This is a genomic window from Paenibacillus taichungensis (assembly GCF_050994985.1).
GTDB lineage: Bacteria > Bacillota > Bacilli > Paenibacillales > Paenibacillaceae > Paenibacillus > Paenibacillus taichungensis.
The window spans coordinates 5,074,553-5,189,895 of record NZ_CP194720.1 but is presented as its reverse complement, the minus strand read 5'-3'; the positions used below and the strand labels follow the sequence as shown (position 1 = coordinate 5,189,895).

97 protein-coding genes, 3 rRNA genes and 1 riboswitch (2 of these 101 running past the window's edge) are annotated in these 115,343 nt (G+C 46.0%); of the genes, 61 read left to right on the top strand and 39 right to left on the bottom strand.

Annotation, left to right across the window (positions count from 1 at the left end; all coding sequences use genetic code 11):
* Positions 1 to 3,013 carry the 3' portion of an endo-1,4-beta-xylanase gene (locus ACR1R9_RS23355; RefSeq protein ID WP_433922557.1) on the top strand. Its footprint begins 1,454 nt before the window's first position, so 3,013 of the gene's 4,467 nt are visible here — the last part of the coding sequence; its start codon lies beyond the left edge, outside the window; the stop codon is at positions 3,011 to 3,013.
* Between the two features lie 100 nt (positions 3,014 to 3,113).
* On the opposite strand, the gene ACR1R9_RS23350 is transcribed toward ACR1R9_RS23355, so the two are convergent.
* Positions 3,114 to 3,320, bottom strand: a complete 207-nt coding sequence (locus tag ACR1R9_RS23350; protein WP_076291617.1) for a DUF2536 family protein — start codon at positions 3,318 to 3,320, stop codon at positions 3,114 to 3,116.
* A gap of 553 nt (positions 3,321 to 3,873) precedes the next feature.
* On the opposite strand from ACR1R9_RS23350, the gene ACR1R9_RS23345 reads away from it, so the two are divergent.
* A complete protein-coding gene (locus ACR1R9_RS23345; RefSeq protein ID WP_433922558.1) occupies positions 3,874 to 4,851 on the top strand; it encodes a tRNA dihydrouridine synthase in 978 nt (325 codons plus the stop codon).
* A gap of 198 nt (positions 4,852 to 5,049) precedes the next feature.
* Here ACR1R9_RS23345 and ACR1R9_RS23340 read toward each other — a convergent pair whose 3' ends face one another.
* Entirely contained in the window at positions 5,050 to 6,102 is a 1,053-nt protein-coding gene (locus ACR1R9_RS23340; RefSeq protein ID WP_433922559.1) for an ankyrin repeat domain-containing protein, read from the bottom strand.
* Positions 6,103 to 6,382: 280 nt separating this feature from the next.
* Here ACR1R9_RS23340 and ACR1R9_RS23335 point away from each other — a divergent pair, with 280 nt between their 5' ends.
* From ACR1R9_RS23335 to ACR1R9_RS23320, 4 genes are all read left to right on the top strand, one after another.
* Positions 6,383 to 6,952 carry an SF0329 family protein gene (locus tag ACR1R9_RS23335; RefSeq protein ID WP_076291621.1) on the top strand — a complete coding sequence of 190 codons (570 nt, stop codon included), beginning with the start codon at positions 6,383 to 6,385 and terminating at the stop codon, positions 6,950 to 6,952.
* A 111-nt stretch (positions 6,953 to 7,063) separates the two neighbouring features.
* The gene (locus ACR1R9_RS23330; protein ID WP_433922560.1) at positions 7,064 to 8,224 is read left to right on the top strand and encodes a cobalamin-independent methionine synthase II family protein; all 1,161 of its coding nucleotides are present in this window, start codon (positions 7,064 to 7,066) and stop codon (positions 8,222 to 8,224) included.
* A gap of 278 nt (positions 8,225 to 8,502) precedes the next feature.
* Positions 8,503 to 11,868 carry a HEAT repeat domain-containing protein gene (locus ACR1R9_RS23325; RefSeq protein ID WP_433922561.1) on the top strand — a complete coding sequence of 1,122 codons (3,366 nt, stop codon included), beginning with the start codon at positions 8,503 to 8,505 and terminating at the stop codon, positions 11,866 to 11,868.
* Between the two features lie 198 nt (positions 11,869 to 12,066).
* Positions 12,067 to 12,774 (top strand): DNA alkylation repair protein, encoded by a 708-nt coding sequence (locus tag ACR1R9_RS23320; RefSeq protein WP_175380966.1) that lies wholly within the window; start codon positions 12,067 to 12,069, stop codon positions 12,772 to 12,774.
* 204 nt (positions 12,775 to 12,978) lie between these two features.
* Here ACR1R9_RS23320 and ACR1R9_RS23315 read toward each other — a convergent pair whose 3' ends face one another.
* Positions 12,979 to 13,554: a TetR/AcrR family transcriptional regulator gene (locus ACR1R9_RS23315; protein ID WP_433922562.1), complete on the bottom strand. Its 576-nt coding sequence runs from the start codon at positions 13,552 to 13,554 to the stop codon at positions 12,979 to 12,981.
* A gap of 201 nt (positions 13,555 to 13,755) precedes the next feature.
* On the opposite strand from ACR1R9_RS23315, the gene lpdA reads away from it, so the two are divergent.
* The 4 genes from lpdA to ACR1R9_RS23295 all read left to right on the top strand — a co-directional run bounded on the left by lpdA (position 13,756) and on the right by ACR1R9_RS23295 (position 18,516).
* Positions 13,756 to 15,159: a dihydrolipoyl dehydrogenase gene (lpdA, locus tag ACR1R9_RS23310; RefSeq protein WP_433922563.1), complete on the top strand. Its 1,404-nt coding sequence runs from the start codon at positions 13,756 to 13,758 to the stop codon at positions 15,157 to 15,159.
* A 224-nt stretch (positions 15,160 to 15,383) separates the two neighbouring features.
* On the top strand, positions 15,384 to 16,016 hold the full coding sequence (locus ACR1R9_RS23305) for an HlyD family efflux transporter periplasmic adaptor subunit (RefSeq protein ID WP_076291626.1): 633 nt from the start codon (positions 15,384 to 15,386) through the stop codon (positions 16,014 to 16,016).
* The gene (locus ACR1R9_RS23300; protein WP_433922564.1) at positions 16,000 to 17,172 is read left to right on the top strand and encodes an ABC transporter permease; all 1,173 of its coding nucleotides are present in this window, start codon (positions 16,000 to 16,002) and stop codon (positions 17,170 to 17,172) included. The genes ACR1R9_RS23305 and ACR1R9_RS23300 overlap by 17 nt, the downstream gene beginning before the upstream one ends.
* Positions 17,173 to 17,343: 171 nt before the next feature.
* Complete coding sequence (locus tag ACR1R9_RS23295; protein ID WP_076291628.1) at positions 17,344 to 18,516, top strand: DUF4317 domain-containing protein; 1,173 nt, start codon at positions 17,344 to 17,346, stop codon at positions 18,514 to 18,516.
* 117 nt (positions 18,517 to 18,633) lie between these two features.
* Here ACR1R9_RS23295 and ACR1R9_RS23290 read toward each other — a convergent pair whose 3' ends face one another.
* Positions 18,634 to 19,578, bottom strand: a complete 945-nt coding sequence (locus ACR1R9_RS23290; RefSeq protein WP_433922565.1) for a helix-turn-helix domain-containing protein — start codon at positions 19,576 to 19,578, stop codon at positions 18,634 to 18,636.
* Between the two features lie 172 nt (positions 19,579 to 19,750).
* On the opposite strand from ACR1R9_RS23290, the gene ACR1R9_RS23285 reads away from it, so the two are divergent.
* The 4 genes from ACR1R9_RS23285 (at position 19,751) to ACR1R9_RS23270 (ending at position 24,236) form a co-directional block, all read left to right on the top strand.
* The gene (locus tag ACR1R9_RS23285; RefSeq protein WP_063567121.1) at positions 19,751 to 20,770 is read left to right on the top strand and encodes a glycoside hydrolase family 88/105 protein; all 1,020 of its coding nucleotides are present in this window, start codon (positions 19,751 to 19,753) and stop codon (positions 20,768 to 20,770) included.
* Positions 20,771 to 20,783: 13 nt separating this feature from the next.
* Positions 20,784 to 22,964 carry a 1,3-beta-galactosyl-N-acetylhexosamine phosphorylase gene (gene gnpA, locus ACR1R9_RS23280; protein WP_433948877.1) on the top strand — a complete coding sequence of 727 codons (2,181 nt, stop codon included), beginning with the start codon at positions 20,784 to 20,786 and terminating at the stop codon, positions 22,962 to 22,964.
* Positions 22,965 to 23,265: 301 nt separating this feature from the next.
* Positions 23,266 to 23,940, top strand: a complete 675-nt coding sequence (locus ACR1R9_RS23275) for a hypothetical protein (RefSeq protein WP_433922566.1) — start codon at positions 23,266 to 23,268, stop codon at positions 23,938 to 23,940.
* Between the two features lie 110 nt (positions 23,941 to 24,050).
* Positions 24,051 to 24,236, top strand: coding sequence for a hypothetical protein (locus ACR1R9_RS23270; protein ID WP_433922567.1), 186 nt, complete (start codon positions 24,051 to 24,053; stop codon positions 24,234 to 24,236).
* 149 nt (positions 24,237 to 24,385) lie between these two features.
* Here ACR1R9_RS23270 and ACR1R9_RS23265 read toward each other — a convergent pair whose 3' ends face one another.
* Complete coding sequence (locus ACR1R9_RS23265) at positions 24,386 to 25,726, bottom strand: lytic polysaccharide monooxygenase (RefSeq protein WP_376041584.1); 1,341 nt, start codon at positions 25,724 to 25,726, stop codon at positions 24,386 to 24,388.
* Positions 25,727 to 26,122: 396 nt separating this feature from the next.
* Between ACR1R9_RS23265 and ACR1R9_RS23260 the strand changes: the two genes are divergently transcribed.
* Complete coding sequence (locus ACR1R9_RS23260; RefSeq protein WP_076291635.1) at positions 26,123 to 26,338, top strand: hypothetical protein; 216 nt, start codon at positions 26,123 to 26,125, stop codon at positions 26,336 to 26,338.
* A gap of 143 nt (positions 26,339 to 26,481) precedes the next feature.
* Here ACR1R9_RS23260 and ACR1R9_RS23255 read toward each other — a convergent pair whose 3' ends face one another.
* Together ACR1R9_RS23255 and ACR1R9_RS23250 are read right to left on the bottom strand one after the other, a co-directional pair.
* A complete protein-coding gene (locus tag ACR1R9_RS23255) occupies positions 26,482 to 26,805 on the bottom strand; it encodes a hypothetical protein (protein WP_376041580.1) in 324 nt (107 codons plus the stop codon).
* Between the two features lie 112 nt (positions 26,806 to 26,917).
* A complete protein-coding gene (locus ACR1R9_RS23250) occupies positions 26,918 to 27,862 on the bottom strand; it encodes an alpha/beta hydrolase fold domain-containing protein (RefSeq protein WP_433922569.1) in 945 nt (314 codons plus the stop codon).
* Between the two features lie 249 nt (positions 27,863 to 28,111).
* Between ACR1R9_RS23250 and ACR1R9_RS23245 the strand changes: the two genes are divergently transcribed.
* Positions 28,112 to 29,098: a phosphotransferase gene (locus tag ACR1R9_RS23245; protein ID WP_433922570.1), complete on the top strand. Its 987-nt coding sequence runs from the start codon at positions 28,112 to 28,114 to the stop codon at positions 29,096 to 29,098.
* 99 nt (positions 29,099 to 29,197) lie between these two features.
* Here the strand turns inward: ACR1R9_RS23245 and ACR1R9_RS23240 are convergent, their stop codons facing one another.
* Positions 29,198 to 30,187, bottom strand: coding sequence for a DUF4003 family protein (locus tag ACR1R9_RS23240; protein WP_433922571.1), 990 nt, complete (start codon positions 30,185 to 30,187; stop codon positions 29,198 to 29,200).
* A gap of 210 nt (positions 30,188 to 30,397) precedes the next feature.
* Entirely contained in the window at positions 30,398 to 30,793 is a 396-nt protein-coding gene (locus ACR1R9_RS23235) for a hypothetical protein (protein WP_433922572.1), read from the bottom strand.
* A 302-nt stretch (positions 30,794 to 31,095) separates the two neighbouring features.
* Here ACR1R9_RS23235 and ACR1R9_RS23230 point away from each other — a divergent pair, with 302 nt between their 5' ends.
* The 5 genes from ACR1R9_RS23230 to ACR1R9_RS23210 all read left to right on the top strand — a co-directional run bounded on the left by ACR1R9_RS23230 (position 31,096) and on the right by ACR1R9_RS23210 (position 36,947).
* Positions 31,096 to 31,425, top strand: a complete 330-nt coding sequence (locus ACR1R9_RS23230; RefSeq protein WP_076291641.1) for an ArsR/SmtB family transcription factor — start codon at positions 31,096 to 31,098, stop codon at positions 31,423 to 31,425.
* 167 nt (positions 31,426 to 31,592) lie between these two features.
* Positions 31,593 to 33,347 (top strand): SulP family inorganic anion transporter, encoded by a 1,755-nt coding sequence (locus ACR1R9_RS23225; protein WP_433922573.1) that lies wholly within the window; start codon positions 31,593 to 31,595, stop codon positions 33,345 to 33,347.
* 337 nt (positions 33,348 to 33,684) lie between these two features.
* Positions 33,685 to 35,064, top strand: a complete 1,380-nt coding sequence (locus ACR1R9_RS23220; RefSeq protein ID WP_099859010.1) for an amino acid permease — start codon at positions 33,685 to 33,687, stop codon at positions 35,062 to 35,064.
* Positions 35,065 to 35,368: 304 nt separating this feature from the next.
* Complete coding sequence (locus ACR1R9_RS23215) at positions 35,369 to 35,629, top strand: hypothetical protein (RefSeq protein WP_433956397.1); 261 nt, start codon at positions 35,369 to 35,371, stop codon at positions 35,627 to 35,629.
* Positions 35,622 to 36,947: an alpha/beta hydrolase family protein gene (locus ACR1R9_RS23210; protein ID WP_433956396.1), complete on the top strand. Its 1,326-nt coding sequence runs from the start codon at positions 35,622 to 35,624 to the stop codon at positions 36,945 to 36,947. The genes ACR1R9_RS23215 and ACR1R9_RS23210 overlap by 8 nt, the downstream gene beginning before the upstream one ends.
* 26 nt (positions 36,948 to 36,973) lie before the next feature.
* On the opposite strand, the gene ACR1R9_RS23205 is transcribed toward ACR1R9_RS23210, so the two are convergent.
* Positions 36,974 to 37,957 (bottom strand): MerR family transcriptional regulator, encoded by a 984-nt coding sequence (locus tag ACR1R9_RS23205; RefSeq protein WP_433922575.1) that lies wholly within the window; start codon positions 37,955 to 37,957, stop codon positions 36,974 to 36,976.
* A gap of 332 nt (positions 37,958 to 38,289) precedes the next feature.
* Between ACR1R9_RS23205 and ACR1R9_RS23200 the strand changes: the two genes are divergently transcribed.
* Positions 38,290 to 39,192: an SDR family oxidoreductase gene (locus ACR1R9_RS23200; RefSeq protein WP_024631293.1), complete on the top strand. Its 903-nt coding sequence runs from the start codon at positions 38,290 to 38,292 to the stop codon at positions 39,190 to 39,192.
* A 126-nt stretch (positions 39,193 to 39,318) separates the two neighbouring features.
* Here ACR1R9_RS23200 and ACR1R9_RS23195 read toward each other — a convergent pair whose 3' ends face one another.
* A complete protein-coding gene (locus ACR1R9_RS23195; RefSeq protein WP_433922576.1) occupies positions 39,319 to 41,787 on the bottom strand; it encodes a transglutaminase domain-containing protein in 2,469 nt (822 codons plus the stop codon).
* Positions 41,788 to 42,106: 319 nt separating this feature from the next.
* On the opposite strand from ACR1R9_RS23195, the gene ACR1R9_RS23190 reads away from it, so the two are divergent.
* Positions 42,107 to 42,526, top strand: a complete 420-nt coding sequence (locus ACR1R9_RS23190) for an ester cyclase (protein WP_063567144.1) — start codon at positions 42,107 to 42,109, stop codon at positions 42,524 to 42,526.
* A gap of 53 nt (positions 42,527 to 42,579) precedes the next feature.
* Here the strand turns inward: ACR1R9_RS23190 and ACR1R9_RS23185 are convergent, their stop codons facing one another.
* On the bottom strand, positions 42,580 to 43,344 hold the full coding sequence (locus ACR1R9_RS23185; RefSeq protein ID WP_099859013.1) for a GNAT family N-acetyltransferase: 765 nt from the start codon (positions 43,342 to 43,344) through the stop codon (positions 42,580 to 42,582).
* Between the two features lie 171 nt (positions 43,345 to 43,515).
* On the opposite strand from ACR1R9_RS23185, the gene ACR1R9_RS23180 reads away from it, so the two are divergent.
* Together ACR1R9_RS23180 and ACR1R9_RS23175 are read left to right on the top strand one after the other, a co-directional pair.
* Positions 43,516 to 44,178 (top strand): M48 family metallopeptidase, encoded by a 663-nt coding sequence (locus ACR1R9_RS23180; protein ID WP_099859015.1) that lies wholly within the window; start codon positions 43,516 to 43,518, stop codon positions 44,176 to 44,178.
* A 42-nt stretch (positions 44,179 to 44,220) separates the two neighbouring features.
* Complete coding sequence (locus tag ACR1R9_RS23175; protein WP_099859016.1) at positions 44,221 to 44,607, top strand: iron chaperone; 387 nt, start codon at positions 44,221 to 44,223, stop codon at positions 44,605 to 44,607.
* A 236-nt stretch (positions 44,608 to 44,843) separates the two neighbouring features.
* Here the strand turns inward: ACR1R9_RS23175 and ACR1R9_RS23170 are convergent, their stop codons facing one another.
* Together ACR1R9_RS23170 and ACR1R9_RS23165 are read right to left on the bottom strand one after the other, a co-directional pair.
* Positions 44,844 to 44,918, bottom strand: a complete 75-nt coding sequence (locus ACR1R9_RS23170; protein WP_433956462.1) for a putative holin-like toxin — start codon at positions 44,916 to 44,918, stop codon at positions 44,844 to 44,846.
* 123 nt (positions 44,919 to 45,041) lie between these two features.
* A complete protein-coding gene (locus tag ACR1R9_RS23165; protein ID WP_433922577.1) occupies positions 45,042 to 45,617 on the bottom strand; it encodes a dihydrofolate reductase family protein in 576 nt (191 codons plus the stop codon).
* Between the two features lie 183 nt (positions 45,618 to 45,800).
* Between ACR1R9_RS23165 and ACR1R9_RS23160 the strand changes: the two genes are divergently transcribed.
* From ACR1R9_RS23160 to ACR1R9_RS23095, 14 genes are all read left to right on the top strand, one after another.
* Entirely contained in the window at positions 45,801 to 47,384 is a 1,584-nt protein-coding gene (locus ACR1R9_RS23160; protein WP_433922578.1) for a glycosyltransferase family 39 protein, read from the top strand.
* A 5-nt stretch (positions 47,385 to 47,389) separates the two neighbouring features.
* On the top strand, positions 47,390 to 47,971 hold the full coding sequence (locus tag ACR1R9_RS23155) for a hypothetical protein (protein WP_433922579.1): 582 nt from the start codon (positions 47,390 to 47,392) through the stop codon (positions 47,969 to 47,971).
* A 388-nt stretch (positions 47,972 to 48,359) separates the two neighbouring features.
* Positions 48,360 to 49,364, top strand: coding sequence for a phosphotransferase enzyme family protein (locus ACR1R9_RS23150; protein ID WP_433922580.1), 1,005 nt, complete (start codon positions 48,360 to 48,362; stop codon positions 49,362 to 49,364).
* 210 nt (positions 49,365 to 49,574) lie between these two features.
* Positions 49,575 to 50,105, top strand: a complete 531-nt coding sequence (locus ACR1R9_RS23145; protein ID WP_076291655.1) for an HAD family hydrolase — start codon at positions 49,575 to 49,577, stop codon at positions 50,103 to 50,105.
* Between the two features lie 100 nt (positions 50,106 to 50,205).
* Complete coding sequence (locus ACR1R9_RS23140; RefSeq protein ID WP_433922581.1) at positions 50,206 to 51,381, top strand: GntR family transcriptional regulator; 1,176 nt, start codon at positions 50,206 to 50,208, stop codon at positions 51,379 to 51,381.
* A gap of 398 nt (positions 51,382 to 51,779) precedes the next feature.
* Entirely contained in the window at positions 51,780 to 53,267 is a 1,488-nt protein-coding gene (locus ACR1R9_RS23135) for a Vps62-related protein (RefSeq protein ID WP_433922582.1), read from the top strand.
* Between the two features lie 107 nt (positions 53,268 to 53,374).
* Positions 53,375 to 55,489 carry a DUF5054 domain-containing protein gene (locus ACR1R9_RS23130; protein WP_076291657.1) on the top strand — a complete coding sequence of 705 codons (2,115 nt, stop codon included), beginning with the start codon at positions 53,375 to 53,377 and terminating at the stop codon, positions 55,487 to 55,489.
* A gap of 517 nt (positions 55,490 to 56,006) precedes the next feature.
* The gene (locus tag ACR1R9_RS23125; protein WP_310854888.1) at positions 56,007 to 57,851 is read left to right on the top strand and encodes an ABC transporter substrate-binding protein; all 1,845 of its coding nucleotides are present in this window, start codon (positions 56,007 to 56,009) and stop codon (positions 57,849 to 57,851) included.
* Between the two features lie 95 nt (positions 57,852 to 57,946).
* Positions 57,947 to 58,945, top strand: a complete 999-nt coding sequence (locus ACR1R9_RS23120; protein WP_024631276.1) for an ABC transporter permease — start codon at positions 57,947 to 57,949, stop codon at positions 58,943 to 58,945.
* Positions 58,945 to 60,093: an ABC transporter permease gene (locus tag ACR1R9_RS23115; protein ID WP_240343068.1), complete on the top strand. Its 1,149-nt coding sequence runs from the start codon at positions 58,945 to 58,947 to the stop codon at positions 60,091 to 60,093. The genes ACR1R9_RS23120 and ACR1R9_RS23115 overlap by 1 nt, the downstream gene beginning before the upstream one ends.
* Positions 60,094 to 60,125: 32 nt before the next feature.
* Positions 60,126 to 61,166, top strand: a complete 1,041-nt coding sequence (locus tag ACR1R9_RS23110; RefSeq protein ID WP_433922583.1) for an ABC transporter ATP-binding protein — start codon at positions 60,126 to 60,128, stop codon at positions 61,164 to 61,166.
* Positions 61,166 to 62,212, top strand: a complete 1,047-nt coding sequence (locus ACR1R9_RS23105) for an ABC transporter ATP-binding protein (RefSeq protein WP_433922584.1) — start codon at positions 61,166 to 61,168, stop codon at positions 62,210 to 62,212. The genes ACR1R9_RS23110 and ACR1R9_RS23105 overlap by 1 nt, the downstream gene beginning before the upstream one ends.
* 87 nt (positions 62,213 to 62,299) lie before the next feature.
* Positions 62,300 to 63,331: a LacI family DNA-binding transcriptional regulator gene (locus tag ACR1R9_RS23100; RefSeq protein ID WP_099859024.1), complete on the top strand. Its 1,032-nt coding sequence runs from the start codon at positions 62,300 to 62,302 to the stop codon at positions 63,329 to 63,331.
* Positions 63,332 to 63,364: 33 nt separating this feature from the next.
* Complete coding sequence (locus ACR1R9_RS23095; RefSeq protein ID WP_083679106.1) at positions 63,365 to 63,868, top strand: MgtC/SapB family protein; 504 nt, start codon at positions 63,365 to 63,367, stop codon at positions 63,866 to 63,868.
* Between the two features lie 104 nt (positions 63,869 to 63,972).
* Here ACR1R9_RS23095 and ACR1R9_RS23090 read toward each other — a convergent pair whose 3' ends face one another.
* Both ACR1R9_RS23090 and ACR1R9_RS23085 read right to left on the bottom strand, forming a co-directional pair.
* A complete protein-coding gene (locus ACR1R9_RS23090) occupies positions 63,973 to 64,185 on the bottom strand; it encodes a DUF6366 family protein (RefSeq protein WP_433922585.1) in 213 nt (70 codons plus the stop codon).
* 119 nt (positions 64,186 to 64,304) lie between these two features.
* Entirely contained in the window at positions 64,305 to 64,571 is a 267-nt protein-coding gene (locus ACR1R9_RS23085; RefSeq protein WP_433922586.1) for a hypothetical protein, read from the bottom strand.
* Between the two features lie 293 nt (positions 64,572 to 64,864).
* On the opposite strand from ACR1R9_RS23085, the gene ACR1R9_RS23080 reads away from it, so the two are divergent.
* The 3 genes from ACR1R9_RS23080 to ACR1R9_RS23070 all read left to right on the top strand — a co-directional run bounded on the left by ACR1R9_RS23080 (position 64,865) and on the right by ACR1R9_RS23070 (position 66,576).
* Positions 64,865 to 65,344: a GyrI-like domain-containing protein gene (locus ACR1R9_RS23080; protein WP_433922587.1), complete on the top strand. Its 480-nt coding sequence runs from the start codon at positions 64,865 to 64,867 to the stop codon at positions 65,342 to 65,344.
* 339 nt (positions 65,345 to 65,683) lie between these two features.
* On the top strand, positions 65,684 to 66,133 hold the full coding sequence (locus tag ACR1R9_RS23075; RefSeq protein ID WP_076291666.1) for a hypothetical protein: 450 nt from the start codon (positions 65,684 to 65,686) through the stop codon (positions 66,131 to 66,133).
* Positions 66,130 to 66,576: a hypothetical protein gene (locus ACR1R9_RS23070; RefSeq protein ID WP_175380996.1), complete on the top strand. Its 447-nt coding sequence runs from the start codon at positions 66,130 to 66,132 to the stop codon at positions 66,574 to 66,576. The genes ACR1R9_RS23075 and ACR1R9_RS23070 overlap by 4 nt, the downstream gene beginning before the upstream one ends.
* Positions 66,577 to 66,672: 96 nt before the next feature.
* On the opposite strand, the gene ACR1R9_RS23065 is transcribed toward ACR1R9_RS23070, so the two are convergent.
* From ACR1R9_RS23065 to ACR1R9_RS23045, 5 genes are all read right to left on the bottom strand, one after another.
* Positions 66,673 to 67,884: an alginate O-acetyltransferase AlgX-related protein gene (locus tag ACR1R9_RS23065; RefSeq protein ID WP_433922588.1), complete on the bottom strand. Its 1,212-nt coding sequence runs from the start codon at positions 67,882 to 67,884 to the stop codon at positions 66,673 to 66,675.
* Positions 67,885 to 67,898: 14 nt separating this feature from the next.
* Positions 67,899 to 69,320, bottom strand: coding sequence for an MBOAT family O-acyltransferase (locus ACR1R9_RS23060; protein WP_433922589.1), 1,422 nt, complete (start codon positions 69,318 to 69,320; stop codon positions 67,899 to 67,901).
* A gap of 118 nt (positions 69,321 to 69,438) precedes the next feature.
* Positions 69,439 to 70,590: a hypothetical protein gene (locus ACR1R9_RS23055; protein WP_433922590.1), complete on the bottom strand. Its 1,152-nt coding sequence runs from the start codon at positions 70,588 to 70,590 to the stop codon at positions 69,439 to 69,441.
* Between the two features lie 17 nt (positions 70,591 to 70,607).
* On the bottom strand, positions 70,608 to 72,887 hold the full coding sequence (locus ACR1R9_RS23050; RefSeq protein ID WP_433948878.1) for a glycosyltransferase: 2,280 nt from the start codon (positions 72,885 to 72,887) through the stop codon (positions 70,608 to 70,610).
* Positions 72,888 to 73,274: 387 nt separating this feature from the next.
* A complete protein-coding gene (locus ACR1R9_RS23045; RefSeq protein WP_024631266.1) occupies positions 73,275 to 73,679 on the bottom strand; it encodes a CBS domain-containing protein in 405 nt (134 codons plus the stop codon).
* Positions 73,680 to 73,820: 141 nt separating this feature from the next.
* On the opposite strand from ACR1R9_RS23045, the gene ACR1R9_RS23040 reads away from it, so the two are divergent.
* Positions 73,821 to 75,914: a penicillin-binding transpeptidase domain-containing protein gene (locus ACR1R9_RS23040; protein ID WP_433922593.1), complete on the top strand. Its 2,094-nt coding sequence runs from the start codon at positions 73,821 to 73,823 to the stop codon at positions 75,912 to 75,914.
* Between the two features lie 104 nt (positions 75,915 to 76,018).
* Here ACR1R9_RS23040 and ACR1R9_RS23035 read toward each other — a convergent pair whose 3' ends face one another.
* A complete protein-coding gene (locus ACR1R9_RS23035) occupies positions 76,019 to 76,774 on the bottom strand; it encodes a class I SAM-dependent methyltransferase (protein WP_433922594.1) in 756 nt (251 codons plus the stop codon).
* 273 nt (positions 76,775 to 77,047) lie between these two features.
* Between ACR1R9_RS23035 and ACR1R9_RS23030 the strand changes: the two genes are divergently transcribed.
* The 5 genes from ACR1R9_RS23030 (at position 77,048) to ACR1R9_RS23010 (ending at position 82,064) form a co-directional block, all read left to right on the top strand.
* Positions 77,048 to 77,467 (top strand): VOC family protein, encoded by a 420-nt coding sequence (locus tag ACR1R9_RS23030; protein WP_310854897.1) that lies wholly within the window; start codon positions 77,048 to 77,050, stop codon positions 77,465 to 77,467.
* Positions 77,468 to 77,688: 221 nt separating this feature from the next.
* Positions 77,689 to 78,933: an FxLYD domain-containing protein gene (locus tag ACR1R9_RS23025; RefSeq protein ID WP_310854898.1), complete on the top strand. Its 1,245-nt coding sequence runs from the start codon at positions 77,689 to 77,691 to the stop codon at positions 78,931 to 78,933.
* Positions 78,934 to 78,947: 14 nt separating this feature from the next.
* The gene (locus tag ACR1R9_RS23020; protein ID WP_433922595.1) at positions 78,948 to 80,090 is read left to right on the top strand and encodes a trypsin-like peptidase domain-containing protein; all 1,143 of its coding nucleotides are present in this window, start codon (positions 78,948 to 78,950) and stop codon (positions 80,088 to 80,090) included.
* Between the two features lie 120 nt (positions 80,091 to 80,210).
* Complete coding sequence (locus ACR1R9_RS23015; protein WP_076291693.1) at positions 80,211 to 80,810, top strand: TetR/AcrR family transcriptional regulator; 600 nt, start codon at positions 80,211 to 80,213, stop codon at positions 80,808 to 80,810.
* Between the two features lie 33 nt (positions 80,811 to 80,843).
* Entirely contained in the window at positions 80,844 to 82,064 is a 1,221-nt protein-coding gene (locus ACR1R9_RS23010) for an MFS transporter (RefSeq protein ID WP_076291675.1), read from the top strand.
* A gap of 97 nt (positions 82,065 to 82,161) precedes the next feature.
* Here the strand turns inward: ACR1R9_RS23010 and ACR1R9_RS23005 are convergent, their stop codons facing one another.
* From ACR1R9_RS23005 to licT, 3 genes are all read right to left on the bottom strand, one after another.
* Positions 82,162 to 83,571: a glycoside hydrolase family 1 protein gene (locus tag ACR1R9_RS23005; protein WP_076291676.1), complete on the bottom strand. Its 1,410-nt coding sequence runs from the start codon at positions 83,569 to 83,571 to the stop codon at positions 82,162 to 82,164.
* Between the two features lie 42 nt (positions 83,572 to 83,613).
* Positions 83,614 to 85,512, bottom strand: a complete 1,899-nt coding sequence (locus tag ACR1R9_RS23000; protein WP_433922596.1) for a beta-glucoside-specific PTS transporter subunit IIABC — start codon at positions 85,510 to 85,512, stop codon at positions 83,614 to 83,616.
* 184 nt (positions 85,513 to 85,696) lie between these two features.
* The gene (gene licT / locus ACR1R9_RS22995) at positions 85,697 to 86,557 is read right to left on the bottom strand and encodes a BglG family transcription antiterminator LicT (RefSeq protein ID WP_076291678.1); all 861 of its coding nucleotides are present in this window, start codon (positions 86,555 to 86,557) and stop codon (positions 85,697 to 85,699) included.
* A gap of 311 nt (positions 86,558 to 86,868) precedes the next feature.
* Here licT and ACR1R9_RS22990 point away from each other — a divergent pair, with 311 nt between their 5' ends.
* Entirely contained in the window at positions 86,869 to 87,036 is a 168-nt protein-coding gene (locus ACR1R9_RS22990; protein ID WP_064506465.1) for a DUF3934 family protein, read from the top strand.
* A gap of 187 nt (positions 87,037 to 87,223) precedes the next feature.
* Positions 87,224 to 88,303 (top strand): hypothetical protein, encoded by a 1,080-nt coding sequence (locus ACR1R9_RS22985; protein WP_175381006.1) that lies wholly within the window; start codon positions 87,224 to 87,226, stop codon positions 88,301 to 88,303.
* A 308-nt stretch (positions 88,304 to 88,611) separates the two neighbouring features.
* On the opposite strand, the gene ACR1R9_RS22980 is transcribed toward ACR1R9_RS22985, so the two are convergent.
* Positions 88,612 to 90,378 carry a methyl-accepting chemotaxis protein gene (locus ACR1R9_RS22980; protein ID WP_076291680.1) on the bottom strand — a complete coding sequence of 589 codons (1,767 nt, stop codon included), beginning with the start codon at positions 90,376 to 90,378 and terminating at the stop codon, positions 88,612 to 88,614.
* Between the two features lie 1,012 nt (positions 90,379 to 91,390).
* On the opposite strand from ACR1R9_RS22980, the gene ACR1R9_RS22975 reads away from it, so the two are divergent.
* From ACR1R9_RS22975 to ACR1R9_RS22955, 5 genes are all read left to right on the top strand, one after another.
* Positions 91,391 to 92,942 (top strand): 16S ribosomal RNA (locus ACR1R9_RS22975).
* Positions 92,943 to 93,183: 241 nt separating this feature from the next.
* Positions 93,184 to 96,110, top strand: a 23S ribosomal RNA gene (locus tag ACR1R9_RS22970).
* 80 nt (positions 96,111 to 96,190) lie between these two features.
* Positions 96,191 to 96,307, top strand: a 5S ribosomal RNA gene (gene rrf, locus ACR1R9_RS22965).
* The 16S, 23S and 5S rRNA genes sit together here, the layout of an rRNA operon.
* 224 nt (positions 96,308 to 96,531) lie before the next feature.
* A complete protein-coding gene (locus ACR1R9_RS22960) occupies positions 96,532 to 97,155 on the top strand; it encodes a deoxynucleoside kinase (protein WP_076290440.1) in 624 nt (207 codons plus the stop codon).
* Positions 97,152 to 97,802: a deoxynucleoside kinase gene (locus ACR1R9_RS22955; protein WP_076290439.1), complete on the top strand. Its 651-nt coding sequence runs from the start codon at positions 97,152 to 97,154 to the stop codon at positions 97,800 to 97,802. Before ACR1R9_RS22960 ends, ACR1R9_RS22955 begins: the two co-directional genes overlap by 4 nt.
* A gap of 91 nt (positions 97,803 to 97,893) precedes the next feature.
* Here ACR1R9_RS22955 and ACR1R9_RS22950 read toward each other — a convergent pair whose 3' ends face one another.
* Entirely contained in the window at positions 97,894 to 98,355 is a 462-nt protein-coding gene (locus ACR1R9_RS22950) for a ferritin-like domain-containing protein (protein ID WP_433922597.1), read from the bottom strand.
* Between the two features lie 192 nt (positions 98,356 to 98,547).
* Here ACR1R9_RS22950 and ACR1R9_RS22945 point away from each other — a divergent pair, with 192 nt between their 5' ends.
* Positions 98,548 to 99,030, top strand: coding sequence for a hypothetical protein (locus ACR1R9_RS22945; protein WP_343054945.1), 483 nt, complete (start codon positions 98,548 to 98,550; stop codon positions 99,028 to 99,030).
* Between the two features lie 385 nt (positions 99,031 to 99,415).
* Here the strand turns inward: ACR1R9_RS22945 and ACR1R9_RS22940 are convergent, their stop codons facing one another.
* The 12 genes from ACR1R9_RS22940 to ACR1R9_RS22885 form a co-directional block, all read right to left on the bottom strand.
* Entirely contained in the window at positions 99,416 to 100,159 is a 744-nt protein-coding gene (locus ACR1R9_RS22940; protein WP_433922598.1) for a MerR family transcriptional regulator, read from the bottom strand.
* Between the two features lie 172 nt (positions 100,160 to 100,331).
* A complete protein-coding gene (thiE, locus tag ACR1R9_RS22935; protein ID WP_175383445.1) occupies positions 100,332 to 100,997 on the bottom strand; it encodes a thiamine phosphate synthase in 666 nt (221 codons plus the stop codon).
* Positions 100,997 to 101,809, bottom strand: coding sequence for a bifunctional hydroxymethylpyrimidine kinase/phosphomethylpyrimidine kinase (gene thiD / locus ACR1R9_RS22930; RefSeq protein WP_433922599.1), 813 nt, complete (start codon positions 101,807 to 101,809; stop codon positions 100,997 to 100,999). The genes thiE and thiD overlap by 1 nt, the downstream gene beginning before the upstream one ends.
* Complete coding sequence (gene thiM / locus ACR1R9_RS22925) at positions 101,809 to 102,618, bottom strand: hydroxyethylthiazole kinase (RefSeq protein ID WP_076290434.1); 810 nt, start codon at positions 102,616 to 102,618, stop codon at positions 101,809 to 101,811. Before thiM ends, thiD begins: the two co-directional genes overlap by 1 nt.
* Before the next feature lie 150 nt (positions 102,619 to 102,768).
* Positions 102,769 to 103,836: an ABC transporter substrate-binding protein gene (locus tag ACR1R9_RS22920; protein ID WP_326064748.1), complete on the bottom strand. Its 1,068-nt coding sequence runs from the start codon at positions 103,834 to 103,836 to the stop codon at positions 102,769 to 102,771.
* 48 nt (positions 103,837 to 103,884) lie between these two features.
* Positions 103,885 to 104,697: an ABC transporter permease gene (locus ACR1R9_RS22915; RefSeq protein ID WP_433922600.1), complete on the bottom strand. Its 813-nt coding sequence runs from the start codon at positions 104,695 to 104,697 to the stop codon at positions 103,885 to 103,887.
* Positions 104,684 to 105,451: an ABC transporter ATP-binding protein gene (locus ACR1R9_RS22910; RefSeq protein WP_326064750.1), complete on the bottom strand. Its 768-nt coding sequence runs from the start codon at positions 105,449 to 105,451 to the stop codon at positions 104,684 to 104,686. Before ACR1R9_RS22910 ends, ACR1R9_RS22915 begins: the two co-directional genes overlap by 14 nt.
* A gap of 174 nt (positions 105,452 to 105,625) precedes the next feature.
* Positions 105,626 to 105,728: riboswitch (TPP riboswitch) on the bottom strand.
* A 107-nt stretch (positions 105,729 to 105,835) separates the two neighbouring features.
* A complete protein-coding gene (gene hisC, locus ACR1R9_RS22905; protein ID WP_326064752.1) occupies positions 105,836 to 106,957 on the bottom strand; it encodes a histidinol-phosphate transaminase in 1,122 nt (373 codons plus the stop codon).
* Positions 106,958 to 106,981: 24 nt separating this feature from the next.
* Positions 106,982 to 107,758, bottom strand: a complete 777-nt coding sequence (locus tag ACR1R9_RS22900) for an ATP-binding cassette domain-containing protein (RefSeq protein WP_310851962.1) — start codon at positions 107,756 to 107,758, stop codon at positions 106,982 to 106,984.
* A gap of 24 nt (positions 107,759 to 107,782) precedes the next feature.
* On the bottom strand, positions 107,783 to 108,568 hold the full coding sequence (locus tag ACR1R9_RS22895; protein ID WP_076290430.1) for an ABC transporter permease subunit: 786 nt from the start codon (positions 108,566 to 108,568) through the stop codon (positions 107,783 to 107,785).
* Positions 108,569 to 108,595: 27 nt separating this feature from the next.
* Positions 108,596 to 109,651: an ABC transporter substrate-binding protein gene (locus ACR1R9_RS22890; RefSeq protein ID WP_433922601.1), complete on the bottom strand. Its 1,056-nt coding sequence runs from the start codon at positions 109,649 to 109,651 to the stop codon at positions 108,596 to 108,598.
* On the bottom strand, positions 109,648 to 110,790 hold the full coding sequence (locus ACR1R9_RS22885; protein WP_433922602.1) for an iron-containing alcohol dehydrogenase family protein: 1,143 nt from the start codon (positions 110,788 to 110,790) through the stop codon (positions 109,648 to 109,650). The genes ACR1R9_RS22890 and ACR1R9_RS22885 overlap by 4 nt, the downstream gene beginning before the upstream one ends.
* A 289-nt stretch (positions 110,791 to 111,079) precedes the next feature.
* Here ACR1R9_RS22885 and ACR1R9_RS22880 point away from each other — a divergent pair, with 289 nt between their 5' ends.
* From ACR1R9_RS22880 to ACR1R9_RS22860, 5 genes are all read left to right on the top strand, one after another.
* On the top strand, positions 111,080 to 111,772 hold the full coding sequence (locus ACR1R9_RS22880; RefSeq protein ID WP_076290427.1) for an aspartate/glutamate racemase family protein: 693 nt from the start codon (positions 111,080 to 111,082) through the stop codon (positions 111,770 to 111,772).
* Positions 111,773 to 111,908: 136 nt separating this feature from the next.
* Positions 111,909 to 112,784, top strand: coding sequence for a radical SAM/SPASM domain-containing protein (locus ACR1R9_RS22875; protein WP_064640556.1), 876 nt, complete (start codon positions 111,909 to 111,911; stop codon positions 112,782 to 112,784).
* Between the two features lie 367 nt (positions 112,785 to 113,151).
* Positions 113,152 to 113,820 (top strand): pectate lyase, encoded by a 669-nt coding sequence (locus ACR1R9_RS22870; RefSeq protein WP_076290425.1) that lies wholly within the window; start codon positions 113,152 to 113,154, stop codon positions 113,818 to 113,820.
* A 670-nt stretch (positions 113,821 to 114,490) separates the two neighbouring features.
* The gene (locus tag ACR1R9_RS22865; protein WP_076290424.1) at positions 114,491 to 115,084 is read left to right on the top strand and encodes an ECF transporter S component; all 594 of its coding nucleotides are present in this window, start codon (positions 114,491 to 114,493) and stop codon (positions 115,082 to 115,084) included.
* Positions 115,085 to 115,343: the 5' portion of an ABC transporter ATP-binding protein gene (locus ACR1R9_RS22860; protein WP_433922603.1), read on the top strand. 1,250 nt of this gene lie beyond the right edge of the window; only the first 259 of its 1,509 coding nucleotides appear in the window; the start codon lies at positions 115,085 to 115,087; its stop codon lies beyond the right edge, outside the window.

Here is a 115,343-nt window from a genome sequence, read left to right as displayed (position 1 = left end):
TCCAAGCGTACTCAATGCTTATATTGAAACAGCAAACAATGACGGCGGCAACCGTACCTTCTTCTTGGATGACTTTGCTCTAAAATATCTGGGGCCTGTAACTGCCGCACCTCCGATTCAAGAAAACCTTCCTAACCTCAAGGATATTTACAAAGATGATTTCCTGATCGGGAACATTGTTAATCCGTCTACCTTTGACGAGACTCGGCTCAAGCTTCTGAAGAAACATCACAATGTCGTCACGTTTGAGAATGATATGAAACCGGATTATGCCTATAACGCGGACAGACAATTTGATTTCACCGCAGAAGATGCTCTAGTCCAAAGAGTAAAGGATGCGGGCCTAGATTTGCACGGTCACGTGCTCGTATGGCATGCGCAATCACCTACTTGGCTTTATACGGCAGCAAACGGCGAACCTTTAAGTCGTGAAGAAGCTCTGACGAACCTAAGAACACATGTTAAAACGGTCGTTGAGCATTTTGGTGACCAAGTCATTTCCTGGGATGTTGTCAACGAAGCGATGAACGATAACCCGGCTAATCCGGAAGACTGGAAAAATGCATTGCGTAACTCCGGTTGGTTACAGGCCATCGGCCCTGACTTTCTTGAGGAGGCATTCGTTGCAGCCAAAGAAGTCATTGATGAAAACGGCTGGGATATCAAGCTTTACTACAATGATTACAACGATGACAACCAAAATAAAGCTACAGCCATCTACAGCATGGTGAAAGAGATCAATGAGAAGTATGCCCTAAATCACCCTGGCGAGAAACTGATTGACGGCATCGGCATGCAAGCCCACTACAATTTGGGCACGAGATTGGATAATGTCAAGATGTCGCTCGAGCGTTTCATTTCCTTGGGAGTAGAGGTCAGTGTCACCGAGTTGGACATTATGGCAGGCACCAATTCTACAATTACTGAAAAAGAAGCAAAGCAGCAGGCCTATCTGTATGCCCAATTGATGGATCTCTATAAAAAGAACAGCGAGCATATTTCACGTGTCACCTTCTGGGGATTAAATGACAGCACCAGCTGGAGAGCCGAGCAGAATCCAACCTTGTTCGATAAGAATTTTCAAGCAAAACAGGCGTTCTACGGGGTAGTTGATCCGCAAAAGTATATGGCGGAAAATCCGCCTGAAGAGCTTGAATACAAGAAATCAAGTGCGCACTATGGGACACCAGCTATTGATGGCTCTGTAGACAGTGTATGGAGCAAAGCTCCTGAAATGAAACTGGATACGAAGCAAATGGCATGGTCAGGTGCGACAGGAACGGCAAAAGCACTGTGGGATGACGACAATCTGTATGTATTGGTTCAAGTCAGAGATGATCAACTGAACAAGTCCAACCCGAATGTATGGGAGCAGGATTCCGTTGAAGTATTCGTCGATGAAAACAACGGGAAAACAGCTAACTTCCAAGACGATGATGGACAATACAGAGTGAACTTTGAGAACGTAGCTTCCTTTAATCCTGCGGAAATCGCTGCAGGCTTCGAATCCAAAGTCTCTATTTCCGGTACCAACTACACGGTTGAAATGAAGATTCCGTTCAAAAAGGTTAAGCCTGCGAACAATGCCAAAATTGGCTTTGATTCGCAGATCAATGATGCCAAAGACGGCAACAGAATCAGTGTGAATGCATGGAACGATCCATCCGGTCAAGGTTACCAGGATACTTCCGTATTCGGTGAATTGACGCTCACTGGCAAACCCTCTTCTGGCGGAAACAATGGCGGAGGAAACGACGGTGGAGGCAACAACAGCGGGGGGAACAATGGTGGTAGCAGTGGCGGATCAAATTCCGGGACTACTCCGCAGCCACAACCTCAACCAGAGCTTCCAGGCAGCGACTCGGCGATTGTGCCGGTAATTAAAGTCGAAAATGGAACAGCCACAGCAACCATTTCAAGCGACAGCCTCAATAAAGCGATTGAAAAAGCTTCTCCAGGTGCAAATGGCAAGAAGCAGGTTACCATCGAAGTGCCGAAGCAAGCAAATGTACAATCCTATGTTGTGCAATTGCCGACTTCAACCCTGCAAAGCAACAATAATGTTGAGTTTGTGCTTAAGACGGAGAATGCAACAATTCAAATTCCGTCCAATATGCTTTCTAATATTACGGGGCAAGCGGATCAAGTCTCTATTCAGATTAACAAAGTCTCGGCAGATCGTCTGAGCGCAGATGTTCGCGCTATTGTGGGTAGCCGTCCGGTGATCGATCTAAGTGTAAAAGCTGGTGACCGTCACCTTGCCTGGAACAATCCAGCGGCACCTGTAACGGTATCTGTTCCATACACGCCTGCTGCACAGGAGCTTGTCAATGCACATCAGATCGTGATTCTTTACATTGACAATCAAGGGCATGCAACAGCCGTGCCAAGTGGACGCTATGATGCTAAATCCGGTTCAATGGTGTTCAAAACAACTCATTTCAGCACTTATGCTGTAGCCTACGTAACCAAGACTTTTGCCGATGTGCAAAATGTCCTGTGGGCAAAACAAGCAGTCGAAGCGCTGGCTGCACGCGATATTATTAAAGGAATCTCTGATGACAGCTTCGCTCCTGCAGCTTCTATCACGAGAGCCGACTTTATCACCTTGCTTGTAAGAGCACTTGAATTGAAGGGTTCGGGCACGAACGGGGCAGCCTTCAGCGATGTACAGCCAACTGCTCACTATGCACAGGCTGTGGCTATTGCCAAAGAACTTGGAATTGTCTCTGGATTCGAAGATAACACTTTCAAGCCAGGCAGCAGCATTTCCCGTCAAGATATGATGGTTCTTACGGCGAAAGCCCTGAAAGCAGCGGGTAAGCAATCTACAGGCAACGGAAATCTAGCTCCATATTCCGATGCTGCAAGCATTTCCACTTACGCGATGGATAGTGTAACTTCCCTCGTAGGAAGCGGAATTGTTAACGGCAAAGATGGTAAAATCGCACCAGCCGAACCATTGACCCGTGCTGAAGCAGCGATGGTTCTCTATCGGATCTGGGAAATGTAAATGTAAAGTTTAATTAAACCAGCTGATAAAAAAGACTACCCCCGTTAATCCAGACGGGGGTAGTTCTACTATTTCATATCGAAGTAAAAAAACTCGTCTATCACTCTGCAGAAAAATGAACAACTGCACTATATAACATCTTGTTGCGAAACGGGTCGAACGTGACTTGATGCTGAACCTGCTTCACCCGGAGCAGCAATGCCTTGTTCATTCCGATTCGGTCTTCGATAGCTCGTTCTAGTTCCTTGAAGTCATAAGCCTGCAAGCATTCAACTTTGTCTTTGATAATATCGAGTGAAATTTCCATGTTTGATTCAGGCCTCCTCCATGTCACGATTTGCAGGTACAAAAGCCTGCCGAACTTTTATTGTAGAGGAGCTAGTCCCGTTCGGCAAGAGCGAACAAAGCGAATCATTAGAACGATGGAGGCGGTCTGAATTCTATACTGGGGGGCCAAAACGAGAAGGTAAAGTTATGCTTCAAATAATCACTAATAAACTCGTGCTGAAAATCAACTAAAGACGTGGTAAAATTGGTGGAGTAATAAATGGAGAAAAGGGAAACCCGGACCCATACGGTAACTAGCAAAGGGGGGCGTCGCCCCTCTTTTTCATGCGAGTCTATTGAAGGGTACGCTTCTCTTCGGGGTAGGATATATTCATCTTGATGTGATTAACAGATACTGATGTTTGAACGAAGTTGCATTTGCATGGTATAAGTGAAGAAGAAGCAAGGACATCAAAATGTAAATTGCAACGAATCTGTTAATGTAAATGATACGATTGTAGATGTATGGCTTGCGATTTTTTACTATTAATGAGGACAAAGATTGTCCTGGTATATATAGAGGAGTTTCTAATATGAAAGAAAATTTTTGGCGTGATTTGCCACGACCATTTTTTATACTGGCGCCGATGGAAGATGTGACGGATGTTGTGTTTCGTCATGTCGTAAGTGAAGCGGGCAGACCGGATGTGTTTTTTACGGAGTTTGCGAATACAGAGAGTTATTGTCACCCGGAGGGGAACAAAAGTGTACGCGGGCGTCTGACTTTTACAGAAGATGAACAGCCGATTGTGGCACATATTTGGGGAGACAAGCCGGAGTTCTTCCGCGAGATGAGCATCGGGATGGCCAAGGAAGGTTTCAAAGGCATAGATATTAATATGGGCTGTCCTGTCGCCAATGTGGCGGAGAATGGAAAAGGAAGCGGTCTGATCTGCCGTCCTGCGCTTGCAGCGGAGATCATTCAGGCGGCCAAAGCTGGTGGCTTGCCCGTCAGTGTCAAAACTCGCCTCGGGTTCACCGAGGTGGACGAATGGCGCGACTGGTTGACTCATATTTTGCAGCAAGACATTGTGAATCTGTCCATTCATCTGCGTACAAGAGAGGAAATGAGTAAGGTCGATGCGCACTGGGAGCTGATCCCGGAGATCAAGAAACTTCGGGATGAGATTGCACCGAATACGCTGCTGACCATTAATGGGGATATCCCTGATCGTCAGACTGGCTTGAAGCTCGCTGAGCAATATGGTGTGGATGGCATTATGATTGGACGAGGCATTTTCCAGAATCCGTTTGCTTTTGAAACGGAGCCAAGGGAACATACCACAGAGGAGTTCCTTCATCTGCTGCTGCTGCACTTGGACCTGCATGATCAATATTCAGAGCTTGAACCGCGTTCGTTCAGCCCGCTGGCCCGCTTTTTCAAAATCTACGTCCGTGGATTCCGCGGGGCAAGTGAGCTGAGAAATAGCTTGATGAACGCCAAAACAACGACTAGAGTACGCGAATTGCTCGATGAGTTCGGAAGTCAGGAACATGCGGAGACAGAGTAGGACGAAGAACACGAATGGTTGTAATCATGGATACGGAGTATGATTCAGGTAGATTAGATTTAACAGCAAAAAAGAAGCGGTAGCTCTTCCGCTTCTTTTTTTGCTGTTAATGTGGTTTTAGCGGTAAAGGTCTACTGCACTTCATCCATTTACGCGATTTAGGGAACATCGGAGCCGTTTCCGATTCTACTGAAGATGTTAACGCGTATACTCCGGCTTCTCCATAGCAATGGGTTGAGGATTATCCAGCACCCATAACACCGCCAGCTCACTTAATCGGGCAGGCGCATCATAATTCGATCCATGGCGAAGCTTGTGGGCCAAGTCTGTTGCTTCTTGAAGAAGTGCCGGGGCTAATGGCGTACCAGATCCCAGATGGCGAATCAGCGCATCCAGCATGTTGCGATACGGCTCATCCCAGTTTCCACCGCCATTATCCAATACTTCATGGGACACACGTCCTGTGATGCGGATGACTTCTCCCTGAACCGTTTGGGCATGTCCCTGGGCCGGGATGAGATACTCCCACAGCTCCTGATGCTGTTTGGGCCAAGTAGTTGCTTTTACCTGAATGGGAGCTGTTCCATCGTGCATCATTCGACTCGCTACCGGCTCGACATCAAATTGTTGATAGAGCTTGCTCAGTGCGTCTGAAACTTCATCTACCTTGTCCTTATTGAACTTCTCACGGACAAATTCAAAATCCTTGCCAATTCGCTTCACGGACTCTTTCATTTCCGGGGTGACTGTTGCTCCGGCATCCAGCAGAATCGCGGAAATCTTCGACATACTGACAATATCGCTATTTCGGCTATTCATTAATCCTTTGGCTAACGGAGTATTGCCTCTTTGATTGACTACATTGATATCAGCACCTCGGGCTACCAATTCTTGTACCACTTCGGTTCTATACGCATTGACCGCTGCGTGTAATGGTGTTTCATTTTGGTAGTCCACAGCTTCCAGATCCGCACCTAATTCAAGGAACAGGGCTACATTTCCTGACCAGTGTGAAGCATGGGCATGTAATGGAGTGCGTTGATAATTGTCAAGTGCGTTGATATCTGCCCCTTGTTCTACCAGCCAGCGAACCAATTCATCGGAAATATGCCGAAAGCTGAGGGCCGTACCTTTGCTGTAGCCCCCGCGGGCATCCCATTCGCATTGCTCGAAGACCTCTTTTACGGCAACGATATCATTATCTTTAACGAGTTTTTCCATATGCGCAGGTAACGTTGTCTCCTTAATCATTAAACTCTTCCTCTCCTTTGTGGATAGCATCATCGACTTCTGAAGGCAGGTGAAGATCTTCTCAATTGACAGACAAATGATAGTTTAATAGATTACAGATAATTTCCAGCAAGTTTATCATATCCAGAAGTGGAAAACCAATAATAGGAGTTTTGACTTTAAGGGCTGGGTAGATCAATCCAGGATGTCTGTTCGTTGTGCTATGTTATAATTTAAATCAATATCGTTTTGAACTGATTGCCTTAGATGAGGCAGCAGGCTTTTGAGAATAGGAGGATCTATGTCCTGGAGTAAATTAAAGCAACAGCTAGAAAGTTTTCTTAGTCCTGCGCTGGTTGGAAAAGTAGATTACCGGGCGACCAGCTATCGCTATTCACCTGATAAATCAGGTAGTTGTTATCTGACCGTGGATCAGAAGAATATCCTCAATATGGGGGACACAACTTCACCAATCCGTTGGTATCATTCCGATCAGGAGATTAAGAATGATCCCAATATCGTGATATCTGTAAGTGATGAAGAGATTGAAGCTATTCGAAACGAAACCAAAGGGAACGTTCCAGAGGACCGTCTTCAAGTCATGGCAAGAAGCAGAAAAGTCTCCGTACATGCCAAAGAGCTGTTGCTGGCACAAACCGCGTTAAGTAAAACGAATTTTACAGCAGCAGCGACTACGTTTTTGTCCACTTCCATAGAGGATAATCTGGAGAGCAAGGAGATTCTGTTCAATATTCTGGCTTTGGTGGACAGACGTGTTGGCAAGAAGCGAATTCTGAACATGTCTGATTCGATTAAAATGAAGCATCCGGCTGTGCAGTATTTTTATGAAATACGGCGCAGGACGGTGTGAAATTGATATATTGCTATAGCTTTTAACTATAACTAGTTATGGCATTTAAGTATCTCAGCCAACCTCGTTCTGCATGATATGATAATGGTATACAACGAGGGGGTTTTTGACATGACTGATAAGTTCCAGATCGTAGGTAGTTTGTTGCGTCCTGATGAGCTGCTGACATATAAAACGCAAATTGAACATCGTGATGATATCAAATATCCATTCTATGAAAGTTTTGAAGGTTATGAAAAATGCGAGACTGAGGCCATCAAACAAGTGGTGAAAAAAGAAATCGAGCATGACCTGTCGATTATTACAGATGGAGAGTTCTCCAAATCGATGTGGCATCTGGATTTTGTTTGGGGCTTTGGTGGAGTTGAGCGTTATATTGCAGACCATGGCTATTTTTTCCGTGATGTCGATGGATCTTCAAAATATGAAACACGTAAAGATATTGGCCTGCGCATAACGGGCGAATTGAGCGGTAAAAATCATCATTTCATTCAACTGTTCAAACAACTGCAAGACACGGCGGGTGACCAGCAAACGAAACTTTGCGTTCCATCGCCATCCCATATTTTTGGTGAACTCTCCTGGTCGGATAATATCGGCGGTACGGACGCTGTTTATCAGAATATTCAGGAGCTCAAAGCGGGTCTTGTGAAAGCTTATAAGGAATTTGTGGAAGAATTCGCTGCGGTAGGCGGTAAAATCCTGCAAATGGATGATTGCTTGTGGGAGCTGTTTGCAGACGATAACCCGAACTCTCCGTTTACAGGGGAGCATATTAACCAAGAGGAAGTACAGGGTCTCGCTACAGAATTTATTGATATTAACAATACAGTGATTGACTTCGGTCATAGCCTGGGCTTGAAAATGTGGACACATAATTGTCGCGGCAACTATGATTCTCGCAACATGGGCGGTGGATCTTACGCGAAAATCGCTAACCTGTTCCTGAAGCAATTGAAATATGATCGTTTCTTCCTGGAGTGGGATGATGATCGTGCGGGTTCGCTTGAGGCGTTGGAAGTGTTCAAGGACAGACCTGAAACAGAAGTCGTATTAGGTTTGCTTTCCTCCAAAACGAGTACACTCGATGATGAAGCGCGTGTTGTTCGTTTGCTGGACGAAGCATCCAAAATCATCGATAAAGATCGACTGCTGCTGTCTCACCAATGCGGCTTTGCATCCTGCGATGGTGGTAACGAATTAAGCGAAGCTCAGCAATGGGCGAAGATTGATCAGGGTCAGAAGATCGCCAAGCAATACTGGAACAACTAAATTAGAATTGCACCATCTTGAATGAATAGGGATGACTCGTAGGGCCATTGGTGGACCTGCGAGTCATCTTTTTGCATATAGTCGAAGACACGCTTGGCTTTTATAGCATAGGTGGAGATCGATTCCACGGACTATGCCCACCCCGGAAACATCTATCCAAAAGGAAAAGCTCTTGCCCACGCAGAAGTTATATACTTTCAAACTCCTGCGATGAGAAACAATGGCATGGATGCATTGAGTGGTTATATAGAGTGAAAGGGAGAGGGGACAAGATAATAATGAATCAAACACCGTTAGAAAAAGACCGGGTTCTTAAGAAACTGGATTCGCTTGGATACTCGGACCGGATGAAGCAAATAGCTCAACTGGGTCACCAGCATTCGGATCAGGCAGGGTATTCTGCGTTACTTATAGCTTTACTCGATAGCGGTACTGCCTATGAAGCACATCTGGCATTGACTGGTGCGAGTGTAATAAATGATGTAAATGCCGTATTGCTTGCTTTGAAGCATCCCAAGGCAGGGGTCAGAGGTCGGGCAGCCGGACTGTTGACTACAGTGGTGACAGATCCAGATTATTCAATTGAATCCGAAATCATTTCTATGTCCTATCATTCCCGCCGTCAATTATTGCAAAGCATTGTGAACCATCGTAGACAGGATTGGGCGGAGCGTCTGTTACCACTTGTGCTGGTTCGCTGGGGGGCACAGGAAGCGGCTTTGGTACTGTCCGTGTGCGGTGAAGAGACGGTTCGCGGCAGACTTCCGGAACTCGGCTATGCGCTCCGCAATTGGCGGGTAATTACGAAGCGTTTTCCTGATCTGGTCGCAACATATCTGGAGCATGCTCTGCAAAGCGCGACACAACGTGGAAGAAATAGCGTATGGTGGACACTTTCTTCGGCGGTGGAGAAGCTGAGTGAATCCAGACCAGCGATCGTGCTGGAATATGCGCTCAAATATGGACCATTCGATACGATACATCCTGTGATTAAGCAGCAATTGGGTGTCCTGATCCAGACGAGCCCTGAAAGTGTCTTCGAACTGCTGACACGGGAGGAGACACGAGGTTATCTCTTAGAGGAGGGGGTACCAGCCGGTGTTCTGAAAAAAAGAAAATGGTTCACTACAGCCCAGTGGACCACGCTGGTTACCCTACTCATTGACGAACCCATACACCTTGCCAAAGTATTGGAAACACTTGCACCGTCAAGTCGTGAAGCGATATTTGATAAGGCATATAAGGAAAATGAGCGGAGGACACGCATTTTTCCTACGTCGTTATTGGACGTTCTACCGCACCAACTGCGTGACAAGGAAGCAACGCGCATGCTCGGATTGCGCGACATCCGGGATGATCGGAAACAGACGCTTGAGATTACAGCCCGCCGTTTGATCATTCATGCGAGGGAAAAGCTGGAGCAAGCTGTTCAGGTATCGAATGCGGATGAACGTGCTGCGGCGTATGGTCGGCTTATTCGAAGCACGGCGATATCCCGCCGGGGGATGGATGAGACATTGCGTTTCCTGACACGAGTCAAGAACGATCAGGACCCGGTACGTTGGACGGTGATGTCTGAACTGTCGAACTGTCCTGTTCCCATGTTCACCGAGCAGCATGTGGACGACCTAACTGTGCTGGCAGACAGCGTGGTCGAAGCCAGAGATACCTCATATGGGACGAAGAATGCGACAGAGAGACTGGCCTTCTCCATACTACGTGAGCATGCGCAATCGCCGGATAGCAGGCTTTTCAGGTTTGGTTTGAGAACGTTGAAGAGAATGGTCGTGCGGGATGGGCAGTTCGTGTTGTATGAGAGAGATTGGAATAGTATACCTGATCATGCGCTTGAGGTTTTGTTCGATGAGTTGTATGCATTGGGTATAGAAGCGAACAAGCGAGAGAACGATGTTGTGGTCTTGCGTATGGCCGAATCTTTCGGTAAGGCGATTGATCGTTTGCCTAAGCTACAACACTTGCTGGAGGAACTGGTGAAGACAAAGAAGGCTCCTGCTCAGGCGATCCGATATTGGCTGGCTCCTTACGAAACGCGGGATGAAAGAGTCAGAGAGTTGCTCGACAGAGACCCGTCCTTCATCTCGTTCCATGAGGTGTTTTGGCATTTGCACCTGAAGCGACAGGAGTGGCTGGATCCGTTCATCGCGGGAACAGTCATTAAGGGCAAGCATTTGTCGGGAAAAACCATTTATGTTGTGCCTGCTAGTGACGGATTTTATAGGTGGCTGCCACGTCAACAGAAAGCACTGGCCTCCCTGCTGGAACAAGTCGCACTCGATACCAAACGAACTTCCTATGAACGCGCTGCAGTGATCCGAAGGCTGGCGAGCATGCCCGACCACTGGTCCGAACAATTGGAGGTGCTGTTGCAGGATTCGGAAGTGCATGTCGTGGAGGCGGCACTGTATGCCTATTCGTTAGGTGAAGAACCGGAGAAGGCACTTCCTGTTCTACTGGACAATCTGGATGGAGACCGTGCTCGTGTTGCCATGTATTCAATCCCTAGATGCGCGCGCAGGGTGAGTCCAGTTTTGCTAACGTCGATGCTTTCGGAGTTGCTAAATCGGGAGAAACTGAAGATTACGGTCAGAAAAGAAGCCATTCGGCTGCTTGGTGCTTATAAAAGCAATGACAGCATGACCCTCCTCGTTCGGGAATACGAGAAGCCCAATACTCACAAAGACGTCATTATCGCCATTGGACATGCGGCAAGGCAATGTCTGGATGATGAGCGAAGCTGGACCATGATGAGTACGATGGCTTCCTCTTCGGAGCGGGATATTGCCCAAAGCTTGTTGAACCAGCGGCCCAGCGAACTTCCGCTGGAATCGCGTCCAAGGTATTTGAGATGGATTACAGGGATCGCAGGCCATGCAGATCCGATTGTAGCCAGAGAGGCTTTTCGCTCCATGATCTCGTGGTTGAACGGGAATGAAGAAGTAATCGTCACTTGTGCCAGTAGCACACTGCTTGATTTTCAGGATAGTACCCGATGGAAGGCAGCGCTGGACACCCTTATTGCAGCTTGCTCGGAAGGCAAAACAAACGAACAGGTCATCGAGGTTTGCAGACAACTGGCTGCCACAGAAACGATAGACGAATGGAATGCGGGGAATGAGAGAGATCTGCCGCAACGGCAGCGTTTGCTCGCACTGATCGACAAGTTAACCTCGTTGTCTCTGACGGAAAGGAAAATGCTTGTTCCTTTGTATACGGGTATCATTACATGTCTCAATTCTGATGAAACCATGAAGCTGGCGGTAATCCGGTTGCATCTGGCTATGATAGACTGGAGCAAGGCGGACCTGGCGATAGGCGGCTTGGACCCTGTCATTGGCATAGTGAACAGACAGCCGTATGTATTGGATTTTGTGAACCGGAAGGTCAGTCGTGTCGTGAATGCAAGCAAAGGGTACTGGAAGCCGGAAGACCTCCTTCAGATGGTGGATCAGTTGAATGCTCGGCCTCACATGGCCGCTTTCCGTATAGGGCTATGTTTGTTGAAGATCGCCGGCGAGGCATTATTATGGAATGAGGACTGTTCGGATCGTTTAAGAGTATATCGAACCCATGAGCAGGAAGCTGTCCGTCTGATGGCTTTGGATATATGGACAACTCTTGAATAAGCATAATTGAACAGTGCGGTACAGAAAGTATTCTGTACCGCCATTTTATTACTCGATAATTAGCTCATTTCAGATCTGTGATTATGGCGCTTTAGGAGAATCTGGATGAGAAGCACGGGAAGAAGCTGTGATACAATGAGAGCGAATTTGTTGTACGGATCATCTGGCGAGTAAGTAATATAAAAAGGGGTGTTATTCATGAACGTGGAAGAAGTGATGCAGGAGCTTGAGGCGCTCGGTAAAGATCGAACGAAAAAAATTTACATCTCCAACGGTGCGCATGAACCGCTATTTGGCGTGGCAACCGGGGCGATGAAACCGATGGCGAAGCAGATCAAAAAGGATCAACCTTTGGCGGAGCAATTATACGCTACGGGGAATTATGATGCGATGTACTTTGCGGGAGTGATTGCCGATCCCCAAGTGATGACGCCAGCTGATTTCGATCGTTGGATCGATGCCGCTTATTTTTTCATGATCTCCGATTATATCGTTGCTGTGACGTTGGCCGAGACAGATATTGCGCAAGAGGTCGCTGACGCATGGATTGCTAGTGGTGATGAACTGAGAATGTCAGCGGGATGGAGCTGTTACTGCTGGCTGCTCGGAAGCCGGAAGGATGCTGAATTTTCGGAGAATAAAATGATGGAGATGCTCGAACTGGTGAAAAACACGATTCACGAATCTCCGGAACGAACGAAATATTCGATGAACAACTTCCTGTATACCGTCGCGACCTCCTATCAACCGTTGCATGATCAGGCGGTGGAGACAGCCAGGGCTGTGGGACCTGTCGAAGTGAACAAGAACATGCCCAAGAGCAAGCTGCTGAATGCCTCTGAAAATATCCAAAAGGCAGTGGATAAAGGGCGGACGGGGTTCAAGCGTAAATATGTAAGATGCTGAAATTTTCGCCGTATCGTCATTTCTCTTATACGGAGCATATCTCTCTAATGAAATAGCTGCTTTTAAGGGCGGTAGGCTTAACAAGAGGATACACGATCAAGTAGACCGCAACCTTCACAAAGGTGGGCGGTCTACTTGTGTTTTCAGCTTGATAACAAAATGAAACAACCTCAAAGCTACGTATCGTATAAAAGCCCGAAACCTCTACATATCGTTCCGTTTAACCATTTCTTTCGCTTGCTGCCTGCCCGCCGAGAGAAAGCTGTCGCTAAGATCAGAATCACTAACAGACCGTGCAAGAACAAGCGAGCCAACCATGGTACTGAACAATGCACGACCTTTGTATACATCGATTTCAGCCAGATTGGAGATAAAAGTGACCATCCGCTCCAGTTCATGAGTGAATACCTGCCGAACCTCTTCGGAAGAGCGGGATATTTCGCCGGAAAGGGCAGGGAATATGCAGCTCATTTCCGTTTTGTCGCGGTGATAAGGACTGAGATAATAATCGATGACTGTATTAATTTTGGGATTCTGCTCTTCCTGATCCGCGACTTTTTGAAGAAGTGCGATGGTATCGCTAATGGCATATTCACAGGCTTCGGCGACCAACTGTTCCTTGTTGTCAAAGTGTGAATAAAACCCTCCATGAGTTAATCCGGCACCCTTCATAATGAACGGTACACTGACATCTTGAATACCGTTGGTGCGAAAAGCCCGAGCAGCACTTTCAACAATTTTACCTCGTACTTTTATTTTATGGCCTTTGGGATAGGGCATTATCATTCACTCCATAGCTTCATCATTCTGCTTTTTTAAAATATTATAGTCATCATAATAAAGCCTGTCAATTTGGCGTTTGGATGTTTGTTGATTTACAAAAGGGCCAAATACGGTTGTTGACTGCCTCAAAATATGATGGTTATAATATATTACGATCATCATATTTTAAATCGGCTTCAAATCGGGAGGTATCAGGATATGAGTAAGCTTGAATCTGTAGATACGTTAGTTATTGGATCAGGTCCGGGAGGATATGTGGCGGCGCTTCGTTCTTCGCAACTGGGAATGAAGACGGCAATCGTCGAACGTCAACAGTTAGGCGGGGTTTGCACGCATGTGGGTTGTATACCATCCAAAGCATTAATTGCAGAATCACATCGCTATGATTTGTTCAGACAGTTCAATCAAGCTGACGCGGCAGCGACATTTAAGATTGCTCAGCATTTTAAGCAGGGGGTTGTGAATAAACAGGCAGGTGGCGTCCACTATTTGTTAAAGACTGCGAATGTGACCATACTCGAAGGCGAGGCCAGTCTGGTGGATGAGCACACAGCGATGATCCAGCAAGCTGGACAGGAGCAAAGCATTTCTTTTAAAAACCTCATACTGGCAACGGGGTCTCGTCCAATTGAGCTGCCAGCATTTCCAGTTGGAGGTCGTATCTTGTCTTCCACAGAAGCACTGTCTCTGCAGGAGGTTCCGAGTAGTCTGGTTGTGATCGGCGGAGGGTATATTGGTGTGGAGCTTGGACAGATGTATGCCAAATTCGGAACAAAGGTGACGATTCTGGAGGGAGGAGCACAAGTATTGCCCGGATTCGAGGCGGAATTTGCTGCCCCTGTAGTCAAACAATTGAAGGCGGATGGCATCCACATCGTAACCGGAGCGATTGCTGAAAAGGTGGAGCAGAAGGCTGATTCCATTACACTGCATTATTCCAAAAATCAAGAGCAGCACCAAGTTACAGCGGAATATGTATTGGTCACAATCGGCAGGAAACCCAATACAGACGGCCAGTTAGAACTGGAACGCATAGGTTTGCCCGTAACAAACAAGGGGCTGATTGAGACGGATGAACAGTGCAGAACGGTTATCCCGCACATTTATGCCATTGGAGATATTACAGCCGGCCCGGCACTCGCTCACAAGGCCTCCTATGAAGCTAAAGTAGCAGCAGAGGCCATTTCGGGTCTCACCTCCAAAGTGGATTACAAGGTGATTCCGCTTGTCGTCTTTTCTAATCCGGAGCTATCCTGTGTTGGAGTAAGTGAGACGGAAGCCAAAGCACAGGCCATTCCGGTGATTATCGGAAAATCTTCTTTTGGGATCAACGGAAGAGCATTGGCATTAAGGGAAACCGATGGATTTGTAAAAATTGTGGCTGACCCAACCTCAGGAATTGTCATTGGTGCGCAAATCGTTGGCGTGGAGGCATCCACACTGATATCGGAGCTTGCGCTTGCGATTGAGATGGGCGCAACCGTAGAAGATCTGGCCATGACGATTCACCCTCATCCCACGTTGGGAGAAGTGATTATGGAGGCTGCCGAGAACGTGGTCACCCAAGTGATAATGAAAAGCAAAAATACGCAGCAAATTTGACCATATAAATTGAACTAAACTTTTACACAATAACGGAGAGGACAGAAAGAACCTGAAGAAGCGAAGCGCTCGCCTTTATCCCCGGATATTACCATTAAAAAAAGGAATCAAAAAAATCTGGGGATAACAGCGATCGAAAGGTTGTTCTGTCATCGGAGTGTCCAGTGTAAATATTTTTAGTTCAACTTATATACACGAGGATTGGGAATGGGAGAGATAAAAGGATGAAGTTAAAAGCAGGTTTGTATATCGGAATTGCGATGGTGCTCATTGTTGGAGGTTCACTTCTGGCTGTTAAAGGGAAGGATGCTGTAAGTCAGGCCGAGAGCAGGAAACAAGGCATGCTTGAGGCAGAGCAAACGACATTGTTTTATCAGAATAGTCCGGGGGCGATTTTAGAGGCGGGTGCGTCTGCAGGTGACTCCGTGAAAGAGGGAGAGGTGCTTTTCAAAGTGAAATCAGCTGGGGAAGGAGATGTGGATGTACTCGCACCGTATGATGGTTTGGTCGACCGAGTTGCTGTAAAGCAGGGAGATCAAGTACAAGCAGGTGTGCCGCTGGCAGTTCTGCAAAAGAATAATTACTATACGGACATTTACATACAGGAGAGTGAAATTCAAAAGATTGAAGTAAATCAAAGCATTGATGTTCATTTTCCGTATTTGGACCAGCCAACACAGGTGAGCGGGGTTGTTACGTCCATCTCATCTGCCCCGCAATTCGCGAGCTTGCGCATGTCACGGGAAAAGGGGCAAGCCGATTTAAGTATGTTTCTGGTCCGAATATCGATGGATTCGAATGCTGATTTACTTCCCGGGATGACAGCAGAGGTGAAACTTGATGAAATCACTGATTGACGAGTGGAAGTACGTATCGGGAAGTAAGTATGTTCGATTGATTTTTATCGGCCCGCTTATTGCAGCCCTATTCTTTGGTTTAATGTTCTCGCAGAATCAAATTAGCAAATCGCCAGTTGTGATCATTGATGAGGACCATAGCGAATATTCATGGCAGTTGATCTCCAAAATAAATGCCTCGCAATATATGAGCGTCAAAAGCATATATGCGAGCCGAATGAGTCCGGAAACATTACTTGTCAATGAGCAGGCAGTAGCTGTCATTATGCTTCCCAATCAATTGGGATTACGTCAACAACAGGGGAAATCGACGAATATCGGCATCTTGATGGATAACACAATGCCCTCGGGGCTAACCGGAATCCGGACCGCGATTCAGGAGATCATCCAGACGGAAAATATGACCCTTTCCATGACACGACTGATCCAGAAAGGGATGGATGCAGAAACGGCTAAAGGAATCGTGTCGCCGATCTCGCTTCAGCAAAGGATGCTGTTTAATCCAACCTCCAGTTATGTCGGTTTTATGGTGCTTGGATTTGTGAATATCGTAGTATTGATGATTACAACAAGTGCAGCGGGCTCGATTGCACCTCGACTACGTCAGGAAGGGAAGCTTTTTACAAACGGAAGGTCACCTTTCCAGCTATGGGTTAGGAGTGTACCGTACGCTGTGTTGAGCTCCCTATCGCTGCTCCTATCCTATGGATTATTAAAGCAGGTGGGGGGAATGCGTTTTGAAGCGGAGCCTTATCTTTTTATTATCCCACTGGTTATTTATGCCTTCGCCTTGTCACTTCTGGGTATGTTGATTGGATACACAGCCAAAGACATATCTAAAGTCAGCCTAAGAACCAGTTTTGTATTGTATCCCTCCTTTCTGGCCACGGGAATTCAACTAACGCCGCTTGCGTTTCCAGAACCGTTCCAAATTTTCGCATGGGCATTACCGATGAACTGGCTTAACCGCCTGATTCGCGGGATGGCTTTTCGGGACGGAGCACTTACAGCCTACAGTCAGGAGTTGGGGGCATTGCTAATTATTATTGGCGTTGTGTCCTTGTTCATGGGGTTACTGTTTCTGCGGGAAACGAGGAAAGCTTCTACCAGCCGGGAACCCCTGTTGAATGCAGATATGTTGCCGAGCAGCAGTTAATTGAAAAGATAAGCTGTGAATCGAAAAACAGACGCACGGGAGTCATTCCTGATGCGTCTTTCTTTTTAGTTACCGCAGATGACTTATAAAGATAAAGGTCCTTCTAGCGAAGGTTTTTTATATCGTTTATACTTGTAAGGCCAATTTACTTGAGGAGTTGTCTAACGAATCATGAATAAAAAAGAAGTAGCGCATATACGCAAACAGTTTAAGATGGATCATGATCTACTGAATATTTACGATATTCTCAACGTGTATATTACGAAGGAAACGAACGAAATTTATCATTGGGAGCGCCATCCGTTTGAACTGGTGGACAGAGAGAAACAGGAACTGTACATGGGCAATTTCAAAAAATTGCTAACGGGTGAGCTGGATCAGAAATTGTTTGAGCTGAAGTTCCAGGAGCAAGCGGAGGAGCCGGCTCAGGTGATGCTTCACCAAGCACTGGTAACAGGGGATCCGGAGGAATGGCAGGACCTGATGCTCCTGTTAGTAGAAAGAATGTTGGTGGATGCCAAGTATGAACGGGATATGGTGATCACGTTTGTTCGTGGACAGTATTACTTGCCAACCAAGGCTCGGAACGATGAAGCGGAAGAGAGCGAGAAAAATGAAGTGTTCGCACATCCATTCATTCTGTGCAGTGTGAATTCCACGGAGAAGCAGCGGAAAACGCTCTTGTTTGATTACGTGGAGAGAGAATTTAAGTACAATGTCATTGTAGATCCGGTTGTCAAATTAAGCACCCCGGAGCAGGGTTTCCTGTACCCGAGTGTGACGGACAACTACTCCGATGTAAATCGTGTTCTATATTGCACAGGGAAATCCAATTTCCCGGATCCGCATTTTGTTGAGAATGTTTTGAATGGAGAAAGGTCTGTGACAGCGCTGGAAGAACGAGCGATTTTCGAAGATATCGTGAAGGAAGTGGCCGGTGAACAACTGGACTCAGCCACAATCGCACATGTGTATGAAGAGATCAACCGGGTCATTGAAATTAACGAAGAGTCACATGAGGAAGAACCTCCGAAACTCGATTATAAAGACCTGGAACGTGTACTGACTGCAAGCGGTGTAGAGGACCTGACGTCTGAGAAGGTGGAACGTGCATTTGAAACTATCGTCGACAACAAGAATTATGAAATGAAAGCGACCAGTGTTATGCCGAAGTTTACGTCCAAGTCCATTAAGATTGAAACTAAAGTTGCTACGATTTCGGTTAGCCCACAAGACTTGAGATATGTGAAACAAGTGAATTTTCAAGGCAGACGGTGTATCATGATTGAAGTCGACGAAGATGTCGTGATTGAAGGGTTTACGCTTACGACAGAGGTACTGTAGTTAGCATGGTGGTAATTAAACTAAAAAACTAAACATTTCAGTTCAAAGAAGACGCTCGAGACTCGCTCCCGAAGCGTCTTTGATTTGCCTATAAACTCTATCGCAGATATCCCTTCCCTACATCCACCCCGTAAACTCCAATATGGAGGCTTTCGCAGATTGAACTTCAGACTGTGCGCCTTTGCGCCATTCTTTCGGCGATTTCCCCATAAGTTTGGAGAAACAGCGATTAAAGCTGGAAATGGACTGAAAACCGACTTGTTCAGAGATCGAAAGAATGGAAGCGTCCGTGCTTTTTAATTGTTTGCAAGCTTCTTCGATTCGGGTGCTGTTCAGGAAATCCAGAGGTGCGGTTCCCATAATGTCATGAAATTTCCTGCGAAAATGTGTGGTGCTTAGGTGGCACAGATCAGCGAGAAAATCGATAGTTATGGGCGACATATAGTTTTTGGTGATATACTCCAGAACCGGAGAAATAACAAGGTCACCTTTTAGATTATGCTGCGTTTCTTGATCTGCCAAGGGTTCATTCCGGGAATGGATTCGCAGAAGTTCGATATAAAGGGATAACAATAAGCCATAGGCACTTTCCTGATAAAAAGGATTTTTCTGCTTTAATTCCTCTACCACAGATGTCGCAAGGGTATAAATCCTCGGATGTTCCTCCCTGTTTAAAATGCAGTTCAATCCCTTAATTGCCCTCAAATTGGGCTCAAAGTTACTGTAGGCACTGCTCTTAAACGATTGTTGAAAGAGGTCCTCGGGCGAGAAAAAGAGATAAGACCATAAGCTGGCTTCATTGGGTGAACTATACGTTGTATGAGGAAGATATCTGGGGATAAAGGTTACATCACCGGCTTTAAAAGGTACAGATTCACCTTTGATCTCCATAATGCCGCTATCTGAATGGCAAATACCAATCTCCAGATGGTTGTGAAAATGAAGATGTTCACTTTTGATATCGGATATTTTCCAACGTTCACCGCTTAACAGCAGAATAGGAAAGTGGATTGGCAAGCTATAGTGGCGGTATTCAATAATAGGCTGCTTTTTTCTGGGCACATTCGATAACTCCCATTCATAAATGATTGAAATTGCGTAGTTTTGTTGCGAATATGCTTAGATTGACACTATTTTACTGCGTACAATGGAATAAGTAAAGCGTTTTCAAACCAAGGACGGACAGCTCTCAAGCGCATTTGGGGGCATGTGCGCTACGAGAGGGGAATCACCGATGCTTCAAGTGAAATATGACAGGGAAGAAATTTTAAACGTTATTGATAACGTTACGAAAAAAACACTGGCGATGGATTTGACGTGGGATTGGCCTTGCGGTGTGGCGTATTATGGTGTTTCCAGAGCTTATCAAACGACAGGCAACCAAGAGTACTTGGACAGGCTTGTCCAATGGGCGGATGAATACATCGAGCTGGGGTTGCCGGACTGGACCGTAAATACATGTGCGATGGGCCATATGCTGATTACTTTATATGAAGAAACAGGGAACCAAAAATATTGGGATATTGTAATGAGCAAGGTGGATTATCTACAAAATCATGCGCTCAGATTCGGAGATAACGTGCTGCAGCATACCGTATCCATTTCCAATGATTTTCCCGAGCAGGCATGGGCGGATACCTTGTTTATGGCGGCATTTTTCCTGCTCCGTGTAGGAAGCAAATTAAAGGATCAGGATATGATCCAGGATGCTCTGAATCAATATTACTGGCATATCAAATACTTGCAAGATCCGAGTAGTGGTTTCTGGTACCACGGCTACAATAACGTTAACAAGGACCATATGTCTGGATTGTATTGGGGAAGAGCAAACGCTTGGGGTGCTTACACCATGTCGCAAGTAAAACCACAGTTGAAGGACTGGTATCTATATCCACAGTGCATGGACGTAGAGTGCTCGCTCCGGGATCAACTGGCAGCTCTGAAGCTCGTGCAGACGGAGAATGGCTTGTGGCGGACAGTTCTGGATGACGAGCAGTCGTATGAAGAGGTGTCGGCTTCCGCTGGTATTGCAGCAGCCATGATCAATAACGGTAATCCGCTCCATACCAAATACGTTCAAAAGGCATTGGAAGGTATCCTGAACAACATTAGTGAAGATGGACGTGTGCTTGGTGTATCTGGTGGTACGGCGGTGATGAAGGATCGGGATGGCTATCGTAATATTCCAAAAGACTGGATTCAGGGCTGGGGTCAGGGCCTGGCACTCGCTTTCCTGTCTGACATGTTGAAATAGGGAGGGAACCAAGTTGTCCAAACCAATCAAAGGCTCCTTTACACTACCCGGCGAATCCGGTTATGAGGCACTGACTTTGGAACTTGCCGAACGGTGGGGTGCCGATGTCATTCGAGACAGTGACGGTACACAATTATCCGATGAAATTATCAACGCGGGGTATGGCATTTATTCGACCATCTGCATCATCCGGGATCATAACGAATGGGCATCCCAAAATCAAGATAAGCTCCAGCAATGTTTTCTTATTACGAATCCGAAGGTAGCTGTACAAGATTATGTATCGTTTTATCTGATGGAGGATTTCTTTGCTGAACAATTCAAGGTGAATGATTCCAAAGAGGCCTTTAAGTATTGGCAGGTCTTTGACCGGACAACCGGGGAGGAAGTGCCAAGAGGGCAGTGGAATTATGAGAGGGAATCCGGCCATGTAGTCATTACCGGCATTGTTCCTTGGCATAAATACACAGTAAGCTTCATGGCCTATCGGATCTGGGAAGAAATCTCGATGTACAATCACACCACGAACCATTGGGACAAGGAGCACTTGATGCAAATTGATCCGATCTATACGGAAACGCAGACATATCTGCTGGATTGGATGGAGGACTGGTGTCAGCAGCATCAGGAAACAACGGTAGTTCGTTTCACCTCATTGTTTTATAATTTCGCCTGGATCTGGGGCAGCGACGAGCGTAATCGACATCTCTTCTCGGATTGGGGTTCATACGATTTCACGGTAAGTTCGAGAGCGTTGGATCTGTTTGCTCAAAAATATGGGTATTCACTCTCGGCTGAGGATTTTGTGAATGGCGGCAAATATCGCGTGAGTCATATTCCGGCGCAGCAGCGCAAGCTGGACTGGATGGCGTTTATCAATGATTTTGTCATCGAATTTGGGAAGAAGTTAATTGATATCGTGCATAACCACGGCAAGCTGGCGTATGTCTTCTATGATGACAGCTGGGTTGGTATGGAGCCTTATAATGACCGCTTTCAGGAGTTTGGATTCGATGGGATGATTAAATGTGTGTTTTCCGGTTATGAGGCGAGGATGTGTTCAGGTGTTAACGTGGATATCCATGAAATTCGTCTGCATCCCTACTTGTTTCCAGTTGGTTTAGGCGGACTTCCTACCTTTAAGGAGGGCGGAGACCCTACGCTGGATGCCAAAAAGTATTGGATTAATATCAGGCGAGCTTTGCTCAGAGAGCCGATTGACCGGATTGGGTTGGGTGGATATCTGCATCTAGTAGAGCCTTACCCCGACTTTTGCGATTACATCGAGAAGATTGCGGACGAGTTCAGGGAAATAAAAGAACTTCATCATGAAGGCAAGCCCTATCAGATTAAGACGAGGGTAGCTGTTCTGCATAGCTGGGGCAAATTAAGATCGTGGACGTTGTCCGGCCATTTCCATGAAACGTATATGCATGACTTGATTCATGTAAATGAAGCCTTGTCAGGCTTACCGGTTGAAGTGCAGTTCATAGATTTTGAAGATATCCGTCAGGGCGTGCTGCAACATATAGATGTCGTGATCAATGCCGGCTCTGCCGGTTCAGCCTGGAGCGGCGGAGAACATTGGAATGACCACCATTGTGTGGACCTGCTGACCAAATGGGTGTATGAAGGCGGTACTTTTATTGGCATCAACCAGCCATCGGCGGTAGAAGGGTACGACAGCTTTTTCAGAATGGCACATGTTCTTGGGGTGGATGAGGATACTGGCGCCAGGGTGGTTCATGGAAAATGGACATATGAGACTCGCGATGAGCATGGTTTGTTGCCGGAAGGGGCAAAAATAGCACCGAAGAATAACATATACCTTACCGATGGAACAGCTGCTGTGGTGGATAAAACGGATGGCATGATTACATTGTCTACACATGACTTTGGTAAAGGAAAAGGAATCTACCTGCCTTCATTCGAATTCAGTTGGGAGAATACCAGATTGCTGATGAATCTGATTCGCTTTGCAGGTCATGAATTCCATAATTCGAAGTACATTACGGATAACTTATTTACAGAGTGTACTTATTATCCGGAGAGTAAAATGTTGGTCGTCATTAACAATAGTGATCAGGTTCAAACCACGACAATTGATACGGACTACGGAAAACAAACGCTCGAACTGGCTCCGTATGATACGGTCATCACCAAGATTGGTTTAACCAAATCGATGTCCTCATAGAATATCTTCTGCATAGACCGTTTCCCTGATCAGGGAGCGGTCTATTTTGGCTAAAAAGGAATTCTGCTCATGAATATTTTTATAATGTAAACCATAAAAGTAAATCTGTTCTATGACTCAACCATGGACATTTTCTACTTCGTCTATATTACTAGGGAGGGTAATCTTTATTCAGTTGGGATGAGTTTTTGTATAGAAAGGGTGTTCGTCTTTTAAAAATAGGGTTATTTCACAAAATATATGAAAATATCAAATAAATCATGTTAAAGTATATGGTGATTATGGGAATTGGAGGGTTGAAATGGAAATACATAATAAGTTTAATCAAATTAGAATTAGAAACAATTCAACAACTGAACAAAAAACAATTTCCATTGTAAGTGCGATAGTGATCGGGGTAATTTTAGGTTTAGCAGCAAAGCTTGTAGATGCACAGGGGATTAATCCCATATTTGATGCTATCGGTGGACGTTTAGGTATATGGATTTTTGTTGCAACACTCTTATCGGTTTTTAGTTATTCTCCTAAATTAGCAGCTCTAAAGATATTCTTCTTTTTTGTGTCGCTATTAACTGCTTACTATGTGTACACCGTGTTTTTTTTGCACTTTTTCCCCAAGAGAGAAATTATATTTTGGGGAATATGCGCGTTGATATCTCCGGTATGTGCTTATGTAATGTGGTATGCACGTGGCTATGGAATCATATCTAGCTTGATTTTATCCTTTCCGATTACAGCCTTACTGTCAGAAGGATTTCAATTGCGGCACGCTTACTTACCTGAGCACACTCACTACTATTTGATCCCTATACTTTTGGGAATATATCTGATTATGGTCATTGTTTTACTTTTTATTGTTCCTAAAAGTCCGTTAAGATTTCTGATTGTTCTACCAATTTCTATAGTTCTGTCGTTCATTATGATATATTTTCATGTTTTAGGGCATATATTTGGTGGATTAAACGGCTTTTTGTGAGGCTAAAAGAAAAAAATGTAGAGCAATATTTGCTGGAAGTCATCCAACCTAACGAATCCGCAGTTCCGCTCTAGTGTGGAGAAGAACGATCTGGAGCAGTTCAAAGAATTTTGAAATGTGGAGCCCTCCTGCAAAATTCAATCGATTCCACCTACGCTGTGCCTGAAGCTTTTATCTATTTGGTTGCACGTCTGGATCACAGCATTGTTGGCTATGGCCTTGGGGTGGGTGAGGATTCAGGCGCCAGAGTCGTTCTTGGAAGATGGACATATGATAAAATCGGTATAGAAACATAAAAAGCAAGCAATAAGACGTTCGGGACTAATTCCTGAAGCGTCTTATTTTGCATGTGTAGTACACAGCCGATCCCCTGAATATGGACCGGCTATGTTGTAATCAGAATCTTATAAGGACTTCTTTTTAACTAATCCTCCAGTCAATCCAGTTATTGCACCTGCCAGAGGGTTGGTGTTGCCGAAGGAATCCAATCCACTTGAGACGTGTGTGTAAGAAGGCATTTATACGTCAGGTTATTGTAGCTCACGATTGTGCCCACTGTGTATTGCGTGTTGGCTGCCCATGCAGGTGCAGTAGCAGCCGCGGCTGTTTTACCGCTGACTGTGCTAGCAGCAGATTGGTTGCCTGCTGCATCAACAGCATAAACCGAGAAGTTGTAGGTTGTGTTCGCTTCAAGATTGGTTACCGTATAAGACGTTGCCGTCCCGGATGTTGTTGTAACTAAAGTAGAGCCGTTATAAATTTTATACCCTGTCACGCCTACATTATCCGTAGATGCCGTCCACATCAGCTGAATGCTGGAGGCGGTTGGTGTTCCCATCACATGCAGCCCGCCTGGAGATGTAGGTGCGGTAGTGTCGTTTGCAGGAGGCGCAGTTGTGGTAACGCTTACACTATTGCTGGCTGCAGATTCATTGCCTGCTGCGTCGACTGCTTTGACCGTAAAGGTATAAGCCGTGCTTGCTGTAAGCCCTGTTACGGTATAGCTTGTAGTTGTGCCAGATACATTGCCTATTAAAGTAGCCCCGTTGTAAATTTTATACCCCGTTACCCCTACATTATCTGAGGAAGCCTTCCACGATAAGGATGTACTGGTTGCAGCAGTTGCAGTTGCCACAAGTGCAGTTGGAGGTGTTGGTGCTACATTATCAACCGGGTTCGTCCCGGAGAAGTTTACATCGATGACATTATAGAAGGCATTAGGAGTATCCGCAACCTCCCAGACTGCTAGAATGACATGATAACCGCTGCGATCTGGTACGTTGCATGAGTTGGTGTAGCTAAATGGAGGCTGGCTGCCATTATAGGGAACTGAACAGAACGGTGTCAGGTCAAACGAATCACGGGATAGAGGTGCATTCGGATTCCAGTTCGTTTTCGTAATATAATATTTCCAGCTTGCCGTTGAATGGTTAGCTGTCAGCTTCCAAGTAAACGTATTACTGCCACTAGACATATTCACTTTCGACCAACGTGTGGCGGATTGCTCATCGAGCTTAGGGAAGACGCCGTTAGCGCTTGCAATATGGCCGTCCGTAGGTCCTGCAGTAGGGAAGCCTTTAGGTGCTTCCAGGCTTTGGGGTTCATACACGATACTGCCGCAATCTTGATTGACTCCCGAAGCACAAAGTGCAGCTCGACTCGCTGGCCCTTCTACGTAACCATGTGACAACGCCTTGGGACTGTTGAACAGCATGCTTACTGTTGTAAGCACCAGCAGACAGCAAATCATTACTAGCTTTGAAGACGGTAAAATGAATCTGAACATTCGATAGCCTCCTGTATCATTTTTTTTATATAAACTCAAGTAAGAGCTTATATCGTAATTAAGGAAGTGCTATTCCATATACCATATATGGATATTGTTCAATAAAGAAATCGATATACGGGAATTTCTAAAGTTATTGTAAAGGACCTACATTTGCTGAACAAGGATAAATTTGATAGATAATCCAGTTATTCAAGACTTAGGTAGGCATGCAAAAAGGCCTTTGCGGAGAGATCATCTCTTCACAAAGCCTTTATTTCCGACAGGATTGATAAGTGAAGTGCGTATTATACATCGATTTTACAGAAAAGGCAAGGGGAAAAAGATTGCTTTTAAGAAAGGAATCGTTTATGCTAAAAAAAGGAAGTTTACTATAATTGAAAGGAGGAAGTTGAAATGGAAAATATGTGTATGAACATGATGATGAACATGTGCATGGAAGAAATGATGTCCAAGATGAAATCCATGAAGATGATGATGGAATGCATGGAAGACAAAAGCATGATGGAAGGCATGGACATGAATAAAATGATGTCCTGTATGCAAGAATGCGACGAAATGATGACCACAATGATGGGCATGATGAGCAACATGAAGAAAGCATCCATGTAATTATCGATCATTCATTTTATGTAAAGCTGGCGGGCTTTACATATTTGCGGAACAGTTGACTGTACGCATCAAAAGAATAGTAAGCCTTTAATCAAGGCGGGTTAAGCAGACGAACTGCAGACCGGCTTTTTTTCTTGTTTATTTTATTTATATTGAAGAATCTTCCGAGAGACATCAATCCGCATTAGCTTCAATTTGAACCATTGCTCCTGTAAAGACTCAGTCTGGTAACCCTCTGAAGCGACTCTCAGTTTGCTGAAAATGTCTATCAGTTGCTTGTTGATTCGGTCATAGCTTGTAAGCAACTCACGGAGCAGTATCGCTTTTCGTTCTTCCTCCAGCAACGCGTCCTTCTGATCTTGAAGCTTCCTGAGAATATCTTCAGCCCATTCCGAGTCTTCTATGGTACGGGCATAATTATATAAGTCCAAATAATCGTTAACCCAAGTTTGTGTCAAAGAATCCATGGCGTTATTCACTCCAGTCAGCTACTCTTTTCTATATACCGAGTATTATACCCGGAATAATACAATTTACAAGGGTTGAATGTTATTTTCCTGTTTTTTTTCAGTAGCAGTCTTATTTATGCGATTCCTGTGATACATGCTTAATAATATTTATGATTTTGCGCTCTGCATCCTTGGCTTCAGGAATAGGATAAAGCACAAAGACGTGATTCATTTTGGGATATACAAAGGTATTATGGTCAATATCCTGATCGGTAAGCAGTTTGTAGAGCTTCATGTTGTCGGGAAATAAACCTTCATGGGTTCCGATGAAAATGGTAATCTTTCCGAGTCCTTTGAAGTCTCCGTAGATTGGACTGATCAATGGATCATCCAGATTTTTATCTGCCGCCCATATTCTCCGAATTACATCATAGCCTTCCACAGCCAGCATCGGATCTCGGGTCTCATAGTCGAATATGACCGGATTGTCCAGAACCATATCCACACATGGCGATAACAAAATGATATCTTTGGGTTGAGGAAGAAGATTCATCTTAATGTAATGTGCGAAACTTAGCGAAATATTTCCACCCGCTGAATCTCCCATAATAGTAAGTTGTGCAGGACTCTTTATCGATTCAATGATTTCCCGGTATAAGTTTAAGAGTCTTGGATATGTATGCTGGTAGTTGAAATGAGGCACTTTGGGATAGATGGGGGCTATAACTTTGGCATTCAACGATTGTGCGATGCGGTCCATGAACTTCCAATGAAAGGTTAGCGGCTGGTGTGTATGAGCGCCGCCATGTATATATAGGATCACTTTTTGATCAGCAGATTTCTGGTCATTCAATGTAAACACCTGCATGTCTTCAAAGGAACGTTTGTTGACTGAGGAGATTAATTTAACCTTACCCAGCTCATAAGGCTTAGTGTTCTCTACACCCATGTGTTCCAAGTGCTTCAGGGTGTTTTCTCGCGTGGATAAATTCTTCTTGCTATCTAAAGTTCCGATGTATTTTTCTAGTAAATAGCTCTTGATAGAGCGTTTTTTGTTATATATATTTACACTCATGTGGCCGCCGCCTCTCATCCATAAAGTATGATATCCACATTATAAAGCCTGAAGTATACTTTAAGGTCAAGGCTGGGAAAGTGATTGGTGCACATAAAAGAAGCGAAATGAATTCAGCTATGCATTCACCTGATTAAATATATATTCTGGAAAATAAATTAAAAATATACTATGTTATAGATTGATAGATGAAGGAATCATTTATCTGTAATCAAAGTGATGATTATATCAAACTGAAGGAGCATACATATGTTCAATCAACCGACTGCTTTACGTTCAGTGCTCAACCCTAAATATCTGGAGCATGTATTGAGTGATCAATACGACATCGGATCGTGGGAAGAATGTTTATTTTGGCTGAGAGGGTTAAATGATACTTACCGGGTACGTACTTCTTCTGGCATGTATATTCTTCGTGTCTACCGTACTGAAATTACGGAGGTTGATGTTCAGTACGAACTCTCCCTGTTATCTCAATTAAAGGGCATTTTAGGTTCATCTGTACATACCGATATTGGAGAACACATCGAGAAGAAAGATCATACTGAATATACGGTGCTGGAGGCCGCGGAAGGCAAGCGGGTTGCTGTGATGTTTCGGTATATAGAGGGTATCGAGAACAACCTTGAAGATGAAGAGTCGTGTTACGTTTTTGGTCAGTCTGCGGCTGAGCTGCATAAAGCGATGGACCAAGTGGTATTGGAGCAGCCGCGATATGAGTTGGATACGAAGTTTCTCATTGACGAACCTCTTGAGCGAATCATCAACTACATCGGTGAAAAAAATGAAGCATCATCATTTCTACATACGTTTGCTAGAGCGTTAAAAGAACGCATCGGCGTCGCATCCAAACAAGGTTTGGACAATGGGCTGTGCCATGGCGATATGCATGGGAACAATAATGCTTTTCAACAGGGCAATCAGTTCATCCATTATGACTTTGAGTGGGCGGCTAATGGTTGGCGTGCCTACGATCTGGCGCAGGTAAAGGCTCGAAAGAGACAGTCTGGTGAGCAAAAAGAAGTGTTATGGAGTGCGCTCATAGCGGGATATCGTTCGGTTAGAAGCTTCACTGCCGAAGATGAACAGGCTGTTGACCTTTTTATTATTGCTCGCCGATTCTGGGTTATGGGTCTGGATGTTGCTTTTATCGAAAGTGATATGGGCGCGCTGGATTATGGTTCGGATTGGCTCAATAGTTTCGTGGAAGAGTTCCGGGATAAGGGGATTGTTTAGCGGTGATGACTAACAGCAATGATGAATTCAAATGAAGAAGGCCTTCTGGATGGTTCCAGAGGGCCTCTTTTTTTGTAAGATGCATTTCATGACCTTTACTTAGTTCGATGAAGTCGAAGCTACGACGGCAGCCGATGTTGCAGCAGCGGCCATGGCGGCCTGTTGGGCAATGATGATGTTGGTGATGCTAGTGGAGACCGTCGTGGTCAGGACGCCGTTTCGAAGATCCTCCACATATTGCACTGCCACCAGCGAGGACGAGAGCAGCAGCAATTCCTGTTTGTTGATTGACCAGGCACCAAAGCCCTTCTGTGTACGCAACCACTCATACGTTTCCTCAACTTGCTCTACCAACGTATCTCTGTCAGCGGGCAGTAGGGAGAGGATTCCCAGAGCCGGCAGGGTGTACATTTTGTCTAATCGTATTCCCCGTCTGCGGAACGCCTCATTTAACGCTATCACATGAGCGCCCGCCTCCGGATTATCATCGCCTAGGACCAGTACCTGCGTTAGTGCCTGCACACTATTGCCTGGTGAGAACTCAGGTTTTAATTCTACATAGAGCTGCTCCATACGGGTCACACCGGATTCCACGTCGAGATCGGAAAGGGCCAGCATAGCTGCAAAAATATAGTCGTCCTGTCCGGTAAGAAAGCGGTGTTGGGCCTTCATGTGATCATAAAATGCTTTGGCTCGTTCGACCTTATGCTCGAATTGCTCAGTCGTCGCGTGAGCTGCAATCTGATAGGCGGCGATAACCAGAAAATCGGACGTACGAAATTTGATTTTTTTCATCAGATCATAGATAAGCAGGGTGTCTTCCAGTTTCTTTTCCTGATCTGTCGTAAGCGAGAGTAAGGTGGCGATGCTGATCGCCGAATTTCCCCTGAAGGCCGAGAAGAGATTGGTGTTTTGCTTAATCAATTCATGACTTTGGCGAATGGCCTCGCCATCGGCTTGTTTATTTTCTGCTGCATATAAAAGGGCTGCCAGACGGTGCATCATCACATTTTGCCACTTGAATGATTTTTTGATGATCTGAGTGTTGGAAACGAATAATTCGACTCGTGCAGCATGTTGCTCTTGCATAAGCAGACCTCCCGAATGATTGGACCTTTTCTCCAGTTTACTATAAATGGGGCCTCCCTGTTGACAGAAAAAAGCACCCCAACAGAAGTTTATGGAATCCTTGGCAGGCTCCAATTTGTACTTCTAAGAGGTGCATTTTTGATTAAAACTGAAAGAGTTCATGTATTTGAATCTGTATATAAGAATGGATACTATGTGTTCGTTGTACTGTTAATTGAAAGATATGGTATAGGATACGGAAGGGTACAACGTCGTGGACGCTGGTACGCGTTCTACCACAGTGACCAGAGTGCCAGGATTGTAGTAAGATGAACCGCCGTTGTAATTGTTGTTGTTTACAATGGCTGTCCCCAGGTCGATTGTCGTATTATTGTAGCTCCAGTAGTAGTGCAGTTGAAGTGCATTGGCTGCGGATGCAGTAATTTTTACGCTTGTACCGGTTGTTTTGGCATTAGGGAGAATGTAGGCGTATCCTTGACCAGCAGTGAGTGTATTGGAATAGCTGCTTCCATAACTTACGATGGCGGGATTCGCTGATGCGGTCAGGCCGAACATAAGGGATATGCCCATAAAAAATACAAATAATGTGGTGCTTAGTTTTTTCATCGATACCTCATCCTTTCAAAATGAAATGTTTTAAAGTGTAAGCTCACTAAAACGAAAACCTTTTCGAAAATGGATTGAGACATCCTCCTTTTTTCAGTTTATGTTAGCGTTAACATTCCTGACGGCTATAATATATACCAATAAAATACAGTTGTAAATAGCGATTAAATGACAGATAGATTGTACGAACTGTAACCCTTCACGGACGACATAGAGCGTTACATTTCCTTTCTAATTCCTTTCAATATGTTATATGTTATGATATTTGCATCTTCAAAAGTTTGGTTGAAGGGGCATAGCGTATGAATCAGAGCATACAACAGTTTAAAGCGGATTTTTTCAAAGCGTTGGCGCATCCGATGCGAATTCAGATTCTGGAGCTGCTGAGCGATGGGGCGAAAAATGTAAATGAACTGCAAAGCATTCTGGGATCGGAAGGTTCCGCCGTCTCGCAGCAGTTGGCTGTATTGCGCAGCAAAAACGTTGTCCAGGGATTAAAAGAAGGAACGACAGTTACGTATTCGCTTCGTGACCCTTTGATTAAAGACCTGCTGGCCGTTGCTAAAAAGATTTTTGACAATCATTTGGTTGATGCCATTTCCATGCTGGAAGACATTCGAAAAGATACTTAAACACATTAAACAAGAGGAACCGGAAGCAAGTTCAGGTAACTTCTTGTTTTTTGCGTTTTATGAGGGTAACTGTTGTGAACATTACGATTGACAGAGAGCACAGACCGGAGTAGTCTTTTTGTTATATTCAAATATTCAAATATATAAAGAAAAGAAGGTTAAGATAGATGAAATGGATGGGGAGATTTGCAGGATACAATGCTTCCGCTTTTCGCAAGGATCTGTTATCCGGACTGATTGTGGGCATTATTGCGATCCCGCTCGGAATGGCGTTTGCGATAGCTTCCGGAGTCAAACCTGAGTATGGTCTGTATACAACGATAATCGCGGGCGTTCTCATTTCCTTGCTGGGGGGATCCAAATTCCAGATTGGTGGTCCAACGGGTGCATTTATTCCGATCCTCTTCGCCATTGTCATGCAGTATGGATACGAAAATCTGCTGATTGCCGGGATGATGGCGGGATTGATGCTTGTACTTATGGGCGTTTTCAAGCTTGGCGCGTTGATCAAATTTATTCCAAGACCCGTGACCATTGGATTTACGGCGGGTATTGCTGTGATTATTTTTAGTGGGCAAATTGCGAATTTTCTGGGGCTGAGCGGCATTGAGAAGCACGAGGATTTCTGGTCCAATATGAAAGAAATCGGTGTGCATATCTCGACGGTTAATATATACAGTTTGTTGACAGCTGGAATTTGTCTGGTTGTTCTTTTGCTTGTGCCAAAGTTTGCACCAAAGGTACCAGCCTCGCTGCTTGGTCTTTTTCTATCCACCGTCGTGGCTGCACTCTTTTTCAAGGATCATGTGGCTACGATTGGCTCGACCTTCGGTATTATTCCAGGAGCGCTACCCCAGTTTCATATCCCAGAGATCACATGGGCTCGTGTGGTGAGTTTGCTGCAGCCCGCTTTTGTCATCGCCATGCTGGGCGGTATCGAATCGCTTTTATCAGCTGTTGTTGCGGATGGCATGACCGGGAGCCGTCATAACAGCAATCGGGAGCTGATTGGGCAGGGAATCGCGAATATGGTGACACCGCTATTCGGCGGCATTCCAGCAACAGGGGCCATTGCGCGTACGGCAACGAATATTAAATCCGGTGCATTATCGCCATTTTCTGGCGTTATTCACGGCGTTGTTGTGTTGCTGGTGCTTGTTCTCTTCGCACCATATGCGTCCCACATCCCGCTTGCCAGTATGGCCCCGGTGCTGATGCTGGTTGCCTGGAATATGAGTGAGCGGAGATCGTTCATACATGTAATGAAAACCAAAACGAGTGATTCACTCGTACTACTCATTACCTTTTTGCTCACCGTTTTTACGAGTCTAACCACCGCTGTGGAGGTGGGATTGATCCTTGCGGTCCTTCTATTCGTGAAGCGCATGAGCGAGATGCTGAAGGTTGCCAAAGTGCTGCCTGATCCCGATCACAAGCATGAGAAGGTTATGGCGCATATGGTTGATGAAGGGCATGATTGTCCACAGATCAGTATGTATACGATTGAAGGCCCTTTGTTTTTTGGAGCGGCAGATCTGTTTGAGAAATCGGTGATGGATTCAATTCATCAAAGACCAGGTATTCTGCTGCTGCGTATGGGGAAGGTTCCTTTTATGGATACAACAGGTGAAGCCAACCTTGCCAGTTTGGTGAAGCATTTTGAGCGATATGGTGGCATGATACTGTTTTCAGGCGTTCAGGCACAGCCCTTGGAGATGATGAGGAAAACGGGTTTAATGGAGCGCATTCATCCTGATCACATGTTTGAGCATACCGGTGATGCCATCAATTATGCATTACAGCATCTAAATCACCAGAAATGCCTAGGCTGCAAGCATTTTGCTTTTCGTGAATGTGCTGTGTTGTCGCGAGAGGATAATGTTGCTGAACGGCAAAGTTTGCTGGAGTCTACCTCCATATAATCTGGAATTATCGTTCTGATCGAAGCTTCTTCACACGGAGGGAATTGGACGAGTACTTGCGTCTATATTTGATGGGGATGCTACTTTGTTGTACGGCTTGATTGAGAGCACTAAGTCAAATGTGTAAGTCCGGTGACAAGCATTGAATGCTCTGGTTATTCTGGTTTTGCATGGCCTGCTGCCCATTTATTCGATGAATCCGCTTCCTTACATTCCTTGTTGTATTTCTGCGGAACATCTCGTACAATTTGGTGAAGTAATTCTGCATTGCGTTAATGTGAATATGATAATGTAATCTTACAACAAGAAGCTGTACACCAGAAAAGGGGAGAATCGTTTGGAATCAAAGCAACTATCTAGAGGGCTAAAGCCCCGCCATGTAGAGCTGATTGCGCTCGGAGGTACGATCGGGGTCGGATTGTTCATGGGATCGGCAAGTACGATCAAATGGGCAGGTCCTTCAGTGCTACTGGCCTATTTGCTGGCCGGGATCATTATCTTTTTTGTCATGCGTATTATGGGGGAAATGTTGATTCAGGAGCCTGTCACCGGTTCATTTGCCACATTTGCTCATAAGTATATCAGTCCACTCGCCGGGTTCCTGACTGCCTGGAGTTATTGGTTCCTCTGGGTCACGGTTGGTATGGCGGAAGTCACCGCGATTGGGATTTATGTAGGCTACTGGTTCCCGGATATTCCACAATGGCTGCCTGCCTTGGCTGGCGTGCTCATTATTGCGGCAGCGAATCTGGCAGCGGTAAAGTACTATGGTGAATTCGAATTCTGGTTTGCACTGATCAAGGTGACGGCAATTGTCTTCATGATCGTGATTGGAACCGGACTGATCTTCTTCGGCTGGGGGAACGGAGGACAGCCCATTGGGCTATCGAATCTGGTGAGCCATGGCGGATTTTTCCCTGGAGGCATCAAAGGTTTCCTCTTTGCCCTGTGTATCGTAACAGCTGCTTATCAAGGCGTTGAAATGGTAGGGATTACGGCAGGTGAAGCGGAAAATCCGAAGATCACGCTGCGTAAAGCGATCAAAAACATCGTGTGGCGTATTCTCATTTTTTACGTTGGGGCCATCTTTGTCATCGTGACATTGTACCCTTGGAATGAAGTAGGAGAGACGGGAAGTCCGTTTGTTCTGACGTTTGCCAAAGTCGGGATTGTCGCTGCAGCGGGAATTATCAACTTTGTCGTGCTTACCGCCGCGATGTCGGGATGTAACAGTGGGATCTATAGTGCAGGACGTATGCTTTACACGCTTGCGGAGAATGGACAGGCACCAGCCTTTTTCAAAAAGCTGTCCAGAGGCGGGGTTCCCCGCAACAGTATTATCATCACGATTTCCTTGCTGCTGGTGGGTGTGGTACTCAATTATCTGATGCCGGACTCCAAACTGTTCCTGTACATCTATAGCGCAAGTGTTCTTCCGGGGATGGTTCCATGGTTCGCGCTAGCCTTCAGCCAGTTCAGGTTCAGAAAGCGCTGGGGTAATGAGATGGGAGACCACAATTTTAAGTCCAAATGGTTCCCCATCAGCAACTATATCATCATCGTATATCTGACGCTCGTCATTATCGGTATGGCATTTAACCCGGATACGCGGTTACCCCTGATTGTCGGGGCGACATTTATGGCGATCGTTGTGATCGGATATTTCGTATTTGGCATAGGAAAAAGACAGCGGGTAGATGATGGCGGAAATCACTAGCCTCATATTATAAAATCGTTGATGTTAATATGTTTAGAAGTTGTGCCTGAATTTTACACCGGAACGGAGAGGGCAGAACCAATCTGAAGAAGCGAAGCGTGCGCCTTTATCCCCGGATTTTCCCTTTTTAAAAAGGTGAATCAAAAAAATCTGGGGATAAGAGCGATCGGAAGATGGTACTGCACTCGTAGTGGCAAGGTGTATAATTTCCCTAATCAACTTAATATCTTAATATCATACGTGCATTCCTTGAATACATGGGAGAACCTTCGGGAGATCCAATGTCATACAGGGGGTGCATTTTTTGTTTTCAAAATTCATGTTTGAATCTCCTGTAACTGGAGGTTTTATGATTGGAAATAGAAGAGCTGCTGCACGATATATTTTAATTTTAATTGTGGCAGAGAAGGGGGCAATGAATAATGAGAACACTAGAATGGATTTATCTTATTTTCAATGTAGTGATGCTGGTGTGGTTGATTGGGGGCCGAAATCAACCTCGGAAAATGGTGTGGGGAGGATGGGTCATATCGGTTGTATTATTGTTGGTACATGGGGTGATTGAGGGATTACGTTGGCCCATGATTCCGGCGTATCTGCTCACACTGGTTCCGCTGATTGTGTTAATTGCTAAGAGGTCAAAATCAGCCGACGGGCGGAAATTCGGACGTGTTCGAATCATCGTGACATCGCTGTTGGTATTAGTATACGCTGCCGTGACTATGGGGCTGCCACTTCTGTTCCCGGTATTTTCGTTTGATAAACCAACAGGACCTTACGGAATCGGTACGGTATCCTACGATTGGACGGATGAGAGCCGGGAGGAATTGCTGACGAGTACTGCCGGAGATAAACGGGAACTGATGGTGCAGATCTGGTATCCAACGGATAATGACACCAAGGGAACAACGGCTCCTTATGTGAATGATCCGAAAGTGTATGCAACAGCCTTTAATGATGTACTGACGCTGCCAAAGCTTCTATTTTCAAGCCTGAGCCAAGTCAAAACCCATGCTATTCAGGAGGCATCATTGTCTGATGCGGAAGCCAAGTATCCAGTCATTCTTTTCTCTCATGGCCTACATGGATATGAAAACCAAAATACGTTCCAGGTGGAGCAATTGGTCAGCCAAGGGTATATTGTTGTGGGCATTAATCATACGTACAGCAGTCTGGTATCGGTGTTCCCGGATGGGCGTGTGGCGCAATTTGAATCGGAGGGCAAGGAAGGATTCGATCAACTGCAGTTCAATTATATGGACAAGCTCAACGAGACATGGGTGAAGGATGCGCAATTTGTGCTGGATCAAGTGGAGAAGCTGTCTGCCAATGATGCAAACGGGCGTTTTAACGGTCATATGGATCTGGACAACATCGGCATGTTTGGACATTCATTTGGCGGGGCAACAACCGTACAGATGCTGATGGATGATCCTCGTGTCAAAGCAGGTATGAACATGGATGGTGTATTGTTTGGAGAAAAGCGCATTCCTGCTGAAGGTGTAGGCAAACCGTTTCTCATGATGAGCGCGGACACAACCGTTGCAGGTACAAGTGTCATGAGTGACGACGAGATTGCAGCTATGGGCACCACTCGTCCGGAAGCCGAGAAATACTACGAAGAAGTGTATGCACGTTATGAACCGGTGACCGCGGGAGGGAACTACTGGATGGAGCTGAGTAATACCAAACATTTAAGCTTCTCGGACCTCTATCTGGTATCTCCCATTCTGGAATGGTCACAGGGTGTAGATGCAAGGAAAGCACACCAAACCGTAAATGATACAACAATCGACTTCTTTAACCACTATCTGAAAGGGCGACCGCTCCAGTTGGACAGTGAAGTGGGAGAACACACATCCTATTCATTGAAAAAAGGTTGAATCTAAAAATGGAAGAGGACTGGAATTCAGTCTTCTTCCATTTGTTTTAACCGCAGTCGCATGCCTTCTTGCAACAGATTAATGCCGTCTACGATCTGGCTCCATTCAGGATTCACGATCTTGCAGAGCTTGTTAAAACGAAGGATGCGCTCTGTTACGGAGTCGAGCATATATCGAGCTTGTTTACGGAAAAATGCTTCCGGATCTCCAGCATGTTCAATACTGGCGTACATCATCACAAAATCCCACATCATGCTCTGCACTGCGGGGCTATCTAACGGCCAACATTTGTCCAGAGCTTCGGTGGCACGAATGCGGATGGTCTCCATTTTTTTCACCCAGGCGTCTGCTTCAATCTGTGGATGATTCGCCATGGTGAAGAAGGGAAGTTCGAGGCGGGCCAGATCGGCGATATAGACCGGATCGTTGATGATTTCCTGGATTTCCTTCCATGCCAGTGTTTCTTGGGCGGACAGCTTTGTATCTTTCATCATGTATTTATCGAAAAAATGCAGAAACGAAACTCTCCATTCATGCGGAATACCATCCAGCAGCTGAGATTCTTCCATTTTGGCCGAAACGAATTGTTTTCTTTTTTGGGCATTGGCGGTCAGCGAATCCACTAAGCTTGAAACATAGGTTAGAGAATGTCCGGAATGGAGTGTATTTTCCTTTTCATGTTGTTTCGCTTGTTGCAGAATGGAGAGCATGGAATTCATGGTCCCGATCTGAGTTTCCAGGGCTTCAATCTGTAGATCCAGCGCCTGTGACACGCCAAGTTCACCGGACATCAGCTTGCGAATATCCGATATGCCAAAATTCAAATAGCGAAGCGTTGTGATGAGTTCCAGCCGCCAAACGTCTTGCGGTGTATAAAGACGGTGACCACCTTCCGTATGAAAAGAGGGCCGCAGCAACTCGATTTCATCGTAATATCGAATCGTTTTGACAGTTGAGCCGATCATTTTGGCAGCTTCACCGATCGAATAGGTATCTTTGTTTTGGTTCAATGAAATCACCTCAGGATCTATTATACAACCTCCAGTAACTGGAGATTCAAAGTCGGAAGGTTTGCCATGGAAATGTTTAGAGCCAGTTTAAATTCCATTCATCTCGGTTACAAAGGAAAGAGTGCAACTTTTATGAAAACAACATAATAAATAAATTTAAATTTACATGATAACGAAGAGCGCAGAAATAACCTGGAGAACCGAAGTGTTCGCCTTTATCCCCGGATATTCCCCTTATAAAAGGAGAGAAAAAAATCTGGGGATAACAGCGATCGTAAGGTTATTCTGTGATCGTAGTGATCATTGTAAATTAATCCGAGGAGGAATTGTACATGGCTAATCAAGACCAGCACACCATGCAAGATCCGACGACACAATATCCGAAGGCAACATCAGATTGGAAGCAGCAGCAGGAGGAGCCGGGGCTTCAACGTGAAATGACTCCTGTACCTGATGCAGGTGAGAAAAGCTATAAAGGCAGCGGCCGTCTGACCGGACGTAAAGCTGTTGTAACCGGAGCAGACAGCGGTATTGGTCGGGCAGCCGCCATCGCTTTTGCCCGTGAAGGTGCGGATGTCGTTCTGGCTTACCTTCCTGAGGAAGAAGCCGATGCGAAGGAAGTGGTCAAGCTGATTGAAGAAGCAGGCCGCAAGGCTGTTGCGATTCCAGGCGACCTCAAGGATGAGAAATACTGCGAAGAACTCATTGAATCTGCTGTAAAAGAGCTCGGTGGAATCGATATCCTCGCCAATGTGGCAGGTAAACAGCAGTTTGTTGAGCAGATCGCCGATCTGACCACAGAACAATTTGATGCAACATTCAAAACCAATGTCTATTCGATGTTCTGGCTCTGTAAAGCAGCTGTGAAACACATGAAACCAGGCAGCTCCATCATTAACACGTCTTCTATTCAGGCATATAAGCCATCTCCAATCCTGCTGGATTATGCGACAACAAAGGCTGCAATCAACACCTTCAGCAAAGCGCTGGCCCAGCAAGTCGGCAGTAAAGGCATCCGTGTGAACGTTGTCGCACCAGGTCCTGTATGGACGCCGCTTCAGGTCGTTGGTGGACAGCCCGTAGAGAAGCTTGCTGATTTTGGATCGAATACTCCGCTTGGCCGTGCAGGACAGCCTGCTGAAATGGCGCCGGCGTTTGTGTTCCTGGCGAGCCAGGAATCGAGCTATGTGAGCGGTGAGACACTGAACGCCAATGGCGGTACAGTTAGTCCGTAATTTTGGATATAAAATGGGGCTATGAATCTTAGGTCAGTGATCATAGGCAAGTAAAGCAAAGAACTCCAATCCCGATAAAGGTGAATGGAGTTCTTTGTTATTATGGACTTTTTCCTGATTATTGCATTACTTCTGATCCGGGTTAGGCTCCAGAATGGCGTAGCTGCCGAGCGTGGCCAATTGAGCTGTATTCAGCAGGGCTTCATCTACCGCAGCGAGGGCTTCGCCTGCAGCTGTCATCAGCTCATCAGAGTCCACAGGTGAGGCAAAACGGAGAATTACCCGATTTTCTCCATTTTTTAGTTCACTCTCAGCCTTCGTTTTGTATTCACTAATCGAAGCGACTTCGAGATCGTTCTGTACATAATAATCGTTCGCATCACTTTCGCCATTAAACAGGGCGAGTTCGGCATCAAGCCAGTAATCCTTATCGGCTATCGTTTTCTGACTTGCAGCCGTCTCATCATTTGCATTGTACAGGAAGTAAGGAATACCGGAATTGGTCAGATTGTTGGTGGCATCTACATGGAACCATTCATTTCCGATTTTCACCTTATTCCACGCATGAGGAACACCACTAGATGCTCCCGTTACGACGATGCTTTCCAGTCCAGACAGATCGGAGAGCAGTTTGTAGACGGAAGCATAGCTGGCACATACGCCAACACCTTTGACAAGAATACCATAAGTGGTAAACGAATCATTGAACTGTGCATCCACATTTTTAAAGTTGTTCTGTTCTGCATTTTCTAATGCTGCATCGTCATACTTCGCGTTATCGTTCAGATAATCGTAGATGGCTTTCCGTTTCTCATCATCCTTCATGCCATCCTTGATGATGGAAGCAACAACCTCGTTTGATTTGGCGATAATCTCGCTCTGCTTCTTCTGGATGACATCTGCCGACTCATTGTAATGGATTGAAAGGGTAAGTGTACCGTAATTGTATTCAAAACCTTCCACACCAAGAATCAATGGATTCTGGTACATTACTTTCAGGACAACATCCGAGAGCGTTGTGAAATTTTGGGCCTCTGGAAAAGCTTTTAATGAGATCTTGTCTTGGGCAGCAACCATGTTTTTAGCCAAAACTTCTTCCAATGCAGAATCTGCATTGATCATTGCATCGCCTGTAGCCGGCTCAGGCACCGTTTCCTGATTGCCTTGTTCTACATTCTGCTGTGTATTGGATTTCTGCTCATCTACCAGATTATCCTCTTCAATTTCGGAAGCTGGATCAGGAGATTCATCGCCAGCCTCGGTGGATGCAGAATCAGTTTTATCTTCTGACGTTCCAGTATCGGTTGTGGACTCCGTAGATGGAGCTTCCACTGCTGGTTCTGTTTCTGCTTCCGATGCAGGCGTATCATGATTGTTGATAATGGTTGGCACATCAGGTGCAGGGACGTATGGTGTGTCATTTTTCGGTTCTACCAGTCCGTTACTGGACTCGGCAACCGTTTGATTATTCAATCTGTCCAGATCTTCTTGAGTGATATTCTCTACGCGTACGTAACTTTTCAGAGCTGTTCCTTTAACGTGAAAAGGAATATTCGTTTCATTGAACTCCGAAATCTCTACGTTGGCGGTATCATAAACAATCGTCTCACGGGCTAAGGAACCATCATTGTACTCAACTGTCGTTTTTTGGGGGAGTACATCTATATTCTTTAATTTCTCCCTATACAATTGTTCTTTCAAAGCTGTTGGTAACTGGGAAGCAAGCGGAGCTGTAGGGACACCTTTGCTAAAATTGGATTCTTTGCCTCCACCTAGTGCAGTGACGTAATATTCTCCTCGTATACCATGGTTCTGATGAGTAGTTATCAGTTCATTATAAGTGCCGAGCCCGCCTTTTCCGTCTCTCAAAAAATCATTGAAAGACGTCTCTGTCGTTACCGCAAGATCTAAAGGCAGACTATTATTAAAAGCATCCTCTGCACCGGTCACAGGCTTGTTTGTATCAAAGGAAGTTAGGTCAGAACGCTCATAAATTTTATATTCGGTTGCACCTTCAACCTTGTCCCAGACCAACTTTAACCGTCTGTCTTTATCAATCTCGTATCTTAGGTTGGGCACAGGTAACTCCGATTTCACTGTAAACGGAATAATGATGGGTTGATTGAGCAGTGTTAGCTTCTCCGCATCCGGATCATAGTTCAGACGAATGTAATAGATAGGGGCACCGCCCCAAGAACTTTGATGCGTGTTATTTAATGAATCGGAGCTTAGTACACCCGATCCAAGAGGCTCAATAGAAACATTGTTGTCATTGATTTCTGATATTGCATAAACTTTGCTGGCTTTGAGTGCTTTAATATCGGTATGTACACTAATAATGTCACTTGCTTGTATACGGCTATTTTTCAGATCTGCTTTGAATTTAAACTTGAATTCTTCATCTTGAGCTACGTTATACATCGGCATAATCGCTTTATTCGATTCAGAGCCGTACTTCTGCTTCAAACTTAATACGCTAGAACCTTCTACTATTTCTGTGGGGTTATTCTCGGACGGACTACTCTCCTTGTCATTGCTCTGGCATCCAGCCAATAACAGGGTGAGCGTAAACATAATCAAAAATAAACGTTTCATGATACACCGCTTTCTCGTTTTTCTCAGTTGTTGCAAAGGCTAATTTCTAAAAAAAATCAAAACACCGAATATTATCATTTCTGGTTAAAAACTATTTTCAAACCTCTTATCAGCAAGACCTCCTATTAATTCCCTAATGTCTTTTGCTAGTCTATGGTCATATAGACTTATTGTCAAGATATGTAATGGTATATTATGACTATATACAATAGAGTGATAATCGTGTATTAGAGTTAGTCAAATTGATCTTTGCGAGAGAGTGAGAATTGTCGAGACTTCTGGTACAATGCATGATAAAACGAAAAATGGAGTGGATCGGATGACGCCAGAACAGATTGTCAGAACTTTTTTTGAAGAAGTGCGCTCGGGTCGCAATCTTGATTATGCCAATACACTGATGGCCGAGCAGGTACTGGCTCACCAGGTGATCTCGGAAGAGGAAGTGACCGTCACAAGAACGCCTTCCGTCTATGCGGATCATGTGAGGGAAATGATTGAGGCGTACGGAGATTTTTCGCTGCAGATTCAGGAGTTGCTTGCACAGGGAGATAAAGTATATGTACGCTGGAGACAAGTGGGTACTCATGTCGGGGAAGTGGATGGATATGCGCCGACCAACCTGCCCGTGATTGAAATGGCGAGTGCGGTATATCGAGTGGAGAATGAGAGAATTGCAGAATACTGGATTCAGATCGACAGGCTGGGAATCGAAAAACAATTGGAGCGCAATCAGAGCTGAGAGCCAGCTCTTTTTTGTTGTTTAAATTGCTTGAAGCCAAAATCTGATCTAGATCAGATTTTGGCTTTCTTGACCCTATACCAGTATGAATAGATTTCCGAGAATCCAAGTTTGGCATACAGTTTTAATGCAGGAGCATTATTAGCAACTACTTGCAGGTAACTGGAGGTAGCACCATTCTCTTTTCCCCAATGCAATAGATGAAGGATCATCTGCTCAGCCAATCCCCGATTCCGAAAGTTAGCGTCCGTAATAATGTCATACAACCCAATATAACCTCGTTCCACCACACCGAATCCACAAGCGACGACTTGTCCGTCGATGAACAGCGAGATGTAACCTGTGCGTGTACGGATGTTGGTCAACATTTGTTCCATCGTTCCCCGATGCAGATCATTTACCTGATTCAGCCTGCAAAAGTGATCCAGCCACTCTCCGGTTAACTGTTCGTCCATTTTTACATCAGAGTGCTCAGGCTCCTTAATAGTTTCCAGGCTCCGAGTCTGGACCCGGCTCAGATCCACAACATCATACCCCTTTTCATGCAAAAGCTGGTCGAGATGATCCGGCTGGATAAACGGTGTAATCTTAAATATGGTACTTAACTGATTGGAAGTATACATTCGCTCGCATTGCTCGATCTTTTCATACACATCTTGGGTAGAGTAGTGAAGGGGTTGAATGGAGTTGGCACGCTTCGTATATCCCTGTGCAAAACGCAGTACCCATCCGTCAAAAAGCAAGCTGGATAAGGGCTGCCAATGGTTGAGGGATAGTTCCTCAATGGTTTTGTAATCCGGATTCGATGTAGGGATCATATCTATCCTCCTATTTTATAATTTATAATAATACATATTAATGAATAAAAATTCAATACGAGATATATAATGTGTCGCTGAACATTATGCATAGAGCTACTGAATAGGTTACAATCTGAATGAATAAATCCAAATTTTGAAATTGAAATATCGGAAGAAGTGGAGCAGGTTATGCTAACTATTGAAATAAACAATCACATTATTAACTGTCACATCGAATATGGGAAACGGAAGAAAGCTTCCATTACGATGGATTTACCCTATATGGTCACAATCAAGGCTCCCAATGGTACCAGCGAAGACATGATCCGGCAGCTTGTTACGCAACATGGGGAAGTGATTTTGACAAAATCAGCTCTGATGCAACAGGCGTTGGACGGTCCTCAAGCGAAAGAATATGAAGAGGAGGGCAAAGGGAAGTTTCTGCTCTTTGGCAAAGAACATGCGCTGCATGAGTTAATTGACGTAGAGGGACGTTCGGAAGAGGAATTGCGTGCGAATCTGAAGAAGTTTTATGTTGCCGAGTGTAAAAGAATGATTGGTGAGCGGATCGGCCGTTATCAGCAGGAGCTAAAGGTGAAGCCGAAGTCTGTGGACATCGTCGAATCGGCGACCAAATGGGGAAGCTGCAGTTGGGATAAAAAGCTGACGTTTAACTACCGCTTGGCGATGGCTCCATTAGAGGTGATTGATTACGTGATCATTCATGAGTTATGTCATATCCATCATATGAATCATGATCGCTCGTTCTGGCGCCGTGTGGGCAGTGTTATGCCTGACTACAAAGCCAAAGAGGATTATCTGATGCGAAATGGCCGAGCCATGACGTTGTAAAAATACGCGTACCACGAATGGACGTGGTGGAAGGAGTTCAAGATGTCAGAGAGTACTTCTTTTGATGTGCTGGTAGATGAATATATCGCGCAATTTCCTTCGGATGTACAGGTCAAATTACAATCATTAAGAGAGATTATTCGCGATTCCGCTCCCAATGCCGTGGAGAAGATCAGTTACAAGATGCCAACGTATGCAGAGCACGGGAACTTGGTTCATTTTGCAGCGTACTCCAAGCATATCGGATTTTACCCGGGTGCCAGTGGGATTGAAGCGTTTAAGGAAGAACTCTCACGGTATAAAGGAGCCAAAGGATCGGTGCAATTTCCCTTGGATCAACCATTGCCAGAAGAATTGATCCGCCGGATCGTGGAATTTCGGGTGCAGGCCAATGTGGAGAAGGCTAAGGAAAAGAAGCGAAAGAAGTAGTGGATGGTACCGTAAATATATGCATGAATATAAGAGAATGTACGATGATTAACACGGTTTATATGTGACTTCAAAGATTTGAGAATGGAATAATTAGAGCAGATTAGACGTAAAATGCAAAGAGAGCCGTGCTGGTAACACGACTTCTCTGAGCAATAGCCGCTTTTAAGGGCGGTGGGCTTCGGTAACATAAGAGCACGATGAAATAGACCGCAATCCTTTGCTATGGGGGAGGTCTATTTGCGTTTATCGGACAGAATGGCAATGATGAGCGTACCGAAGGTAAGCATCAACATGATTGCTTCAAACACTGTCACAGGGCATCCCGAAAAAAAATAGCTATGTTAAATTCTAATATTAAATTTGTGACCATAAGAAAACCGCCTTTGTGAAAAGGCGGTTATTTTGCGATTGTCTCCCCTTAAGTGATAAGGTCATCTTACCGTCTGGTAAACGAGACCAATAGCTCCAGAATCAAAGGTCTTATTTTCAATTAGCTTAAGATTGATCTTCTCCTTGATGCCATGGAATAATGGCAATCCCTTACCGATCAGTACGGGAGAAACCGTAATTTTATACTCATCAATTAAATCAAGCTGCATAAGGTGGTGTGCGAACCTAGGACTGCCGAGGATGACCATATCTTTGCCTGGCTGCTGTTTGAGGTTATTGATCTCTTCCTCGATATCTTCTTTCACGAGTCTTGAATTATTCCATTCGACTTTCTCCAACGTCGTGGAAAAAACGATTTTGGCTGTCTTTTCGATCCACTCAGCATGATCTCGTTCATGTTGCGAAGCTGACGGGTCCGAAGGCACAGATGGCCAGTAACTGTGCATCATCTGATAAGTCCCACGCCCCCAAATGACAGTGTCGGCAGTACTCAGAATTTCTTTCGCGTGTTTCTCCAAATCAGCATCGTAGGAAACCCAGCCAATGTCCATTTCACCATTCGGCCCTTCTACAAAACCGTCAAGCGATGCGTGAAGAAATAGAACGAGTTTTCTCATTTTCAGTTCTCCTTTATGCATGAGAGATATCTAACTATGAACATATTTTTCTTATTCGATGAGGTATCCTCATATTCCTTGTTGTCTATATGAGCATTTTTGAGCACAACTCTGAATTCAGCCTTTTTTCAGGTACAGGCATTATACTATTCCCGAATCCTGTACTGGAAAAGGAGTTTTGGCATGTCTAAGGTGATCCATAAGTCGCTTTATCTCATTCTGCTTGTTTTTGTCGGCGTGTTTATCGTTTCATCCCTGTTTGTCCGGGCGCAGTACAACTACACCTTGTATGGGGATAATCCGATTCTGGATACGCAGCAGTGGAGTATTTTTATCCCGGTGATTGCTTTGCTTCTAGGATCGGGTGTCGTGTTATACCGCCTTTGCCTGAAGCTGAACCAATACAGTCCAAAGGTTGTCATTCCGGTGGTGCTGCTATGTTCTCTGGCCATTCAAATTATAATTATCTTCGTGTTTCCACGAGTGCCTACGGATGATTCACAGACCGTGCTTTCACTCGCGATGAACATGCTTTACGATCAGGATTATTCCTCGTTCGAAACGGGTGGATATCTGCACATGTTCCCGTTCAACTTTTCTACCGTTTTGTACCTAAAGACATTGCTGTACCTGTTCCCGGATAATTATCTGGTAATCAAGCTGTTCAATATTTTGTTTGCAACGGTAACGACATTAATGATTTATCTCATTTATAAACAGTTAAATCATAAGTCCGAAGAACGTGATTACGGGGTTCTAATCTTTGCAGCCACGTATCTTCCAACTCTGTTCCTGAACAACCTGATCTATAACGATGTAATTGCTACGGCATTTCTGACGTCTTGTTTATACTTTTTGATTCGGTTTATACGTGAAAAGTCTTGGCAGACGATCGTCACTGCCGCCATTTTGCTCGCGATTGGCAACTACTTCCGAAGTATTGGCGTAATTGTCCTGATTGCTGCTATATTAACCATCCTGCTGAATATGCGAAGTATTGGATTCAAGAAAATGATTGTCTCCATTTTCTTACTGGCTATGTTGTTTAACGTCCCAGGGTGGACTCAGAATGCGGTCTTGAAATCTTCAGGTGCTGTAAGTGAGCCTGTTGGAGAAAATTCAGCACCGGTCTATATGTGGTTGAACATGGGTATTAATTTGGAACGATTCGGCTTCTGGGACAACATGGAGAGCTACCAGATTTATCAAAGAGAAGCCAACTATAATAAAGCTGAAAGTACAGCACTGTACAAACAGGAGATTGAACGCAAGCTGTCGGAAGCTAGCTTAAGTGACTTGGCCCAGATGTATTACAAAAAGATCATTTGGACCTGGACCGAAGGGACCTACCAAATGGATCGATATGGCATCGGCAACGAAAGCTCCTCGGGTATGGGAGGAGGAAGAGATGGCGGAATTGCGGGCTCCTACAGTTATACCAATGCGGTAACAGACTTATTCAAGGGAGATTCCGTCTACCGGACGGGGGTGCTTTGGATCGTTTATGTGATGAATTTCATGATGTACTGTTTTATTTTCATTCGTTTGGTCGGTGCAATTCGTGGAAAGCGGTATGAGGAAGTCTCTTTGATTCTCATTATTCTCGGATTTATCGGGTTCTATATTCTGTGGGAGATTAAATCGAGGTATATCTACCCCGTATATCCTCTGCTGATTGTATTGTCGTACATGGGATTTAAAGATGCGTATAATTTCATGTTTCATAGAAAACTTGGCTGGGAACGTCCTTCCCTGAGAAAAGGGTGATCCGTATGCGAAAAAATGGTTATCTCATATCGGCTATGCTCTTGCTGCTGACCTGCTCAGTTTTAATCTCTGCTTGTGATGTTATTACTGCCCAGAACATTACGAATACCGGTTCTGCACAAGGCATGAACGGTGGCGGAATGATGAATGGCGGTGGTCCGGGCATGAATGGAGGAGCACAAAGGGGCGGAGGGCAAGGGATGAATGGCAGAACAGGCGGTCAGGACGATATGCGGGGGATGATGAATGCCGATCTTACAGGCAAAGTGATCTCTGCCACAGGGAGTACCGTCACGATCTCGTTGCTTGAGGTGGAGGATAACTCATCCACAGGCTCGACTAATGGAAATGGAAGACAACCTGGCGCCTCCAGAGGCGGAAGCATGGAAATGAAAGATACGGGCATTGAACTGAAGTTGGACATCAGTGAGGATGCGGATATCACGGAAGGCATGGGTGCCCCAGGCAACAACCAAAATGCTAATTCATCCCTTCAGGTGTCTGACCTGAAAGAGGGAGATGTCGTTATGGTTTGGTATAAGGAGAATACCGAGACCGTAGAACGAATGGTTGTTACACAGTCTTGATATTCATTGCCTATCATCACTTGATGGAGTATTATGGAAATAACTTGTTTTTCGGAAGGAGTGAGCGTCATGAAACGACGGGCTAAGATGATGCAAAGCGTTACTACAACAATTAAGGTGATTACGAACTGAATAGATCCGGCAGAGCAACGGACACATGGCGAAGCATTTGGAGCCTGCTAATGTGACGATCTGAAGTCTGCCGACATATAGGGATATAACTGCTCATTTTTCCTGGTATGCACGAGGTTTATTTGCTTATGCAAGTAAACCCGTGTATCCAGAATTTTTAAAGCCGCAGGCATAGCCTGCGGCTTTTTGCGCGCAAAAATAGGATTCGGAACGCTTAAAGCGTTCTATATTAAACGACCACTAAGGAGATATGCCCATGTTAAAACTTAAATATTTATTCCACAATAACGATCTCGCCGAGATGATTTTGAAAAACTGGAGTTACGATCCGGAGTCACTGGACATGTTCCAGTATTATCGTATATCCTCCAATGCCGTGTACCCGTTCCGGGATCAAGGAAAGGTTCACTTACTTCGTTTTGCCCCTGTAGAGGAGAAAAATCAAACCAATCTTGCAGCGGAGCTGGAGTTCCTGACCTATCTTAAACTAAACCAATATGGTGCCATGGAAGCTGTACCTTCTCATGCGGGAAAAGAGCTGGTAGAGGCTCATACGCCTTGGGGAACGTATTATGCCTCCGTATTCAAACGAGTTCCTGGTAACCAGATGGGCAGTATCGATATAAATGACCAGATCGTGTACAGCTTGGGTGAGGCATTGGGTAAGCTGCATCGTTTATCTCGTGAATACACACCCAAACAGGCAAAACGCTGGACGTATACCGATGTACTGGATTGGATGAAGGACGTTCTGGGGGAGTTCCCTGGCGAGAATGCGGCGCTCAATGAGGTAGAAGTTCTCCGGAATTATTTTGCAAATTGGCCCGTTACACAGCAGAACTTCGGGTTAATTCATTATGATTTTGAACTGGATAATGTCTTCTATGACGAGGAGAGTCATTCCTGTTACGCCATTGACTTCGATGACGCCATGTACCACTGGTACGCAATGGATGTGGAGCAGACTCTGGATAGTTTACGGGATGAAATTCAGCCGGATGAATGGGAGCAGAAGAAGCGAATATTCTTGAAAGGGTACTGGAAGGAAGCAGGAGATGCCTATGATATGGAGTCGATGTTTCCGGCATGTCGTCGTTTTGCCAATCTGTACGGTTACGTACGTGTGCTTCGATCTGGGGCAGAACAATGGGCAAATGAGCCGGAGTGGATGAGTGGATTAAGAGCAAGGCTGGATAAAGCGATGACAGTGAAAGCAAAGCAGTTTGGTCAGCAGCAGCCCCTCCAACTACCGGCTAAATGATCCTCATTACATTATCAGCAAAGATGATTGAGCTTAAATCAGGCCTCTGCATAAGCGCAACGAAATAATGATTGATTTTTTATTCATCTCCATTGTAACATTAGATTAAGCGCTATACCTTTTATTAAAACATCAATGTTGGATTACATGGTCAAGTGGAAACCGGCAATTCGTTTCACCAATTGAATGAAGAGGACGGTCATAACGAACATGGACGACAAAAAGTTAATTATCTTTTTTGACAGCGGCGATACCATTGTTGATGAATCGACCGAGATTCGGGACGAAGAGGGAATTGTTCTGAGTGCGGATTTGATTCCGGGTGCGGATATCACGATTCAGAAGCTTCATGAAAGAGGGTACACGCTGGCCCTGGTTGCTGACGGCGATGCACAATCCTTCAAGAACGTATTTAAGCAGCATGGACTTCATGATTATTTTAGCGCAATGATTATTTCGGAAAATATTAAAGCCAGCAAGCCAAGCCCGCGGATGTTTAAGGCAGCAATTGGTGCCCTTGATTTGTCCGAAGGGGATTTTTCAAGAACAGTGATGATTGGCAATAACCTGAGTCGTGATATGAAGGGAGCCAATGCACTTGGCATCACCAGCATCTTTCAGAGTTGGACGCCGCGTTATCCCCATGAGCCGGTGGATGAGACAGAACGTCCGACTCACACAGTCGGTGAACCGCTGGAGCTGCTTGAACTTATTGAACGGCTAAATGCCGAAGTCAAATAAATAAAATGTTTGCTTGTATGCCCGTGAGCAGAAGGATAGAATGTCATTCAACCTTCTGCTCACGGGCTATTTTTACTTTTTTACATGAGAAAATGATAGAATGATCGTAAAATCCGGAACTGGGGTAGGTGTTCACATGGAGGAACCACATCGGAAGCCGTTGTTGTACTTGCAAACTGCCGATCTGGTGATGGAAGAAATCCGTAACCGGAAATTGCAGCCACATGATCCCGTGCCATCAGAAGGTGAGCTCGCCAAACTGTATTCTGTCAGCCGTATGACAGCCAAGCTTGCACTGCAAATTTTGGAGAAACAAGGCATTGTCTATCGGTTGGCGCGGCGGGGGACATTTGTGTCGGGTGATTATTTGGGCGGCCCGGGTAAGGAGTCATTATCGGGGAATGTAACTACAGACAAGAAGCTTATGAAGCGAAAAATTGCTCTGGTGTTCCCCAATATGGATGATTATGTAGCCAGAATTATAGCATCCGTTGAGCAGGAAGCACGTAAATCCGGGTGCCAGCTGCTCATTCGGATCACTACGGATAAAGAGGATGAGAGTTTCTGCCTACAAGAATTGTACGAGGAAGGACTCGATGGAATTATTCTGTTTCCAAGGGGACGAACACGCTGCAGTGAAAAGGTGTTGGAGCTTAATCTACTGAATTATCCATTGGTGATCATCGATCGAATCTTTCGTGAGGTCAATATTGATTGTGTGTATCATGACCATTATCAGGGAGCCTACAACTTGACGGAATATTTGATCAATAGAGGACATCGGGAAATTGGGTATATCTCTATGCCGTTTGATGGAGTGACGAGCCGCGAGGACCGCTATAAAGGCTATGTACAGGCCATGCTGGACTATGCACTTCCCGTCAACGGTCGTAATATTTGCCTGGATTGCGCAGAGGATTACATGCTCAACCTGAATGGAGCGAATCTGCAACTCAAGGATTTCATTCAAAGTAATCCCGCAATGACAGCCGTAGTTTGTGCGGATGATTATATCGCGACTTCTTGTTTGTACACGGCCTTATCCATCCACAAGCAGGTACCCGAGGAACTGTCCATCATTGGTTTTTCCGACATCCAGTTGGCGAGTCTACTGCCCGTGCCACTGACTACGGCAAGGCAAACCACAGAGAAGCTTGGACAGGCAGCAGTGAATTTGCTGTGCAAACGTATGGAGAATTCCCGAGAAGGTGCGTTATCCATCAAGGTAAACACAACCATCATCGAACGAAGCTCCGTACGTAATCTTAATCAATAAATGTCGATCTGGTTCCGCGTTATTTAAGCCAATTCAAGCCTTCCTTATCTCGTTTTAATGATAAGGAAGGTTTTTATATGTCAGTGACATACGATGGTTGTTATCCAATTCAAACTCAATAATACACAATTTGTTATGTATCTCACCGTTTCATGCAAAAATATTGTAAATAATAGTAGTTATATGAATTTTATTTGGAGAAAAATTTACATTTATATCATTGTATATGTCAATGACATATATTAGTGTGAAGGTATGCCACATATCTTTCAAGGATGAAGGGAGGATTTTCCGGAAAGCGCTACCATACATCCTGGGAAATGACCTGCAGAGCCAAAAGAAATGAACGTACGAACGTTGGCAATAAACGAAATCATTATTCGAAGAGGAGCCCGAATATGACAATCAAATCCTTGCTTGCAGCTTCGTTCTTGGCAGTATCTCTTTTCTTTCCACTGGCGCAGCCCGCGCAGGCGGCAGAGGACAATGCCGTAACGGTTTACCAGGATGGAGATTTTGGAGGCAGCTCCCAACCGTTTGGGGTTGGCCAGTTCAATGTGAATCAGCTTAATGTGGTTGGTAACGACAAAATATCTTCGGTAAAGGTAGCTCCGGGATATCGATTGACCCTGTATCGTGACAAGGATTTCTCGGGTGACACCAAAACGCTGACCGGCGATGCGGGATGGCTTGATGATTTTAACGACGCGACCTCCAGTCTGAAAGTAGAGAAGATCGGAGGCCCCAATAAACCAGTTATCGCATACTCCAATTCACCTTATGGAGGTTTTGAGCAGCAGTTTGATATTGGCAGCTATAATGTGGATGAACTGAAGGCTGGAGTAGGCAATGATGCCATCTCTGCACTTCGGATAGCCCCAGGGTATAAGGTCACTTTGTACAAAGACTACAATTTCGCTGGATACTCCAAGGTTCTGACTGCAGATGCGATCTATGTTGGCGGGGATATCAATGATTCGGTTTCTAGCTTGAAGGTTGAAGCCATCTCGCCGCTCGACACCACCTCGGTTGCCGTTCCGGGTAACGATTACAGTGACACAGCCAAGCGTGAAATATTGCAAACCTTTGCTCCTAAAATCTGGTTTGCCCAAGGCGAAGTTTATTTTCCATCCTCGGTAGAACACACCCTGCCTTATGTGGATCGTTATGTGAATCCAGGTTCAGGCTTATATGAATTCAAGACCAAAACGGAGTTGAATCCATATACCCTGAAACTACCGTATTTTACGGGCGATCTGGCTAATGCACCAATCTATGCGTTTTGGGTGGAGAAGGAGTATAACAATGTCGATCTGGTATATTTCCAGTTCAGTCCCTATGATCTCGGGAAAACAGTGTTTGGCACGGAAGTGGGAGATCATGTCGGAGATTGGGAGCGGGTCACGGTCAGATTGGCCAAGTTCACTGATCAGAACAGTAACTATGTGAAGCCGGTTCAAGTTTACTATGGCGCGCATTCTTTCGGTACAACCTACTCTTGGGGTGAAGTGGACAAAGTAAACAATACACATCCTGTCGCTTATTCAGCGTTTGGTTCCCATGGGATGTGGAAAGATCCTGGCAATCATGTCTATCAGGAAATCGTCGTGACCCAATTGATTGATGTGACGAATCAGGGAACGGCATGGGATACCTGGAACAATATCCAGGCTTTTCAGTATTATCCGAATACTCGAACAGGCAATGGCCTGGGAAATGCTTGGCCATCATGGCTGGACAGGGATTACAGTAATCCGAACAGCTTGTCTGTCTATAAATTTGGAAATCCGTCCCAAGGCTCCTTCTTTGGTCAACCTTTGCTTGCAGGAGGACCAACAGGACCGCAGGAAAAAGGCGCATTAACGAATGATGTTATTTTAGATTAGGCGATGATTAACGAGGGGACTCGCTTTCACATGAAGCGGGTCTCCAATGCTTATTGTTCAAGTAAACAGTACTAACTGTGAATCTAACAACGGAGGCTCAGACAACGATGACTAACCGTAAAAAAGTACATGTTGTTTTTAAAACTCACCTGGATATCGGATTTACGCATTTGGCGGAAAACGTCGTAAAACAGTACATGGAAGAGTATGTACCCAAAGCTATCGCTTTGTCCGCGCAGTTGGAAGCAGAGGGAGGGCGAGAGCAATTCATATGGACCACGGGTTCCTGGCTGATCCGTCATTATCTGAATCATGCGTCCGAAGAGGGTAAACAGGCCATGGAACAGGCGATCCGCAAAGGTCATATCGTATGGCATGGATTACCGTTCACAACGCATACCGAACTGATGGACCCCTCATTATTTCGCTACGGATTGTCCATCGGATTGGACCTGGATAAACAATTTGGCAAAACGACCATTGCAGCAAAAATGACGGATGTACCCGGGCATACCCTGTCCATGGTGCCTTTGATGAGTGAAGCGGGTCTCCGGTATATGCATCTTGGAGTTAATCCAGCTTCCATGCGTCCGGATGTGCCTAAACTGTTCAGATGGCAGGCAGCGGATGGCAGTGAGATCATTGTCAATTATGCGGACACCTACGGAGAGGCAGTCGAAATTGAAGGTATCGATCATATCTTGTTGTTTGCCCATACGGGCGACAATTGCGGACCGCCAAGCGCAGAAGAGATTCGTGAACAATTTCAGCATATCCAGGAAAGATACCCCGATGCAGAGATTATGGCTTCGTCTCTTGATGCATTTGCAGTGCACCTTGATCAGGTGCGGGACCAATTGCCTGTTGTACGTGAAGAGCTCGGGGATACTTGGATTCACGGAGGCGGTACCGACCCGCTTAAAATAGCCCGATTCCGCCAGTTGCAGCGGTTAAGAGACAAGTGGCTGACCGAAGGCCGGATCGATTCGGCAAGCGCAGAATATAAAGGCATGAGTGATGCCATGTTGCTGGTTGTGGAGCATACGTGGGGACTTGATGTGAAGAAATGGCTTCCGGATTTCCGGAATTATGCCAAGCCTGACTTCAACCGGGCGCGGGAAATGAACGACGTCGATGTGGAGGATATTCCTGCTAAATTTCAATATATCGGTGCCTTCGCCATGGATGAGTTCGACAGTCATTCCAGCGGACTATTCTCTTCGGAGACGAGCCGTCGTACCTATTCCATGATAGAGAGCTCTTGGGCGGAACAGCGGGGATATTTGGACACGGCTGTGGCGTGCCTGAGTGAAGACAAGCAGAAGGAAGCGCTGCAAGCTTTTGAACAACTAAATCCAGTTAAAAGTGTTTCTTCCGACATCGTATCTGCGGCAAGTCATCAAGTTTATAGCAGTGGCGGATACCAGCTGGCCTTCAATAACAATGGTGCACTGATTCAGCTGACGGACGAGATGGAAAAGAATTGGGTGGACGCGAAGCATCCGTTCGGAGCCTATGCCTATGAAACCTTTGGGACGGAGGATTACGCCAGGTATTTCCGTACCTATATGCAGAACCTGCCTGTGACACATCCTTGGGCGGATGCCGACTTCAGCAAACCTGGCTTTGAATTTGTGCGCCCGCTGCCAAGCCATCAGGTGTACTTGCCAATCGTGACCGATATGCACAAGTCAGGCAATGCTCATGGCGATACGTATTGGTTCCGGTTGTCCATGCCAGCAGAAAGTCATGAATTGTACGGAGCACCCAAGGAACTGGAACTGGTATATACGTTTTCACAGGCAGGAGTGGTAGAGGTTAGCTTGCAATGGTTTGGAAAAGAAGCGAATCGTCTTCCAGAGGCAAGTTGGTTAGGATGCGGACTTAAGGTGGATAACCCCAATCTGTGGATGATGGACAAGCTTGGAGGACGAATCTCTCCGTTGAATGTTGTAAAAGACGGCAACCGCAATCTGCATGCTGTAGACAAGGGAGTATTCTATGAAGGCACAGATGGTCAGGCCTCTATTGAAGCATTGGATTCCGCTTTGGTCGCACCTGGACAGAGAAGGCTACTGCAATTCGACAATTCGTTTGTTTCGCTTGAATCTGGATGGCAGTTTAATCTGCATAACAATATTTGGGGCACCAATTTCCCAATGTGGTACGGCGAGGATGCCAAATTCCGCTTTCGACTAAATACAGCTGCAAATCGCAAATAAGAGAAATTGATGTTGAATTTTACCAAAAATTGATGATCGCATAATAATCCTAGTACAATTGGAACCTATACTTGGATTTGTGAGTAAGGGCTGTTTGAGCAGACTTGGACTGTTCGGAACTGTTTCTGAAATGAATTTAAAAAAAACAGAATTTTTTTGTAAAATCCCTATTGCTTGAACGTAGTCATCCATGTATTATATACAAATAAAGCGTTTACATTTTCTTATATGTCAATTAAACCGGTTTAATTCTATGAGATGTTTTCCCGATTGAGAACCTCTGTTACATAAAAATTAAACCGGTTTAATTGTATCTACATATGTACATAAAGGGTTTATTTCGTTAGGGAGGTGAGCGCCAACCAGAGCATATTTAGGCAAGTTAATGGCAAATCCAAACGTGGAGGGGTTTAGCTTGAAAAGGAAAAGCAACTTGTTAATTGTTCTTGTCCTAATCACGACAATACTAGGGGGATGCTCTGCATCTTCTTCTAACAACGAAAATGAGGAATCAACAGTGAAAGAACCTGTTGTTACGGACAACAGTGCCAAAGAAGCCCCGATGCTGGCAAAGCTTGTCGATGAAGGTAAATTGCCTGCCCTGGCTGAGCGCCTACCAGCTTCCAAAGACATTATGGTTGAAGAGGTCGTCGAGGAAATCGGGCAATATGGCGGAGATTGGAACATGCCTTGGACTGGTGTTCCTGATAAGTGGGGGATAGGCCAACCGACAGAGGAAGCGCTGTTTCGTTTCAACAAGGAAGGAAACAAGGTTGAGCCAAACGTAGCCAAGAGCTATGAAGTGAATGATGATTCCACCGTGTTCACCATCCATTTGCGAGAAGGCATGAAATGGTCCGACGGTGTTCCTTTCACAGCGGATGATGTTCTCTTTTATTGGGAGCATATGTTGACCAAAGAGACCTTTGGCAAAAAGATCTATGACGCTTATTATTCCGTTGACCCTGTTACCGGGGATAGAGCGTTGGCTGAAGTGAAGAAGGTGGATGACTACACGTTTACCGTAACTCACAAATATCCAAGTGTGCTCTTCCTAGAACGTGTGGCCATTGATAACAAGTGGTTCTTCGCTCCTGCACACTTTCACAAAACCATTCTTCCCGAGTTCGTAGGGGATGCCAAAACATTGGAGATTACGAAGCAATGGGGTTATGAAGATCCCAAAGTATTCTTGATGGAAACCGGGTATACGGATTGGCTGCACTACCAGATTCCTACACTTCGGGCTTGGGTGCCAACCAATGATCCTAACGGCGATCAGTTTGTCATGGAGCGCAACCCGTACTACTGGAAAACAGATAAAGAAGGCAAACAGCTTCCGTATATTGACCGGATTGTAGCGACTAAGATTCAAGATCCGAGCCAAAAGGTCCTTGGAACGCTTGCCGGTGATTACAACCTGGTGATCTTTGATTCCAAAGACTTCACGGTACTGAAAGAGAATGAGAAAAAAGGTGACTACCGTATCATCCCTTGGACACAACCAGCTTGGTCCAGCGCGGGAGTACAGTTAAACCAGACTACGGAAGATCCGAATCTCCGCAAACTCTTCCAGGACATCAAGTTCAGGGAAGCACTCTCCATTGGGGTGGATCGTAACCAGGTGTCTGAGATTGTCACCAGTGGACTGGGAGAACCGATTCAAGCTTCCGTACCTGAAGGCGTAATGGGCTATCAGGAAGGATGGGCTCAGCAATGGGCGGAATACGATCCTGAACGCGCTAACCAAATTCTTGACGAGTTAGGCTTGAACAAGCGGGATAAAGACAACTTCCGTCTGAACCCTGATGGTTCCGAGTTGACACTCACGGTGATTGAGAGCACGACCGATACAGCACCATTCCTTGAATTGCTTAAGAAATACTACGAGGATATGGGGCTGCGAACGAACCTGAAAGTGGTTGACGGAGGCACTCATTTTGATATGAAATATGCCAACAAGATTCCGATGACTACCGAGAATATTTCCGTCGTCAACGTAGCCTTCAGACCGGATACCATGGTTCCGCTCCGTGTTATCACACCATGGTTCGGCCATTACGGCTTATACAGCCAATCTGGCGGCAAGGAAGGTGTCAAGCCTGAAGGGGATGTTGCTAAAATCCTTGAGTATTGGGAAAAAGTGAAAGCAAGCAAGACACTGGATGAAATCAATCAGTACAGCAATGAGATCGTGAAGCTGCACCAGAAGAATCAGTGGGTCATCGGATATGCGGGACCAACTCCGGTGCTGATTACAGCCTCGAATAAAATTCATAACATCCCTACGGATCTTATCTGGTCCGATGAGTATCGCTCGCTGGGTCAAGGCCATCCGGCACAATTTTTCATCAAGCAATAGCTGGTGAAGCATTTAGGTAAACAATAGTGAGGAGGGGCTTATCCTTGCTATTGTTTCCTTTTGTATCATTCACGCGGTGCAGAGGAGAGGAATAGATGTTTGAATACATTTTAAAACGAATCCTGTTGGCCATTCCTGTTGTTGTTGTGATCTCCTTTATCGTCTTCTACATTATTCAATTGCCACCTGGCGATTACGTATCCTCATACTCGGCCAAGATGTCCGCTTCCGGCGATATCATGACCCAGGCTGAGATGGATGACATGCGGGCGAATCTGGGGCTCGACCGGCCAATCTATGAACAATACTTCGTTTGGGTAAAGAAAATCATTCTGCATGGCGACTTTGGTTTCTCGTTCAACTATAACAAACCGGTGATGGCGGTGATCCAGCAGTATATGGGATTGACTCTGGTCGTCTCGCTGGTGACAATGGCCTTCCATTATATAATCGCGATTCCGGTTGGGATCTACACGGCAGTAAAGCAGTATTCTGCGGGCGATTATTTCTTCTCCGGTCTGAGCTTTATCGGAATGGCAACGCCCAACTTTTTGTTAGCCATTATTCTCATGTTCTTTTCCTATAAGTGGTTCGGTAATCCATTGCTCGGCTTATTCTCCAACGAATACGTGAATGCGCCGTGGTCCATGGACAAGGTAAAAGACTTAATGCAGCATATGGTGATTCCGGTTATTGTTATCGGACTTTCGGGTACTGCGGATCTGATTCGGATCATGCGCGGACAAATGCTCGATGAGTTGAACAAACCGAATGTCATTACAGCCCGTGCCAAGGGCTTATCAGAGATGCAAATCCTGTTCAAGTATCCGACACGTGCAGCCTTGAATCCTATTGTGAGTACCTTTGGCTGGTCACTGTCCTCCATCTTTACCGGCGCTACCATTACAGCAATCGTATTGAACCTGCCGATTCAAGGGCCAGTTATGCATAATGCATTGCTCGGTCAGGACATGTATCTTGCTGGAACCTTTTTATTGATCATGGCTTTGCTGACGGTTCTCGGAACACTGATTTCCGATATTTTGCTGGCTTGGCTTGATCCCAAAATACGTACAGAGTTCAGAGGATCCTAATGATGAGACCACTACCGTTATTTAAAGGTCAAAGGCCGGCAGTCCCAGTTACAGCAGCACCCAAAGATACTGTATACAGCTCGCAGTGGCGGCTGATATATCAGAAATTCAAGAAACATAAGTTGGCCCGGATCAGCATGTACATTCTGGGCGCATTTTACATCATCGCACTGTTCGCACAGTTTATCGCGCCGTATGGGCTGCAAAGCTATGACAGCAAATACGTGAATGCTCCACCAATGGGACTTCGATTCGTTGATGCGGACGGCAAGTTTCACATCAAGCCGTTTGTATATGAATTGAAGAGCGAGCGTGACCCCGAAACATTGCGTAAAATGTTTGTCCCGGATACCGAAAAAAAGCATTTCTTCAAGTTCTTTGTGAAGGGAGAAGAATATAAGTTTCTTGGTCTGATCCCCATGTCGACGCATTTGTTCGCTGTAGATGAGCCAGGGCGGATATTCCTGCTGGGTACGGACGGTATGGGGCGTGACCTGTTCTCCCGGATCGTGCTGGGCAGTCAAATATCACTGAGCATTCCGCTGGTCGGCGTAGGCATTAGCTTTATTCTGGGTTTGATTATTGGAGGCATTTCCGGTTATTTTGGTGGCTGGATTGATTCCATGATACAGCGCATCATCGAAATCATCCGTTCCTTTCCGACGCTGCCGTTGTGGATGGCACTATCCGCTGCAATTCCGCCACGTATACCGGTCGTGACCATGTATTTATACATCGTGATCATCTTCGCTTTTATTGGCTGGACGGATCTGGCACGGGTGGTCAGAGGCAAGTTCATTTCGTTGAAGAATGAAGATTATGTAATCGCTGCAAAGATCGCTGGTGTAGGAGACGCAAAGATTATCGTTAAACACCTGCTGCCAGGATTCATGAGTTATTTAGTCGTGGCGACAACCCTGGCGATTCCGAGCATGATTCTGGGTGAGACAGCTATGAGCTTTCTCGGTCTTGGCGTACGTTCGCCGGCAACCAGTTGGGGTGTGCTGCTTCAGGAGGCGCAAAAAATTGAAAATGTGGCCCTTTATCCTTGGAAGCTCATTCCGCTCGCTTTTGTCATTCTGACTGTATTGACCTATAACTTCATCGGCGATGGCTTGCGCGACGCGGCTGATCCGTACAAAAAATAATTGTCCAAATACTAGGCAAGCGAGGGGATCGCATGGCAACTCAAGCTGTTGATAAGGAGCAACCTTTACTGTCCGTTCAAGACCTGAAGATTCGGATTCAGATGGAAAATGGCGTCATGAATGCCGTGGATGGAGTCGACTTCAATATATACAAAGGCAAAACCCTTGGGCTTGTGGGGGAATCGGGCTGCGGTAAAAGCCTGACAAGTCGATCGATCATCAGCATCAATCCCAAGGAATGTGAAACGAGTGGAACAATCACTTACAATTCCGACTCGGAATCGACTCTCCAAGGTTTGAACCTTTTGTCTCTTAAGCCGACAGGCAAGCAGATCCGCTCCATACGTGGCCGCAAAATCTCGATGATCTTTCAGGAGCCGATGACGGCCTTCTCTCCGATGTATACCATCGGGAATCAAATCATGGAAGCGATTCGAATTCATCAGACGAGGAATAAGAAAGAGGCCAAAAAAATCGCGTTAGAGATGCTAAGCAAAGTCGGGATTTCCGATCAGGCCAAGCGTTTCGATCAATATCCGCATGAATTCTCGGGAGGTATGCGTCAGCGGGCGATGATCTCCATGGCATTGTCCTGTAACCCCGAAATTCTGATTGCGGATGAGCCCACGACGGCGCTCGATGTGACCATTCAGGCTCAGGTATTGGAACTTATGAAAAGTCTGCAGGCGGAATTTGGCATGGCCATTCTGCTGGTGACCCATGATCTGGGTATTATCGCCGAGATGTGTGATGAGGTTGCGGTGATGTATCTCGGGAGAATAGTTGAGCAGGCCCCAATGAGAGAAATCTTCAACAATCCGAAGCATCCCTACACGAAAGGGTTACTTAAATCGATGCCCAGACTGGGAGGAAACAAAAGCAAACGGCTGGATTCCATTGAAGGTTCCGTTCCGATGCCGATCAACATGCCTCCGATGTGCGGATTCTATGATCGCTGCAAGGACAGGATTGAAGGTGTATGTAATCAACAAGCTGTACCGAAAACCGCGATTTCCGACCAGCATATGGTCAGATGTTTCTTGTACGCGGACCAGAGAGAAGGAGAAGCATAATGATCAAACCCATTCTTGAAGTCCTCAACCTGAACAAAAGCTTTCAGGTCAAATCCAAAAAAGCCCTGTTCAAAAAGCCAAAACCCATTCATATTCTGAACGAAATTTCATTTGAACTCCTTGAAGGGGAGACGCTCAGTATTGTCGGGGAATCCGGATGTGGAAAAACGACGCTCGGACGCTGCATCGTCAGAGGTGTGGATGCTTCTTCAGGCAGTGTAGTCTATCATGCGGAAGATGGAAAAGAAGTGAATTACCTAAACTTGAAGGGCAAAGAGATCAAAGCATATCGCAAGGATATCCAGATGATTTTTCAAGATCCGTATTCCTCACTGAGCCCCCGGATGAGCGTATTCGATATTATCGCCGAACCGCTGATTGCGAACTTTAAGCTGAGCAGGGCTGAAGTGGAGACGAAGGTGATGGAAATTGCCGAGAAAACAGGTCTGAATGTGAGTTATCTGAAACGTTACCCACATGCATTTTCGGGGGGACAGCGGCAGCGGATAGCCATTGCACGTGCGCTGATTACACAACCCAGACTGATTGTCTGTGATGAAGCGGTCTCTGCGCTGGATGTATCGATTCAGGCTCAGATTATCAATCTGCTCAAAGATTTGCAGGAGCAATTCAAGATCACGTATATCTTCATCTCGCATGATCTTTCCATCGTACAGAACATTTCCGACCGAGTAGCGGTTATGCATCTGGGCAGAATTGTTGAACTGGCAACAACGGAATCATTGTTCTCGAATCCTCAGCATCCCTATACCGAGGCGCTAATGTCAGCCGTGCCCCAACCGAATCCGGATTTTAAAAAAGAACGAATTATACTGGAGGGGGAAGTACCGAATCCAGCCAATCCGCCAAGCGGCTGTCATTTTCATCCCCGATGCTCGTATAAGACGGATAAATGCATCCAGCACGTTCCTGAACTCCGTGAAGTAGGATATAATCATTTTGCTGCCTGTCATTATGCAGAGCAGCTTCAGCTTCGCGGCGTTCCAATCGAGACTGAGGATGAGATGCAATCCAGGACATCTTAACCATCGACATGAACCTGACGGTACCATCAGTCATCTTTGAACTCGCGAGGACGAAATCGAACTAGTGTTGAGGAGAGGTTGTTCCTAATGGCAAAGATTGATGATGTAGCCCGTCTGGCGGGTGTATCCAAGGGAACGGTATCCAACGTATTCAGCCAGAAAAGGCCAACGAGCAAAAAGGTAACCGAGAAAGTACTGCAAATTTCGAAGGAATTGAATTACGTGCCGAATCATATTGCAAGAAGCTTGGTCACCAAGAAAACAATGGCGATCGGGCTTACGATTCCGCACGGAAAATTCTTTTTCAGCGTGTTCCATAATCAGTTTATCAATGGTGTCATTCTGGAAGCTTCCAATTACGGATATCGGGTGCTTCTGGACATGATTGCTGCCGAAGAGGTGAAGACACCTTCACTTGCGAGTTATCCTATTGACGGTGCCATTGTGCTGGGACCAACAGAAGAGGATGACCGGATCAATCTGCTGTATCAGCATGACATTCCGTTCGTCACGATCGGTAAAATCATTAACAAGGGACTTCAGGGTGTATCTACCGTCAATAATGATAATAAACAGGTCATGCGCGATATTTGCGATTATTTGCTTGGACTGGGGCATCGGAACATCATGTTTCTGAACGCCGGGGAGCAGATGACTGTTTCCATTGAGCGGTCGGAAGAGTTCGTCCGGGTACTGCAGGAGCATGGTGTGACGATCCAGCCCGGAATGATCCATTACAAACCAGGTATTCATTCAGACAAGTATATTAAATACGGCTATGATGAGACACTTCATAATGTGAAGAACCCCATGGGCAGGGTTACGGCCATTATTGCAGATGACGACCGTACTGCATTTAGCGCTCTTAATGCCATTAACGATGCGGGTCTTCGTGTGCCGGAAGATATCTCATTGTTTGTAATCTGCGGTGATCAGTCCATGATGCATCAGGTAAGACCTTCGTTGACGGGAATGGATTTGCAACCATCGGAGCTGGGTGTTCAGTCGGTAAGGCTGCTTATGCATAAGCTGGGTATTTTGGAGGGATCGTACGAGAATAACAGGATCGTGCCTAGCAAAATAATAGAAAGAAACTCTTGTTCCTCGATCAAGAATTAGCAAGAATGAGTTTCGGATGTTGTGAGGTTAAATATGATAACGTTTACATCCTGGATGGGCAACTCTGTACCTTTTGAATATTATGTCCGAATTCTGATCAGTGCTGTGCTCGGGCTGTTAATCGGATTCGATCGGACCCATAAGAACAAACCGGCTGGCGTAAAGACGTATACATTTGTCACGGTCGCTTCTGCACTCATTACAATCGTATCCATTGAGAGTGTTGAAGTGTACGGACAGCTGCATAACCGAACGATGATGGACCCGATGCGTCTGGCGGCTCAAATCGTCTCGGGCCTTGGTTTTCTCGGAGCAGGACTCATTATGAAGGCCGGATTTGAAGTGAAAGGTTTGACATCGGCAGCGATGATCCTATTTGCAGGTGGGGTCGGTATTGGTACGGGAGCCGGTTTCTACGGAATTGTGACCTTTTCGATGGCGGTAGCTTTCTTTTTCATCCGGGTTGGGGGTTGGATTGAGAAGTGGGAGCACAAGAAGCTGGTGGCAAAGGGAGAAAAGAAAGACTTGAGTGCTTAAATGGTTGAGTATTTTCTGCAAACGAATAAGCGTATTCAATGGAAAGCTTTGAGTACGCTTATTTATTCACATAGCGAAGAATGCATAGTTACCCCAATCCTTATTTAGGATACTAATTTATAAATTACATATCCTAGTACCAATAATATAATGAGGATTCCAGTGCCTTTCAATCCCAAACCTCCAACTAAATCTGCGAAGCTTCCAAATTGAGCACGATTTACGCCATCACCCAACGTACCCATGGGGTTTCCCTTTAATTCTTCTTGTCTTAGACGTTCTCTTTTTTCTTCAGGTGTTTCTTCTCGAAAATCCATGTGATCACCCCTGAAATATGATTTTTTGGTAAACAGAACCTATATTCAAAAAGAGCACAGGTGATCCGAAGTAAGTCAGGAACGCTTTGTGCTCTTGTTGTATTCAAATGATGTAGGAGTTATGGTTCAATACTAAGATCGAAATTGGGTTCGCACATATACCCCTTGTTATCCACATCAATCGTAAATTCCACATCATAGCTTACGTGGAACTCTTCCTTGTACGTTCCCTTCATCATCTTCATCGCATCAATGTATGATCCGAATTCGGGATCTTCTATATAGGGAATGGCAATGAGTTCAGTGTTAATGTGATGAGTGATCTCGCTGTTGCTGGAAACACCCGTATTAAACTTGGTAGGCTGAAGGTCAATTGACCCAATCATGCTCCCGGGGAAACCGGGACTGCAACTTATTCGCATAGTCATCTCCTTCGTCGTTAGTTAATCATTAGACGAAAAAATGAAGGTAAAGTTGCTCCAGAATTAGGAAATTAAGGCTGGATATGAATGAAGCTATTTCCAATCGTCTTGCTCTTTTGATACAGTATTTATAGTAAAATCCGTGGGGATATATTGTTTATGCAACAATCACTTCAGGAACTCCTGCGGAATGCGCGTGCGTAGGCACGTTTCGGTTAGATACTAATAATTCGTTCATTCTGAAAGGAGCCGATCCCATGAATGTGAAAGATAACTTGATTGAACAGCAGTCCCTAACTTTCGTAGGCATTAAAAGAACGTTTTCTTGTGTGGATGGCGAGAATTTGAGAGAGATTCCAAAGATGTGGCAGGAAGCTTTGGCGGACGGAATAGAAGATCGTTTAAACGAGTTTAATAACGGGGCCGTCTCCGGTTTGGTTGGCATTTGTATAGATCAGAGTGAATTACACAGAGGTCAAATGGAATATTGGATCGCAACTTCACACTCCGGGGAAGTGCCTGAGGGTTTGTTCTCAATAGAGATTCCCGCGTCCCACTGGATGGTATTTGAAGCCGATGAATTGGCGCCAGAAGCGATACAGCGGTTGTGGAAGTATATTATGAGCGAATGGTTCGGAGCCACTCCTTACAAGCACGCAGGAATTCCGGAACTTGAGGTTTACCCTGGTCAGGGTCTTCCTCCTCAAGTATGGATACCTGTTAAACCGTTATCGTGATTTAACGCATAACAGGCTAGGTTATATCGTTATATAGGTAAAGATCAACTATATCAATTGAACTAAACTTTTTCACGATAACGGAGAGGACAGAAATAACCTGAAGAAGCGGAGCTAAAAGCATTCTGAAAGAAAGCTGCATCGGAAGCATACGCTTCGCCTTTATCCCCGGATTTTCCCCTTTAAAAAGGGAATCCCAAAAATCTGGGGATAACAGCGATCGGAAGGTTGTTCTGTCATCGGAGTGCCACGTGTAAATAATTTTTAGTTCAATTTATATTGTACCAGAGGGTTTACTCATCATGGCTACATCATGTTCGATTCATTAGGAGGCTTAATATGTTATCCAATAAAGTGATTGATTATTGTCAAAATCAGGGCTGGTGGCATGAAGATGTGCCAGCAGAGTACGAAGAAGCTTTACGTAAACTGGGTATTGATCTTGCATCTGATTTTGCACATTTTTATTTGCATGCTGATGATGGTCCGACCTTTTACAGCAGACATCAGGAAATCTATCAGATCTGCTGGGTTATGGAAAACACCGTATATCTGGAGGACATGACGGTGGCTCAACTTACGTTGGGATTGCCAGAAGCCTACATCCCGCTGGACAGCTTTGAGGGCGAGGGTGGATTCTTTTATAACCGCCAAACGGGAGATGTGGCTCTGGTGGAGCTTGGTGAATCGATCGAACGTTTCCTGAGCGGTGAAAGCACACCGCAGTGGGCGAACTTCAATAACTTTCTGGAATGGTATTTCGAACTGGAGGAGGAGGTTACGGAGTGAAAGATTTGACACCGGAGCATCCCGAACTGGAGAGACAAATTATTGAAACGGTAGAAGCAGGCAATGTTCTGGATGAAACGCAGCAGCATGAGCAAGCCCTGATCTATTATGATCAGGCTTGGGGGATGCTGCCCGAGCCGAAGACCGACTGGGAAATGGCAAGCTGGATCGCTTCCTGTCACGTGAATGCACATATGGACATGAAGCAGTACGCGCTGGCGAAGCCTTGGGCAGAAATAGCACTGCAAACACGAAGTTCGGATATTAATACCGGGCCGTGGATTGAGCTGGGTATAGTCTGCATGAAGCTAGAGCAGCATGATGAAGCTTTTGCTAATTTGGACCTGGCGTATGCATATGGCAAGGAAAGAGCATTTCAAGGAAGCCCGCGTGATGTCTTGCAATATTATAAGGAACAGAAGGCGAAGCGTGAACGAAACTGATTCTATTGGATTAAAAAAGGGTACCCTGTCTGCCAGCTCATTGGCTGTGGGGTACCCTTCTTACGAATTTATATAGATGAATGATTCTTCACCGAGTTAATCTTTCGATCCGTAAGGGAAAAATTCATCTACGAGATCCTGCGGCGATATGGATATAAAGACGTGATCCAGGTCGGTTTTGCTAGCGAAATCCACGATGTCCCCCGTATAATACCGTGGATCAATCAGGTAAATCTCGGACACGACGGTCGACAGGAAGGAGATCATCGGCACTGCGAGAGAGTCCTTGATGAACAGTACCTTGAGTCCGTTCGGTTTGTCTTTATTCACCACATGAACGATTCCCTGATTTCCGTACAGGTACGTAAAGTACTTGTCAGCGGTTAGATCATAGGTAGCTCCTTGCACATTCAGCGGATAGGTTGTAAGCAGCGCATCCTCAAAGCGGCCGTTCAGTGTGGCTTCCGTCTCGCCGGTTTTGAAATAGAACGAATAGTCGGTTTTGAACTTCGGGTAAATCAGGTCAAAGTCATCGTCACCAGCAAAGTATTTCCCGGCTTTTCGACCCTGTGATCCAATGAAAATATCCTGATACGGCACCACATTATAGTTATTTAAGTCCGTGAAATAATGATCCGGGTCCAGCGGCTTGTCGTACATGCCGTCCAGATGATTCACCAGCTGGCCAAAGGCCCAGAACGCGGTCTTGATTTTCCAGTGGTGATCTGTGGTGAAAAAGAGATCCTTTGCCGGAATACCACTCTCCAACAGACCTTCGCGCAGATCCACCGTATCGATGCCATCCTGCTTAAGATTGGTCAGAAAGCCGTCGGCTGTTTCGTTGTTATAATTGTAAGGAATGCCTTCCGGGAACTGGGTATACCCACGTACGTATTTGTCTGGTGTCATCACATAGGTCAGTTTAGTTTTGGGGTCCAAATGTGCTCCCAGCGCTGCAACCCGATCCGACAGATCTTTCGTATCCGTTGGCCCTGTAGCGAAGTAGGTATAGTGCAGCTTGCCTTCCATGTCTTTTACGACTTCGAAGTTGTTCTCCTCGTTCTTCCACATGAGTGACTGCATATATCCGTACGCTTCCACGAAGCCGAACTTATCAAAGACATATTCATTAATGTCGTTATCCAGTTCGTGAATCAGTTCTTTGGCTTCAGAAAAATGGAAGTCCGTTGAAGCCAGCGTCTTTTGGATCGGCCCGAAGGATTGAATAATGTTCAGAACAGAGAATGTCACGAGCACGAGAATGAAGAGGAAAGCCGTGATTCTCTTTTTGGCAAAAAAGTTGTGCATGGTTGTGCCTTCTCTCAGAAATTGAAATAAATAAACGGATTGTATGTACCTTTGACCAGATACGATACACAGACCAGGAATAAAACGATGATTGTGACCGGGTACACCAGTTCCAATGGTTTGCTGAAACGGGCGCCGTCCACCATCAGTTTGTTCATTCGCGGGGCAATCGGCATGCAGAACAGAATACCGAGGATGAAGAAGAGTGCGTACTCTTTCAGGAACATCCAGGTTGTATCACTCCAGAATCCATTGCCGTACAGTCCGAACATGTTGCCCAGATAGTTGCCAGCTTGCAGCAGATCCGGTGAACGGAAGATCACCCACCCGATGACCACAATAAACATGGCATAGAGATGCCGCAGCGGGTTGAAGCGGGTACCTTTATCAAAGTTAGAGATTTTTTCCAGCGCAATGAATGCGAAGTTAATCAATCCCCAGACTACAAATGTCCACTCCGCACCATGCCACACGCCAGTCAATCCCCAGACGATGAGCAGATTGCGAATCATTTTATCCTTGTTAGTGACACGTGATCCCCCGAGTGGGAAATAGACATATTCCTTGAACCAGGTGCCCAGCGAGATATGCCAGCGGCGCCAAAATTCAGTGATGGACCGGGAGATATACGGATATCTGAAGTTCTCTTCGAACTTGAACCCGAACATGAGGGCGAGGCCAATCGCCATATCGGAGTATCCTGAGAAATCAAAATAAATCTGCAACGTATAGGCGATGGCTCCCAGCCATGCCAGACTTGCTGGAATATCCGAGGTGCCCCCCATGCTAAAGATGTGATCGGCGACAATGGCCATGCTGTTGGATAAAAGCACTTTTTTACCCAGGCCCACAATGAAGCGGCAGCAGCCCAGTGCGAACTTGTCCCAACTCTCCTTACGGTTGACCATCTGATCTGCAATCGTGTTATAGCGCAGAATCGGTCCGGCAACGAGCTGAGGGAAGAAGGAGATATATAGCGCCACATAAAAGAGATTCTTTTGCACGGCACCATGTCCGCGATACACGTCGATGACGTAGGAAATTCCGTGGAAGGTGAAGAACGAGATCCCTAGCGGTAACGCAATATTCGGGATATTTAGGCCAAAGCTTGTATTCTCATTCACAATACGCAGTGCAAAAGCCATGTATTTAAAGACGAACAGCATACCTAGATTGACGATAAGCATCAACGTAATGATGGTGTACGCGGCATTCCTTCGTTCCCTGAACTTGTCCACAAGCAGGGCGAAGATATAGTTGAAACAGATGGAGGCCAGCATGATGAGGACAAACCACGGTTCACCCCATGCATAGAAGAGCAGGCTGGCAACCAGCAGCAGTATGTTTTTGGCCGTAACCGAGAATCTCAGTATGTAATACAGCCCCAGAACAAGCGGCAGGAAATAAAATAGAAAGATTACACTGGAAAAGAGCACTGCCTTTCCTCCTTGAGGATCATATAAGGGAGCACGTTGTATCAATTGATGCAACATGCTCAATTAAAAATAGACAGACACCCGCATCTTAGGATGCGAGTTGGTCTGCAAGGTTCGTTTACATGCGAAAAGGTCGCCGTGCTTGTCGATCATTGCGGGAACGTCGCTTTCTGGCGCCCTGGGCATTCCGTTGTCTTCTCCACATCCAGTAGAGGACGAGTCCATGGATTCCGGCAGCTGTTAACAAGAGACGAATAAACCATCCCACCGATGTTTTCATCAGTGGGTCGGCAGGGCTGAGCACCTTGGTAATTTCAGATGGGTCAGGAATAGAACGTGGCGTCCCGTCTTTCTCCTGAACATTCATCGCTGAAGAGCGATCCAGCATGACGGTCTTTGTCAGATTCCATTTGCCATTCACAAGTGCACGTATGGTGGCCTGCTCAGCATCGACATCGGTATGCAGCGTCAGCAGTCCATCCGGTGTAATGGATACTCCCTGCACGGGGGTGTCGAGCTGGAATTTTACATTGGGCTTTTCTTCTGAGGAGGATTCAACACCGTATTGGGCAATGGATTCCCCGGCTACAGGCTTCACCACACGTTCGTCACCAGTCATTTGCAAGGTGGTGAGCCCGTTCTCCACCACAGCTTGCTTCTTGGACAATGGCTTGATGTTGCCGATGCGGAAGCTCAGCTTGGCGTTTTCGGGAGTTGTGGTTGTAATGCCCCAGCCAATGACTTTACCCAAGTTCACCTGACCTGCCGTGCTGGCCTTGTCCTGGACCATTAGGCTGGAAAAGGGGATGCGGATTTGTCCGACAAATCCCGGTTCCAATGCAATCAGGCCAGATAACGGACGAACCAGTTCAGCGTGTCCGGTTGATTTCTCGACTACGATGACGTTTCGATCATCAGACACAGTAAGGGAGGTTTTATCCGCTCGGGTCAGTACGATATTAAGAGGCAACCTTCGGTCCGATTCATTGCGGATGGAGAAGGTCAAAGCCCCATAGCCTGACCAGTCTCGATTCTGCAGCTCATAAACGTAGGCCGAATAGTATCCTTTTTTGAGCCCCAGCGTGGAGGTCTTAATCTGAATACTGCCTTGCTTATCAACGCTGGCGTCTACCTTGGCTCCATTGTTCCATTCATGGAGTGTACTCCTACTCACCTTAAGCTGCTCTGCCTGAACAGCCTGGATGGGATACATGTTCCATAACACAACAAGACTAGCAACAAGTGTAAGTTGTTTCCACTTCTTGATCATGCTTTCTTGCCTCCCCTCTATAAATAAGCCATCTCGTTCAGTTCGTCTGGAGAGATGTTGTTCTTGCCCTGGGATGCAGGGCCTGTTTTACCCAACTGAATATGTTCCTTATTCCACTGTTTCAGCAGAGCTTCCAAGGTTGGCATCTGATGGTTGCGAGCAATATCACGAATATTGGTCACACGGTACAAATTGCCTCGTTTGTTACGCAGGGACTGTACCCACATGCATTTCAGTGAGATGTCTTCGCTAAGCGAAAGTTGGATCTCATTGGCCAAATCATGATGCTCCATCTCCACCAGGACGAATTCATAGTTGAAATCCATCAATGTCACGATTCCATGATCTGCCGTTGGCAATTCGCGATTTAGCGCAATTCGTGCCAGCTTCCGGTTGGACATGAATTCACTCTGACCCCGACGTACAAAATTCAGGCGAATGTCTTCAAATGTACTGATATCCTTGTCCAGCTTCTGTGGCAGCGTAGGTTCGCGATCATAGATGATGTGCAGCAGCTGGCGCTGCTCTTGTTCCGTGATATCCTTAACGGTAAAAGCATATTTCCAACGGTTTCCGATCGAAGCGACATGTGCCACCTTGCCTGTAAACTCGCTTGAATACCGGTCATTTACCAGTTTAATGCCAATATCCATATCACTTGGAATGTACTTCGGTGTATCCAGCATGACGGAAATACCGCCTTCCGAAAGATCATGGGTGATGCAGGAGATGATCTCCCCTTCCGTTGTGAGCGTGCAATCCACGGCAGCCATTGAGCGCTCGTGATTGCGGAACACTTTGCGTCCAGCCAGGAAGAAGATCGACATCATGATGTTGTAGAGATTGATCAACAACCAATACAGCACAACGAGGAAACCAATCGTTCCTTGGCTAAATGTCCAGTGGATACAATTAACGATTCCGATAATGGATAGTACCGCCAGAATCAGATGAGGAATCATCTGTTTAATCTGATAGTTCCGATCATCATTTTGCGCACCGTCTTTGCGGGTAACGACGAATTTGTTCCTCGTGATGCCCAGAGTTTCCAGAATGACGGCGGGCAGAAGGGAAGGGAACAGAATGGTCTCATATACATTGGTCCATTTGGTGGTCCGAATATTGCCGGATAACATTCGCAGGCAGGTGTTGGTCAACAGATACATCGGCAACCAGAACACAAGAATCTCCAGAATGGTACATTTCACAACCAGAACGCCGAACACGGCAAACAGTATGGGTGACATGATGTACAGCAGTCGTTTTAACCCGGAGTACCAGTAGGTAATGGAAGAAATGTAGTTCAGTTTTTGAGCAAAACTAAGTCCCTTTTTGAAGAGAAGGTTCATTTTTTTACCTGTCTGAATACAACCGCGCGCCCAGCGCTGACGCTGTTTAATCAGACTTTTCAGATCACCGGGAGCAAGTCCGGAGGCCAGTACTTTATTGGTAGCGAAGCAACGATACCCTTTGCTTTGCATTTCAATACCAGTGGCGAAATCCTCTGTAATGGAACCGGTATAGAAACCGCCGACGTCTTCCAGTGCCTGTCTGGAGAGTACGGTATTTGTTCCGCCATAGATGACGGAATTGGATTTGTTGCGACCTACTTGTACGTCCCGATAGAAATAATCCTGTTCATTCGGTATCCGGTTCTCGGAGTACAGATTGTACTGGAACTGATCCGGATTATAGAAACTCTGTGGTGTTTGCACAAAACCAATTTTTTCTCCGGTCAGAAAATAGGGAACGCACGACGTCAGAAAATCATGTTTTGGAATCATATCTGCATCAAAGGTGACGATTAGCGGGGAAGACGTATGCTTCATGGCATTGTTCAGGTTACCCGCCTTGGCATGTACATGCTCTGTTCGCGTAAGGTAGTTAATACCCAGGTGCGCAGCCAGGTCCCGCATCTCGGGACGGTTCGAGTCATCACACAGATGGATATGTACTTTGGAGCGATCAGGATAATCCATGTTCAGACAGCCATTAATCGTTTTGAACAGAAGCGAAGTGGGTTCATTATAAGTTGCGATAAATACATCCACATCCGGATATAAGGCTTCGTCAACAACGGGAAGTTCGGGATATTCGAGCCGGGTCATATTGTAAAAATGGACGGCGAGTTCGAACATACCTATAAGTTCGACAATGAGGAGGGCAAGACCTGCGGTTACAGCGAGAGGGCCATGTCCAAAAGGAATGGTGAAAAATGTACGCCAAATGACGTAAATACAAGACATAATCACAGTAGCTGTGACAAGTATCTTGTTGCGTGTACTTAAGTAGTTCAAGTGAATACCTCTTCCTGATTTTTCTGAGTAGTGCCGCCTATCGGAATAAAAAGAATGTGATCATTGTACTAAATGATTCTGAACAAATTCTGAAAAAAGAGATAGGACCTCGAAAAATATAGAACCTTAGGTTCAATTTTTGATGGTTAATTTTGTCGTATCATAATAATTATTGTAGTTATTTGTCGAAAATTGCGCAATATGTTTATTTGTTTTTTCGCATAAATGAAAGTAGAGGCCGGATGTTATCTGAAAACACAAAAATGACGAGCTCAATGTGCAATGTCATTAAGTTAAGTAACTTAATGATATTGCCCCAAGGACTCGTCATTTCTGTTTCAGTCTTCTGCCATTGTGATCAGCAAAAGGCATATATTCATTTCAAATTTAGTCGGAGATGTTGCGCGTATAATACTCAATAATATCCTTGCGACGGATAATACCGAGGAAGACACGGTCCACATCCACCACAGGCACAAAGTTTTGATCTGCTGCCAGCGTCAGCATATCTTCCATTTCTGCCTTAATAAAGACACATTCATTATATACACGGTTGTCGATCTCATGCACTTGGACCTGATCCATCGTCTCAAATGTCAGTCCAGGAGTGCTCCGCATTTTCCATAACAAATCGCCTTCGGACAGGGTGGCAACATATTTTCCATCCTGGTCAATCACGGGAATGGCGGTATAATGCTGCAATTCAAGCTGCTCGATCGCATCTTTCATGGAAGCGGAAGACTTGATATAGGCCACTTCGGCTTTGGGGAGTAAAAAATAGCTGATTTCCATCATCGGGCTCCTTTACTGTAATCTCACTCTCCTTATTTAAACATATTATGTGAGCTTTCGGCTATTTTTAATGATAAATTCGTCAGATTTGTTCCATTGTTTAATTGAGGCTGGAAATCTATAGTGTATATTAGAGGTGATATGATGAAATCGAAACGTAAAATTATTTATGGACTGCTTCCCATCTTATTTGCCGGTGGAATCGGAATGTACTTATACATGCAGAATAGCAAAACAGAGGAAGTAAAGCCCGAGGTAACCGCTAATCAGTACATAGAGCATTTGCAAAAGAAAGAATTTGATCAACTGTATACCTTGATGACACCTGCTTCATTGAAAGAATCCGGTATGAACCGTGAGCAATTTGTGGAAAAATACAACGCAATCTATTCGGGTATGGAGGTTTCTGCGATTAAAGCAGAATTGAAACCGAAAGTAATCGAAGAGACAACGGATGGCAAGGGTAAAGAAAATAATAACCAAAACCAAAACCCGGATGCCTATGAAGTGGACTACAGTCTGCAGTTAACGACTTTCCTGGGGGAAGTGGATGAGACACATACACTGAAACTGGTGCGTGAAGAGCTTGAGGAGGGTGGCAAAGTCTGGCGGATCAACTGGAAGCCATCCATGATTCTGACTGACATGGTCAAGGGAAGCAAAGTTCGGGTGAGAACCCTTTTCCCGGAACGTGGAGACATTGTTGATCGTGAAGGGCTGCCCCTCGCAACAAAAGGAAATATATATGAATGGGGTATCATACCTGAGAAGTTGGGAGAGAATCCAGAGGCGATGATCGCCCGGATCGCGGAGCATTACAAAGTAACAGAAGCTATGATTAACACCGCGCTTGCACAGAAATGGGTGAAGCCAGAATATTTTGTCCCGATTGCTTCAACCGAAGACTCCCGGGTGCCTACAGCACTGGCTGGTGTGCAAGTTCAATCCAAGGAAATACGATATTATCCTCTTGGTGAGGCTGCTGCTCATCTAATCGGTTATGTGCGCAAGGCCACCAAGGAAGATTTGGAGAAAGATACGGAAGGCTATTATCGTGCGGAAGATTGGATTGGCAAAGCCGGACTGGAGCAATCCCTGGAGAAACAGCTTCGCGGCGAACGAGGTGGCCTGATCGAGATCACCGATGAATCTGGAAACACTCGCTCTGAGCTTATTCGCAAGGATGCAGTGGATGGAGAGAATATTCAACTGACGATAAGCTCTGAGCAACAGCGCAAGTTGTATAAGACATTATCGAGTGGCGGTGACGCCGGAGCAATGGTGCTGATGAACCCAACGGATGGTAATTTGCTGGCACTGGCAAGTGCGCCCGCCTATAATCCGAACAAGATGGTTACAGGACTGACGCAGGCAGAGTGGGATGCCTATTCAGCAGATGGGAAGCTACCTTTTATCAACAGGTTTACGAATCGTTATGCACCAGGTTCAACCTTTAAAGCCATTACGGCAGCAGCAGGTCTGATGGAGAAGGTTACCACAGCCGACAAATCGCATGATATCTCTGGTCTGCAATGGCGCAAGGATGAGAGCTGGGGCGGTTACTATGTGAAACGTGTGAAAAGTGTATCCCCGGTGAACATGGTTGATGCGCTGGTCTACTCGGACAATATTTATTTTGCGAAGGAAGCCATAGAGATGGGCAGCGCTAAGTTCATAGATGGCATCCAGAAGTTCGGTTTTGGAGACAACTTTGGACTGGATGAACTGTATTTGAAACCAAGTCAGTATGCAAACGAGGCTCATCTCGATCTATCATCCGAGGTGCTGCTCGCTGACACGTCCTATGGACAGGGAGAAATGTTGATGTCGCCGATCCATCTGGCTTCGTCCTTCACTCCTTTTATTAATGAAGGAAAAATGGTGAAGCCCGTACTGATAGAGGAGAAGGAAACCGTCGAACCGGAAGTTGTGATTACGCCTGAAGTGGCAAATACGGTGAAGGATGCATTGAGCGAGGTTGTGACCCGATCGGGAGGAACGGCTCATTCCTTGAACTCACTCCCTGAAGGACTGGCGGCCAAGACAGGGACTGCCGAGCTGAAGGCCAAGAAGGGTGAAAAAGGACAGGAGAACGGATTTGTCGTGGTGTTCGATACCGAATCACCATCCTTCCTAATAGCCGCAGTCATTGAACAAGTGAACGGTAGAGGCGGCAGTCATTATGTTTTGGGTAAATTAAAGCCTTTCCTGGAGAAAAAGGGAGTAATACAGTAATTGGATTGCGATTTACGATGTATCTTTAGTATTTGAAGAGCCCATCCACCATTCATGTTACTAAAATGGCGGATGGGCTTTATTTTGCCTTTATGTTATAAGATTTATTTCCGAGCAGTCAGCATAAAACGTGCCGAGTTCGTTCGAATCCCTTTATCGCAGCGATTTTGCTCAACAAACTGTTGGAAACGCTTGAAGTCAGATTCCTTCTCTCCAAAACCGGGAATGATCGGTGCGTGGGTCAACAGGAAAAGCAGATCATCAGGCGTGGCGTAATATTCTGTTGCATTATATTCGTGTGTCTCAATGTCACGAAAACCCGCTTCGCGAAGCTCACGTTTGTATCGTTCCATTAATGTGCCAGGCTGAACATCTGAGGCTTGACCACGGCCAAAGGCATTTTTTACATTATATTTATCATGTTCACTGACTTGTTGGGTAAGGAATACACCGCCATCGTCCAATACCCTGAATACTTCTGTAGCGCAGAAGTCGCAGTGTCTGGAGGACACTACATTGAAGAATTGATCTGGAAATGTCAGTTGCTCTGCATTCATATGCACAAAACGGACATTCGAACGGGAACCAGATGCCTTGAGATTACGCTGGGCAGTCTCAATCATTCCCAGGGAAAGGTCGATTCCAACCAATAATAGTGCGGCATCCGCGATGGACAGAACTACTTCTCCACCACCTGTACCAATATCAAGCAATAGATCAGATGGTTCGGTGCAGCGTATAACTTCCTCGTAGAAATTCCATTTGATTCCCTCTGAAGTCACTTTCAGGGAGCTGAAGTCCCAGCCATTCAATCGCCCAATACGTTCGTAAAAAGTAGTATAGTCCATCTTTTTCTTCATTATATGATTCCTCCAATGTGAGTTCTTGATTCTAGACAGATGTTGTGCCAAATCGTTACGATTAGATGCCGAACAGGCTCAAAAGGGCAGACGTATCCCATGTTAGCTGGTACGCGTTTTGACCCAGCCCGACGACTAATTACTTCGAACGATTCGGAATAACATCCGTTTCACCTCACAGTCTGGAATATCGTTATTATATTGAATTGACAGCGTATACGCGAGATGTTATTTTGAGGTGAAATCCATTCTATTAGATTGAGGTGATCGATGGTGGCTGTTCGCGCTAAGCAGATATTTGTTAATTTGCCCGTTAAGGATTTGAAGAGGTCCGTTGATTTTTTTACCAAAGTAGGGTTTGAGTTCAATGCGAACTTTACAGACGAATCTGCAACCTGCATGATCATTGGAGATAACATCTATGCGATGCTGCTGGTGGAGGATCGTTTTCAATCGTTTATTTCGAAAAAAATATCCAATGCGGCGGACACGGCAGAAGTCATCGTAGCCTTGTCGGTGGAGAGTCGTGAACAGGTCGATCTGATTGTACAAGCTGCCCTGGATGCTGGCGCCAAACCGTATAACGATCCTCAAGATCATGGGTTTATGTATGGGTGGAGTTTTCAGGACCCGGATGATCATCTGTGGGAAGTTTCCTATATGGATCTAAGCAGCTTTCCTACGCAAGAATAGAATACATTAGTTAATCAGTGCCTTCCTATGAACAGGGAGGTACTTTTTGCGTTCATTTATCTGAATCATACATAAATACATAATCATTTCGATTTGGAGGAATAGACACCGGATTTATCCGAATAACTTATGGTGTAATTTACCTTTTTACTATATGATAAGTGTCGATTCATGTAAAAATAGCATAGTATACATACGTTCTTTTTGATGGAGGGATCAGGGTGTATTGTCACGTATGTGGGACCAAAAGCAATCCAGGGGATAGCACATGTAGAAAGTGTAGAACGAAATTAAAAGATTCAAGCTCTACCGATGAACAGATTTGGGCAGAAACAGCAGTTGGTCTGGAAAGTGGAACAGGAAAAGCACTAGATCAGTTATCCAGACAGCAGCAGTCTGCACCGAAGCAGAGCAATACGGCACAAGGCCGAGCATTTAGCTGGATTATCCCACTGCTTCTGGCAGCGGTGATGGGGGCCTTGTTGACTTATTATTACAAGCAGGAGATGGGGATCAATGCGGAGGTAAAATCACTGCATCAACAGGCGGAGCAGGCTGCCTTAGATGGTAAATATCAAGAGGCGCTTCAACTTCTGGATTCGGCTCTTGCGAAACGGCCCAATGTTGATGGCCTTGTGAAGGATCGCCAAATTACAGCCAAAGCCTTCAATCTGATGAATCAGCTGAACGAAGCTGCGACAAGTTTGAAAACGGGAAAACTTGCTGCCGGTGACAAGACACTTCAGGCTGTAGCAAAAGTGTTGAAAGAGCGAGAAGAACCGGTTTTTGCCAAGGTGCGTACGACTCTAAACAACAACAAGGTGACACTGGCTGTCCTGAAGGTGAAGAAAGAAATCGATAGTTTGACAACCGTACAGGCACTTGCTGAGAAATTGGACACTGTATCAAAATTGAAAGGCAAGGAAGCAGAGGCGGTTCAGAAACAAATCATCGACAAGCTGGCTGGACTTAGCTATAAGCAAGCTGAACAGCAAGTGAAGAAAAAGGATTTTGCGGCTGCATTGCAAACCGTTGATCAGGGACTGTCCTACGCGCCCGAGGATGACAAACTGACAGCATATCGCGAAAGGGTGCTGAGCGAGAAGAAGGCTTTTGAAAAAGCAGAAGCTGAACGAATTCAACTTGCTGAGCAACAAGCGGCAGAAGAAGACCTGAAAAACCGTACAGCAGCGGTGAGCATTGTAGACGTAGAAGCGACGCTTGATATGTATGGCGACCTGTATATTAGCGGCTCAATCGTGAATAATGCCACTCGGCCTATCTCTTCCGTGACGGTTATGTTGGACATCTACAGCTCAGACGGGGCATATCTCGGTCAAACCTATGCGGATGTGTACCCAAGCTGGCTGGATGTAGGGGATCAGGGATTTTTTGAAACGTATTATTACGGTGTGTACGAGGAAGCTGAAGTTTCTGTAGTGAACGCAACGTGGTATCTGGAATAGGAGGACAGGTTGTAATGGCCAAACGAACATGGAGTACGATTATATCCAGTGCAATCATTATTGGAGCAGGAGCAGGAGGGGGGTTCTGGATTCATCAGTATTCAGCAGATCAACTGCAGGATGGACCAAGACTGGCTGTTGTCACTACGAAGGAAACGGCAACTACAGCGTCTAAACCGTCCTCCCAGACAACCGTGAAGAAAACACGTAAACAGATTATTGAAGAGAGTCAGAAGAAAGTGGTTACGATTGAAAGCAGCAGCGGACTGGGTTCCGGTTTTCTCTACAATGATCAGGGGGATGTGGTAACCAATGCTCACGTGGTGGAGGGCTCGAAAGAAGTAACGATTCGAACCCTGAATCATGAGGAGTATAGAGGAACCGTTATCGGGATTGGAGAAGAGACGGATATTGCTGTCGTCAGGGTGCCTGATCTGAAAAAAGTTAAACCGCTGCCTATCGCCAAATCCAAAGCGGAGACGGGAGATGAGGTTCTCGCTCTGGGCAGTCCGCTAGGTCTGGAGAACACCGTAACTACAGGCATTATCAGCGGTGTTGGTCGCAGCTTCGAAATTGCCCCGTATATCTATAGTAATCTGTATCAAATCTCGGCGCCCATTACACACGGCAATAGTGGTGGCCCACTGATCAGTGCGGACACCGGTGAAGTATTGGGCATTAATTCAGCCGTTGTGGAGCAGGAAGGCGGAATCGGGTTCAGCATTCCTATCACCAGCGTATTGAAGCAGGTCCAGGCCTGGTCTGAGAAACCATCATCTAAAACGGCGGTTCAGACGAGTGGCAGTCAGGGAGCAGACTCAGCTTCTTTGGAAGCGGAGGGTCTGGTGACCGAATTTTATATGAACCTGAATCTGAATGACTATGTTACCGCCTATGCCTTGCTTGGCAGTGAGTGGCAGAGCGGTATAAGTTATGCCAAGTTCCGTGAAGGTTACATCAACACCAGTTATGTTACCATCGCCGAAGTTTCATCCTCGGATAAGTCAAATGATGAAATAGAGGTCACTGCGGTTATTACAGCAGATGAACGAAAAGATGGTGAATTGGTCACCACGAAATATAAAGTTACGTATCAAGTCGGTTATGAAAATGGACAACTGAAAATACTTCATGGCCAAGGGAAAAAAGTGAAATAAAGATGTGAAGGGAGAATGGGCGCCAAGCCGATTCTCCTTTTTGATTGCTTAAGTTTGATGCTTCTGTTAAAATACAGAACGAACGTTCAGTATGCAAGAGGTGGAGTGAAATGTATGAGTATGAATAAAAAGCAAATTCAAACCGAGCAGACCAAGAAGAAACTTGCGGATGCCTCAAGAGCTCTTTTTGTGCAAAAAGGGTATAAAGCAACTTCCATTGAAGATATTGTGACTGCGACAGGCAGCAGCAAAGGCAATATCTATTACCATTTTAAAAGTAAGGAAGGCCTCTTTCTGTATCTGATTGATGAGTGGGATCGGGAATGGGAAGAAAATTGGGCGGCCAAGGAACATTTGTATAATACGTCTACAGAAAAGATCTACGGCTTGGCAGAACAATTAATCCTCGACGATATGAATCACCCGCTAACCAAGGCTGCAGATGAGTTCTTTACGGGGGAAAAGAAAGAAAATGATATTGAAGAACGCATAGCTTTGATGTTTGAGCGGCATATTCAATTTAACAAACAATTGGTGGAACAGGGGATAGAGAGCGGAGAGTTCAATGCGGACAACGCTGACAATCTTGCGCTCATTCTGGAAAGTACCATTATTGGACTTAGTCAGCTGTCGCGCGGAATGGAGCCAGAACAGGCTCTTGCCTTGTACCGCCAAGCGGCTAGCGTATTCTTGTATGGAATAGCAAAAGATAAAGCTTAAGGCAACATTTTGACAACTACGGAGGATGGAATCATGGCATTACTTACACGGAACAGGGGCGCATTGCTGCTGTTAATGTTTAATATTTTTCTCGTTTTTACAGGTATAGGTCTTGTGGTACCTATTATGCCTGCGTACATGGATCTACTGCATATCACCGGGTTCACGGTTGGTTTGCTGGTAGCAGCATTCTCCTTCACGCAGTTTCTATTTTCTCCAGTTGCGGGCCGTTGGTCTGACATCTTGGGACGTAAAAAAATTATTGTTGGCGGGATGTTAATCTTTGCTGTATCGGAGTTTATGTTTGGTGCTGTGAATGCACCATCGCTGCTCTTCGCAGCCCGGATGCTTGGAGGGATCGGTGCAGCGATGATCTTCCCAGCAGTAATGGCCTATACCGCAGATATTACGACAGAAGAAGAACGCGGTAAAGGCATGGGATTAATTAATGCCGCAATTACTACAGGATTTATCATTGGTCCGGGGATCGGCGGATATATCGCTGACTTTGGTATTCGGATTCCTTTCTATGCCGCAGGTATTGCGGGTTTGCTGGCATCTATCATTACGTTGATTATTTTGCCGGAATCGACCAGAATTACCGGAGAGCAAACCAAACCTGTTGCGGGTGCACCGAAGGTCAAAAGCCCGGGCATGGTTTCCCAGTTGCTGCATTCGTACCGGGAGCCTTACTTTTTCAGCTTGATTATCGTGTTTGTTATGGCATTTGGTCTGGCGAACTATGAGACGGTATTTTCACTGTTTGTGGATCACAAGTTTGGTTTCACGACAAAAGACATTGCATTCATTATTACGTTTGGTTCCATTGCGGGAGCCGTGGTGCAGGTCTCACTGATTGGCTGGCTGTTAAATCGGTTTGGTGAGAAAAAAGTCATTTCGGTCTGTTTGCTTTTTGTAGCCGTATTTGTACTGTTAACCTTGTTTGTGAACACCTACTGGATGATTCTTGTCGTAACGTTTATCGTGTTCCTAGGTATGGATATATTGCGTCCGGCAATCAGTACGCAGATGTCCAAACTGGCGGAAGAACAGCAAGGCTTTGTGGCCGGATTGAACTCAGCCTACACAAGTTTGGGCAATATCGCAGGTCCCATTGTAGCGGGAGCATTGTTTGATGTGAATATCAACTATCCTTACGTTTCAGCAGCTTTTGTTCTGGCAATCTGTTTCCTATTATCTCTGCGGGTGTTAAGAGGAGTTAACTCCACAGGCAACGCCAAAGCAGAAATGTAATCCTGATTTGAATAAGAATGCGTGAGTGAACCAACACAAAAAGCCAGTCGGCTACACATGAACGATGTGTAAACGACTGGCTTTTTAATTTACAGTATTAACGGACTTCTCCATTGGTTTCAATCAGTTTTTGATACCAGTGGAAGCTCTGTTTGCGGATACGTCTTAATTCCTTGATATCGAATTCTTCCCGATCCACGTAGATGAATCCATAACGTTTGCTTGATCCTTGATGTGTGCTGACCAGGTCAATCGCAGACCAAGGGCAGAAGCCGAATACATCTACACCGTCTGTAATAGCCAGTTGAATCTGTTCGATATGTTTATTGAAAAACTCGATGCGGTAAGGGTCGTTGACCACGTCGCCTTCCTCCAGTTTATCAAATGCACCCAGACCATTCTCGGTAACGATCAATGGCAGATGATAACGGGAGTAAATCTGACGAAGGGTAGAGCGGAAGCCGACCGGATCAATTTCCCAACCAAACTCCGTTTTTTGCAGGTTCGGATTCACAGATCCTCTATATGCACCCGGTTCTCCTACGATTTCGTGCTGATCTCCTGTATGGGAGAAGTCATTACCATCGTTTAGACTTTCACCAACGGTTTGGGAAGTATAGTAGTTGAACGCAATAAAGTCAGGGTTTCCTTGAGCCAGGATATCCATGTCTCCATCTTCAATGACAGGGGTATATCCTTTTTCTTCGAGATAACTCCAGGCAATATGATTGTAGCGTCCATATACCGCCATATCGAGATAGAGCCAGTTGCGAATGGCAGCATAGTTATCAGCAGCGAGCGTATCTTCCGGTTTGGAGCTCGCGGGATAGATTACACCGATATTGGGAGCCGGGCCGATTTTGGCTTCAGGCAGCATCTCATGACACAGGACCATGGCTTTGGCTTGAGCGACCAGCATGTGGTGATTTTGCTGATACAGTGTTTTTTGCGGATCAACAAGCGTTGTATCCAGTGTACCCAGAGAGCCAGGATGTAGGATCAACATATTTTGTTCGTTGATGGTCAGCCAATATTTGACCCGGTCACCGTAGTTCTCATAAAGCGTTTTGGCATATTGTTCAAAGGCATCTATCGTTGCGCGGTTGGACCAGCCCCCTTTTTCTTCAAGCGCATAAGGAAGATCAAAGTGATACATGGTCACGATGGGCTCAATGCCGTATTTAATCAACTCATCAATCAAGGAATCATAAAATGCCAGCCCTTTTGGATTTACTTCACCTGCGCCTTGCGGATAGATGCGTGTCCATGCGATGGAGAAACGGTAGGCTTTGAAGCCCATTTCGGCCATCAGGGCCACATCTTCTTTGTACATATGATAGTGATCACTGGTTACCTTGAAGTCGGTTACGCCTTCCACATGATTGCCCATGTCGATGACAGAAGGGCCTTTGCCATCTTCATTCCAGGCTCCCTCAATTTGATAGGCAGAGGTTGAACCTCCCCAGAAGAAATCTTTAGGAAATGGTTTAAGTTGAGTATGCTTCATTGTTAGTTCCTCCTAAATTGAATACATATGATATGAGTTGAGTTAGACAACCAAAGTCAACAGGACATCGTTTTTCTGTACATGCTCTTGAGTCGTTTCGAATACATCCACTTCCTGCTGGGTAAGAGTAACAATGACAGGAGTCACCGTTTCGTATCCGGCTTCTTTAATTTTATCGATTTCAAATTGGATCAACAGATCGCCCTGTCTGACGATATCCCCTTCCTTAACTACAGGAGAGAAGTGTTTTCCTTTCAGTGCTACTGTGTTGATGCCAATATGAATCAAGATTTCCGTTCCTGCGTTGGTGGTTAATCCAATGGCATGTCCAGTCGGGAAGAGGGAAGTGACCACACCGTCTACCGGAGCAACAACTTCACCAATCTCAGGGACAATCGCCAAACCTTTGCCCATAGCACCAGTCGAAAAAGCTGGGTCATTAATGGTACTCAGTGCTACGGCTTTACCTGTAAGTGGGCTATAAATTTGTTCTTTCTTGATTTCTGTTGTTTTGGTCTCAGGTACGACAGGAAGATCTATCGGCGTACTTTCAACAGATGTGCTAGAGACAGATTCATTTTTCTCGGAAACTGTGTCTTTCGTTTTGCTTTCATAACCGAACATCACGGTCAATACCGCTGCTACAGCAAAGGAGCAGGCAATCGCAATCACGTATACAACCGTTGGTGTATAGACAGGAATGGCAAATATATTGTGGAACACATAAGCAGTCATTTTAACGCCGAAGTGACCATTAATGGCACCGCCGATCGCACCTGCAATGACAACGATAGGAATCACTCGTTTATAACGCAAGATCAGACCGTATACGATCGGTTCAGTGACACCTGCAAGTAAACCGGTGAGGCTGGTGGAGCCTGCAAGGGTTCTCAGGGTTTTGTTCTTTTTGGCTTTCAGGAAAATACCAAATGCTACACCAATTTGTGCAAACACGGCTGCAGCAGCCATAGCTTCAATTGGATCGCCGCCAACCCCGATATTCTGAATCGTGATTGGTGTGAAGCCCCAGTGGAGTCCGAAGACAACCATGAAGGTCATGAATCCACCCAGTACAATTCCTGACAAAATACCGCTGACGCCAATAAGCCAAGTTACGCCGGAGGAAATCCAGTCACCTACCGTGGTGCCAAATGGTCCGAAGGCCATTGCGGACAAAGGAACCATAATCATCAGTGCAATCATTGGTACCAGGAACAATTGCAGATCTTTCAAAATGATTTTCTTCAGTAGTTTGTCAAGTACAGCGTAGATGCTGATCGATATGAAGATCGGGAACACGCTGGCTGAATAATTCATCATGACAACCGGTATGCCGAGGAACGATACATCCGAGCCTTTATCCATCAGTCCGGTGAAGTTCGGTTCCATCAGGGCGGCACCAATTACCCCGGCTACATAAGGATTGGCTTTCAGTTTCATACCAAGTGTGATACCGAGGAAGATAGGTAAGAAATAAAAGACTGCGTTGCCGGCAGCAGATAGAATCAGGTACGTGTCACTTGTATCAGACATCCATCCAAGCATGGTCAGGACAGTCAGCAAAGCTTTTAACATACCTGATCCTGCCATGGCCGGGATTAACGGTGAGAAACTTCCGGATATAACTTCAAAGACTTTGGATAATACCGAGGTTTTTTCTCCTGTAGACTCAGCGGATGAGGAAGAATCTCCTCCAAAATCTCTGTTCTTCATGATCTCTGCATATACATGAGCCACATTGCTGCCAATGACGACCTGGAACTGTCCACCGCTTTCGACAACGGTAATGATACCATCGTGTTTCTCGAGCGTTTCTCGTTCTGCCTTTTTCGAATCCTTCAGATCGAATCTCAGCCGGGTTGCACAGTGGACAAGCCCGTTAATATTGGCTTCTCCGCCGACGAGGCGAACGATGTCATCCCCCATTTTTTTATGATCCATGTTCATTCTCCTTTGTTGTTAAGATTGCCTGAAAACAAAAAAATACCTAAACGAATGGCTATGATCATCAGAAAAATGACCCGTTGCCAATCATTTAGGTATCGCCTGCTTTACCAGTAACAATCCTTGTCGTTAAGTTGTGAGACCTACTATAAATGACGCCGAAATCGTTTGCAAGCTTTTTTTATTCAGCGTCCAGCATTTCGTTACGTGAAGTGACACGGTGAATATGGATCGTCAAATACACTTTTTCATCAATGGACATGGCGCTTTCAAACTTCTCTTCAAGGTATTGATTAATCAATTGTGTACACTGAAAAGCCTTGGCATATTTGTCTTTAACCTGCTCATACAGGAAGTTATCACCCGATGCAAATTGCTCTTGTTCATTACTCAGCATTCTTTGTACAAAGTATTGCAGATGGGTAATAAACCGGGAATAATTAAATGAATTTTCATCCAGGGCAATGTGGTAATGATTGGTGACAATATTGAAAATATCATCAATAACCTCGGTAATTTCAACCGTTTGTTTCATACCCTGACCATCTTGCCGGGCGTTGACAAAGTGCATGGCAATAAAGCTGGCCTCATGCTCATCCATTTGGATGCCGAATTGTTCCTGAATCAGATTCACGGCATTCATGCCAATCCAAAATTCCTTTTTGTAAAATTTCTTGATTTGCCATAAAAGGGAATTCTTCAGCCCGACGGATTTACGGTACCGGGTAATGGCAAACTGAATATGATCGATCAATGATATATAGATATTATCACTAAAAATATCGCCCATTTCCTTTTTGGCATAGCCTACAATTTCGTCAGCCAATTTTAAATATTCAACCGATGTTTCACCGATCAGGTCAATCAATTTTTGCGGTATTTTATCCGATTTCAGCACAAAGGTTTTCTCGATTTTATCCTCATCCACGGGCTGTCCATTCTTCTTCTTGAAGCCCAGACCGTTGCCGATGACAACAAACTCTTGGCCTACCTGATTCTCGGCGCGAATGACGTTGTTGTTGAAAATCTGTCGGATGATCATGTATGTGTTCACCTCAATAGCTCGTAATAATAACAAAAAACCCAAACAAAGGCTTATTAGACAGCCTTTTGTTTGGGTATCGCCTGCTTACCAGTAACAATCCCGAAGAAGACACAGCTTCCTCTTTCAATTATGTCCACTATACCGCTTTCATAACAGAATAACAATACAATGATTTATGGAAATGAACGTAAAGACGTCAATTTTTGTTATAATAAGAAAGCTGGAAGTGAAGAAGATGGGCTGGGTTGCATAATAAGTTACCGAGGACGGTCATTTTTAAGCATATACAGGATTATTGGAGTGATAACATGAGCAAAGCAAAAGGAAAAGGTGGCACCGGCCGTGGTACTGGCAAAAAGGGCTGGAATCGTTGGCAAGCCGCCGCTAACCGGGCGAAAAGTGCCCCGAAGCCTTATAAAAGTAAAGGTACAAAGAATAAAACCGATGCCGAAACGCCAAGTGACAAGTCCCAGTAAGTGGGCACAAGATAAGTTGGAGAAGAGATCTGACCTGAAACAGGGCAGATCTCTTTTTTTTGGGCTTGATGCGTTAAAAAAATTATGCTTAACAGAACCTAATAAGTGATATCCAAATTGCCGATATAAATGGTAAATTACCCCTGTGTAGTGTCGACATACTACCTAGAACAAAGGAGATTTGTCATTGTCCAATAAAAGAATGATACTCACAATTAATCTGTTTATGGTTGTTACGCTTACTGCGTGCAGTTCTTCGTCTGGTATTCCCAATACTCCTGCGGTCTCCAAATCCATTTCTTCGGAAAAGACGGTTAATGAAACACCTGTAACAATGTTTTCTAAGAACAAGGAAGTGGAGATAACCCTCTCTTCGGATTGGAAGGTTTCAACAGAACTTACTAATCCATCACTATTGAAGTTAGCGACAGTGGATCGAACGAAGTCCATCCGAATCGACCGAGTGAACCGGGCAGACTACTTACCGGATACGTCATTGACTGATTACATGGCAATCCACAAGAAAAATATTGAATCCACACAAGGCCCAAAGAGAAAGAAAGATGAGATCATCAGAACCAGCAATCTAACTATTGATAAAAAGGAGGCTTACGTAAAAGAAGGAAGAACCAGTTATGAGAGGAATCAATTCGGGTACATTACAGCATACCTAGAAAGTAACCACCATTTTTATATCATTACATATACATCGATGTATGAATTTACGTTAGCAGACCGGGAATTTTTCGAAAAAATGTCTCAACAATTTCGGATATTGAATGATGAACCATCAGACCTTGTCCTTTCATCGACGGATCTTACATCGCATCAGGGAAAATATTCTCAATTCCAGATCCGTACTCCATCTAATTGGGAAGTTCAAGATTTTGAATTACGGGGTTCAGATCTGGATATCTCTCTGCAGGCAAACAATGATTACATGTCGATATATCTCGAACCAAAGGAAGAATCTGATTCCGATCTAACGTTAGAGGAGTATGGACGTTATGTCGCTGAAACGTATGCTGATCCAGAGAACTCCATTCTCGTTCCAGAACGCACGTCTGTTGAAATCAATGGTTTGAAGGGGATTCAGATGGAAGGGTACCAAGTAGTAAATAAACGTAAGATTGTCCAGCTACACACCATTTTAGAAGCTCAGGATCATTTTGTAGAGATCGTGTTCTATACGGGTGAGGGTCGATATGATCGGGTAAAGAATGAGTATCAGAGATATACAAGTACCTACAAGGAAAATAAAAGGTGAAGTTATAAAGGTATAAGAGATCTGCCCACCCGATATCTGGATAAGATCTCTTAAATCTGTAATACAGTCTATTATATAGCAGCTTGAATGAAAGAAGATGACTCCGAAACTTCAAGTGACAAGTCCGTTTAAATGGGCACGAGATAGAGTAGAGAAGGGAACTGACCTGAATACAGGGATGGTCTCTTTTTATTTTATCGCAAGCGCATCATATTAAACGAATAACAAAAAAAACAAGACGCAGAGGTACCCTCAAGCATCTTGGTTTTTTGTTATTAACGTTCTTATTGTTTACTTGGTATTCAGCTCTAGTTGGCCCTTACTTTAAAGAAGGAGATCAGTTCTTGCAATTGGCCCGATACAGCCGAGAGTTCATCAGAGGCTGCAACAATGGAAGCCATGGATGATTCCTGTTCGGCAATGGATTGCTCAATCTGTTTGCTGCTATGTGCTGCTTTGCTGACGCTCGCAGACAACTCATCCGCAGTAGCGGACATTTCCTGTGTGCTGGCGGATATTTCTTCGGTGGAGCTGGAGATATCCTGAATTTGGTTAGCGACTTTGTTCGTAGCTGTCAGAATATCTTCAAAGAATTGCCCCGTCTCCATAGTGACCTGAGATCCCTTCTCCACTTCTTGGGAGCCAAGCTGCATGGCTTCGGAAGATTGAAGGATATCGCGCTGAATGCCATCAATTAAGGTACGGATTTGTTTGGCAGAATCCTGGGACTGTTCAGCGAGCTTGCGGACTTCCCCTGCGACAACCGCAAACCCTTTTCCTTCCTCACCTACACGAGCCGCCTCAATGGAAGCATTCAGGGCGAGCAAATTAGTCTGATCTGCAATTTGTGTAATCATATTTACGATGCTGCTAATTTCGTTGGAGCGGCTTTCCAGAGACTGTATCGATTCCGACGTGTGCTTCACCGCACCAGAGATGAGTCTCATCTGCTCAACCACTTGTTGCATAATCTCATGACCTGTATTGGAACGTTGTTCCATGCTTAATGCCTCATCCGCTACATCTGCAGAACTGCTGGCAATCGTCTGCACAACAGTAGACATTTCTGTCATTGCTCGGGCACTTTCCACGCTGGCCTGATCCTGGGAGCGAAGGCCGTGAGAGATGTCCCGGATATTGCTGCTGATCATCTGGATATTATCATTATTTTTCTCGGAAATATCTAATAATTTCTTGGATGAGTCAGAGAGGTGATAGGATGTCGTTTGGACTTTGAACATCGTGTCATTGAATCGCTGAATCATCGTATTGAATTTTTCATTGATAATGCCCAGATCATCCCGTCCGGTTTGAATGGTTACATCCAGATTGCCTGCGCTTGCAGTCTCAATCCCCTTCATAAGGTCCCGGATTGGCTTAAGTGTTTTCTTCAATAGGATGTACTGCAGTACCATAAACAGGATCAGGAAACCGATAAGGAAAATACTACTGTATGTAATCAGCTTATGAAGTCCTTTTGGAACTGCGTTTGCATCAACGTCGAAGTAAAGTGCGGCGTACATTTTTCCTTCGGCATTTTTAATAGGGTACATAATCGTAGTCCAAGTACCGTATTCGTCCGTATAAAAGCTGCTTAATGCAGGTTCCTCGTCGTTTTTCATACCTTCAAGAGCTATAACGTTTTTCTGTGGTAATGGATACATTGAACCTGCTGCCATATTGCTTTCTTCAAAAGGCCCCAACAAATTAGTAGGAATCGCAATGATGGACGTTTGATTTCCTTCCTTCAGTTCAGTGCCGAAGATATAGGCTTGTGCAATATTAGGATATAGCTCGTGGATGGAATCCAGGTAATCTCTTAATTCTTTCTGAACAGGTCCAGAATAACTTTTCTCTTTTACTGCTTCAAGTACTTTGTCTGTATCCAGATCTTCAAACCATTTCTGTGTTGTAACTTCAGCCTGCTCGTACAATTGTTGACTCAAAATATTCTTTTGCAGTTGATATCCCGCAGTAATCAGAATAACCCCAATCAACATAATGCTGCCGAATGAAATAACGAGATTTTTAGCAAAGAAGGGAAGAGTACTCCACCTTATCTTATTTAACAACATAGTTCACTCCTTTTTCTAATTGTGACCATCTGGATGCGTGTTCGCTCTACGTATGGTGCTTTGTATCCATGTGATATATCGTAATAGGGTTAGACTAATGTTAGTTTTTGAATGAAAATGATGCTTTAGTACCAAGGTTTTCAGAATTTCCCTCATTTCTTTCATTATTGTGTTCATTATTAAAAAATGCGCAAATTCATAAGGGGAATTTCATTAAAGATTGTGGAAATTAAATGCCCCAAAGAATAAGACCCCTTCATTTTAAGAAGTGAATTGTGCCTAACATGTATATACATAAAGGAAGGAGGGATTTCTGTTGAAATTAAGATATGCGCATATATGAAATACATTAATACGCAAAAATGACTTTAAACGAGGCTTTACGAATATCGGAAAGATCACTGAACAATATCCTATTACTGTAATGAAAGCAGCAGTAAATAGACGAAGCTAGCTTTATAAGTAATGACATTAATGAAGAGAAGTTTTCTCGGCACTACGAAACAAACTGTTCATTAGAGCTTAGGCGTTAGGATGACAACCAATAGAGGCTGTCCCATAAAACTCAAAGAGCGGTTCTGTAGATTCCGTTGGTTTAACAACTGCTGGAGTGCATTTATAATAGGAGAGTAGATCAACCCAATGTAGTGAATAAAATTAATTTATAATATGGGTTGTAATTAGTATTAGAACATGATATATTATTAATCCGGCCAAGAAAACACGAGAAACACGGTGCGGCAAGCGAATGAAATAAGCTTCGAAAGAAACTTAAAAAAAATGCTTGCAAAGTTGGTTCGGACATGATATTATATAAGAGTTGCTGCGGTGAACAACACACAGCGATGGAACAAGTTTGATCTTTGAAAACTGAACAACGAGTGAGTAAACATTCTGCTTGCAGAATGAACGCAAAAGTTTGAGACAAGCCTTGGCTTGGATCGACTGGAGCATAAAATGAGATTTTTAATCTCGTCAGTTTCAAAATGAGCTTATCGCTCTTTTCAATACTTTATTGGAGAGTTTGATCCTGGCTCAGGACGAACGCTGGCGGCATGCCTAATACATGCAAGTCGAGCGGACTTGAAGAGAAGCTTGCTTCTCTGATAGTTAGCGGCGGACGGGTGAGTAACACGTAGGCAACCTGCCCTCAAGCTTGGGACAACTACCGGAAACGGTAGCTAATACCGAATAGTTGTTTTCTTCTCCTGAAGAGAACTGGAAAGACGGAGCAATCTGTCACTTGGGGATGGGCCTGCGGCGCATTAGCTAGTTGGTGGGGTAACGGCTCACCAAGGCGACGATGCGTAGCCGACCTGAGAGGGTGATCGGCCACACTGGGACTGAGACACGGCCCAGACTCCTACGGGAGGCAGCAGTAGGGAATCTTCCGCAATGGGCGAAAGCCTGACGGAGCAATGCCGCGTGAGTGATGAAGGTTTTCGGATCGTAAAGCTCTGTTGCCAGGGAAGAACGCTTGGGAGAGTAACTGCTCTCAAGGTGACGGTACCTGAGAAGAAAGCCCCGGCTAACTACGTGCCAGCAGCCGCGGTAATACGTAGGGGGCAAGCGTTGTCCGGAATTATTGGGCGTAAAGCGCGCGCAGGCGGTCATTTAAGTCTGGTGTTTAATCCCGGGGCTCAACCCCGGATCGCACTGGAAACTGGGTGACTTGAGTGCAGAAGAGGAGAGTGGAATTCCACGTGTAGCGGTGAAATGCGTAGATATGTGGAGGAACACCAGTGGCGAAGGCGACTCTCTGGGCTGTAACTGACGCTGAGGCGCGAAAGCGTGGGGAGCAAACAGGATTAGATACCCTGGTAGTCCACGCCGTAAACGATGAGTGCTAGGTGTTAGGGGTTTCGATACCCTTGGTGCCGAAGTTAACACATTAAGCACTCCGCCTGGGGAGTACGGTCGCAAGACTGAAACTCAAAGGAATTGACGGGGACCCGCACAAGCAGTGGAGTATGTGGTTTAATTCGAAGCAACGCGAAGAACCTTACCAGGTCTTGACATCCCTCTGACCGGTACAGAGATGTACCTTTCCTTCGGGACAGAGGAGACAGGTGGTGCATGGTTGTCGTCAGCTCGTGTCGTGAGATGTTGGGTTAAGTCCCGCAACGAGCGCAACCCTTGATCTTAGTTGCCAGCATTTCGGATGGGCACTCTAAGGTGACTGCCGGTGACAAACCGGAGGAAGGTGGGGATGACGTCAAATCATCATGCCCCTTATGACCTGGGCTACACACGTACTACAATGGCCGGTACAACGGGCTGTGAAGCCGCGAGGTGGAACGAATCCTAAAAAGCCGGTCTCAGTTCGGATTGCAGGCTGCAACTCGCCTGCATGAAGTCGGAATTGCTAGTAATCGCGGATCAGCATGCCGCGGTGAATACGTTCCCGGGTCTTGTACACACCGCCCGTCACACCACGAGAGTTTATAACACCCGAAGTCGGTGGGGTAACCGCAAGGAGCCAGCCGCCGAAGGTGGGATAGATGATTGGGGTGAAGTCGTAACAAGGTAGCCGTATCGGAAGGTGCGGCTGGATCACCTCCTTTCTATGGAGAATCGTTTCCCGAGTGGAAACATTCAAATATGCAGCTTAGCTGCAAAACTACTCACTCGTTGCTCAGTTTTGAGAGCTCAAACTCTCAAACAGCTTGCTTTTGCATGGAGCTTGTTCTTTGAAAACTAGATATCGAAACGAAAATTGCGAATTAGAACATTCCTTTTTAAGCTGAACTTGTGTAAACAAGTTTCAATAAAAACGGTAGATTGCATTTGCTCCTTGGAGCAATTGGTTAAGCTACTAAGAGCACACGGAGGATGCCTAGGCGCTAGGAGCCGATGAAGGACGTGGCGAACAACGAAACTGCCTCGGGGAGCTGTAAGCAAGCTTTGATCCGGGGGTGTCCGAATGGGGAAACCCAGCTGGGGTAATTTCCAGTTACTCACAACTGAATACATAGGTTGTGTAGAGGCATACCAGGGGAACTGAAACATCTAAGTACCTTGAGGAAGAGAAAACAATAGTGATTCCGTCAGTAGCGGCGAGCGAACGCGGAGAAGCCCAAACCAGAGAGCTTGCTCTTTGGGGTTGTGGGACATCTCACATGGAGTTACAAAGGAGCCGGTTAAACGAAGAGGTCTGGAAAGGCCCGCCAAAGAAGGTAAAAGCCCTGTATTTGAAAGTCTGCTCTCTCCGAGATGTATCCCGAGTAGTGCGGGGCACGTGAAACCCCGTATGAATCCGGCAGGACCATCTGCCAAGGCTAAATACTTCCTAGCGACCGATAGTGAAGCAGTACCGTGAGGGAAAGGTGAAAAGCACCCCGGAAGGGGAGTGAAATAGAACCTGAAACCGTGTGCTTACAAAAAGTCAGAGCCCGTTTTAGGGGTGATGGCGTGCCTTTTGTAGAATGAACCGGCGAGTTACGTTCCCGTGCAAGGTTAAGGTGAAGAGCCGGAGCCGCAGCGAAAGCGAGTCTGAATAGGGCGATGTAGTACGTGGACGTAGACCCGAAACCGGGTGATCTACCCCTGTCCAGGGTGAAGGTGCGGTAACACGCACTGGAGGCCCGAACCCACGCACGTTGAAAAGTGCGGGGATGAGGTGGGGGTAGCGGAGAAATTCCAATCGAACTCGGAGATAGCTGGTTCTCCCCGAAATAGCTTTAGGGCTAGCCTCGGAAAACAGAGTCGTGGAGGTAGAGCACTGATTGGGTGCGGGGCCCGCAAGGGTTACCAAGCTCAGTCAAACTCCGAATGCCATAGACTTACTTCCGGGAGTCAGACAGTGAGTGCTAAGATCCATTGTCAAAAGGGAAACAGCCCAGACCATCAGCTAAGGTCCCCAAGTGTGTGTTAAGTGGGAAAGGATGTGGAGTTGCACAGACAACCAGGATGTTGGCTTAGAAGCAGCCACCATTGAAAGAGTGCGTAATAGCTCACTGGTCGAGTGACTCTGCGCCGAAAATGTAACGGGGCTAAACACACCACCGAAGCTATGGCTTGATGCTTTGCATCAGGGGTAGGGGAGCGTTGTATAAGGGTTGAAGGTGTACCGTAAGGAGCGCTGGACATTATACAAGTGAGAATGCCGGTATGAGTAACGAAAAGATCAGTGAGAATCTGATCCGCCGAAAGCCTAAGGGTTCCTGAGGAAGGCTCGTCCGCTCAGGGTAAGTCGGGACCTAAGGCGAGGCCGAAAGGCGTAGTCGAAGGACAACAGGTCGAAATTCCTGTACCACCGTAAGCCGTTATGAGCAATGGGGGGACGCAGCAGGGTAGTGACGCGGACTGATGGATGTCCGTCTAAGCAGTGAGGCTGATGTGTAGGCAAATCCGCACATCGTTAAGGCTGGGCTGTGATGGGGAGCGAAAATTATAGTAGCGAAGGTCATGATCTCACACTGCCAAGAAAAGCCTCTAGCCAGGTGATGGTGCCCGTACCGCAAACCGACACAGGTAGGCGAGAAGAGAATTCTAAGGCGCGCGGAAGAACTCTCGTTAAGGAACTCGGCAAAATGACCCCGTAACTTCGGGAGAAGGGGTGCCCCGGTAGTGTGAATAGCACGAGGGGGCCGCAGTGAAAAGGCCCAAGCGACTGTTTAGCAAAAACACAGGTCTGTGCGAAGCCGTAAGGCGAAGTATACGGGCTGACGCCTGCCCGGTGCTGGAAGGTTAAGGGGAGCGGTTAGGAGCAATCCGAAGCTGTGAACCGAAGCCCCAGTAAACGGCGGCCGTAACTATAACGGTCCTAAGGTAGCGAAATTCCTTGTCAGGTAAATTCTGACCCGCACGAATGGCGTAACGACTTGGGCGCTGTCTCAACGAGAGATCCGGTGAAATTTTAATACCTGTGAAGATGCAGGTTACCCGCGACAAGACGGAAAGACCCCATGGAGCTTTACTGCAGCTTGATATTGAATTTGGGTACGATCTGTACAGGATAGGTGGGAGCCTTTGAAGCATGAGCGCCAGCTTGTGTGGAGGCACCGTTGGGATACCACCCTGATCGTATCTAGGTTCTAACCTGGTACCGTAATCCGGTGCGGGGACAGTGTCAGGTGGGCAGTTTGACTGGGGCGGTCGCCTCCTAAAGAGTAACGGAGGCGCCCAAAGGTTCCCTCAGAATGGTTGGAAATCATTCGAAGAGTGCAAAGGCATAAGGGAGCTTGACTGCGAGACCTACAAGTCGAGCAGGGACGAAAGTCGGGCTTAGTGATCCGGTGGTACCGCATGGAAGGGCCATCGCTCAACGGATAAAAGCTACCCTGGGGATAACAGGCTTATCTCCCCCAAGAGTCCACATCGACGGGGAGGTTTGGCACCTCGATGTCGGCTCATCGCATCCTGGGGCTGAAGTAGGTCCCAAGGGTTGGGCTGTTCGCCCATTAAAGCGGTACGCGAGCTGGGTTCAGAACGTCGTGAGACAGTTCGGTCCCTATCTGTCGTGGGCGTAGGAAATTTGAGAGGAGCTGTCCTTAGTACGAGAGGACCGGGATGGACGTACCGCTGGTGTACCAGTTGTTCCGCCAGGAGCACCGCTGGGTAGCTATGTACGGAAGGGATAAGCGCTGAAAGCATCTAAGCGTGAAGCCCCCCTCAAGATGAGATTTCCCAGTATGTAAGACCCCTTGAAGACGACGAGGTAGATAGGCTGGGGGTGGAAGTGCAGCAATGCATGGAGCTGACCAGTACTAATCGGTCGAGGGCTTATCCAATATGCAAGTTGTAAATCGCACATTTCGTTTCGGATCTAGTTTTCAGAGAATGATCTCTGAGATGTAAGCTAAGCTATGCGTTTGGTGGCGATGGCGGAGGGGTTCCACACGTACCCATCCCGAACACGACCGTTAAGCCCTCTAGCGCCGATGGTACTTGGACCGCAGGGTCCTGGGAGAGTAGGACGCCGCCAAGCAATCAAAAGACACGATCGTAATTAAGCGATCGTGTCTTTTTCTGTTATTACGATCCTGGGAATGAATATAACTCCTGTAGGCTGTTTTATATATCTTCGTCTTAGAGATAAAACTCATTTTATACATAAAATACTGGCCTTCCCATCATCCAAGCTGTGATACAATAGGTGGGGTCTATATAGAAACGGAAACACGCATGAGTACGAGGAGGAACTGAATTACGATGAAATCAGCCCCGTTTATTGCCGTGGAGGGTCCGATTGGTGCGGGGAAAACAACGTTAGCAACGATGCTTTCTCAGGAATTGAACCTTCCGCTGGTCAAGGAAATTGTAGAAGAGAATCCCTTTTTGGCTTCCTTCTATCAGGATATAGATGAGTGGAGCTTCCAGCTTGAAATGTTTTTTCTGTGTAACCGGTTTAAGCAACTGGAAGACACAGGCGTGCACTATATTAAGAAGAATACACCCGTCATTTCGGACTATCATATCTATAAAAATATGATTTTTGCTGAACGTACCTTAAAGGGAACGAAACGGGACAAATACCGTCAAATCTATCATCTCTTAACGGATGATCTGCCGAAACCCAATCTGGTTCTCTATATTGAGGCTGAACTCGATACATTGATGAACCGGATCAACAAACGTGGACGGTCTTTTGAGCAGGATATGGACCCGGCTTATATGGAGCAGTTAATTGCAGATTATAAAACAGGTATGGCTTACCTGGCCAGCAGCCCAAATCCGCCGATAATTATCAAGGTGAATGCGGAACAACTCGATTTTGTAGAACATCCCGAACATTTCAAACAGATTGTTAATCAGGTAAAGGAGTATATCACATGAATAACTATGGCATTCCGGCGAATGCATTAATTACGGTAGCTGGTACCGTTGGGGTGGGCAAATCCACTCTGACAGCCGCACTGGCTGAGCGTTTGAGCTTCAAGACTTCACTCGAGCAAGTCGACCACAATCCATATCTGGAGAAGTTCTATCATGACTTTGAACGTTGGAGCTTCCATTTGCAGATTTATTTCCTGGCAGAGCGTTTCAAGGAACAGAAGAAAATCTTTGAATTGGGCGGTGGATTTGTACAGGATCGTTCTATCTATGAGGATACAGGTATCTTTGCGCAAATGCATGCGGATCAGGGCACAATGTCGGCTACGGATTTCGAGACGTATAGCAGTTTGTTTGAAGCTATGGTGATGACACCGTATTTCCCTCATCCGGACGTACTGATTTACCTGGAAGGCAGCCTGCCATCCATTCTGAATCGGATTACGGAACGCGGACGGGAGATGGAGATTCAGACCGACCGTTCCTACTGGGAGCATATGCATGAGCGCTATTCGGTATGGATTAATCAATTTACGGCTTGTCCAGTGCTGCGTTTGAACATTGATGAGTATGATGTGAATGACCCAGCATCGGTGGATGCCATTTTGGCGCAGATTGCTGCTGTCATTAATCCTGCCAAGGGAGCTTGATTTATATAAAATGCCTTTTGACATGAGATAATTAGATTTATATAGTATTCCCCTCTACGCCAGCGAAAGCTTCTAGAGGGGATTTTTTTCGTTATTTGTTAAGAGGAGAATTCTCAGAAGATGTTTTTGACTTATGCTTTGTTAAGTAATACAGGAACCAGACGGCATGTCTCTGTTCATCCGTTGCTGCACGTCGAAACGATTCCTTAATGTAAGGGTCATTTGCTTGATCTGCGACTTGTGAGTAAAACTCAACCGTGTTTTGCTCATCACTAAAAGCATAATCTATTCCCGCGAAATACTCTGATGGACAATCCGAAGAGATTTGGACCGTAGGTTGCGTACCTGTTAACGAAACATAAATGGCGGTGAATTTTTGAAGATGCTCTAATTCATCAAGACGTATCTCCAGAATACGAGCTTTTTCCACTTCTGAGGGTGCTAATTCTGCCAGTTTGGCGTAACAGGCAATTGCTGAGGATTCTCCATTAATAGCTTTGGAAATTTGCGCTAACAGCAAGTTGTCATTTCGGTAATAGGGAACATAGTACATGGGGAGTACTCCTTCCAAACACGTTTTAACCAGAATATGCGGTTATTAGGCGGATGTGCCTATTTCTTAAAGAGTGAGGGGACGAAACAAAAGCAGAGAGAATTTTGTTGAATAAAAGGAGTATTTGTGGTTTCATAGGAAAGGTGAATTCTGGAAAAGAAGCATAAGCATGACTCAGGAGGGAAAGACAACGTGGAAGAGAAACAAGGGATCAAGATCGGCATGCCAATCGTTGGTGGATTATTGGCAGCAATTGTAGGAGGAATTGTGTGGGCAGTAATCGCTGCCATGACGGAAAGGGAGCTAGGGCTCATTGCTATCGTCATTGGGGCGCTCACAGGCTACGCGGTTGTATTGTTCTCGAACAAACGGATCGCGACGGCACATAAAGCCATTGCAGTTATCTTTGCCCTTATCGGCATTTTGCTTGGCAAGTATCTGACGGTGGTGTATTTTACTTCCGAGTTGTTCAGCGATGCAAGCATGTTGGATCTGGTGTTCGATGGTGAGATGGTTAGTGCATTTGTGGATACCTTTACGGATTATTTCAGCGAGCCGGTTGACCTGTTATTCATCGTACTGGCGATTGTATCGGCATGGCAGATTCCAGGACGGATGGCGAAGACCAGTCTGGCCTCGGATGCTTCTTCGTCTGATCACGCTCCTAGAGCTTAACCAATGGCTAGCAGGAAGCAAGACTTGTGTAATACAGGGACTGCCTCCATTAAAAAAGTACTCAGAGTGAATAACTGTAATGGCTTATTCACATTGCGGCTGAGATACTACAAGAGGGACGTGATGTCTTAGGGCGTACGTCCCTTTTTTGTGTAAACTGAGTAATGTTGAATCCCTCGGCTGTCCAGCACATTCCATGAACACGGAAAAGATGTGGCAGAACGGGGTTCTATTTAATACGAGCATATTGCCTATATCGAGAGAGCAGGTTTTCATTTGCAATAGAAAGATCGAGATGGAACTACTTGTCTACAACTTACACCTGATTGCGAGGGGCATCGGATAATACGGATAATGCTATAGGTGGAATCCATGTAGGCCTAGATTAACTGTTTCGATCAGCAAACACAGCCATGGCATCCCTCATAAATACAGCCAAGCCTTCGCCGAATTGATCAATATTACTTGTAAAACGTTCGTCATCTACGTACATTTGGCCCAACCCTCTGAAGGCTTCAGGAGAATAATTGCCCATGTTGTTCAGATAGCTGTACCATTCCGAGATTCCGGCTTGAGCTTCGGCAGAGTTTGGATCCGTGTGACGAATTGCTGCAAGACGAGTGTAGATTGAATTCATTTGATCGGATAGAGCTTTTTGCTCCCCAGGAGACTGGTTTTTTAACTTTTGATTAGCCTGATCCACTGCTTGGTCTCCCCAACGTTCCCTCGCTTCCTGTTCATACGGATTATGACTGAAGTTAAACCCTTCAAATTGTTCTTTGGCTGTCATCTTAATTTCTCCTCTCACGTGTTGAACCGATTTATCAATGGTGGCGATCATTTGGTCTAACCGCTGGCGTTTCTCCAGCAAAATACGGCGATGCATATTTAGAGCTTCTTCTCGATCGAACGATGGATTGTTTATAATCTCCTTGATATCTTTCAGAGAGAAATCGAGTTCTTTAAAAAATATAATCTGCTGCAGCATTTCAAGATTGGCATCTGAATACAGTCGATATCCGGCAGAAGTCACTTCGTCCGGTGTTAACAGTCCGATCTCATCATAATGATGCAGTGTGCGCACACTGATCCCGACAAGTTCGGCCACTTCTTTTACTTTCATGGCCATGATGGAAAACCTCCTTACACCACCGATTGTACAGCGTCACGTTACGTGAGAGTCAACTAGTAAAAATGAAAAAATAAGATGCAGGCACAGAGGCTGCATCTTGAGAATGATTGAATGTGCTGCACCATCTATCTGGTGCAGCACACGGGCTGGCGGTGCAGGGAGCGCATGGCTACGCCTGCATCCCGCGCACCGCCGCAGCGAACTGCGCAGCCGCTGCGCGCACATCGGCCGCGCCCGCGATGGCGGAGATGACGGCTACGCCGTCGGCTCCTGCCGCCATCACGGCGGCCGTGGTATCGGGCGTAATGCCGCCGATACCCACCACTGGAACTGCGATGCCTGCGGCGCGCAGTTCGGCTACCCCGGCGGGGCCCAGCACAGCGTGGGCATCCGCTTTGGACCGCGTCGGGTACATTGGCCCGACGCCAAGATAGTTGGCGCCCGCCTGCACCGCACGGCGGGCTTCCAGCACGGAGTGGGCGGATACGCCAAGCATCCGCCCTTCTCCGATGCGGGCGCGTACCAGCACCGCGTCCGCATCGTCCTGGCCGACATGGATACCGTCGGCCTCCACCGCCACAGCCAGCTCCACATCATCGTTCACGATGAACGGTATCCCGTGCTGGCTGCACATCTCGCGAAGCCGCCTCGCAAGCGTGATGCGTGCTTCGCCAACCAGAGCGCCAGTTCCTTTTTCCCGGAACTGGAACAGCGTAATGCCGCCAGCGATGGCTTGGCGCAGCACTTCCACCGGGTCACGCGTCGTATTCACGCTGCCCATGACCAAATACACCTGCAGCGCATGCCGTATTGCTTCTGCATCCAGAGGGCGCATTACTGTTCACCCCGCAGTCTGCGCTGATACGCAAAATGATTCGTCGGCCCATGTCCGTCCCCAATCCCCAGCTCATCTTCGATGGCTGCCTGAATGAATGCTCGCGCGGTGGTGACGGCAGCCAGTACAGTTGAGCCCTTCGCCAATTCGGCAGTAATGGCCGCAGAATACGTGCATCCCGTTCCATGGGTATGCCTTGTCACTACCCGAACGTTCTCCAAATAGTGAAAAGATTGCCCATCATAAAGCACATCGACAATCATCCCACTTCCCTCATCATGACCACCTTTCACCAAAGCATACGTGGAGCCCATCTGCACGATTCGTCTTGCGGCTTCTTCGCGCTGACTCAAATTTAAAATGGACATTCCAGTAAGAAGCTCGGCTTCCGGAATGTTTGGTGTTGTGATCAGTGCATGAGGCAGCAGCTCTGTAATTAACGCTTGAACGGCCTCCTTTTGTAGCAGGGGAGCGCCACCTTTGGCAACCATAACCGGATCGATGACCAAATTGGACCATCCATATTGCTGCCATTTCTCGGCAACCAGTTTAATTATTTCAGCACTATAGAGCATACCCGTCTTCACAGCTGTAGGCTGAAAATCATCACCAGTCGAATCCAACTGTTGAGCAATACCTTCATATGAAATTGGGAAGACGCCCTGCACACCTGTTGTATTTTGGGCAGCAATAGCTGTAATTATAGTCATGCCGTACACACCAAGCTCCTGAAAGGTCTTCAGATCAGCTTGAATTCCGGCGCCGCCACCATTATCGGAACCAGCAATCGTCAAAGCCTGCGCAATACTCATTACGCACCTCCATCAAACTGGCGAACCTGTGCCCGCTCTGCGAGAACGTCAGGTGTCACTTGGGCCAGTTGATTCAGCAATTCGATCTGGAAGCTGCCCGGTCCAAGGTCAGCGGTGCGTTCCGCCGCAATCTCTGCTGCAACGCCATAGAAAGCGAGTGCCTCCACAACACTGTTCAGCAAGTCTTCTCCCGGTTTAGCAATGGCTGCAAAAGCACCAATTACCGAGCTGAGCAAGCAGCCTGCACCAGTCACTTGGGTAAGCAAGGCATGTCCATTACTCGTCAGAAACGTCGTTTGTCCATCCGTAATGACATCCTCGCGTCCGGTAATGACGACCACACAGCCGAGTTTTAGTGCTGCCCGTTTCGCTATTCCGATTCGATCTCCTTCGCCTTGACCTGCATCCACACCTTTGATGCTCCAACGCTCACCGATGACATTGGCGACTTCTGCCACATTGCCCCGCAACACCGTGAGGCGAAGCTCACGAACGAGCATCTGAACGGTTTCCGTACGATAGGCGGTTGCGCCAGCTCCAACCGGATCGAGCACAACAGGTACGTTATTTGAATTAGCTGATCGACCAGCCAAACGGATCGCCTCAACCACCTTTTCGTCCAGTGTGCCAATGTTCAGTACAACTGCTCCTGACATCTTGGCAACATCAGCGACTTCTTCATGCGCATAAGCCATAAAGGGAGATGCACCTAGTGCGAGCAAACCGTTGGCCGTAAACGGAGCGACGACAATATTCGTAATGTTATGAACAAGCGGATTTTGCGTACGAACACGTTCCAGATAAGACATATAAGTTCCTCCTTATAAATAAGCAATTTGATCAATAAAAGCAGGCAGGGCAGGATGCCCTTATATCCGTTGTTAATTCTGCAACGTTGTTGAATAGTAATGAATTAGCAACTTTCAAACTCTCTTGATCTCACCCAGCAGTCGAGTTCCTTACTCACCCTGCAAGTTGATAAAAGCATCCTCAGCCTTTACGGAATCCGGAATCAGTTCACTTTGAACCAACCATGCACGTACATTTTCCCAAGAAGAGGCGTCCTGCCTGCCAAACGGCTGACCTTCTTCATTCATCAGTGGCAGTAAAATATTCAGACTTTTGGTTTCGATCTCCGGGTCAAGAGGAGACGTTTCGTTCTCATGTGCGAGCAGAATGTTCAGCGCGTCCTCGGGATGCTCTGTTACATATTTCTGTCCTTCCTGCATCGCTTTGATGAAGCGGGTAAGCTGATCTTTTTTCGCTTCAATACCCGTATCACTTGCAGTGAGGACCAGTTCATAATAATCAGGTACGCCGTAATCGACGGGATTGATCGATTTCATGGCATGACCTTCCTTTTCCAGAATCAATTGTTCATGGTTAATAAAACCACCCATAATGGCATCTGCCTGTCCGGAGGCCAGGGAAGGAATCAGGTCAAATCCTACATCGACCAGATTCATCTTGTCGGCATTACCGCCATCTTGGCTGATCATGGTACGCACCATCGCTTCATACAGAGGGATTGAGGAATAGCCAACCGTCAGCGTTTCAAGATCTTTTGGCGATTTCACTTTACCGTTGAGTTCGGTCAACAGATGCACGAGCGGATGACGAACGACCGCAGCAATTGAACGTACAGGAATGTTCTCCCCACGCGCGAGCAAAATTTGCGGCTGGTAGCTTAGTGCCAAATCGATTTTCCCGGCGGCAACAAGTTTGAGGGCATCATTCGTATCAGCAGGCATCTGGATTTCCACGTCCAGACCTTGATCCGCGAAGTAACCTTTTTCCTGAGCAACATAGATGAAGGAATGTACTGCATTTGGGTACCAATCGAGCATGATGGACAGCTTCTCTTTGGATTCCGATGGCGTTTCTATCGCAGATGAGTCTGTATCGTTTGCATTGGAAGTTGAGTCTGTGGAGGGCGTATTGATGCCCGTTTTACCGCATCCGCTGACGATCAGCAACAGAGACATGAGCAGAATGGGGAGCAGGGAATAGATATGCTTTTTATTCATAACGTAAAGTCCCTCGTTTCTTTTGTTTTTTGTTTTGAAATCCGAAAGTTATCCAGCTTTTCTTCTACCTGCATGACGTGAGGTACTGAATCTTCTCTCCATCCATGCAATGAGTACAAACAGGGCGATACCAAGTAGGGATAATAGCATAATGGCGGCGAACATCGCATCCGTGTTCATATTGCTCGACATTCTGCGGCTGAAGTAGCCAAGCCCCTTGCTTCCACCAAGCCATTCACCGATCGTTGCACCGACCACACAATACACCACAGACATTTTCAGTCCCGAAAAGAAGGAGGGAAGGGCAAGTGGAATCTGGAGTTTGCGAAAAATATCCCACTTGGTGGCCCCCATCGTCAGCAGCAGTTCACGCTGCTCCGGATCACCCTGGCGCAGGCCATCGTAGGTGCTCACCACAATTGGGAAAAATGCGATCAGGAACACCACCGCCACTTTACTCCACAGCGTGTAGCCAAACCACAGGATGAAGACGGGGGACAGGGCAATCAGCGGGATCGTCTGACTGATCACGATGAAGGGATATAACGCTTTTTCAATCGACCGATTCATATGCATACCCGTTGCAAGTGCAATTCCGGCACCAATGGACAAGCCAAAACCAACGACAACCTCCATCAAGGTGGCGGGCAGATGTGTAGCCAGCAGAAGGTGGTGATGTTCATACAGCGAACGGACAATCGCCGTCGGGGCTGGAATGATGAAGGAAGGCACCCATCCCATACACACAATCCACTCCCAGAGAGCAAGCAGCAAGATCATGAGCAAAAGAAACAGACCATAACGGGCAAGCCAACCTCTTACGCTATGCTTCATGCTATCTCTCAAGTTACCGTCTCGCATGCAATTGTTCCTCCAGTAGTCGTCTCATCTGAACGAGAGCCGGTTCGTAGATCATGTCCGAATGTCTTGGACGTGGCAAAGGTACCGTCAAATCCTGCAGCTGTTGGTCTTGGCCCACCGGAGTTAACAGGATAATCCGATCACTGAGCAGCAGGGCTTCTTCAATGTCATGTGTGATGAACAACACGGTTTTGCCCAGGCCCTCCCAGAGCTCCAGTAGCCACCGATGCATCTCACGTTTGGTCAGGGCATCGAGTGCGCCGAATGGTTCATCCAGGAGCATGAGTTGGCCACCTGTCAGCAAAGTACGAAGCAGCGCGACACGCTGGCGCATGCCACCTGACAGCTCGTCCGGGTAAGCATGCGCCTGACCGGATAAGCCAAATCGGTCGAGACCGGCCAGAATGTCCGCTCGAATCCTTACCTTATCCTGCCGACCTGGAGCAAGTTCAGCGGGGAGCATGCAATTCTCCAGGACGGTTCTCCAGGATAATAGGAGGTCCTTTTGTGGCATGTAGGCCACCTGCCCCAGTCGCTTTCCTTCTTGAACCCAAGGAATGTCAATGGTTCCGTGTGTTGGCTCAAGCAAGCCTGCCAGCAGCTTGAAGAGGGTACTTTTACCGGAGCCGCTGGAACCGATGAGCGAAACGAATTCTCCTTTGGCTACACGCATCGACAAATTGGAGAGCACGGGGGAATCCCTTTTTCCCGGGAAAGCGTAGCTCATGTTGTGAAGGGTTATATCGTTATCCATCTCGTTCCGTCCCCCTTGTTATTCAAAATTCAACCTCAAACCGCGGGATCTTTAATTACACCTTCTGATCTGCCCGCAGAACGCGAAAAAGACCCACCCATTTCCGGAGAAATGAGTGGGTCTGTAAGTCAATTCACATTAAATTTCATCATCAACATGAAAAAATCCGCTTACTGAGAGGCCGCTCCACTTCCCTCCGCTGGTATGATCCAGATCAGGTTCAAAGGGTCCGAATCGTTCGATTCGTCTCAGCCGCAAGGCTCCCCTAGTGCAATGTTCAAGATATGCAGTTGTGTGTTCAGCATATATCACATGCAAGTGGAATGTAAAGGGGCGGCTTAAAAGAAGTGTGCGTAATGTGAGTTAGGAAAGTAACCTAGGATTCTAATCGTTGGAATGTAACAGTGAATCAAGCTCACCGATCAGCCGGGCAATCTGCTCAGGTGTGCCAATCGTAATCCGAAGCCAGGTAGGCATACCGAATTCGGCACCGCCGCGAACAGAGATGCCTCTGTTCAACAATTCTTGGGTAATCGGGCCACTATCCTGCAACAGATCCACCATAATGAAATTTGTTTCGGAAGGGATGTAGGGTAAGTTCCAATGATCAAAGGACTGCATTAACGTTTCCCGTCCCTGACGATTGTAGTGCAGGCAATGAGAAACAAATCCATGATCATCCAGGCTGGCCGAAGCAGCGGCTTGGGATGTGGCTGTCAGACTGATAGGCAGCTTGACCCGGTTAATGCCTTCAATGATGCTTTCATTCCCGATGCCATATCCAATACGCAGGCCGGCCAGTCCATATATTTTGGAGAAGGTCCGCAAAATAATCAGATTATTGTACTGCTCCAGCAGCTTAACCGTATCAGGATAATCTTCACTTTCCGCGAATTCATAATACGCTTCGTCCAGGACAACCACGACATGGGAGGGAACATGTTCGAGTAAACCAAGCAGGGCATCTGCCGTGAAAATGGTTCCGGTTGGATTATTCGGATTGCACAGCCAGATGATTCGGGTAGAAGCATTAATCCGGTGCCGGAATTGCTCCAGGTCCAGCGAATGGTTGACCAAAGGCACTTCATGAATAACCCCGCCTGCCAGCAGCGTAGCGCCCTTATACCAGTTAAAGGAGGGCACCGGAATGAGTGATTCCTCGCCGGGATTAAGATAGGCTTGGGCGGTAAGGGTTAGGAGCTCGAATGATCCACTGCCAAATACCAGTTGGGAGGTACGCACACCCAGACGTTCCGCAAGTTTGTCACGGAGCAGTTGGCTGGAACCGTCGGGGTATTGAGCCAAAAGATCGGAACCCAGCGATCTGACCGCTTCTGCTGCCAGGGGAGAAGAACCAAACGGATTTTCGTTCGCTGCAAGTCGATCTACACTTTCCAGTCCCAACTCCCTCCGGATCTGTTCCATGGATTTGGCAGGCGTATAAGCCGGAATTCGATTTAACAAGTCTTTAACAGGTGGAGAGGGAACGGATGAAAGGGATTGCATAATCAAGCCTTCTTTCCAGTGGAATTAGATCGAGAATGATATCTGTTTCTGGGCAATCTGCTGTGGTGTCTCTTGTGGAGGAGTCAACAATCGATTCAGAATCAGGTTTTCAAAATGAGCAAACCCGCTGTCCCGAATGCGAGGCCGCTCCAGCGTAATTCGGGTATCCATCGTTATATGACCATCCTCGATTAGCAGCACCCTGTCTGCCAGCGCAACCGCCTCGCTGACATCATGCGTGACCAGAATGACGGTCAGATCTTCTTCAGCCCACAAGCGTTCGATTAACTGCTGCATCTCAATTCGGGTTAATGCATCCAATGCACCCAGCGGTTCATCCAGCAGCAGTAAGCGCGGATGACTTGCGAGTGCTCGTGCCAAGGCGACACGTTGTTTTTGTCCGCCAGATAATACCCCCGGCCAATCACCTTCACGCTCTTCAAGTCCTACATTGCGAAGTGACTGGCGTGCATCTTCCTTGTTCTTGTCGGGGATGCCCAGTCGTACATTGTCGAGCACGGATTTCCAAGGCAGCAGCCGGGCTTCCTGAAACAGAAATCGTGTCTCGGGTGCTGTACTGCCAAGCTTTCTGTTGCTCAGCATAATGCTCCCGGAAGAGGGGGGTTCCAGCCCGGCGATCAGACGCAGCAAAGTACTTTTGCCGCAGCCGCTTCGTCCAACGATGGCTACAAATTCCCCTTGTCTTACATTGACGTTAATGTCGGATAGAATTGTACGCTGATCATACGATTTCTGAACCCCATCTACTTGAAGAAAAGGACTGATCTGACTTGTACTCATGGATTAATTCACGCTCCTTTGGCTTTACTTGCGGGATAGAGCCGGGTTCCAGCGCAGCCAGCGCCGTTCCAGCCATTTGGCGATGGTATCGGACAGCTTGCCCAGCAAGGCATACAGCAGAATGCTTAAGACGATTACGTCCATCTGCATGAATTCCCGCGCGTTCATTGCCATATATCCAATCCCCGCATCCGCCGCAACCGTCTCGGCTACGATGAGGGTCAGCCACATAATGCCAAGTGCATAACGAACACCCACCAGAATGGAAGGCAGTGCACCAGGCAGGATAATGTCTTTATAAAGGGACCAACGACTGAGGCCATATACTTTGCCCATTTCAATCAGACCGGGATCGACCGATCGTATGCCGTGGAACGTATTCAGATATACCGGAAAGAATACACCCAGGGAAACGAGGAATAATTTGGCTTCTTCACCGATCCCGAACCACACAATAACGAGGGGGATCAAGGACAGATGCGGAATGTTACGGATCATCTGTACCGAGGAGTCGGCGATCTTTTCCGCAAGGGAGGAGATGCCGTTCAGCACTCCCAGCAGAAAACCCAGACCCCCACCAATGAGGAATCCTCCCAAAGCCCGTCTGGCGCTAATACTGATATTGTTCAGTAGTTCACCGTTACCAAGCAGACGAATGAAGGCCTCCAGTACTTGAGCGGGACGGGGCAAAATATTGGCTGCAACAACTCCGGATGCAGTCAGCCATTGCCACAGAGCCAGAATGAGTAGTGGTACAACAAAAGGAATGAACTGGTTAAACCATGCCCGGTTAAAGGTTTTGGACCGCACGTTATGCCTACCTCCTTGCTTCCTTCGTTATTGACTACCTGGAGCTGGAAGTTGATCTTGAAGTGCATCACTCCAGAATGTGCTCACATCGACTGCCTGCCCAAAAATTCCCGCTTGCTGAAACGTATCTGCTACGTCCTGTTCGGACTTGATGGCCTCATCAGAAATGGCAACAATACGTGATGGGCGTTGTGCTTCTCCATCCGTGTAGGTTTTAAGGGCTTGTTCCACCGGCTGGTGGGTGTTGTCTGCTGTAATTTGAGCCCATGTATCCTTATTGGCACGAGCCCAATCATTGAATTTGTTGATTCGCTCCAGATAATCGGCAAGGGCCTCTTTCTGTTCCGCATTGGCAATAGCCTGATCGGAGGCGGCTACAAGGAAGCTGCCTGACAGGATATCTTTGGCGCTGGCGAGCGTTGTTGCTTCATTCTGATGTGCGGAGATGATGGCATTGCCGTAACTGGCAAGGGCATCCACTTTCCCGCTAATCAGGGCGCTGAGTCCATCGGCTGTTGAAAGTTCGACCGGACTGATGTCACTCCAGGTTAATCCGGCTTCCTCCAGCATTTTGAGCAGGAAATAGTGGGCCGTTGTATTTTTTACGAAAGCAACTTTCTTGCCTTTCAGGTCAGCAACCGATTTGATCGAAGAATCTTTGGGAACAACGACCTCCTGATTTAAGGTGCTGCCTTGTTGTACCGCTATAATTTTGAAGCTTCCACCATTGGCAGCCTGAGATGCAAAAATGGGCGGAATTTCACTGGTCACACCAAAGTCCAATTGATTTGCAGCCATCGCTTCGAGGATCAGGTTACCTCCCTGAAATACGTTATAAGTGACTTTATAGGGGGTGTCATCGAGTCCGGCGGCTTTTAGCCCCAATTCGAGATTGCCCCATCCGGTCTGACCAACCCGAATAGTAACGTCTTTATTCGAAGCAGCTGATGCTACTGTCGGTGTTGTGCCTGTACCGGTGGCCTGATTATCAGTTCCGGGAGAGCAGCCGGAAATCAGCAACAACAGAAGCGCACTCAGAAAGGCAGTTAAGGGAAGAGTGTACTGGCGGTTTGGACGGATCATAGGGAGGAAACCTCCTTGGTGTATGTACTGCTTTCACTAGACTGACTGGATTCTATGAATGTTTGGCCGATGCGGTCTGCCTGAAGAATGGCTTCGGTTACCTGCGCCGTGCTAACTCCGAAGGAGAGATGTGCCGCACTGCCTTCCCGCAGCTGTAGTCCTGCTGCAATGCGCGCAGCAGCTTTCTGAGGCTGTTGTTGTATCCCAAGTTGGGCAAGAGTGATGGGCAGATTCAGCTTATGTAACAGAGTGGTCAACTCATGAAGCTCATCCCCTGCTTTGCCTTCAAGAATCCACTGGGTGAAGAGTCCAAAGGCTACCTTTTCTCCATGTAGCGAAGCGTGTGTTTCGGGTAATTTGGTGAGGCTATCATGCAGCCCGTGAGCAATCGCAGCATGAAGTGATCCATCGCTAATGCTGCCTACAAGTCCTGCGAGCACAATGATGGCATCGGCAACATCACGGAATTGAGGTGTACTACCGGTTGTATCGGTGGATTCATAGACATCGATGGCGTGCGCTTCAAGAATATCGAGTGCAAGCTTGGCAGTGCTGACACTGTTTCGGAGAGTGAGGCTGGTGGCGTTGCCACTTAGATTAACGGCGAACTCATGCCATTTTACGAGTGTGTCACCGATCCCAGCGGCCAAATACCGCCTTGGTGCACTCGCCAGAATATGAGGATCAGCCAGAACGAGATTGGGCGAACGGCGCAGGGGACGATATCCTGCAGCTTGGCCCTGTTCATCATAGAGCACGGTTAAGGCGGACCAGGCAGCGCAGGTTGCGGCAATCGTAGGGACCGTTACAATGGGCAATTGGGCTTGCTCGGCCACCGCTTTGGACAGATCGAGAACTTTACCACCACCGACGCCGATAATCAGATCAACATCCAGATCGAAAGCTTGCTGCGTAAAAGTATCAATCTGGCCTGTTGTAACTTCACCATGAAACAACTGCACATGGAACTTGATCTTATGCTCTTCCAGTGAAGGAAGAAGGTAAGGCTTTACGGCTTTTAATGCAGCCTCACCGGCGATGATGAGAACATGCTGCCCAAGCTGTGCAATCCGCGAACCACTTTGCTCAAGAATGTTAGCCTCGTGTACATATACTGCGGGTGCCTTAACAGTAATCATGAATACACTCCCCTTATAACTTATTATTCTTACGTTTTAACTTGGTTTTAAATTGTTTAGATTCTAGCATTGCGTTTCAGCAACCACAATAACCCGGACAATCAATACATCCTATACTTCGATTGAAAGAATCTATAAGTAATAATAGAACGGGGGAACGAGGGGCAATCGACTCTTTACTTTGCTTATGTTACGGAGGCAGGTTTATTTAAGATGTAAGATACGGTACAATGTCTAATAATTTCTATAGGTTGCTTTCGGGATATGACCAATGGAGAGGGGAGTGCTTATGAAAACTATTGGCCTTATTGGCGGAATGAGTTGGGAGTCATCGTTAGAATATTATCGAATTATTAACGAAGAAGTAAAAACTAAATTGGGAGGATTGCATTCAGCCAAGTGCATTTTATATAGCGTGGATTTCGAAGAAATCGAGCGCTATCAAGCTGAAGGAGAATGGGAAAGCGCTGGGAAATTATTAGGCAATGCTGCTCAGTCTTTGGAAAAGGCAGGAGCTGAAATGATTGTAATTTGTACAAATACGATGCATAAAGTAATTAATCATATTGAAGAAAAAGTTAGCTTACCCGTTGTGCACATTGCTGATTCAACAGCCAATCAGATTCTAAAGTCCAAAATAAGTACAGTTGGTTTACTTGGCACTAAATATACGATGGAACAGGACTTCTATAAAAAACGAATTGAGTTTAATGGTATTAAGGTTTTGGTGCCGAATGAAGAGGATCGAACAGGCATAAATAAAGTAATATATGAGGAATTGTGTTTAGGGAAAATTCAACAAGAATCAAGGGATTATTATAAAGAGGTTATTAAGAGATTAGTTGATCATGGAGCCGAGGGGATAATATTAGGTTGCACCGAAATTGGTTTATTAGTAAAACCGGAGGATTCAGAAGTGCCCTTATTTGATACAACACGAATACATGCCATTGAATCTGTTAATCTGGCATTAGCCAAATAAAATGGACCTAAAGGGATAAACCGGTTCTCGGATTTACCTTGGCACCTGAACCCGATATAATAGTGGTGGCACATATGGGCCGGATCACAAATGAGGGTGGGACTGTTCTCCCTCTAAGCAGAATGGGGACCCCGAGTTGAAAACGTTCAAGAAAGTATATATTGAGATCACAAGTATATGTAATCTGGCATGCAGCTTCTGTCCGCAGACCAAACGTGCCAAAAATTTCATTGACCCTGAAGTCTTCAACAATATATTGGATCAGATCAAACCCCATACCAAACATATTTATTTACATGTCAAAGGTGAGCCGCTGCTTCATCCCAAAATTGATCTGTTACTGGATTCAGCGCATGAAAAGGGATTCAAGGTTAACATTACGACAAACGGTACGCTGCTGCCCAAAACCCAGCACAAACTGCTCGGCAAACCGGCACTGCGTCAGATGAACTTCTCCCTGCATAGCTTTGATGGTCACGAAGGTTCTACAGACCGTGAGGGTTATCTGGGCAATGTGTTGTCTTTTGTCCGGGAAGCAGTGAAGCACAATGTCATTATTTCATTCCGACTCTGGAATTTGACACAGGATAACTTCACGAATGCGCAGATGAACCGAAACCGGGAGACGCTGGAGGTTCTTGAACGTGAGTTCAATCTGGATTTCCGTATTGAGGAGAAGGTGGTGCCAGGGAGCGGTGTCAAAATTGCCCCGAATGTGTATCTGAATCAGGACCATGAATTCCAGTGGCCGAGTCTGGATGCACCCGAAGATGATGGTAAAGGCTTCTGTCATGCGCTTCGCAGTCAGGCTGCCGTGCTTGTCGATGGAACTGTAGTTCCATGCTGCCTCGATGGTGAGGGTGTAATTAACTTGGGTAACGTTCATGAAAAATCGTTCTCGGAGATTGTGGATGGTGAACGAGCCAACAATCTGTTCTATGGTTTCTCCAAACGGGAAGCAGTGGAGGAATTATGTCGGAAGTGTGGATATCGTCAGCGGTTTGGCGCTTAAAGCGTAATTTAATAAATAAAATGAGATGCAAAATAATAGAGATCACGTTGTCTGGAAACAGATGAAGTGGTCTTTCGTTTTTTTTATAGGCCCATACAGGAACATATAGCCCTAAATTACAAGTTGTAAAAGAAGCATACCCTAAGTTGAGATCGGCACATTACACAATGGAGTACGATACAAAAAATGCCGAAATCACAGACATAATGCTGTCATTTTGATATCTAAGCTAATGATTATTATCGTAACATTCCTTTTTTGGTAGGATCAGGGTAGGTTCCGAGCCAGAGGTGCACCTCTGATCGGTTCCTTGAGGACAAGCTTATGCTTGTACGCCAATTCATCTGAATAAGGGAGGATTTAAGTGATGAAAAAAATGTTGACGTTGTTGCTGTCCGCCGGTCTGGTTGCTTCATTGTTCGGTGCAATTCCAGCTTTTGCTGCACCTACTGTTGTGAACTCAACGATTATTGTAGCCAAGGGAGAAACTTTTGATGGCAAAGGCCAAACGTATGTAGCCAACCCTTCCACCCTGGGAGATGGATCTCAAGCGGAAGATCAGAAGCCGGTATTTCGGTTGGAGGCAGGCGCCACACTCAAAAATGTAATTATCGGTTCACCTGCAGCTGACGGTGTTCATTGTTACGGTAACTGTTCTATTTCGAATGTGGTATGGCAAGACGTGGGCGAGGATGCACTGACGCTGAAGTCTTCCGGAACCGTAAACATCACTGGTGGAGCAGCTTACAAGGCCTATGATAAAGTATTTCAAATGAATGCAGCCGGAACGATTAACATTAAAAATTTCCGTGCAGACGATATTGGCAAGCTGGTACGCCAGAATGGCGGAACAACCTTCGCCGTGAACATGACGCTCGACAACTCGGACATTTCCAATGTCAAAGATTCCATTATGCGTACGGATAGCAGTACATCGCAAGGCAAAATTACAAATACCCGTTATTCCAAAGTACCGACCTTGTTTAAAGGCTTTGCATCGGGCAAAACAAGTCAATCCGGGAATACACAATATTAAAACGGAGCTTACCGGTTCGCAAGAATTTTCCTCTAAACAATATGATGCATAAACAATTAAAGGGGCTGTCCCATCAGTCATGAATATGACGGGGGACAGCCCTTGTTTGCGTTATCTTGGTTTAATGAACCTGACACACGTTATTCACTCACATTTGCACCTTTCTGAGATGTAACGAATCACAGAGACGTTACTTCTTGAAGCAGAAGCATATTTGTACAAAGAAGAACATATAGTTAATCACTCTTTCTTCTAGGTTAAACTGATTTTTCCTTATCAGTATTGTCACAAATACCCATGTGTTGTACAGTAGAAGCAATGAAATAAGTGAACCGGGAGCTCAATGAAGTTGGGCTGAGAGAGCGGCCTTGTGCCGCTGACCGTATATCTGATCTGGGTAATGCCAGCGTAGAGAACATGAATTTGCGATGAGCAATGGTAAGCGATAAGAGATAGAACATAAATGTCAGCGTTTCTTGGTTGCAACGGAATTTTTCTGATGTAACGGGGATGGTGTCGTTTGTTGTCTCCTTTCTCTATATCTGCCTAATGCGTAGCATCGTGAGAATTGTAAACTGTGCGTATGGCCTGCCTGGGAACCGGGGAGGCTTTTTTGTTTGTTTTATTATTTATTTTAAATCAAGGGAAACAGAGGAAGGAAGTAGAGAACATGTCAACAGCAGTGGGTAGCAACAGATTGAAGTTAACCGATATTTTGGTAACGATTGTGATTGCAGTGGTCTTCGGGGTGATCTACAAAATATGGGGACCTACATATGATCTGATGAAGCCATTCGGCGTTCATGCGGAGCAGATGATTTACGGCATGTGGTTCATGGCGGGCACCTTTGCCTTTGTAATCATTCGGAAGCCAGGTGTAGCCATTCTGGCAGAAGTTGCGGCATCCACGGTGAGTGCTTTTCTCGGAAGTGAGTGGGGCATGTCCACACTGGTATATGGGCTGCTGCAAGGGCTGGGTGCAGAGATTTTCTTCGCCGCATTTCTGTATCGGAAAAGCAATCTGCTCGTCACTTGCCTTGCGGCTATTGGTGCAGCGGCGGCGTCGCTTGTACTGGATTATCAGTACGGGTATATTGATTCCCTCTCGGCTTGGAACTATACACTGTTTATCGGGTTCCGCTTCATTGGCAGTATTCTGATTGCAGGTGTATTCGCCTATTATCTCGCTAAAGCGCTGGAGCTTACAGGTGTAACACGATCCCTTAGACCGGTGTCGAAGCAGGATTATGAGGCGCTGGACTAGATGAATGAAGTGGAGAAAGTGCAAGCGGTAGGTGTTACGAATCTAAGATGCAAGTTCCCGGGAGAGAAGGCCTTGGTGTTTCAAGGCTTGTCTCTCTCTGTGCGTCAAGGGGAGAAAGTGTTGTTGCTTGGACCAAGTGGCTCTGGCAAATCAACCTTGCTGCAAATTCTGAGCGGTCTGATTCCGCGATCTGTGGAGATTCCGATGAAATGTGATGATATTCAGGTTCCTGAGCAGCCCGGCATTGTTTTTCAAGATC

Coding starts and splice junctions, on each gene's coding strand:
- ACR1R9_RS23150 (WP_433922580.1), top strand. CDS start 48,360: ATGTTAAAACTTAAATATTTATTCCACAATAACGATCTCGCCGAGATG.
- ACR1R9_RS22880 (WP_076290427.1), top strand. CDS start 111,080: ATGAAAACTATTGGCCTTATTGGCGGAATGAGTTGGGAGTCATCGTTA.
- ACR1R9_RS23340 (WP_433922559.1), bottom strand. CDS start 6,102: ATGATTAAGGAGACAACGTTACCTGCGCATATGGAAAAACTCGTTAAA.
- ACR1R9_RS22980 (WP_076291680.1), bottom strand. CDS start 90,378: ATGTTGTTAAATAAGATAAGGTGGAGTACTCTTCCCTTCTTTGCTAAA.
- ACR1R9_RS23005 (WP_076291676.1), bottom strand. CDS start 83,571: ATGAAGCATACTCAACTTAAACCATTTCCTAAAGATTTCTTCTGGGGA.
- ACR1R9_RS23265 (WP_376041584.1), bottom strand. CDS start 25,726: ATGTTCAGATTCATTTTACCGTCTTCAAAGCTAGTAATGATTTGCTGT.
- ACR1R9_RS23085 (WP_433922586.1), bottom strand. CDS start 64,571: ATGATTGGGTCAATTGACCTTCAGCCTACCAAGTTTAATACGGGTGTT.
- ACR1R9_RS22870 (WP_076290425.1), top strand. CDS start 113,152: ATGAAAAAAATGTTGACGTTGTTGCTGTCCGCCGGTCTGGTTGCTTCA.
- thiD (WP_433922599.1), bottom strand. CDS start 101,809: ATGAGTATTGCGCAGGCTTTGACGATTGCTGGTTCCGATAATGGTGGC.
- licT (WP_076291678.1), bottom strand. CDS start 86,557: ATGATCATCCGACAGATTTTCAACAACAACGTCATTCGCGCCGAGAAT.
- ACR1R9_RS23105 (WP_433922584.1), top strand. CDS start 61,166: ATGATCAAACCCATTCTTGAAGTCCTCAACCTGAACAAAAGCTTTCAG.
- ACR1R9_RS22940 (WP_433922598.1), bottom strand. CDS start 100,159: ATGGCCATGAAAGTAAAAGAAGTGGCCGAACTTGTCGGGATCAGTGTG.
- ACR1R9_RS23000 (WP_433922596.1), bottom strand. CDS start 85,512: ATGGATCATAAAAAAATGGGGGATGACATCGTTCGCCTCGTCGGCGGA.
- ACR1R9_RS23255 (WP_376041580.1), bottom strand. CDS start 26,805: ATGGATTCTTTGACACAAACTTGGGTTAACGATTATTTGGACTTATAT.
- ACR1R9_RS23020 (WP_433922595.1), top strand. CDS start 78,948: ATGGCCAAACGAACATGGAGTACGATTATATCCAGTGCAATCATTATT.
- ACR1R9_RS23260 (WP_076291635.1), top strand. CDS start 26,123: ATGGAAAATATGTGTATGAACATGATGATGAACATGTGCATGGAAGAA.
- ACR1R9_RS22900 (WP_310851962.1), bottom strand. CDS start 107,758: ATGAGTACAAGTCAGATCAGTCCTTTTCTTCAAGTAGATGGGGTTCAG.
- ACR1R9_RS23325 (WP_433922561.1), top strand. CDS start 8,503: ATGAATCAAACACCGTTAGAAAAAGACCGGGTTCTTAAGAAACTGGAT.
- ACR1R9_RS22915 (WP_433922600.1), bottom strand. CDS start 104,697: ATGCGAGACGGTAACTTGAGAGATAGCATGAAGCATAGCGTAAGAGGT.
- ACR1R9_RS23190 (WP_063567144.1), top strand. CDS start 42,107: ATGACGCCAGAACAGATTGTCAGAACTTTTTTTGAAGAAGTGCGCTCG.
- ACR1R9_RS22885 (WP_433922602.1), bottom strand. CDS start 110,790: ATGATTACTGTTAAGGCACCCGCAGTATATGTACACGAGGCTAACATT.
- ACR1R9_RS23240 (WP_433922571.1), bottom strand. CDS start 30,187: ATGCAAGAGCAACATGCTGCACGAGTCGAATTATTCGTTTCCAACACT.
- ACR1R9_RS23075 (WP_076291666.1), top strand. CDS start 65,684: ATGTTATCCAATAAAGTGATTGATTATTGTCAAAATCAGGGCTGGTGG.
- ACR1R9_RS23065 (WP_433922588.1), bottom strand. CDS start 67,884: ATGCACAACTTTTTTGCCAAAAAGAGAATCACGGCTTTCCTCTTCATT.
- ACR1R9_RS23250 (WP_433922569.1), bottom strand. CDS start 27,862: ATGAGTGTAAATATATATAACAAAAAACGCTCTATCAAGAGCTATTTA.
- hisC (WP_326064752.1), bottom strand. CDS start 106,957: ATGCAATCCCTTTCATCCGTTCCCTCTCCACCTGTTAAAGACTTGTTA.
- ACR1R9_RS22950 (WP_433922597.1), bottom strand. CDS start 98,355: ATGTACTATGTTCCCTATTACCGAAATGACAACTTGCTGTTAGCGCAA.
- ACR1R9_RS23195 (WP_433922576.1), bottom strand. CDS start 41,787: ATGAAACGTTTATTTTTGATTATGTTTACGCTCACCCTGTTATTGGCT.
- ACR1R9_RS23330 (WP_433922560.1), top strand. CDS start 7,064: ATGACTGATAAGTTCCAGATCGTAGGTAGTTTGTTGCGTCCTGATGAG.
- ACR1R9_RS23165 (WP_433922577.1), bottom strand. CDS start 45,617: ATGAGAAAACTCGTTCTATTTCTTCACGCATCGCTTGACGGTTTTGTA.
- ACR1R9_RS23040 (WP_433922593.1), top strand. CDS start 73,821: ATGATGAAATCGAAACGTAAAATTATTTATGGACTGCTTCCCATCTTA.
- ACR1R9_RS23180 (WP_099859015.1), top strand. CDS start 43,516: ATGCTAACTATTGAAATAAACAATCACATTATTAACTGTCACATCGAA.
- ACR1R9_RS23155 (WP_433922579.1), top strand. CDS start 47,390: ATGCGAAAAAATGGTTATCTCATATCGGCTATGCTCTTGCTGCTGACC.
- ACR1R9_RS23225 (WP_433922573.1), top strand. CDS start 31,593: ATGAAATGGATGGGGAGATTTGCAGGATACAATGCTTCCGCTTTTCGC.
- ACR1R9_RS22990 (WP_064506465.1), top strand. CDS start 86,869: ATGAGCAAAGCAAAAGGAAAAGGTGGCACCGGCCGTGGTACTGGCAAA.
- ACR1R9_RS23275 (WP_433922566.1), top strand. CDS start 23,266: ATGGAAATACATAATAAGTTTAATCAAATTAGAATTAGAAACAATTCA.
- ACR1R9_RS23130 (WP_076291657.1), top strand. CDS start 53,375: ATGACTAACCGTAAAAAAGTACATGTTGTTTTTAAAACTCACCTGGAT.
- ACR1R9_RS23045 (WP_024631266.1), bottom strand. CDS start 73,679: ATGGAAATCAGCTATTTTTTACTCCCCAAAGCCGAAGTGGCCTATATC.
- ACR1R9_RS23315 (WP_433922562.1), bottom strand. CDS start 13,554: ATGCCCTATCCCAAAGGCCATAAAATAAAAGTACGAGGTAAAATTGTT.
- ACR1R9_RS23305 (WP_076291626.1), top strand. CDS start 15,384: ATGAAGTTAAAAGCAGGTTTGTATATCGGAATTGCGATGGTGCTCATT.
- ACR1R9_RS23100 (WP_099859024.1), top strand. CDS start 62,300: ATGGCAAAGATTGATGATGTAGCCCGTCTGGCGGGTGTATCCAAGGGA.
- ACR1R9_RS23055 (WP_433922590.1), bottom strand. CDS start 70,590: ATGATCAAGAAGTGGAAACAACTTACACTTGTTGCTAGTCTTGTTGTG.
- ACR1R9_RS23160 (WP_433922578.1), top strand. CDS start 45,801: ATGTCTAAGGTGATCCATAAGTCGCTTTATCTCATTCTGCTTGTTTTT.
- thiM (WP_076290434.1), bottom strand. CDS start 102,618: ATGTCTTATCTGGAACGTGTTCGTACGCAAAATCCGCTTGTTCATAAC.
- ACR1R9_RS22890 (WP_433922601.1), bottom strand. CDS start 109,651: ATGATCCGTCCAAACCGCCAGTACACTCTTCCCTTAACTGCCTTTCTG.
- ACR1R9_RS22960 (WP_076290440.1), top strand. CDS start 96,532: ATGAAATCAGCCCCGTTTATTGCCGTGGAGGGTCCGATTGGTGCGGGG.
- ACR1R9_RS23080 (WP_433922587.1), top strand. CDS start 64,865: ATGAATGTGAAAGATAACTTGATTGAACAGCAGTCCCTAACTTTCGTA.
- ACR1R9_RS23200 (WP_024631293.1), top strand. CDS start 38,290: ATGGCTAATCAAGACCAGCACACCATGCAAGATCCGACGACACAATAT.
- ACR1R9_RS23285 (WP_063567121.1), top strand. CDS start 19,751: ATGCTTCAAGTGAAATATGACAGGGAAGAAATTTTAAACGTTATTGAT.
- ACR1R9_RS23135 (WP_433922582.1), top strand. CDS start 51,780: ATGACAATCAAATCCTTGCTTGCAGCTTCGTTCTTGGCAGTATCTCTT.
- ACR1R9_RS22865 (WP_076290424.1), top strand. CDS start 114,491: ATGTCAACAGCAGTGGGTAGCAACAGATTGAAGTTAACCGATATTTTG.
- ACR1R9_RS23090 (WP_433922585.1), bottom strand. CDS start 64,185: ATGGATTTTCGAGAAGAAACACCTGAAGAAAAAAGAGAACGTCTAAGA.
- ACR1R9_RS23185 (WP_099859013.1), bottom strand. CDS start 43,344: ATGATCCCTACATCGAATCCGGATTACAAAACCATTGAGGAACTATCC.
- ACR1R9_RS23295 (WP_076291628.1), top strand. CDS start 17,344: ATGAATAAAAAAGAAGTAGCGCATATACGCAAACAGTTTAAGATGGAT.
- ACR1R9_RS22920 (WP_326064748.1), bottom strand. CDS start 103,836: ATGAATAAAAAGCATATCTATTCCCTGCTCCCCATTCTGCTCATGTCT.
- ACR1R9_RS23335 (WP_076291621.1), top strand. CDS start 6,383: ATGTCCTGGAGTAAATTAAAGCAACAGCTAGAAAGTTTTCTTAGTCCT.
- ACR1R9_RS23140 (WP_433922581.1), top strand. CDS start 50,206: ATGATCGTAAAATCCGGAACTGGGGTAGGTGTTCACATGGAGGAACCA.
- ACR1R9_RS23145 (WP_076291655.1), top strand. CDS start 49,575: ATGGACGACAAAAAGTTAATTATCTTTTTTGACAGCGGCGATACCATT.
- ACR1R9_RS22910 (WP_326064750.1), bottom strand. CDS start 105,451: ATGGATAACGATATAACCCTTCACAACATGAGCTACGCTTTCCCGGGA.
- ACR1R9_RS23320 (WP_175380966.1), top strand. CDS start 12,067: ATGAACGTGGAAGAAGTGATGCAGGAGCTTGAGGCGCTCGGTAAAGAT.
- lpdA (WP_433922563.1), top strand. CDS start 13,756: ATGAGTAAGCTTGAATCTGTAGATACGTTAGTTATTGGATCAGGTCCG.
- ACR1R9_RS23010 (WP_076291675.1), top strand. CDS start 80,844: ATGGCATTACTTACACGGAACAGGGGCGCATTGCTGCTGTTAATGTTT.
- ACR1R9_RS23120 (WP_024631276.1), top strand. CDS start 57,947: ATGTTTGAATACATTTTAAAACGAATCCTGTTGGCCATTCCTGTTGTT.
- ACR1R9_RS23095 (WP_083679106.1), top strand. CDS start 63,365: ATGATAACGTTTACATCCTGGATGGGCAACTCTGTACCTTTTGAATAT.
- ACR1R9_RS23035 (WP_433922594.1), bottom strand. CDS start 76,774: ATGAAGAAAAAGATGGACTATACTACTTTTTACGAACGTATTGGGCGA.
- ACR1R9_RS23230 (WP_076291641.1), top strand. CDS start 31,096: ATGAATCAGAGCATACAACAGTTTAAAGCGGATTTTTTCAAAGCGTTG.
- ACR1R9_RS22955 (WP_076290439.1), top strand. CDS start 97,152: ATGAATAACTATGGCATTCCGGCGAATGCATTAATTACGGTAGCTGGT.
- ACR1R9_RS23015 (WP_076291693.1), top strand. CDS start 80,211: ATGAATAAAAAGCAAATTCAAACCGAGCAGACCAAGAAGAAACTTGCG.
- ACR1R9_RS23345 (WP_433922558.1), top strand. CDS start 3,874: ATGAAAGAAAATTTTTGGCGTGATTTGCCACGACCATTTTTTATACTG.
- ACR1R9_RS23110 (WP_433922583.1), top strand. CDS start 60,126: ATGGCAACTCAAGCTGTTGATAAGGAGCAACCTTTACTGTCCGTTCAA.
- ACR1R9_RS23115 (WP_240343068.1), top strand. CDS start 58,945: ATGATGAGACCACTACCGTTATTTAAAGGTCAAAGGCCGGCAGTCCCA.
- ACR1R9_RS23235 (WP_433922572.1), bottom strand. CDS start 30,793: ATGAAAAAACTAAGCACCACATTATTTGTATTTTTTATGGGCATATCC.
- ACR1R9_RS23300 (WP_433922564.1), top strand. CDS start 16,000: ATGAAATCACTGATTGACGAGTGGAAGTACGTATCGGGAAGTAAGTAT.
- ACR1R9_RS23175 (WP_099859016.1), top strand. CDS start 44,221: ATGTCAGAGAGTACTTCTTTTGATGTGCTGGTAGATGAATATATCGCG.
- ACR1R9_RS23245 (WP_433922570.1), top strand. CDS start 28,112: ATGTTCAATCAACCGACTGCTTTACGTTCAGTGCTCAACCCTAAATAT.
- ACR1R9_RS23350 (WP_076291617.1), bottom strand. CDS start 3,320: ATGGAAATTTCACTCGATATTATCAAAGACAAAGTTGAATGCTTGCAG.
- thiE (WP_175383445.1), bottom strand. CDS start 100,997: ATGCGCCCTCTGGATGCAGAAGCAATACGGCATGCGCTGCAGGTGTAT.